111 protein-coding genes, 1 pseudogene and 1 riboswitch (1 of these 113 cut by a window edge) are annotated in these 109,952 nt (G+C 67.9%); of the genes and pseudogenes, 43 read left to right on the top strand and 69 right to left on the bottom strand.

From position 1 onward, the window contains the following. Nucleotides 1–525 (top strand): BCCT family transporter (locus tag H609_RS0107775; protein ID WP_028484694.1); only part of this gene is annotated, 525 nt, incomplete at its 5' end. 586 nt (nt 526–1,111) lie between these two features. Here H609_RS0107775 and H609_RS0107770 read toward each other — a convergent pair. Together H609_RS0107770 and H609_RS0107765 are read right to left on the bottom strand one after the other, a co-directional pair. Then, nucleotides 1,112–2,509 (bottom strand): AmpG family muropeptide MFS transporter, encoded by a 1,398-nt coding sequence (locus tag H609_RS0107770; protein WP_028484693.1) that lies wholly within the window; start codon nt 2,507–2,509, stop codon nt 1,112–1,114. 18 nt (nt 2,510–2,527) lie between these two features. Next, nucleotides 2,528–3,301, bottom strand: coding sequence for an exodeoxyribonuclease III (locus H609_RS0107765; RefSeq protein ID WP_255349532.1), 774 nt, complete (start codon nt 3,299–3,301; stop codon nt 2,528–2,530). A 114-nt stretch (nt 3,302–3,415) separates the two neighbouring features. On the opposite strand from H609_RS0107765, the gene pyrE reads away from it, so the two are divergent. Continuing rightward, nucleotides 3,416–4,051, top strand: coding sequence for an orotate phosphoribosyltransferase (pyrE, locus tag H609_RS0107760; protein ID WP_018867651.1), 636 nt, complete (start codon nt 3,416–3,418; stop codon nt 4,049–4,051). Nucleotides 4,052–4,276: 225 nt separating this feature from the next. Here pyrE and H609_RS0107755 read toward each other — a convergent pair whose 3' ends face one another. From H609_RS0107755 to soxY, 13 genes are all read right to left on the bottom strand, one after another. Next, on the bottom strand, nt 4,277–4,633 hold the full coding sequence (locus H609_RS0107755) for a cupin domain-containing protein (RefSeq protein ID WP_028484691.1): 357 nt from the start codon (nt 4,631–4,633) through the stop codon (nt 4,277–4,279). Between the two features lie 8 nt (nt 4,634–4,641). Continuing rightward, complete coding sequence (gpmI, locus tag H609_RS0107750) at nt 4,642–6,192, bottom strand: 2,3-bisphosphoglycerate-independent phosphoglycerate mutase (RefSeq protein ID WP_018881961.1); 1,551 nt, start codon at nt 6,190–6,192, stop codon at nt 4,642–4,644. A gap of 102 nt (nt 6,193–6,294) precedes the next feature. Continuing rightward, entirely contained in the window at nt 6,295–7,482 is a 1,188-nt protein-coding gene (gene tatC, locus H609_RS0107745) for a twin-arginine translocase subunit TatC (RefSeq protein ID WP_018878257.1), read from the bottom strand. Next, on the bottom strand, nt 7,479–8,186 hold the full coding sequence (gene tatB / locus H609_RS0107740) for a Sec-independent protein translocase protein TatB (RefSeq protein ID WP_028484690.1): 708 nt from the start codon (nt 8,184–8,186) through the stop codon (nt 7,479–7,481). The genes tatC and tatB overlap by 4 nt, the downstream gene beginning before the upstream one ends. A 44-nt stretch (nt 8,187–8,230) precedes the next feature. Next, on the bottom strand, nt 8,231–8,521 hold the full coding sequence (gene tatA / locus H609_RS0107735) for a twin-arginine translocase TatA/TatE family subunit (RefSeq protein WP_018867646.1): 291 nt from the start codon (nt 8,519–8,521) through the stop codon (nt 8,231–8,233). Nucleotides 8,522–8,719: 198 nt separating this feature from the next. Beyond that, nucleotides 8,720–9,088 (bottom strand): phosphoribosyl-ATP diphosphatase, encoded by a 369-nt coding sequence (locus H609_RS0107730; protein ID WP_019582932.1) that lies wholly within the window; start codon nt 9,086–9,088, stop codon nt 8,720–8,722. Then, complete coding sequence (hisF, locus tag H609_RS0107725; RefSeq protein ID WP_018867644.1) at nt 9,085–9,879, bottom strand: imidazole glycerol phosphate synthase subunit HisF; 795 nt, start codon at nt 9,877–9,879, stop codon at nt 9,085–9,087. The genes H609_RS0107730 and hisF overlap by 4 nt, the downstream gene beginning before the upstream one ends. A 1-nt stretch (nt 9,880) precedes the next feature. Then, the gene (gene hisA, locus H609_RS0107720) at nt 9,881–10,609 is read right to left on the bottom strand and encodes a 1-(5-phosphoribosyl)-5-[(5-phosphoribosylamino)methylideneamino]imidazole-4-carboxamide isomerase (RefSeq protein WP_018867643.1); all 729 of its coding nucleotides are present in this window, start codon (nt 10,607–10,609) and stop codon (nt 9,881–9,883) included. A gap of 10 nt (nt 10,610–10,619) precedes the next feature. Beyond that, nucleotides 10,620–11,276, bottom strand: coding sequence for an imidazole glycerol phosphate synthase subunit HisH (gene hisH / locus H609_RS0107715; RefSeq protein WP_018878255.1), 657 nt, complete (start codon nt 11,274–11,276; stop codon nt 10,620–10,622). Between the two features lie 23 nt (nt 11,277–11,299). Then, nucleotides 11,300–11,893, bottom strand: a complete 594-nt coding sequence (gene hisB, locus H609_RS0107710) for an imidazoleglycerol-phosphate dehydratase HisB (RefSeq protein ID WP_018881963.1) — start codon at nt 11,891–11,893, stop codon at nt 11,300–11,302. Between the two features lie 68 nt (nt 11,894–11,961). Continuing rightward, on the bottom strand, nt 11,962–12,342 hold the full coding sequence (locus H609_RS0107705) for a hypothetical protein (RefSeq protein ID WP_018867640.1): 381 nt from the start codon (nt 12,340–12,342) through the stop codon (nt 11,962–11,964). A 128-nt stretch (nt 12,343–12,470) separates the two neighbouring features. Continuing rightward, entirely contained in the window at nt 12,471–12,755 is a 285-nt protein-coding gene (gene soxZ, locus H609_RS13375; RefSeq protein ID WP_038028736.1) for a thiosulfate oxidation carrier complex protein SoxZ, read from the bottom strand. Nucleotides 12,756–12,801: 46 nt separating this feature from the next. Further along, complete coding sequence (gene soxY / locus H609_RS0107695) at nt 12,802–13,272, bottom strand: thiosulfate oxidation carrier protein SoxY (RefSeq protein WP_018867638.1); 471 nt, start codon at nt 13,270–13,272, stop codon at nt 12,802–12,804. Nucleotides 13,273–13,611: 339 nt separating this feature from the next. Here soxY and H609_RS13840 point away from each other — a divergent pair, with 339 nt between their 5' ends. From H609_RS13840 to hslU, 8 genes are all read left to right on the top strand, one after another. Further along, nucleotides 13,612–13,752: a lipoprotein gene (locus H609_RS13840; protein WP_018867637.1), complete on the top strand. Its 141-nt coding sequence runs from the start codon at nt 13,612–13,614 to the stop codon at nt 13,750–13,752. Between the two features lie 20 nt (nt 13,753–13,772). Continuing rightward, nucleotides 13,773–15,077, top strand: a complete 1,305-nt coding sequence (lysA, locus tag H609_RS0107685) for a diaminopimelate decarboxylase (RefSeq protein WP_028484689.1) — start codon at nt 13,773–13,775, stop codon at nt 15,075–15,077. Continuing rightward, a complete protein-coding gene (locus H609_RS0107680; RefSeq protein ID WP_028484688.1) occupies nt 15,074–15,748 on the top strand; it encodes a trans-aconitate 2-methyltransferase in 675 nt (224 codons plus the stop codon). The genes lysA and H609_RS0107680 overlap by 4 nt, the downstream gene beginning before the upstream one ends. Beyond that, a complete protein-coding gene (gene dapF, locus H609_RS0107675; protein ID WP_028484687.1) occupies nt 15,748–16,584 on the top strand; it encodes a diaminopimelate epimerase in 837 nt (278 codons plus the stop codon). The genes H609_RS0107680 and dapF overlap by 1 nt, the downstream gene beginning before the upstream one ends. Beyond that, a complete protein-coding gene (locus tag H609_RS0107670) occupies nt 16,581–17,318 on the top strand; it encodes a DUF484 family protein (RefSeq protein WP_018878251.1) in 738 nt (245 codons plus the stop codon). Before dapF ends, H609_RS0107670 begins: the two co-directional genes overlap by 4 nt. Further along, nucleotides 17,290–18,228: a tyrosine recombinase XerC gene (gene xerC, locus H609_RS0107665; RefSeq protein WP_028484686.1), complete on the top strand. Its 939-nt coding sequence runs from the start codon at nt 17,290–17,292 to the stop codon at nt 18,226–18,228. The genes H609_RS0107670 and xerC overlap by 29 nt, the downstream gene beginning before the upstream one ends. Before the next feature lie 92 nt (nt 18,229–18,320). Then, nucleotides 18,321–18,863 carry an ATP-dependent protease subunit HslV gene (gene hslV / locus H609_RS0107660; protein WP_018141092.1) on the top strand — a complete coding sequence of 181 codons (543 nt, stop codon included), beginning with the start codon at nt 18,321–18,323 and terminating at the stop codon, nt 18,861–18,863. Nucleotides 18,864–18,909: 46 nt separating this feature from the next. After that, nucleotides 18,910–20,244: an ATP-dependent protease ATPase subunit HslU gene (gene hslU / locus H609_RS0107655; protein ID WP_018867631.1), complete on the top strand. Its 1,335-nt coding sequence runs from the start codon at nt 18,910–18,912 to the stop codon at nt 20,242–20,244. 15 nt (nt 20,245–20,259) lie between these two features. On the opposite strand, the gene H609_RS0107650 is transcribed toward hslU, so the two are convergent. Together H609_RS0107650 and H609_RS0107645 are read right to left on the bottom strand one after the other, a co-directional pair. Beyond that, on the bottom strand, nt 20,260–21,171 hold the full coding sequence (locus tag H609_RS0107650; RefSeq protein WP_018878250.1) for a lysophospholipid acyltransferase family protein: 912 nt from the start codon (nt 21,169–21,171) through the stop codon (nt 20,260–20,262). Beyond that, the gene (locus tag H609_RS0107645) at nt 21,146–21,949 is read right to left on the bottom strand and encodes a tRNA 2-thiocytidine(32) synthetase TtcA (RefSeq protein WP_018878249.1); all 804 of its coding nucleotides are present in this window, start codon (nt 21,947–21,949) and stop codon (nt 21,146–21,148) included. Before H609_RS0107645 ends, H609_RS0107650 begins: the two co-directional genes overlap by 26 nt. A gap of 239 nt (nt 21,950–22,188) precedes the next feature. Here H609_RS0107645 and H609_RS0107640 point away from each other — a divergent pair, with 239 nt between their 5' ends. From H609_RS0107640 to dtd, 3 genes are read left to right on the top strand one after another with little or no spacing between them, the layout of a single operon-like run. Beyond that, nucleotides 22,189–22,503 carry a hypothetical protein gene (locus H609_RS0107640; RefSeq protein WP_018867628.1) on the top strand — a complete coding sequence of 105 codons (315 nt, stop codon included), beginning with the start codon at nt 22,189–22,191 and terminating at the stop codon, nt 22,501–22,503. 55 nt (nt 22,504–22,558) lie between these two features. Next, nucleotides 22,559–23,545 carry a prolyl aminopeptidase gene (pip, locus tag H609_RS0107635; RefSeq protein WP_028484685.1) on the top strand — a complete coding sequence of 329 codons (987 nt, stop codon included), beginning with the start codon at nt 22,559–22,561 and terminating at the stop codon, nt 23,543–23,545. Continuing rightward, nucleotides 23,542–23,988, top strand: coding sequence for a D-aminoacyl-tRNA deacylase (gene dtd, locus H609_RS0107630; protein WP_018876784.1), 447 nt, complete (start codon nt 23,542–23,544; stop codon nt 23,986–23,988). Before pip ends, dtd begins: the two co-directional genes overlap by 4 nt. A gap of 311 nt (nt 23,989–24,299) precedes the next feature. On the opposite strand, the gene H609_RS0107625 is transcribed toward dtd, so the two are convergent. The 21 genes from H609_RS0107625 to rpmH form a co-directional block, all read right to left on the bottom strand. Continuing rightward, nucleotides 24,300–24,596, bottom strand: coding sequence for a hypothetical protein (locus tag H609_RS0107625; RefSeq protein ID WP_017943077.1), 297 nt, complete (start codon nt 24,594–24,596; stop codon nt 24,300–24,302). Nucleotides 24,597–24,698: 102 nt separating this feature from the next. Continuing rightward, nucleotides 24,699–26,549, bottom strand: a complete 1,851-nt coding sequence (glmS, locus tag H609_RS0107620) for a glutamine--fructose-6-phosphate transaminase (isomerizing) (protein ID WP_028484684.1) — start codon at nt 26,547–26,549, stop codon at nt 24,699–24,701. Nucleotides 26,550–26,552: 3 nt separating this feature from the next. After that, on the bottom strand, nt 26,553–27,935 hold the full coding sequence (glmU, locus tag H609_RS0107615; RefSeq protein WP_081659433.1) for a bifunctional UDP-N-acetylglucosamine diphosphorylase/glucosamine-1-phosphate N-acetyltransferase GlmU: 1,383 nt from the start codon (nt 27,933–27,935) through the stop codon (nt 26,553–26,555). Between the two features lie 79 nt (nt 27,936–28,014). Continuing rightward, entirely contained in the window at nt 28,015–28,434 is a 420-nt protein-coding gene (locus tag H609_RS0107610) for a F0F1 ATP synthase subunit epsilon (RefSeq protein ID WP_018867623.1), read from the bottom strand. A 13-nt stretch (nt 28,435–28,447) separates the two neighbouring features. After that, complete coding sequence (gene atpD / locus H609_RS0107605; RefSeq protein WP_018867622.1) at nt 28,448–29,824, bottom strand: F0F1 ATP synthase subunit beta; 1,377 nt, start codon at nt 29,822–29,824, stop codon at nt 28,448–28,450. 58 nt (nt 29,825–29,882) lie between these two features. Further along, a complete protein-coding gene (atpG, locus tag H609_RS0107600; RefSeq protein WP_018867621.1) occupies nt 29,883–30,743 on the bottom strand; it encodes a F0F1 ATP synthase subunit gamma in 861 nt (286 codons plus the stop codon). A 12-nt stretch (nt 30,744–30,755) separates the two neighbouring features. After that, nucleotides 30,756–32,297: a F0F1 ATP synthase subunit alpha gene (atpA, locus tag H609_RS0107595; protein ID WP_018880950.1), complete on the bottom strand. Its 1,542-nt coding sequence runs from the start codon at nt 32,295–32,297 to the stop codon at nt 30,756–30,758. A 13-nt stretch (nt 32,298–32,310) separates the two neighbouring features. After that, nucleotides 32,311–32,847: a F0F1 ATP synthase subunit delta gene (locus tag H609_RS0107590; RefSeq protein ID WP_018867619.1), complete on the bottom strand. Its 537-nt coding sequence runs from the start codon at nt 32,845–32,847 to the stop codon at nt 32,311–32,313. Between the two features lie 9 nt (nt 32,848–32,856). Further along, nucleotides 32,857–33,327: a F0F1 ATP synthase subunit B gene (locus H609_RS0107585; RefSeq protein ID WP_018867618.1), complete on the bottom strand. Its 471-nt coding sequence runs from the start codon at nt 33,325–33,327 to the stop codon at nt 32,857–32,859. Between the two features lie 53 nt (nt 33,328–33,380). Then, on the bottom strand, nt 33,381–33,617 hold the full coding sequence (gene atpE, locus H609_RS0107580; protein WP_012983953.1) for a F0F1 ATP synthase subunit C: 237 nt from the start codon (nt 33,615–33,617) through the stop codon (nt 33,381–33,383). Between the two features lie 53 nt (nt 33,618–33,670). Next, the gene (gene atpB / locus H609_RS0107575; protein ID WP_028484682.1) at nt 33,671–34,513 is read right to left on the bottom strand and encodes a F0F1 ATP synthase subunit A; all 843 of its coding nucleotides are present in this window, start codon (nt 34,511–34,513) and stop codon (nt 33,671–33,673) included. Nucleotides 34,514–34,544: 31 nt separating this feature from the next. After that, nucleotides 34,545–34,931, bottom strand: coding sequence for an ATP synthase subunit I (locus tag H609_RS0107570; RefSeq protein WP_018867616.1), 387 nt, complete (start codon nt 34,929–34,931; stop codon nt 34,545–34,547). A gap of 167 nt (nt 34,932–35,098) precedes the next feature. After that, nucleotides 35,099–35,941 (bottom strand): ParB/RepB/Spo0J family partition protein, encoded by an 843-nt coding sequence (locus H609_RS0107565; protein WP_028484681.1) that lies wholly within the window; start codon nt 35,939–35,941, stop codon nt 35,099–35,101. Between the two features lie 43 nt (nt 35,942–35,984). Further along, nucleotides 35,985–36,740: a ParA family protein gene (locus H609_RS0107560; protein WP_018867614.1), complete on the bottom strand. Its 756-nt coding sequence runs from the start codon at nt 36,738–36,740 to the stop codon at nt 35,985–35,987. A gap of 3 nt (nt 36,741–36,743) precedes the next feature. Continuing rightward, complete coding sequence (rsmG, locus tag H609_RS0107555; RefSeq protein ID WP_028484680.1) at nt 36,744–37,367, bottom strand: 16S rRNA (guanine(527)-N(7))-methyltransferase RsmG; 624 nt, start codon at nt 37,365–37,367, stop codon at nt 36,744–36,746. A 286-nt stretch (nt 37,368–37,653) separates the two neighbouring features. Next, nucleotides 37,654–39,516: a tRNA uridine-5-carboxymethylaminomethyl(34) synthesis enzyme MnmG gene (gene mnmG / locus H609_RS0107550; protein ID WP_018876788.1), complete on the bottom strand. Its 1,863-nt coding sequence runs from the start codon at nt 39,514–39,516 to the stop codon at nt 37,654–37,656. 111 nt (nt 39,517–39,627) lie between these two features. Continuing rightward, complete coding sequence (mnmE, locus tag H609_RS0107545; protein WP_028484679.1) at nt 39,628–40,944, bottom strand: tRNA uridine-5-carboxymethylaminomethyl(34) synthesis GTPase MnmE; 1,317 nt, start codon at nt 40,942–40,944, stop codon at nt 39,628–39,630. Between the two features lie 7 nt (nt 40,945–40,951). Continuing rightward, nucleotides 40,952–42,652: a membrane protein insertase YidC gene (gene yidC / locus H609_RS0107540; RefSeq protein WP_038036172.1), complete on the bottom strand. Its 1,701-nt coding sequence runs from the start codon at nt 42,650–42,652 to the stop codon at nt 40,952–40,954. 8 nt (nt 42,653–42,660) lie between these two features. Continuing rightward, a complete protein-coding gene (gene yidD, locus H609_RS0107535) occupies nt 42,661–42,918 on the bottom strand; it encodes a membrane protein insertion efficiency factor YidD (protein WP_017943060.1) in 258 nt (85 codons plus the stop codon). After that, entirely contained in the window at nt 42,915–43,268 is a 354-nt protein-coding gene (gene rnpA, locus H609_RS0107530; protein ID WP_028484677.1) for a ribonuclease P protein component, read from the bottom strand. The genes yidD and rnpA overlap by 4 nt, the downstream gene beginning before the upstream one ends. 22 nt (nt 43,269–43,290) lie before the next feature. Next, on the bottom strand, nt 43,291–43,425 hold the full coding sequence (gene rpmH / locus H609_RS0107525) for a 50S ribosomal protein L34 (protein ID WP_018141118.1): 135 nt from the start codon (nt 43,423–43,425) through the stop codon (nt 43,291–43,293). A gap of 153 nt (nt 43,426–43,578) precedes the next feature. Between rpmH and dnaA the strand changes: the two genes are divergently transcribed. The 9 genes from dnaA (at nt 43,579) to H609_RS0107480 (ending at nt 56,244) form a co-directional block, all read left to right on the top strand. Continuing rightward, nucleotides 43,579–44,949: a chromosomal replication initiator protein DnaA gene (dnaA, locus tag H609_RS0107520; RefSeq protein ID WP_018867608.1), complete on the top strand. Its 1,371-nt coding sequence runs from the start codon at nt 43,579–43,581 to the stop codon at nt 44,947–44,949. A gap of 246 nt (nt 44,950–45,195) precedes the next feature. Then, nucleotides 45,196–46,299: a DNA polymerase III subunit beta gene (gene dnaN / locus H609_RS0107515; protein ID WP_028484676.1), complete on the top strand. Its 1,104-nt coding sequence runs from the start codon at nt 45,196–45,198 to the stop codon at nt 46,297–46,299. A gap of 324 nt (nt 46,300–46,623) precedes the next feature. Then, nucleotides 46,624–47,706: a DNA replication/repair protein RecF gene (locus H609_RS0107510; RefSeq protein ID WP_028484675.1), complete on the top strand. Its 1,083-nt coding sequence runs from the start codon at nt 46,624–46,626 to the stop codon at nt 47,704–47,706. Nucleotides 47,707–47,830: 124 nt separating this feature from the next. Then, complete coding sequence (gyrB, locus tag H609_RS0107505; protein ID WP_018880943.1) at nt 47,831–50,260, top strand: DNA topoisomerase (ATP-hydrolyzing) subunit B; 2,430 nt, start codon at nt 47,831–47,833, stop codon at nt 50,258–50,260. 35 nt (nt 50,261–50,295) lie between these two features. After that, a complete protein-coding gene (locus H609_RS0107500; protein WP_028484674.1) occupies nt 50,296–50,811 on the top strand; it encodes a hypothetical protein in 516 nt (171 codons plus the stop codon). 130 nt (nt 50,812–50,941) lie between these two features. Continuing rightward, nucleotides 50,942–52,990 (top strand): M3 family metallopeptidase, encoded by a 2,049-nt coding sequence (locus H609_RS0107495; protein WP_028484673.1) that lies wholly within the window; start codon nt 50,942–50,944, stop codon nt 52,988–52,990. Then, entirely contained in the window at nt 52,987–53,754 is a 768-nt protein-coding gene (gene xth, locus H609_RS0107490) for an exodeoxyribonuclease III (RefSeq protein ID WP_018876797.1), read from the top strand. Before H609_RS0107495 ends, xth begins: the two co-directional genes overlap by 4 nt. A 42-nt stretch (nt 53,755–53,796) precedes the next feature. Beyond that, nucleotides 53,797–55,260 carry a 4-hydroxy-3-polyprenylbenzoate decarboxylase gene (ubiD, locus tag H609_RS0107485; RefSeq protein ID WP_018876798.1) on the top strand — a complete coding sequence of 488 codons (1,464 nt, stop codon included), beginning with the start codon at nt 53,797–53,799 and terminating at the stop codon, nt 55,258–55,260. A 3-nt stretch (nt 55,261–55,263) separates the two neighbouring features. Next, entirely contained in the window at nt 55,264–56,244 is a 981-nt protein-coding gene (locus H609_RS0107480) for an alpha/beta fold hydrolase (RefSeq protein WP_028484672.1), read from the top strand. Here the strand turns inward: H609_RS0107480 and H609_RS0107475 are convergent. After that, on the bottom strand, nt 56,241–56,828 hold the full coding sequence (locus H609_RS0107475; RefSeq protein ID WP_018876800.1) for a hypothetical protein: 588 nt from the start codon (nt 56,826–56,828) through the stop codon (nt 56,241–56,243). The genes H609_RS0107480 and H609_RS0107475 overlap by 4 nt on opposite strands. Before the next feature lie 178 nt (nt 56,829–57,006). Between H609_RS0107475 and H609_RS0107470 the strand changes: the two genes are divergently transcribed. Next, on the top strand, nt 57,007–58,035 hold the full coding sequence (locus H609_RS0107470) for a CDP-6-deoxy-delta-3,4-glucoseen reductase (protein WP_018878233.1): 1,029 nt from the start codon (nt 57,007–57,009) through the stop codon (nt 58,033–58,035). Between the two features lie 231 nt (nt 58,036–58,266). On the opposite strand, the gene H609_RS0107465 is transcribed toward H609_RS0107470, so the two are convergent. The 4 genes from H609_RS0107465 to H609_RS0107450 form a co-directional block, all read right to left on the bottom strand. Beyond that, on the bottom strand, nt 58,267–59,097 hold the full coding sequence (locus tag H609_RS0107465) for a uroporphyrinogen-III synthase (RefSeq protein WP_028484671.1): 831 nt from the start codon (nt 59,095–59,097) through the stop codon (nt 58,267–58,269). A 4-nt stretch (nt 59,098–59,101) separates the two neighbouring features. Beyond that, complete coding sequence (hemC, locus tag H609_RS0107460; RefSeq protein WP_081619296.1) at nt 59,102–60,046, bottom strand: hydroxymethylbilane synthase; 945 nt, start codon at nt 60,044–60,046, stop codon at nt 59,102–59,104. Between the two features lie 135 nt (nt 60,047–60,181). Then, entirely contained in the window at nt 60,182–60,904 is a 723-nt protein-coding gene (locus tag H609_RS0107455; RefSeq protein ID WP_018867595.1) for a LytTR family DNA-binding domain-containing protein, read from the bottom strand. Next, a complete protein-coding gene (locus H609_RS0107450; protein ID WP_028484670.1) occupies nt 60,901–61,932 on the bottom strand; it encodes a sensor histidine kinase in 1,032 nt (343 codons plus the stop codon). Before H609_RS0107450 ends, H609_RS0107455 begins: the two co-directional genes overlap by 4 nt. 115 nt (nt 61,933–62,047) lie before the next feature. Here H609_RS0107450 and argH point away from each other — a divergent pair, with 115 nt between their 5' ends. After that, nucleotides 62,048–63,496, top strand: coding sequence for an argininosuccinate lyase (gene argH, locus H609_RS0107445; RefSeq protein ID WP_028484669.1), 1,449 nt, complete (start codon nt 62,048–62,050; stop codon nt 63,494–63,496). 57 nt (nt 63,497–63,553) lie between these two features. Here argH and H609_RS0107440 read toward each other — a convergent pair whose 3' ends face one another. Continuing rightward, the gene (locus H609_RS0107440) at nt 63,554–64,057 is read right to left on the bottom strand and encodes a hypothetical protein (protein ID WP_018867592.1); all 504 of its coding nucleotides are present in this window, start codon (nt 64,055–64,057) and stop codon (nt 63,554–63,556) included. 145 nt (nt 64,058–64,202) lie between these two features. Between H609_RS0107440 and H609_RS0107435 the strand changes: the two genes are divergently transcribed. Continuing rightward, a complete protein-coding gene (locus H609_RS0107435; RefSeq protein WP_028484668.1) occupies nt 64,203–65,711 on the top strand; it encodes a YdiU family protein in 1,509 nt (502 codons plus the stop codon). A 42-nt stretch (nt 65,712–65,753) separates the two neighbouring features. Here the strand turns inward: H609_RS0107435 and H609_RS0107430 are convergent, their stop codons facing one another. Together H609_RS0107430 and H609_RS0107425 are read right to left on the bottom strand one after the other, a co-directional pair. Then, nucleotides 65,754–67,013, bottom strand: coding sequence for an inorganic phosphate transporter (locus H609_RS0107430; RefSeq protein WP_018867590.1), 1,260 nt, complete (start codon nt 67,011–67,013; stop codon nt 65,754–65,756). A 32-nt stretch (nt 67,014–67,045) separates the two neighbouring features. Continuing rightward, a complete protein-coding gene (locus H609_RS0107425; protein ID WP_018867589.1) occupies nt 67,046–67,726 on the bottom strand; it encodes a TIGR00153 family protein in 681 nt (226 codons plus the stop codon). A 101-nt stretch (nt 67,727–67,827) separates the two neighbouring features. Next, nucleotides 67,828–67,925, top strand: a riboswitch (TPP riboswitch). 77 nt (nt 67,926–68,002) lie between these two features. Between H609_RS0107425 and thiC the strand changes: the two genes are divergently transcribed. Continuing rightward, the gene (gene thiC / locus H609_RS0107420) at nt 68,003–69,892 is read left to right on the top strand and encodes a phosphomethylpyrimidine synthase ThiC (protein ID WP_018880936.1); all 1,890 of its coding nucleotides are present in this window, start codon (nt 68,003–68,005) and stop codon (nt 69,890–69,892) included. 30 nt (nt 69,893–69,922) lie between these two features. On the opposite strand, the gene H609_RS0107415 is transcribed toward thiC, so the two are convergent. Together H609_RS0107415 and H609_RS0107410 are read right to left on the bottom strand one after the other, a co-directional pair. Next, entirely contained in the window at nt 69,923–71,020 is a 1,098-nt protein-coding gene (locus tag H609_RS0107415) for a diguanylate cyclase (RefSeq protein WP_028484667.1), read from the bottom strand. 41 nt (nt 71,021–71,061) lie between these two features. Next, a pseudogene (locus H609_RS0107410) lies at nt 71,062–71,367 on the bottom strand (DUF5362 family protein); the annotation flags it as partial. A 568-nt stretch (nt 71,368–71,935) separates the two neighbouring features. Between H609_RS0107410 and H609_RS0107405 the strand changes: the two are divergent. Further along, nucleotides 71,936–72,418 (top strand): FHA domain-containing protein, encoded by a 483-nt coding sequence (locus tag H609_RS0107405; RefSeq protein WP_018867585.1) that lies wholly within the window; start codon nt 71,936–71,938, stop codon nt 72,416–72,418. Between the two features lie 20 nt (nt 72,419–72,438). Beyond that, nucleotides 72,439–74,139 (top strand): serine/threonine-protein kinase, encoded by a 1,701-nt coding sequence (locus H609_RS0107400; protein ID WP_028484666.1) that lies wholly within the window; start codon nt 72,439–72,441, stop codon nt 74,137–74,139. A gap of 296 nt (nt 74,140–74,435) precedes the next feature. On the opposite strand, the gene H609_RS0107395 is transcribed toward H609_RS0107400, so the two are convergent. The 3 genes from H609_RS0107395 to H609_RS0107385 all read right to left on the bottom strand — a co-directional run bounded on the left by H609_RS0107395 (nt 74,436) and on the right by H609_RS0107385 (nt 77,388). Next, on the bottom strand, nt 74,436–75,473 hold the full coding sequence (locus H609_RS0107395; RefSeq protein ID WP_028484665.1) for a LysM peptidoglycan-binding domain-containing protein: 1,038 nt from the start codon (nt 75,471–75,473) through the stop codon (nt 74,436–74,438). Nucleotides 75,474–75,525: 52 nt separating this feature from the next. Further along, nucleotides 75,526–76,362 (bottom strand): PP2C family serine/threonine-protein phosphatase, encoded by an 837-nt coding sequence (locus tag H609_RS0107390; RefSeq protein WP_028484664.1) that lies wholly within the window; start codon nt 76,360–76,362, stop codon nt 75,526–75,528. Between the two features lie 75 nt (nt 76,363–76,437). Continuing rightward, complete coding sequence (locus H609_RS0107385) at nt 76,438–77,388, bottom strand: PDC sensor domain-containing protein (RefSeq protein WP_018867581.1); 951 nt, start codon at nt 77,386–77,388, stop codon at nt 76,438–76,440. A 148-nt stretch (nt 77,389–77,536) separates the two neighbouring features. Here H609_RS0107385 and H609_RS0107380 point away from each other — a divergent pair, with 148 nt between their 5' ends. After that, nucleotides 77,537–78,055: a GNAT family N-acetyltransferase gene (locus tag H609_RS0107380; protein ID WP_019582958.1), complete on the top strand. Its 519-nt coding sequence runs from the start codon at nt 77,537–77,539 to the stop codon at nt 78,053–78,055. A gap of 2 nt (nt 78,056–78,057) precedes the next feature. On the opposite strand, the gene H609_RS0107375 is transcribed toward H609_RS0107380, so the two are convergent. From H609_RS0107375 to H609_RS0107345, 7 genes are all read right to left on the bottom strand, one after another. Beyond that, complete coding sequence (locus H609_RS0107375; RefSeq protein WP_018867579.1) at nt 78,058–78,270, bottom strand: hypothetical protein; 213 nt, start codon at nt 78,268–78,270, stop codon at nt 78,058–78,060. 139 nt (nt 78,271–78,409) lie between these two features. Next, the gene (gene hypE / locus H609_RS0107370) at nt 78,410–79,414 is read right to left on the bottom strand and encodes a hydrogenase expression/formation protein HypE (protein WP_028484663.1); all 1,005 of its coding nucleotides are present in this window, start codon (nt 79,412–79,414) and stop codon (nt 78,410–78,412) included. Further along, a complete protein-coding gene (gene hypD, locus H609_RS0107365) occupies nt 79,411–80,499 on the bottom strand; it encodes a hydrogenase formation protein HypD (protein WP_018878221.1) in 1,089 nt (362 codons plus the stop codon). The genes hypE and hypD overlap by 4 nt, the downstream gene beginning before the upstream one ends. Next, entirely contained in the window at nt 80,496–80,750 is a 255-nt protein-coding gene (locus H609_RS0107360) for a HypC/HybG/HupF family hydrogenase formation chaperone (protein ID WP_018878220.1), read from the bottom strand. The genes hypD and H609_RS0107360 overlap by 4 nt, the downstream gene beginning before the upstream one ends. Nucleotides 80,751–80,753: 3 nt before the next feature. Further along, nucleotides 80,754–83,069: a carbamoyltransferase HypF gene (gene hypF, locus H609_RS0107355; RefSeq protein WP_028484662.1), complete on the bottom strand. Its 2,316-nt coding sequence runs from the start codon at nt 83,067–83,069 to the stop codon at nt 80,754–80,756. Continuing rightward, nucleotides 83,066–83,326 (bottom strand): hydrogenase maturation nickel metallochaperone HypA, encoded by a 261-nt coding sequence (locus H609_RS0107350; RefSeq protein WP_018863238.1) that lies wholly within the window; start codon nt 83,324–83,326, stop codon nt 83,066–83,068. The genes hypF and H609_RS0107350 overlap by 4 nt, the downstream gene beginning before the upstream one ends. Nucleotides 83,327–83,336: 10 nt before the next feature. Continuing rightward, nucleotides 83,337–83,684: a DUF3024 domain-containing protein gene (locus H609_RS0107345; RefSeq protein WP_018880930.1), complete on the bottom strand. Its 348-nt coding sequence runs from the start codon at nt 83,682–83,684 to the stop codon at nt 83,337–83,339. A gap of 191 nt (nt 83,685–83,875) precedes the next feature. Here H609_RS0107345 and H609_RS0107340 point away from each other — a divergent pair, with 191 nt between their 5' ends. After that, nucleotides 83,876–84,184, top strand: a complete 309-nt coding sequence (locus H609_RS0107340) for a response regulator transcription factor (protein ID WP_018867573.1) — start codon at nt 83,876–83,878, stop codon at nt 84,182–84,184. A gap of 42 nt (nt 84,185–84,226) precedes the next feature. Here the strand turns inward: H609_RS0107340 and H609_RS0107335 are convergent, their stop codons facing one another. Continuing rightward, nucleotides 84,227–85,360, bottom strand: coding sequence for an acyl-CoA desaturase (locus H609_RS0107335; protein WP_018867572.1), 1,134 nt, complete (start codon nt 85,358–85,360; stop codon nt 84,227–84,229). A 308-nt stretch (nt 85,361–85,668) separates the two neighbouring features. Here H609_RS0107335 and H609_RS0107330 point away from each other — a divergent pair, with 308 nt between their 5' ends. The 7 genes from H609_RS0107330 (at nt 85,669) to H609_RS0107300 (ending at nt 92,529) form a co-directional block, all read left to right on the top strand. Further along, entirely contained in the window at nt 85,669–86,574 is a 906-nt protein-coding gene (locus H609_RS0107330) for a DMT family transporter (RefSeq protein WP_018878216.1), read from the top strand. A gap of 186 nt (nt 86,575–86,760) precedes the next feature. After that, on the top strand, nt 86,761–87,126 hold the full coding sequence (locus H609_RS0107325; RefSeq protein WP_018867570.1) for a gamma-butyrobetaine hydroxylase-like domain-containing protein: 366 nt from the start codon (nt 86,761–86,763) through the stop codon (nt 87,124–87,126). Between the two features lie 13 nt (nt 87,127–87,139). Then, complete coding sequence (gene ubiE, locus H609_RS0107320) at nt 87,140–87,889, top strand: bifunctional demethylmenaquinone methyltransferase/2-methoxy-6-polyprenyl-1,4-benzoquinol methylase UbiE (protein ID WP_018867569.1); 750 nt, start codon at nt 87,140–87,142, stop codon at nt 87,887–87,889. A gap of 7 nt (nt 87,890–87,896) precedes the next feature. After that, nucleotides 87,897–88,517, top strand: a complete 621-nt coding sequence (locus tag H609_RS0107315) for an SCP2 domain-containing protein (protein ID WP_028484661.1) — start codon at nt 87,897–87,899, stop codon at nt 88,515–88,517. After that, complete coding sequence (ubiB, locus tag H609_RS0107310) at nt 88,517–90,205, top strand: ubiquinone biosynthesis regulatory protein kinase UbiB (protein WP_028484660.1); 1,689 nt, start codon at nt 88,517–88,519, stop codon at nt 90,203–90,205. Before H609_RS0107315 ends, ubiB begins: the two co-directional genes overlap by 1 nt. Nucleotides 90,206–90,364: 159 nt before the next feature. Continuing rightward, nucleotides 90,365–91,705, top strand: a complete 1,341-nt coding sequence (locus tag H609_RS0107305) for a diguanylate cyclase (protein WP_018877019.1) — start codon at nt 90,365–90,367, stop codon at nt 91,703–91,705. After that, nucleotides 91,702–92,529, top strand: coding sequence for a PhnD/SsuA/transferrin family substrate-binding protein (locus tag H609_RS0107300; RefSeq protein ID WP_028484659.1), 828 nt, complete (start codon nt 91,702–91,704; stop codon nt 92,527–92,529). The genes H609_RS0107305 and H609_RS0107300 overlap by 4 nt, the downstream gene beginning before the upstream one ends. Before the next feature lie 143 nt (nt 92,530–92,672). Here H609_RS0107300 and odhB read toward each other — a convergent pair whose 3' ends face one another. Both odhB and H609_RS0107290 read right to left on the bottom strand, forming a co-directional pair. Continuing rightward, a complete protein-coding gene (gene odhB / locus H609_RS0107295) occupies nt 92,673–94,022 on the bottom strand; it encodes a 2-oxoglutarate dehydrogenase complex dihydrolipoyllysine-residue succinyltransferase (RefSeq protein WP_018877017.1) in 1,350 nt (449 codons plus the stop codon). A gap of 35 nt (nt 94,023–94,057) precedes the next feature. Further along, nucleotides 94,058–96,868: a 2-oxoglutarate dehydrogenase E1 component gene (locus H609_RS0107290; protein ID WP_018877016.1), complete on the bottom strand. Its 2,811-nt coding sequence runs from the start codon at nt 96,866–96,868 to the stop codon at nt 94,058–94,060. Between the two features lie 181 nt (nt 96,869–97,049). Here H609_RS0107290 and uvrD point away from each other — a divergent pair, with 181 nt between their 5' ends. Next, nucleotides 97,050–99,257 carry a DNA helicase II gene (gene uvrD / locus H609_RS0107285; RefSeq protein ID WP_028484658.1) on the top strand — a complete coding sequence of 736 codons (2,208 nt, stop codon included), beginning with the start codon at nt 97,050–97,052 and terminating at the stop codon, nt 99,255–99,257. Nucleotides 99,258–99,619: 362 nt separating this feature from the next. Here uvrD and H609_RS0107280 read toward each other — a convergent pair whose 3' ends face one another. Next, nucleotides 99,620–100,150: a DsrE family protein gene (locus H609_RS0107280; RefSeq protein WP_018879300.1), complete on the bottom strand. Its 531-nt coding sequence runs from the start codon at nt 100,148–100,150 to the stop codon at nt 99,620–99,622. Nucleotides 100,151–100,310: 160 nt separating this feature from the next. Here H609_RS0107280 and rpsT point away from each other — a divergent pair, with 160 nt between their 5' ends. Next, entirely contained in the window at nt 100,311–100,580 is a 270-nt protein-coding gene (gene rpsT / locus H609_RS0107275; RefSeq protein WP_018880926.1) for a 30S ribosomal protein S20, read from the top strand. 211 nt (nt 100,581–100,791) lie between these two features. Here the strand turns inward: rpsT and ggt are convergent, their stop codons facing one another. Genes ggt through coaD form a run of 3 tightly spaced genes read right to left on the bottom strand, consistent with a single transcriptional unit; the run spans nt 100,792 to nt 103,289 of the window. Further along, a complete protein-coding gene (gene ggt, locus H609_RS0107270) occupies nt 100,792–102,504 on the bottom strand; it encodes a gamma-glutamyltransferase (RefSeq protein WP_028484657.1) in 1,713 nt (570 codons plus the stop codon). Nucleotides 102,505–102,512: 8 nt separating this feature from the next. After that, a complete protein-coding gene (locus H609_RS0107265) occupies nt 102,513–102,764 on the bottom strand; it encodes a YfhL family 4Fe-4S dicluster ferredoxin (RefSeq protein WP_017942992.1) in 252 nt (83 codons plus the stop codon). A 36-nt stretch (nt 102,765–102,800) separates the two neighbouring features. After that, nucleotides 102,801–103,289: a pantetheine-phosphate adenylyltransferase gene (gene coaD / locus H609_RS0107260; protein ID WP_018867926.1), complete on the bottom strand. Its 489-nt coding sequence runs from the start codon at nt 103,287–103,289 to the stop codon at nt 102,801–102,803. A 92-nt stretch (nt 103,290–103,381) separates the two neighbouring features. Here coaD and H609_RS0107255 point away from each other — a divergent pair, with 92 nt between their 5' ends. Continuing rightward, nucleotides 103,382–103,606, top strand: coding sequence for a hypothetical protein (locus H609_RS0107255; protein ID WP_018877013.1), 225 nt, complete (start codon nt 103,382–103,384; stop codon nt 103,604–103,606). Between the two features lie 60 nt (nt 103,607–103,666). Here the strand turns inward: H609_RS0107255 and H609_RS0107250 are convergent, their stop codons facing one another. The 3 genes from H609_RS0107250 to H609_RS0107240 all read right to left on the bottom strand — a co-directional run bounded on the left by H609_RS0107250 (nt 103,667) and on the right by H609_RS0107240 (nt 105,680). After that, complete coding sequence (locus tag H609_RS0107250) at nt 103,667–104,644, bottom strand: PA2778 family cysteine peptidase (protein ID WP_051206767.1); 978 nt, start codon at nt 104,642–104,644, stop codon at nt 103,667–103,669. Nucleotides 104,645–104,711: 67 nt separating this feature from the next. Further along, a complete protein-coding gene (locus H609_RS0107245; protein WP_018867923.1) occupies nt 104,712–105,134 on the bottom strand; it encodes a PA2779 family protein in 423 nt (140 codons plus the stop codon). A gap of 108 nt (nt 105,135–105,242) precedes the next feature. Next, entirely contained in the window at nt 105,243–105,680 is a 438-nt protein-coding gene (locus H609_RS0107240; RefSeq protein WP_018867922.1) for a hypothetical protein, read from the bottom strand. Between the two features lie 154 nt (nt 105,681–105,834). Here H609_RS0107240 and H609_RS0107235 point away from each other — a divergent pair, with 154 nt between their 5' ends. After that, nucleotides 105,835–106,074, top strand: a complete 240-nt coding sequence (locus tag H609_RS0107235; RefSeq protein WP_028484655.1) for a GDCCVxC domain-containing (seleno)protein — start codon at nt 105,835–105,837, stop codon at nt 106,072–106,074. Nucleotides 106,075–106,083: 9 nt separating this feature from the next. Here the strand turns inward: H609_RS0107235 and H609_RS0107230 are convergent, their stop codons facing one another. Further along, complete coding sequence (locus H609_RS0107230; RefSeq protein WP_028484654.1) at nt 106,084–107,349, bottom strand: 6-phosphofructokinase; 1,266 nt, start codon at nt 107,347–107,349, stop codon at nt 106,084–106,086. A 218-nt stretch (nt 107,350–107,567) separates the two neighbouring features. Here H609_RS0107230 and H609_RS0107225 point away from each other — a divergent pair, with 218 nt between their 5' ends. Both H609_RS0107225 and chrA read left to right on the top strand, forming a co-directional pair. After that, entirely contained in the window at nt 107,568–108,581 is a 1,014-nt protein-coding gene (locus tag H609_RS0107225) for a class 1 fructose-bisphosphatase (protein WP_018877009.1), read from the top strand. A 71-nt stretch (nt 108,582–108,652) separates the two neighbouring features. Further along, a protein-coding gene (gene chrA / locus H609_RS0107220; RefSeq protein WP_018877008.1) for a chromate efflux transporter crosses the window boundary here: on the top strand, nt 108,653–109,952 show its 5' portion. It continues 62 nt past the right edge of the window; only the first 1,300 of its 1,362 coding nucleotides appear in the window; it begins with the start codon at nt 108,653–108,655; its stop codon lies off the right edge, out of view.

Raw genomic sequence — 109,952 nt, 5'->3', positions numbered from 1 at the left:
CGCGTCTCCCGCGGGCGCACCGTGCGCCAGTTCGTCACCGCCGTCTTGCTGGTGCCGACCCTGGTCACGGTGATCTGGATGAGCGCCTTCGGCGGCTCCGGCCTGGACCAGGCACGCGAGGGGATCGGCGCCCTGGCCGACGGCATCTCCGACTCGTCGCTGGCGCTGTTCCAGATGCTGGAACACCTGCCGTTCACGGCGATCACCTCGTTCCTGGCCATCGCCCTGGTGCTGGTGTTCTTCATCACCTCGTCGGACTCCGGTTCGCTGGTGATCGATTCCATCACCTCGGGCGGCAAGACCGATGCCCCGCAGTCCCAGCGCCTGTTCTGGGCCACCACCGAGGGTGTGGTTGCCGGTGTCCTGTTGGCGGTCGGCGGCGCCGCGGCCCTCAGCGCCCTGCAGGCCGGGGCGGTCAGTACCGGCCTGCCATTCGTCATCGTGCTACTGCTGATGTGTGTCAGCCTGATGATGGGGCTGTTCCACGAACTCAAGCTGATCCGGCTGAAGGAGGCCGCGGCCTAGTTGCCTGGCCACATCATCCCGGGTATTCGCCCGGTTTGACGCGCCCCGTCGGCCTTGTGCTGGCGGGGCGTTTTTCATGGTGACTCGGCAAGGGCTGGGGCCGCGAAAGGTTGGCCTCACGTAGACCGAGGACACTGATTAGCAACGAGCGTCAGCCAAGCTCAAGGCCGTGCGGGCCCGGGTCTCCAGCCGCCCGTCCCGGAAACCGCGCAACGGCTAGTCGGGATCTCCACGGTATGGGCTACCCGTAGCTGGGGCTGGAGCGGCGTGTTGGGATCCCGGCTCTCCGCTGCGCTGCGGCCAGGATGACGGAGAGGGGGCGCTCCGATCGGGATGACAGAGCGAGGGCCAAGGGGCCCCGGGATGGTGACACCCCCAAGAAGGCCTGGATCAGCGCAATTGGGGGCGGACCATGCACGTCCCCGAATGGGCCCTGCCACGGACTGACGATCGTTTCCAATCAGCACCTTTCAAGCGAACACACCTGGCGGGTGGTCGGCCCGGTAGCGTCGGAAAGTGTTGAGCACCTGGGGCAACCACTCCACCTCCACAAGCACGAAATAGTGCCGGAACAATGCATAATGCGCTAATCGGTTGCGCCCGTCGGGCGGCCGGGCTGGGGCATATGGTCGGGATTGGCCCAGCGCATCAGGGCGAAGGCGAGCAGGATGGTGGGGATGCCGATCAGGGCGGAGCTGGCGAAGAACCAGACCCAGCCGATGTGCTCGGCGAGTACGCCGGTGAAGCCGGCGAGGAACTGCCCCGGCAGGGTCATGATGGAGCTGAACAGGGCGTACTGGGTGGCGGTGTAGGCGCTGTTGGTGAGGCTGGAGAGGTAGGCGATGAACACCGAGATCGCCATGCCACCGGAGAGATTGTCGGCCATGATCGCGAACACCAGGCCATAGGTCTCCGGCCCCAGGGTCGCCAGCCAGGAGAAGGTCAGGTTGGTCAGCGGGGCCAGGATCGCCGTCGCGATCAGCATGCGCATGATGCCGAAGCGCACCACCAGCAGGCCGCCGAGGGCCGCGCCGGTCAGGGTCATGGCCAGGCCGAAGGCGGCGGCGATGTTGGCGATCTCGTCCTTGGTGAAGCCGATGTCCAGATAGAACGGATTAGCCATTACGCCCATGAAGATATCGCTGATGCGGAACACGGCGATGAAGGCGATCACCACCAGGGCGATCTTCCCGAAGCGCTGCCAGAATTCGACGAACGGGCAGATCACCGCGCCGATGAACCAGGCCTTCAGGTCACGCCACCAGCCCGTATCGGAGGTGTTGTTGAGGTAGTGGACCACGCGGTCCTCGAGGCGGGCCGTGGCGGAGTCGCGCCGGGCCACCTCGGGCTCACGGACGATCAGCGTGCAGACGACGCCCACCAGCATCAGGGCGGCCATCGCGCCGTAGGAGAGGCTCCAGCTGCCGATCGCGGCGATATGCAGCGCCCCGGCTCCAGCGGTCAGCAGGGCCACGCGATAGCCGAACACGTAGGCGGCGGCCATCGCGCCCTGGCGCTCCTGGCTGACGGCCTCGATGCGGTAGGCATCGATGGCGATGTCCTGGGTCGCGGCGCCGAAGGCCGTGAGTACGGCCCAGACGGCCACCAGCCAGAGCTGCTCCGTCGGGTCGGTCAGGGCGATCCCGGCCAGGCCCAGGATGATCACGGCCTGGGCGAACAGCATCCAGGCACGACGACGTCCGAACACTCGGGTCAGGACCGGCAGGGCGAGGCGGTCGACCACCGGGGCCCAGAACACCTTGATGCTGTAGGCCATGCCGACCCAGGAGAGGAAGCCGATGGAGGCCAGCTCCACGCCAAGGTCGCGCAGCCAGGCGGTGAAGGTGCCGCCGGTCAGCAGCAGCGGCAAGCCCGCGGCAAAGCCGAGGAACAGCATGCCGATGACCCGCGGATGGCGGTAGACCGCCAGGGCCGCGCGCCAGTCGCGGCGCGGGGGCCGTTGCGCTTCGGCGGCGTCGGTCATGCGCGGCACAGGCCCCGGTCAGGGCTGGTAGCCATAGTCGATCCAGAACGGCGCGTGGTCGGAGTAGCGATCTGCGGTGTGGATGTACGGGTCGCGCGCGGTGGCGGCAATGCCCGGGGTGGCGATCTGGTAGTCGATCCGCCAGCCCACGTTCTTGGCCCAGGCCTGGCCGCGGTTGGACCACCAGGTGTACTGCTCGGGGCGCCCGTCCAGCCGGCGGAACACGTCGACCATGCCGATCTCGTCGAACAGGTGGTCCAGCCAGGCCCGCTCCTCCGGCAAGAAGCCGGAGTTCTTGCGGTTGGACTTATAGTTGGTGAGGTCGATCTCCTTGTGGGCGATGTTCCAGTCGCCGCAGATGACCCATTCACGCCCGTCCTGCATGCGTTCCGCCAGCCAGGGGCGGAAGAACTCGAGGAAGCGCCACTTGGAGTCCTGGCGGTGGTCGCCCGAGGAACCCGAGGGCAGATACAGCGAGACCACCGACAGGTTGCCGAACCGCATCTCGGCATAGCGGCCCTCGTTGTCGGCCTCCTCGAAGCCAATGCGGGTGATCACCTCGTCCGGCTGGCGGCGGCTGTACAGGGCCACGCCGCTGTAGCCGGGCTTCACGGCATCGACATAGACGCTGTGGTAGCCGGGTGGATGGAACGGCTCGCCCTGGATCTGATGGATCTGGGCCTTGGTCTCCTGGATGCAGACCACATCGGCCTCGGTAGACGGGAGCCAGTCGAAGAAACCCTTGCGGGCGGCGGCACGGATGCCGTTGGCGTTCATCGAGAGTATACGCATGGCGGGGAACGATACCCGTGCGCGCGGGCGCGGAAAAGGCCCCGGGACCGGACGGATGCCGGATCCGCAAGCGGGTGTGTCAGAATACGGCGTTTCACGACCGGAGCCGCCCCGATGACCGCCCACGCCTTTCTGGAATACGCCCTGCAACGCGATGTCCTGCGCTTTGGCGAGTTCACACTGAAGTCCGGACGGGTGAGCCCGTACTTCTTCAACGCGGGCCTGTTCAATCGCGGCTCGGACCTGGCGCGGCTGGGCGAGTTCTACGCGCAGGCGATCAGGGATTCCGGTATCCAGTTCGACCTGGTGTTCGGTCCGGCCTACAAGGGCATTCCGCTGGCCGCGGCGGTCACCGAGGCGCTTTATCGCGACCACGGCATGGACCGCCCCTGGGCCTTCAACCGCAAGGAGGCCAAGGATCACGGCGAGGGCGGCAACATCGTCGGCGCCCCGCTGGAGGGTCGGGTGCTGATCGTGGACGACGTGATTACCGCCGGCACCGCGATCCGGGAATCGGTGGACCTGATCCGGGCCGCCGGGGCCACCCCGGTCGGCGTGGCGATCGCGCTGGACCGCGAGGAGCGCGGCCGCGGCGAGCGCTCCGCGATCCAGGAGGTCGAGGCCGATCTGGGCCTGCAGGTGGTGCGCGTCGCCCGGCTGGGCGACCTGGTCCGCATGCTCGAGGAGACCGGCCGCGCGCCGGAACACCTGGAGGCCCTGCGCGCCTACCGCGCCGAGTACGGCGTTTAGGGAGACGCGCACCACCGCTTCAGCGTCCACCTCCGTCATTGCGAGGAGGTGCAGCCGACGAAGCAATCTCCCAGCGCGGTAGAAAGCCGCCGGCCCGCCCCACCCGTCGGTGGCTCCGGCCGGCGGTTACTTGCTTCGTTTGCCCCGCGGCCGTTCAACGCAGCCTTTCCGCTTCGACGGCGGCGGTCCTCGCAAGGACGGGTGCGGATGAGCGCGCAGAACGGGCTACAGGAGCTCGGTGTCGTCGTGCGAGTACGCCGGCGAGCAGCTGCACAGGATATGCAGGGGCTCTGCGCCGGTGTTGCGGATGTTATGCGGCGTGCCGGGCGCGATGCAGACCGTGTCACCCACCGTCACCGGGAAGGTCGCCTCACCCAGGCGCATCTCGCCCTGGCCACGGGTGACGTGATAGAGCTCCTCGGTGCGCGCGTGGCGATGCAGGCGCGTGATCGCGCCGGGCTCGACCACGGCCTCGGCCAGGCTCTGGGCGGCATTGCCGTGCACATCGGGGTGCATCAGCTCGCGGATCTCGGAGCCGTCCTTGGTGTCATAGGCCGGGATGTCGGCGTAGCGCGTATGCATCATCGGGCTCACGCGGACTCCGGCACTTCCTCGAGCAGCAGGCTCTGGCCACCCATCGCGGCGGGCTTGGGCACCCCCATCAGTTCCAGCACGGTCGGGGCGACATCGGCCAGGCCGCCGCCGGTGCGCAGGCGCCAGCGCTGGGAGTCGGTGATCATGCACATCACCGGGTAGATGGTGTGCTGGGTATGCGGGGCGCCGGTCACCGGGTCGACGTATTCGTCGCAGTTGCCGTGGTCGGCGGTCACGATCGCGGAGTATTCCAGCTCCCGCGCGGCGTCCAGGACCCGACCGACCTCCTGGTCCAGGGTCTGGACCGCCTGGATCAGCGCCTCGCGCTTGGCGGTGTGTCCGACCATGTCGCCGTTGGCGAAGTTGACCAGAATGAACCCGTAGCGCCCGCTCTGCATCGCCTGGATGGTCTCGTCGGCCACCTCCTTGGCGCTCATCTCCGGCTGCTCGTCGTAGGTATCCACGGACGGCGAGGGGACCATCACCCGCTGCTCGCCGGCGTAGGGCTCTTCCTTGCCGCCGTTGAAGAAGAAGGTCACGTGGGCGTACTTCTCGGTCTCGGCGCAATGGAACTGCGGGATACCGGCGGAGGCGATGGTACTGCCCAGGGTGGTCGACGGGCGCTCCGGGGGGAAGGCAATCGGTGACAGGAAGCGCGGGTCGTACTCGGTCAGGCAGGTTTCCGCCACGGGGTGGAAGTCGCCGCGGTCGAAGCCGTCGAAGTCGTCCATGCCCAGGGCGGCGGTGAGCTGACGCGGGCGGTCGTTGCGGAAGTTGAACAGCACGCAGACCGCGTCCTCGCCCAGCGGGGCGCCGCCGTTGATGATGCGCGGATTGATGAATTCGTCGTCCTCGCCGGCCGCGTAGGCGGCCTCGATGGCCTCGCGGGCGGAACCGGCGGGCTCGCCCTCGGCATAGGCGATGGCACGGAAGGCCTTCTCGGTGCGCTTCCAGCGCTTGTCGCGGTCCATCGCGTAATAGCGCCCACAGACCGTGGCAATGGCGCCGCCGGCGTTGGCCAGTTCTTCCTCCAGCGGGTCGAGGTAGTTCAGCGCCGAGCGCGGGGCGGTGTCGCGGCCGTCGGTGATCATGTGCACCATCGGCCGCGCGCCCTCGCGCTGGCAGATCTCGACCAGGGCGCGCAGATGGCGGATGTGCGAGTGCACGCCTCCATCGGAGACCAGGCCGATCAGGTGCAGGGGCAGGTCGTTGTTGGCGGCCGCCCGGGCGGCGCTGACCAGGGCGTCGTTCTCGTAGAAGCTGCCGTCGGCGATGGAGTCGTCGATGCGCACCAGGTCCTGGTTGATCACGGTCCCCGCGCCCAGCGTCAGGTGCCCCACCTCGGAGTTGCCCATCTGCCCGTCCGGCAGCCCGACCGCGCGGCCACAGGCATCCAGGGTGGTGTGCGTATGGGTCGAGAGATACTCGTCGAGACGCGGGGTGTCGGCCTCGGCGTAGGCATTGTTCAGCTTGGAGGGGTTCACGCCGACTCCGTCCATGACGATCAGCAGGACAGGGCGGCGGGGGGTGGAACGCGGATCGGCCATCGCGGGATCATTACCTGGGTCAATGGGTTACCCGGGTATTTTAGCAACTTCCGATGCTTGGCGGGGCGCCGGGCCGCACAAATCGCGGGCGCCCCGGCCGGTTCAGCGATCGCGTCCCGTGTCATCCGCCTCGGTTGAGGCGTCCCCGGGGTCCGAATCGGCGCCGGGCGGGGTGTCGTCGCCCGCCGTGCCGGACACCGCCGGTTGCTCTCCAGAGCCGGCGGGCGTGCCCCCGGAATCGCGGGCGGCCCGCTGGCGGCGCAGTTCAGCCTGCTCTTCCTCGATGCGGTCCAGCTCGGCATCCATTTCGTCATCGGTCAGCGGGGTGTACCCGGTACGCGCGGCCGCCGTGGCACTTTCGCCCGCCCCGGCGGCGGTCCCGGTCGTCCCGGATGCCGTCGCCGCCGAACTCGTCGCGGCCTTCTTGCGCGATCCGCCGCCGCTGCCGCCACCCCGCGGCTTGCCACCACCCGGGCCGTCATCATCCGGGCCGTCGTCGTCGCCCGTGTCCGCGTCACCGCCCGCGCTAGCGCGGCGTTCGGCCTTCTTGCGCTCCATGATCCGCGACAGGATCAGGCCGATCTCGAACAGCAGCCACATCGGCAGCGCCAGCAGGGTCTGCGAGATGATATCCGGCGGGGTGAGCACCATCCCCACCAGGAACACCCCGACGATTACGTAGGGGCGCTTCTGCGCCAGCTTGGCCGGGGTGGTCGCCCCCATGGAGACGAGCAGGATGGTCGCCACCGGCACCTCGAAGGCAATGCCGAAGGCGATGAACAGCATGATGACGAACGACAGGTAGCGCGAGATGTCGGTCATCACCGACACGCCCTCGGGCGCGGTGGCGGTGAAGAACGCGAAGATCAGCGGGAACACCACGAAATAGGCGAATGCCATCCCGAGGTAGAACAGCATGGTGGACGAGGCCACCAGCGGCAGCGCCATGCTCTTTTCGTGGGCGTACAGGCCCGGGGCCACGAAGGACCAGACCTGGTACAGCAGGTACGGGATGCTGAGGACCACGGCCAGCAGCAGGGTCAGCTTGAACGGGATCAGGAACGGCGCGGCCACGTCGATCGCGATCATGCTGGTGCCTTCCGGCAGGTGCTGCATCAGCGGGTCGGCCAGCCAGGTGTAGATCGGGTTGGCGAACGGGAACAGGATCAGGAACACCACCAGGATGGCGATGAACATCCTGAGGATGCGGTCCCGCAGCTCGATCAGATGCGTGAGCAGGGTCTCGGTGGCTTCCGGACTCGGCTCGACCCCCGGTTTGGTCTTGCTCATGAGTGCTTGTCAGGGGTCTGGTCGTCGTGAGTGGTGTCGGTCGTCGAGTCCCGCGCAGGGCGCGAGCCCTCGTCCGCGGGATCCGGGGTCCGGCGTTCGCGCACCGCCGGCTTCTTGCGCTCCGGACGCGGCCCGTCGGCCGCCCGTGCCTTCTGCTCGGCGGCCAGCGCCGGGTCGTCGGTCATCAGGTTGCCGTCCAGATCGCCCTGTGTGGGCACACGGCGCACCTCGGTCGGTTCGTCGGCTTCGGCGTCGGTATCCGGCGTTTCAGCGTCGCCACCGCGCACCGCCGCGTCGGGGCTGCGCATCGAGGGCTTGTCGCGCACCGCCGGCTTGGCCGGCTTCTTCTTGGCCAGTGCCTTCTGCTCGGAGTCCGAGAGGTGCTTGCCGGTCTTCGGCTGACCCTCGATGTCCTCCCGCAGACCGCGCTCGGTGTCCTCGAACTCCTCGCGCAGGCTGGTCTCGGTCTCGTCCATCATGTTCTTGAGCTGGCGGATCTCGCGATCCTGGCTCTTCAGCATCTTGCGCAGCTCGTCGGTCTGCAGCTCCTGCTCGAAATCCGAGCGCACGCTGTGGACGAAACGCCGGGTCTTGCCCACCCAGCGCCCGATCTCGCGCGCAAGCCCGGGCAGCCGCTCCGGCCCGACGACCAGCAGCGCCACCAGCACGATGATGATGATTTCCCAGAAGCCGATATCGAACATGGACTACCGCCGTTCGAGCCGGGCCACCGCGCCGGGCGCGAGGCTCAGGACTTCTTGTCCGATTGCGAGGCGTCGGAATCCTTTTCGCTGCTCTTTTTGACCTCGGCGTCGACCACGCGACCCTTGTCGTCGGTCTGGTCCTCGACCTCGCGCGTCTCGCCGTCTTCGCCTTCCTTCTTCTCTTCGGCGTCGGGGTCCTTGACCGCCTGGCGGAAGTTCTTCATCGCCGAACCGATATCCCCCCCCATGTTGCGCAGCTTCTTGGTGCCGAACAGCAGCACGACGATGAGCAGGATAATGAGGAGCTGCCAAATACTGATACCACCGATACCCATGGATTCTGTCTCCGGTAAAACAACTTTTGGGTAGCCTGAACGGCGCCAGGCCCATAATCAACTGTGCGGCACGCCGGGTCATGTACATGCTCGCGCCCGGATTGCTCTGGCGCGTGGACCCGACACGGTGACCGCAGTGTAGCCGAGCAACATGAACGAACGCTTTACCGGAGCCAGTCAAAGGCCGCCGGGAGATCATCAGTGATCGGAGCGACGTCCACTCGTTTCGCGCGCGGCCTTCTCCGCGACACCCGACAGGCCGAAACGTCGCGCCAGTTCGTCGAGGACATCGTCCGGGTGCCGGCCGCGCGCCGCGAGCACCACGAGGGCATGAAACCACAGGTCGGCCATTTCCGACACCAGGGCGTCGGTATCGTTATTCTTCGCGGCGATCAGGGTCTCCGCCGATTCCTCGCCCAGTTTCTTCAGCATCTCGTCCAGGCCGCGCGCGTGGAGCTTCGCCACATAGGACTGCTCCGGGTCGGCCTGACGGCGCTGCTCGATGACCTCGGCCAGTGCGGCGAGCACCTCGGCGCCGGCGGGACGGTTGGGCGCGGACTCGGTCATTGCGTGGCCACCTCGGCATCGTTCGGTCGCACCGGCACACCGGCCGCCGCCATCGCGTCCTTGGCCTCACCCACGGTGTGCTGGCCGAAATGAAAGATACTGGCCGCCAGCACGGCGTCGGCATGGCCCTCGGTCACGCCCTCCACCAGGTGCTGGAGCTCACCGACGCCGCCGGAGGCGATGACCGGGATACCCACCGCGTCGCTGACCGCGCGGGTCAGGGCCAGATCGAAGCCGATGCGGGTACCGTCGCGGTCCATGCTGGTCAGCAGGATCTCGCCAGCCCCCAGGGCCTCCATGCGCTGCGCCCACTCGACTACGTCCAGCCCGGTCTCGCGGCGCCCTCCGTGGGTAAAGACCTCCCAGCGCGGTGGCTCATTCCCCGTGCTGACCTGCTTGGCGTCGATCGCGACCACGATGCACTGGCTGCCGACCCAGTCGGCGGCCTCGCGCACCAGCTCCGGGCGGTGCACCGCGGCGGTATTGATGGAGACCTTGTCGGCCCCGGCGTTCAGCAGGCGGCGGATGTCCTCGACCGCGCGCACGCCGCCCCCGACCGTCAGCGGGATGAAGACCTCGCGCGCGACCGCCTCGACCACGTGCAGGATGGTCTCGCGGTCGTCGCTGGAGGCGGTGATGTCGAGGAAGGTGATCTCGTCCGCGCCCTGCGCGTTGTAACGCCGGGCAATCTCCACCGGGTCCCCGGCATCGCGGATGCCGACGAAGTTGACGCCCTTGACCACGCGGCCGCCGTCGACATCCAGGCAGGGGATGATGCGCTTGGCGAGCATCTCAGCTCCCGGCGGCCGCGCGGGCCTCCTCCAGGGTGAAGGCGCCCTCGTACAGGGCCCGGCCGACGATCGCGCCGGTAATACCGTCTTCCTCGCGCGCCGCCAGGTTGCGGATGTCGTCCAGTGAACTGATACCGCCGGAGGCGATCACCGGCACGCGCACGTTGCTCGCCAGGCGTGCGGTGGCCTCCACGTTGGGCCCCTTCATCATCCCGTCGCGGGCGATGTCGGTGTAGACGAAGGCCACCACGCCGTCGGCCTCGAAGTGCTGGGCCAGGTCGATCACGTCGTGGTGCGAGAGCTTGGACCAGCCATCCACCGCGAGCTTGCCGTCCTTGGCGTCCAGCCCGACGATGATGCGGCCGGGAAACTCCAGGCACAGGTCGTTCACGAAGTGCGGGGCGCTGACCGCGCGGGTGCCGATGATCACGAACTCGACCCCGGCATCGAGGTAGGCCTGTACCGTGTCCTCGTCGCGCACCCCGCCGCCGATCTGGATCGGCAGGTCGGGGAAGGCCTTCGCGATGGCGTGCACCGCCTGGGCATTGCGCGGCTGGCCGGCGAAGGCGCCGTCCAGGTCCACGATGTGCAGGCGTTCGGCCCCGGCGTCCACCCAGCGCTTCGCCATCTCCACCGGGTCCTCGCCGAACACGGTGGAATCGTCCATGTTCCCCTGGCGCAGGCGAACGCACTTGCCTTCCTTCAGATCGATTGCGGGGATGACCAGCATCTTCGACTCCTCACGACGCCCCGGGACCGTCTCCGTCCCAGCGCAGAAAGTTGTGCAGCAGGCGCAGCCCGCAGGCGGCGCTCTTCTCCGGATGGCACTGCATGGTGAACAACGAGCCCCGTGCCAGTGCCGAGGCAAAGGTCTCGCCATAATCGGTGCGCCCGGCCACATCCGCCTCGCGCTCGGGCTGCACCCGGTAGCTGTGGACAAAGTAGAACCAGGGGGTCTCGGGCAGACCGTGCCACAGGGGGTGCTCGCGCGCCGGCAGCACGCGGTTCCACCCCATGTGGGGGATCTTCAAGCGGCGGCCATCCGCACCCTCCATCGCAGGGAAGCGCGCCACCCGGCCCGGCAGGATGCCCAGCAGGTCGACCCCGCCGCTCTCCTCGCTGGTGTCCATCAGGATCTGCTGGCCCAGGCACAGTCCGAGGAAGGGCCGGTCCGCCGCCAGTTCCGGCAGCAGCCGGTCCAGGCCGCGCCCGGCCAGCGCCTGCATGGCATCCCCCGCCGCACCCTGGCCGGGGAACACCAGGCGGTCCGCCTCGCGCAGGGTCTCGGGCTCGTCCGTGAGCAGCACACGCTGATCGGCCGCGGCCTCGTGCTCCAGCGCACGCACGACCGAGTGCAGATTGCCCATGCCGTAATCGATGACGGCAACAGTTTCCATGGCCGGGTCTCGTCCCTTGTCCGTTACAGGGTTCCCTTGGTGGACGGCATCATGCCCGCCGAGCGCGGATCCATTTCCGCCGCCACGCGCAGTGCACGTCCGAAGGCCTTGAAGATGGTCTCGGCGACATGGTGGGCATTGTCACCACGCAGACAGTCGATATGCAGGGTCATCCAGCCGTGGTTGACCAGGCCCTGGAAGAACTCGTGGAACAGGTCGACATCGAATTCGCCGATGTGCGAGCGGCGGAAGTCGGCGTGCATCTCCAGCCCCGGGCGCCCGGAAAAGTCGATCACCACGCGCGACAGGGCCTCGTCCAGCGGGACGTAGGCATGGCCGTAGCGGCGGATGCCCTTCTTGTCGCCCAGCGCCTGCGCCAGCGCCTGGCCCAGGGTGATGCCGATGTCCTCCACCGTGTGGTGGGCATCGATATGCAGATCGCCCTCGGCACGCACGTCGAGATCGACCAGGCCGTGGCGGGCAACCTGATCCAGCATGTGATCGAGGAACGGGATGCCTGTCTCGAGGCGGCTCTGCCCGGTGCCGTCGAGGTTGAGCTCGATGGCGATGCGGGTCTCCAGGGTGTCGCGGCGGACGGATGCGGTGCGTTCAGTCATGTTCCGGTTCAGGCACGATAAAACGCCAGTGTAGCAAGGCTGGCCCGCGCCCGGTATGACTGCGGGACTTATCCGCGCGACCCCAGCTTCGGGCCGACCAGCAAGGCCTCGGGGACAGCCTCCTGGATGGCGCAGGGCAGTTCGCTGCAGATCCCCGGCCGCGCGCTCAGCGAGACCCACAGCGTGTTCAGCTTCAGGTTCAGCTCGACGAACGCGATATCGGCCCCGTAGCCATGGAGGACCCGCTCGATGGCCAGCGCCCGGGCGTGGATCTCGGCGCGCGGGCGCTGGCGCAGACCGGGGATCAGCATCATGAAGTCCGCCAGCCGACGGCCTTCGGCGTCGCGCCGCGGCAGGCGCTGCCACAGGGGCTGGTGGGGTTCGAGGAGCAGGGCCGGGCGCAGCGCGGGTTCAGCATCCGGGTTTCGCGGCGGGGAATGGGGTGGCATGGCTCGTCGCTCGGCATGGGCCTGTCTGGAGTGTAGGCCAGAAAGGCCAGGGTGCGACGGGCCCAACCCGGTCACAAAAAAAGCCGGGGCAAGCCCCGGCTTTGATTCAAGAGCATGAATGCTCCTGATTACCGCACTTCGACCTCGGTCGAGTCGGATTCACCCTTGTTGTCCGTCCAGGAGATGGACACGGTGTCACCGGAAGAACCGTCCAGCTCAACCTGCAGGAACGGGTTGCGGGAAACGGTGTAGTTCCAGTTGGCGGTGATGGCGGTGGTGCCGTTACGCGCAATTTCCACAGTCTCGATGAAGTGCGGGCCACCGTCGTCGTCGGGGACCAGCATGTCGTGGCTCATCAGCGCACGGATATTGATAACGCCGTTGCTTTCCTGGGCGCGAACTCGAATAGACATATCTTAAACCTCCAGTAGTGTTCGGATCAGCGGTTCGGGGTCGGCGTTAGCCGCCGCAGCCACCAACCGTGACCTTCACTTCTTGAACCGTCTTGTACCAGGTGTCGCCGGACTTCACGGCGGCGACCACGTTGGAGGACTCGCCCATGCGGATACGGCCGGAGACGTTCGCATGCGCGCCATCACCCAGGACGTAGTGGGCGGTCAGCGGCTGGTTGTTCAGCTCGACGAACACGGCCATTTCGGTCACGTTGTCCAGGCTGGACTCGATGGACACCGGGACCACGGCGCCATTCTCGGCGATTTCCGGGGCGCTCAGGGTGACGTCACCGTCAGCGATGTCGCTGGAACCGGTCACCGCTTCAAAGGCGGCTTCCAGACCTTCGGCGGCGAAGGCTTCGGACGGCCAGGCGGCAAGCAGCTTGCTCGGGGCGAGCAGACCGGCCCCGACGGCGACACCGACAGTACCGGCGGCGAGAGTGCCTTTCAGGAAGACACGGCGCTTGGTGCTAATCATGGATGATCTCCTCTCATCTTGTGGGTCAGTTCCGGATAATCCGGGACGTCTTCGCGGTGAACCGCTGTGACGCCTGTTGCTTTGGACGGCGACCTGCAGGGGTCTATTCCCTGCGGACCGGAATCCGCCCCCTGACCAGCTTCAGTGGTCTTTTTGCTGGTCTCGCAGATGCATCGTCCCAAACCTCGCTGAATCATTGATGAACGAATCATCGCGATTCGAAATCGGGTGAATTTCATCGGGATGCAACGGCCTGTCAGGGGCCCTGGCACCTGAAGCCAGCGGCGTATCAATGGCACACTATCGCCTTTCCATGCAACGTAGACCCCGGACCCGACCATGTTTTCCTGCAAGGCCCAATGGCTGTTGATCGCCGTGATCGTCGTGCTCGGCACGATGCAGATGCTCGCCTCCTGCGGCCAGAAGGGCGATCTCTACCTGCCCGATGACGAGGAAGCCGAGGAGCACAACCCGCAATGATCCCGCTGAAGGACCACTAGATGGACTATTTCGACTACCACGGCGACACGCTGTTCTGTGAGGGTGTGGCCCTGGACGGCCTGGCCGAACTGGTCGGCACCCCGGCCTACGTGTATTCCCGTGCCACGCTGGAGCGCCACTATCGCGCGTTCAGCGAGGCGCTGATCGGGACCCCGCACCAGGTCTGCTTCGCGGTGAAGGCGAACTCCGCGCTGGGGGTGCTGAACGTGCTCGCGCGCCTGGGCGCCGGCTTCGACATCGTCTCCGGCGGCGAACTGGAACGCGTGCTGCGCGCCGGCGGCGACCCGGCGAAGGTCGTGTTCTCCGGCGTCGGCAAGACCGCCGCCGAGATGCGCCGCGCGCTGGAGGTCGGCATCCACTGCTTCAACGTCGAGTCCGCGCCGGAGCTGGACCGGCTGGAGACGGTCGCGGCAGAGCTCGGCATTCAGGCCCCGGTGTCGATCCGGGTGAACCCGGACGTCGATGCCGAGACCCACCCCTACATCGCCACCGGGCTGCGCGAGAACAAGTTCGGTGTGGCGATCGAGGAGGCGCCGGCGCTGTATGCCCGGGTGCGTGACAGCCAGCACCTGGCGGCCACCGGCGTCGACTTCCACATCGGCTCGCAGCTGACCCGCATTGATCCGTTCACCGATGCCCTCAAGCGTGTGCTGGCGCTGGTGGATCAGCTGGCCGGGGACGGCATCGAACTCGAACACATCGATGTCGGCGGTGGCCTGGGCGTGCGCTACCGCGACGAGACGCCGCCGGAGCCCGATGTCTGGGCCAGCGCCCTGCGCGAGGTGCTGGGCGAACGAAGCCTGAAGGTGCTGCTGGAGCCGGGCCGCGCCATCGCGGCGAACGCCGGCGTGTTCCTGACCCGGGTGGAATACCTGAAGCACACCGAGGCGCATGACTTCGCGATCGTCGACGGCGCGATGAACGACCTGCTGCGCCCGGCGCTGTACGGCGCCTGGCAGGAGATCGTGCCGGTGGTACAGCGCGACGACACGGCGACGCGGACCTACGACATCGTCGGCCCGGTCTGCGAGACCGGCGACTTCCTCGGCCGCGAGCGCGAACTGGCGCTGGCCGCCGGTGACCTGCTCGCGGTGCGCTCTGCCGGGGCCTACGGCTATGTGATGGCCGGCAATTACAACTCGCGGCCGCGCCCGCCGGAGGTGATGGTCGACGGCGACCACTTCCAGATCATCAACCGCCGCGAGCAGGTGGATCACCTGATGATGCGCGAGAGCATGCTGCCCCAGGATTCTGAAGACGTGGACCCGGATGACACGGACCCGCCCGGGAGCGTGGCCCCGTGATCCCGCGCCAGCCCGAACCGGAGCTGATGCTGGAGCCTGCGCAGGCACGCGCCTACGCCGAGGCCGACTTCGCCGCCCCGCACGAGGGCTTCGTGGATGCCTTCGCCGAGGTCTTCCCGGGCCCGGTGACCGGGCCGGTGCTGGATCTCGGCTGTGGCCCGGGTGACGTCTCGCTGCGCTTCGCCGCGCGCTACCCCGACTGCGAGGTGGACGGCCTCGACGGCGCGCCCGCGATGCTGGCCGCCGGCGACGCCCTGATGGCCGGTCACCCGGCCGCGCGGCGGGTTCATCTGGCCGAGGGCTGCCTGCCCGCGGCCCGCGGCCCGCGCGCCCCGTATGCCACGATCATCAGCAACTCCCTGCTGCATCACCTGCACGACCCCGCGGTGCTGTGGCAGGCGATCCGCCGCGACGGGGCACCGGGGGCAGCGGTATTCGTGATGGACCTGCGCCGCCCGGACTCGACCGAGTCCGTCCAGGCCCTGGTCGCGCAGTACGCAGCCGATGACCCGGACGTCCTGCGGCGCGACTTCCAGCACTCCCTGCACGCCGCCTTCACGCCCGAGGAGGTGCGCGCGCAGCTGGCCGCCGCCGGCCTCGACGGTTTTACCGTCCACTTCACGTCGGACCGCCACATGATCATTTTCGGTCACCTGCCGGGGCACCGCTGATGCGTCTCGAATTCACCAAGATGCACGGGCTGGGCAACGATTTCGTGGTGATCGATGGCATCCGCCAGTCGGTCCGGCTGGACGCATCGACGCTGCGCCATCTCGCGGATCGCCACTTCGGCATCGGCTGCGACCAGGTGCTGCTGGTGGAGGCGCCGAGCGATCCGGCGCAGGCACTGTTCCGCTACCGCATCTTCAATGCCGACGGCTCCGAGGTGGAGCAGTGCGGCAACGGGGCGCGCTGCTTCGCCCGCTTCGTGCGCGAGCAGGGCCTGACCGAGGCCCGCGAGATCCCGGTCGAGACCCTGGGCGGGCGCATCGTGCTGCATGTCGAGGACGACGAGCGGGTGCGCGTGGACATGGGCCGACCCGAGTTCGCGCCGGCGCGCATCCCGCTGGTCGCCGAGGCCGAGGCCGACGCCTACACCCTGGACGTACAGGGCCACTCGATCACCCTCGGCGCGGTGTCCATGGGCAACCCCCATGCGGTGATCCTGGTCGACGACGTCGCGCGCGCCCCGGTGGCCGAGATCGGCCCGATCATCGAACGCCACGAGAGCTTCCCGCGGCGCGTGAACGTCGGCTTCGCCGCGCTGCGCGACCGCGGCCATGTCGACCTGCGGGTATTCGAGCGCGGGGTCGGCGAGACGCTGGCCTGCGGCAGTGGCGCGGCCGCCGCGATGGCCGTGCTGCGCCGCCGCAACCTGGTCGACGATGATGTCGAGGTGGCCCTGCCGGGCGGGACCCTTGTGCTAAGCTGGGACGGACAGGCCGAGGCACCGGTTTGGCTGACCGGGCCGGCCACCACGGTATTCAACGGCTGGATCGATCTATGACTGGGCAATCCTCCAACGCCTCTGCTGCAGAGACCGCGAAGACCCGCTCGCCGAAAAAGAACCCGCAAGCCCCGATCGGCGCCGCCGACGTCGAGGCCTACCTGCGCGAGCACCCGGATTTCTTCCAGGACCACCTGCCGCTGCTGGACATCCTGCGCATCCCCCATCCATCCGGCGGGGCCGTCTCGCTGCTGGAGCGCCAGGTCGCGCTGCTGCGCGAGAAGCACCGCGCGATGGAGCAGCACATGGGCGAGCTGGTCGAGCGCGCCCGCGACAACGAGCGCATGGGCCAGCACCTGCACGAACTGGCCAAGACCCTGATGCGCGCCGAGAACCTGGACGCCGTGCTGGCCCTGACCCAGGACGCCCTGCGCAACGAGCTGGGCGCGGAGCGCGTCAGCATCCGCCTGGCGCATCGCAAGGTCGACGACCTGCATGCGCTGGACAAGGGTGAGCTGGGCACCTTCGACCCGCTGTTCAGCCGCGGCAAGGCCCAGTGTGGCCGGGTCCCCGCCGAGATGCTGGATGTACTGTTCGACGATGCCGAGGAGATCGGATCCGCGATCCTGATGCCCCTGGGCGATGATGCCGACCGGATCGGCGTGCTCGGCCTGGCGAGCGAATCCGCGGACCGCTTCCAGCCCGACATGGGCACCTATTTCGTGACCCACATCGGCGACCTGCTGGCCGAGTCGATCCGCTGCCATGTCGAGCGGACCCACGCCGCGGCCTGACCCGGCGACCGGGGGCGCGCCCGCGCAGGATGCGGATATCACGGCGTTTCTGGGCCACCTGAGCGACGTTCGCGGCCATTCGCCGCATACCGTCAAGGCCTATCGACGCGACCTGACGCGCCTGCGCGGCCTGCATCACGGCCCCTGGGAGGCGCTCAGGCCGGCCGACATGCGCCGCATCGCCGGGCAACTGGCGCGCCAGGGCCACCACCCGCGCTCCATTCAGCGCTTCCTGTCCGCCGCACGCGGCTTCTTTGCCTACCAGGTGGAACAGCGGCGCATGCGCGCCAACCCGGCGTCCGGCATGCGCGGCCCCCGGGCCGGGCGCGCCCTGCCGCGCGATCTCGATGTCGACCAGACACAGCAGGCCCTGGCTCCGGCCGAGGGCCCGGACCCGACGCTGGCCGCCCGCGACCAGGCGATGCTGGAGCTGCTGTATTCCTCCGGGCTGCGCCTGTCGGAACTGACCGGGCTGGATCTGACCGATCTCGACCTGGACGCGGGACTGGTGCGGGTGCTCGGCAAGGGCCGGCGCGAGCGCAGCGTCCCGGTGGGGCGCAAGGCGCGCGAGGCCCTGCGCACCTGGTTGCGGCACCGGGGGGACTGGGCAGCGCCGGACGAGCGGGCGGTCTTCGTCAGCCGTCGCGGCCCGCGCATCGGCAACCGCGCGGTGCAGCGCCGCGTCGCCGAGGCGGGACGCCGCGCCGGGCTGGACGTGCGCCTGCACCCGCACCGGCTGCGCCATGCGTTTGCCAGCCATCTGCTGGAATCCAGCGGCGACCTGCGGGCCATCCAGGAACTTCTGGGCCACGCCAACCTTGAAACCACCCAGATCTATACCCATCTCGACTATCAGCATCTGGCACAGGTGTATGATGCCGCCCATCCGCGGGCCCGCCGGAGAGATTGATCCGGCCGCGATCGCACCCGCCGGGTGAACGATCCCGGGTCGCCGCGACCCAACACCGTGCCCCCCGATACACAGCCGGACAGGAGAACCCCGTGGAACAGTTTCGCGGCACCACCATCGTTTGCGTCCGCAAGGACGGCGCCGTCACCCTCGGGGGCGACGGCCAGGTATCCCTTGGCAACACCGTGATGAAGGGCAACGCGCGCAAGGTGCGCCGGGTCTATCACGACCGCATCCTGGCCGGCTTTGCCGGCGGCACCGCCGATGCCTTCACCCTGTTCGAGCGCTTCGAGGGCATGCTGGAGAAGCACTCCGGCAATATCACCCGGGCTGCGGTGGAGCTGGCGAAGGACTGGCGCACCGACCGCGCCCTGCGCAAGCTGGAGGCCCTGCTGGCCGTGTCCGACCGCGAGAACTCGTTCGTGATCTCGGGGAACGGCGACGTGATCGAGCCGGAGAACGCACTGATCGCGATCGGTTCCGGCGGGCCCTACGCCCAGGCCTCCGCCCAGGCCCTGCTGCAGAACACCGACCTGTCGGCGCGCGAGATCGTGGAGAAGTCCCTGAACATCGCCGCCGACATCTGCGTATACACCAACCACAACATCACCCTGGAGAGCCTGGACGCGGAGTAACGCGCCAGGCCCCGGACGACCCGATCCGACCAAGGCCCCTTTTGCCATGACCGACATGACCCCCCGCGAGATCGTCCAGGAACTGGACCGCTACATCATCGGCCAGGACGAGGCCAAGCGCTCCGTCGCCATTGCCCTGCGCAACCGCTGGCGCCGCCGCCAGCTGCCGCCAGAGCTGCAGCCCGAGGTCACACCGAAGAACATCCTGATGATCGGCCCGACCGGTGTCGGCAAGACCGAGATCGCCCGGCGCCTGGCCAAGCTGGCCCGCGCGCCGTTCATCAAGATCGAGGCGACCAAGTTCACCGAGGTCGGCTATGTCGGCCGCGATGTCGAATCGATCATCCGCGACCTGGCCGAGGCCGCGGTCAAGCAGCTGCGCGACGAGGCCATCAAGGAAAACCGCGTCAAGGCCGAGGACGCCGCCGAGGAACGCATCCTCGACGCCCTGCTGCCGCGCCCGCGCAATGCCGGCTTTACCGAGTCCGAGCCGGAAGACGCCGGCAGCGAGACCCGACAGAAGCTGCGCAAGCGCCTGCGCGAAGGCGACATGGACGAGCGCGAGATCGACATCGAGGTCTCGCAGAACCCGCAGGGTGTGGAGATCATGACACCGCCGGGCATGGAGGAGATGGCCAGTCAGCTGCAGTCGATGTTCCAGAACCTCGGCGGTCAGAAGACCCGCTCGCGGCGGCTCAAGATCGCCGAGGCCCGCAAGCTGCTCATCGAGGAGGAGGCCGCGCGCCTGATCAACGAGGAAGACCTGAAGGAGCGCGCCATCGAGCGGGTGGAGCAAAGCGGCATCGTGTTCCTCGACGAGATCGACAAGGTCGCCAAGGGCAGCGAGAAATCGAGCGGCGGCGAGGTCTCGCGCGAGGGCGTGCAGCGCGACCTGCTGCCGCTGATCGAGGGCACCACCGTGTCCACCAAGCTGGGCATGGTGCGCACCGACCACATCCTGTTCATTGCCTCCGGCGCCTTCCACCTGTCGAAGCCCTCCGACCTGGTGCCGGAGCTGCAGGGGCGGCTGCCCATTCGGGTGGAGCTGGATGCGCTGTCGGCGGACGCCTTCGTGCGCATCCTGACCGAACCCACCGCCTCGCTGACCGAGCAGTACACCGAGCTGATGAAGACCGAAGGCGTGGAGCTGCGCTTCGAGGCGGACGGGGTGCGCCGCCTGGCCGAGATCGCCCATGACGTGAACGCGCGCACCGAGAACATCGGCGCCCGCCGCCTGCACACCGTGCTCGAACGCCTGCTGCAGGACGTCGCCTACCGCGCCCCGGACGTGGACGGCGCCGTGATCGTGGACCGCGAATTCGTCGATCAGCGCCTGGGGGATCTGGTCGAGGACGAGGACCTGTCCCGCTACATCCTCTGACGCCGCGCCGCGCCGTTACTCGGGCGCCCCCGGGCGGTAGGGATCCGGCCAGCCCTCGGGCGGCGGGTGGAAGCGCTTGTAGGCCCAGTTGTACTGCTCGGGGCGGCGCCGCACCAGCGTCTCCACATGGGCATTGATCGCCGCGGCTGCGCGGGTGAAGTCGCGGTCGGCCACCTCCGGCCCGGCCTCGACCTCGTGATAGCGAAAGCCCCGGCCCCCGGGCAGGCGCTCGGCAAACAGGAAGACCACGTGATCCCCGCGCCCGCGCAGCAGGCGCGGGAGCAGGGTCATGGTCAGGGCCGGGCGGCCGAAGAACGGGGCGTGCTGCCCCGAGGCGCCCTTGGGACTCTGGTCCGGCAGAATGCCGATAATCGCGCCGCGATCGCGGGCCTGCTGGAGGATACGCAGGCCGCTGCGATCGGCCGGGGCCAGCTCGGCGCCGGTGGAGGCCCGGGCCTCGCGCACCCAGCGATCGATCTCCGGCGTCTTGAACGGGCTGTACAGGGTGGCCATGGGCCCGTGGCGGGCGGCGTGCAGACCGGCGAACTCCCAGGATCCGAGATGCGGGGCGCACAGGAACAGGGCCCGCCCGGCGGGCCGGTCGCGCAGGCGCGCGTAGTGCGGTGGCTGGACCGCCAGCGCCTCCAGCGTCTCCGGGCGCGCCTGCCACAACCAGGGGGACTCGGTCAGGGCGCGGCCCATGCCCATCAGGGAACGCCGTCCGACGCGCCGGCGCCAGGCCGGGTCCTTGTCCGGAAAGCACAGCGCCAGGTTGATTCGGGTGATGCGCGCCGAGCGGGTCGGCAGGTACCAGACCAGCGCCCCCACCAGGCCGCCCAGGGCGTGGTTGACCCGCAGCGGGAGGCGCGCGAGCAGGCGCAGGCCACCCCCGATCAGGCGATCACGCAGATGCCGACGTCGGGCCATGTTCGGGGGCTTCGGGTTCGATGGTCGCGGATGGCGGCTCGCGTGGGGGGATGCCTCCCTCGGTCATCAGCGGCTTGAGGGTCGTGCGCAGGTTGCGGAACAGGCGCGGATGCTGCGCCTCCTCCTGCGCCAGGAGCTGTTTCATGTGCTCGCGCTGGGTGGGCATCGCGAAGCAGGCGGGGCAGTTGTCGAGGATCACCGGCAGCCCGGCGGCCTCGGCAAAGTCCCGCGTCTGGCGCTCGCGTACGTAGACCAGCGGGCGGATCACCCGCAGGTCGCCCGCGTCGATCGCGTAGTGGGCCTTCATGGTGCGCAACTGGCCGCCGTGGAACGCGCTCATCATGAAGCTCTCGGCGAGATCGTCCAGATGCTGGCCCAGCGCCAGCACGTTGTAGCCGTGTTCCCGCGCGGTGCGATACATCAGGCCGCGCTTCATGCGCGAGCAGAAGGAACAGAACGAGTCGTTGTCCATGTGCGCGCCGGCCAGCTCGGCGATCGGCTCGGACACGAAGTGATAGGGAATGCCGTAGGCGGCGAGATAGTCCATCAGGCGCTGCGGCTCGAAGCCTTCGATCTCCGGATTGATGGTGACCGCGCCAACCTCGAAGTGCACCGGGGCCCGGCGTGCGAGGTTGTGCAGCAGCCACAGCAGGGTCAGGGAATCCTTGCCGCCGGACAGGCCGACGAGGATGCGATCGCCCTCGCGCACCATGTCGAAGTCGGCGATGGCGCGGCCGGCGAGGCGGCGAATCGAGGCGGGAACGGCGGGTGTCTCCATGGGGCCGCAACATAGGCCGCCGCCGCCCGGCACGCAAGCACCGGCATGCCAATCCGGGGAGAGAGCACGCCAGGCTTTGGGGCGCAGCGGGCCGCGCATGCACCGTGGTCGGGCAAGCGTTGCGCCGCCAGGGTGCGGGATCGCGGCAACCGGGGCGCACGCTGGGCCTGCGCGGCGGGTCCCGCCGTGGCATTGGGTTTGCATGAGCTCGGGAACACCCATGTCCACCGGGGACCCCCATGCACGACCGCAAGAGCCTCAGCCTGGCCGCCGAACTGCGGCGGAACATGCGGGCCGAATTCCCCGCAGTGGCCCGGCTGTCGGTCAGTGACCCGGACTTCATGGAGACCATTCTGGATTATGCGGCGCGCTCGCAGTCGAGCCTGGTGCAGGCCGCGGCGCTGACCCTGCGCAGCCAGCTCGAAGGGTCGGGGTATCTGCACGCGCCGCGGCGTGAGCCGCCCGCCGGGACCGACGCGGCGCCATCCGCAGGGGGCCGGCCCACCCACAAACGCCGGGTCTACCGCGGGCGGGTGATCGACGACCCGGAGTAGTCTTTCGCCCGCGGGACTTTTTGGCGACACTCGGGGTTTTGGCCGGAGACCCCTGATGGACGCACTGTACCCCGAGATCGAACCCCACGGGATGGGCCGCCTGGCGGTCGGCGACGGCCACGAACTCTACTTCGAGGAGTGCGGCAATCCCGACGGGATCCCGGTGGTATTCCTGCATGGCGGACCGGGGTCGGGCTGCGAGAGCTGGCACCGTCGCTTCTACGACCCGGAACGCTACCGGATCGTGCTGTTCGACCAGCGGGGCTGCGGGCGCTCGACCCCGCATGCCGGTCTGGAGGCGAACACCACCTGGCACGTGGTCGCGGACATCGAACGCCTGCGCGAACACCTGGGGATCGAGCGCTGGGTGGTATTCGGGGGGTCCTGGGGCTCCACCCTCGGCCTGGCCTATGCCGAGACGCATCCGGAGCGGGTGCTGGGTCTGGTGCTGCGCGGGATCTTCCTGTGCCGGCCGCAGGATATCCAGTGGTTCTACCAGTCCGGGGCCGACCGTCTGTTCCCCGAGGCCTGGGCCGAGTACGAGGCGCAGATCCCCGAGACCGAGCGCGACGACATGGTGGGCGCCTACTACCGGCGGCTTACCTTGCCGGAACGCCCGGTGCGCGAGGCCGCGGCCCGGGCCTGGTCGGGCTGGGAGGGGCGTACATCCTGTCTGGTGCCGAACCCCGATGTCATTGCCCACTTCGAGGACCCGGACGTCGCGGTCAGCCTCGCGCGGCTGGAGTGCCACTATTTCAAACACGACACCTTCCTCGAGCCGGACCAGCTGCTGCGCGACGCCGGGCGGCTGACGGGGATCCCCGGGACGCTGGTGCACGGGCGCTATGACGTGGTCTGTCCGGTCAACCAGGCGGTGGCGCTGCACCGGGCCTGGCCACAGGCGCAGCTGGAGATCGTGCCGGATGCGGGCCATTCGGCCGCCGAGCTCGGGATCCTGCGCCGCCTGTTGGCCGCGACCGACCGGCTGGCCGCCGACCTGGCGGGGCAGGTGGAGCCCGGGACCGGGGGAGCGCGCGCGTGATCGCGGTGATCCAGCGCGTCACCGAGGGCCGGGTCGCGATCGACGGGGAGGCGGTCGGGACTATCGGGCCGGGGTTGCTCGCGCTGGTCGCGGTGGAGCCGAACGACACCGAGGCGGGCGCGGATCGCATGCTGGACCGGTTGCTGGGCTACCGGGTCTTCGCCGACGCCGAGGGGCGGATGAACCGGAGCCTGACCGAGACCGGGGGCGGGCTGCTGCTGGTGCCGCAGTTCACCCTCGCGGCCGACACCCGCAAGGGGATGCGCCCGAGCTTCTCGGGATCCGCCACCCCGGAACACGGGGCGGCACTGTTCGACTATCTGGTGCGGCGGGCCGGGGAACGCCACGCACCGGTGGCCAGTGGTCGCTTCGGCGCGGACATGCAGGTGAGCCTGACCAACGACGGGCCGGTCACCTTCTGGCTGGAGGCCCGTGGCCAGTAACCCGCGACGCGACGGGCGACGGAACCAGAGGGCAAGGGCGGGTTGCACCACGAAGTGCACGAAGGCACGAAGAAGGGCGATAGCACCACAGAGGGCCCAGAGGACACAGAGAAGGTCCCGGCTCGCGTGCTGCGGATGCCGTGGCCGCGCCGGCGGCCCGACGAGGGGATTCGCTCCAAGCCCCTCCCGTACGTTCTCCGTGTCCTGTGTGTGCTCTGTGGTGACCAAAATGGTTTGCGGGGCCGGAAACGAAGAAACCCGGCACAGGGCCGGGTCTCCAGGGACAGCGCAGGGTTCGCTGCGGGCGCGGCTCAGGCCGCGCGGCGCAGGAACGGACGCTGGCCGGACTGGACCGCGCGGCGGATGAAGTCGGCACGGCCGGCCTCGCGCTGGTTCAGGTTGTCGGCGCACTGCGACGGCTCGTAGGCGGCAGCGGAGAGCATCACTTCCAGCTCGCACAGGTCGACCTTCGGCTGGGTCAGTTCGTCCGGGGTGGTGTTCAGCTTGCGGCCCACTTCCCAGAACATGCGCGGGTTCCAGAGCTTGGTCTGGATGCGCGGGGACTGGAACAGGGTGACGCAGCGGTTGTTGAGCTCTTGCTGATCCATGAGGGACTCCTGTGACAGATTGTTCAAGCGCGCCCGAATCTAGCCGACCCGGGGCGCGAATACAAGCGTTTCCTGATGGAACAAGCGGTTTGGCGCGGCGCGTTATTCGACGGTGACCGACTTCGCGAGGTTGCGCGGCTGGTCCACGTCGGTGCCCTTCAGCACGGCCGTGTGATAGGCGAGCAACTGCAGCGGGATGGTGAACAGGACCGGCGCCAGCCAGGGGCTGAGGGCCTCGTTCTGCGGGAGGCCGATCCAGGTGTCTTCCGGGGCCAGCGCCCGTGCGGCGCTGGATTCGCCGATCACGATCAGCTGCCCGCCCCGCGCCCGAACCTCCTGCAGGTTGCTGGAGAGCTTTTCCAGCTGGGCGTCGTCCGGGGCGACCGCGATCACCGGCATCTCCGTATCGACCAGGGCCAGCGGGCCGTGTTTCAGCTCGCCCGAGGGATAGGCCTCGGCGTGGATGTAGGAGATCTCCTTCAGCTTGAGGGCACCCTCCAGGGCGATCGGGAAATACGCGCCCCGGCCCAGGAACAGGGCGTGCTGGCGTTCCAGCAGGTCCTCGGCAATCCGCGCGATGGGGGTGTCCAGGGCGAGGATCCGCGCGACCTGATCCGGCAGGCCCCGCAGGGCCGCGACAGCGGCGGCACGGTCGCTGGCCGGCATCCGGGCGGCCTTCGCGGCCTGACCCAGCAGCAGGACCAGGATCCCCAGGGCGGCGAGCTGGGTGGTGAAGGCCTTGGTGGAGGCGACACCGATCTCCGGGCCGGCGTGCGTCATCAGGATCAGGTCGGCCGCGCGCGCCATGGTGCTCTCGGGGACATTGCAGATGGCCAGGCGGGCGAGGAACGGCTCCTCCTGGGACTGGCGCAGCACCGCGAGGGTGTCGGCCGTCTCACCGGACTGGGAGATCACCACAAGCAGCGTGCCGGGGGCGAGGACATGGCGGCGGTAGCGGTACTCGCTGGCGACCTCCACCCGCGCCGGCAGGCCCAGGTGCTCCTCGATCCAGTGGGCCGCGACCATGCCGGCGTGATAGCTGGTGCCGCAGGCCACGATCTGGACGGCGGCGACGTCGGCGAGCCGTTCGTCACTGCCCGGGCCGAGGATGTTTTCGAGGATGGCCGCTTCGCCGAGGCGACCGGACAACGTCTCCTCGAGGGCGTGGGGCTGCTCGTAGATCTCCTTGAGCATGAAATGCCGGTATTCGCCACGATCCGCGACGTTCACCTGGCAACGACTCTCGCGGATGCCGCGCTCGACCGGGGCCCCGCGCGCATCCTCGACCTCGACGCCGGCGCGCGTCAGACGGGCGATGTCGCCGTCCTCGAGGTCGACAAAGCGCTGGGTCACCGGGAGCAGGGCCTGCACGTCGGAGGCGGCAAAGTTCTCGCCAATCCCCAGGCCGAGCAGCACCGGGCTCCCGGAGCGGGCGACGATCAGCTCGTCGGGGAAGTCCGCGAACACCGCGGCGATGGCGTAGGCCCCCTGGAGCTCGGCGCAGGTGCTGCGCATCGCCTCTCGCGGGGTGGCACCGGCCTCCAGCGCCTGTTCCAGCCGGTGGGCGATGACCTCGCTGTCGGTCGCCGACACGCAGGGCCAGCCCGCAGCGTCCAGTCGCGAGCGCAGGTCCGCATGGTTCTCGATGATGCCGTTGTGCACGATCGCCACGCGGCCATCCCGCGAACGATGGGGGTGGGCATTTTCCTCGCTCGGGGCGCCGTGGGTGGCCCAGCGGGTGTGGGCGATGCCCACGCGCCCCTGCAGGCCGGCGGCGTCGATGCGCTGCTCCAGCGCCGCCACCTTGCCGATGGCGCGGATGTCGGCAACCGCCCCGTCGTTCACCACCGCCACGCCGGCGGAGTCATAGCCCCGGTACTCCAGGCGGTGAAGCCCTTCCACCAGGACGGGGACCAGGTTGCGCTCGCCGATGCCTGCCACCAGACCGCACATGGGTTAGCTCTCCTTGTTCTTGCTGGTCTTCTTCGGACGCGGCCAGTCGCGGATGGTGCGGGGCCGGGCGCGCGTGAGCGCCAGGGCACCCGGCTCGACGTCGTCGGACAGGGTGGACCCGGCACCCACAGTGGCATCGTCGCCGATGCGGATGGGCGCCACGAGCGCGGTGTTCGAGCCGATAAAGGCCCGTTCGCCGATCTCGGTGTGGTGCTTGTTGGCCCCGTCATAATTGCACGTGATGGTGCCGGCGCCCAGGTTCGCGCCCGCGCCCACCCGGGCATCACCGACATACGTCAGGTGATTCGCCTTCGCCCCCGGACCCAGGGTGGCGTTCTTCATCTCCACGAAGTTGCCGACCCGCGCGCCCGTGCCGAGAACCGTGCCCGGCCGGAGGCGCGCAAACGGCCCGATCCGGGCATCCGCGTCCACCCGCACCCCCTCGAGGATGCTGTGCGCCGCGATCTGCGTGCCCGACCCGATCTGGCAGTCGCGCAGCACGCAGCCGGGGCCAATGTAGACATCATCCGCCAGCGTGACCGTGCCCTCGATCACGACGTTCACGTCCAGGGTGCAGTCCTGCCCGAAGGTGAGAACGCCTCGGACATCGACACGGTCGGGATCGGCCAGTGCCAGGCCGTCGCGCATCATGTCGGCGGCCTGCGCCTGCTGGTAGAGCCGTTCCTGGACGGCCAGCTGGGCGCGATCGTTCACGCCGAGCACCGCGGCCGGATCCCGACTCTCGGCAACCTTGACCGCGGATCCGTCGGCGCGGGCCGCGGCGACCACGTCGGTCAGGTACCACTCGCGCGCGCCACCCGGTGCCGGCTCGCAGGCAGCCAGCCAACGGCGCAGATCGCCCGCCGGCGCGGCCAGGACCCCGGTATTGATCAGATCCACGGCCCGTTCGTCGATCGACGCCTCCTTGTCCTCGACGATTCGCTCGAGGGCGCCGTCCGGGGCCAGGATCAGGCGCCCGTAGCCCGCGGGATCGGCGACACGCGCGGCGAGCACGGTCACGCCATCGCCCGCCGCGCAGGCCTCGAGGTCGGCGACCGGGATCCGCGGCACATCGCCGTAGGTGACCAGCACGCGCGCTGCATCGGGGACATGTTCCAGCGCGCGAAACACCGCGTGTCCCGTTCCGCGAGGCTCACCCTGATCGATCCAGTCGAGGGGCAGCGTCGATTCCGCGAACGCGGCGCGCACGCGTTCCTGCTGGTGGCTCACCACGAGGTGGCAGGCGGCGGCGTCCAGCGCGGCCGAGCGGTCGAGTACATGGGCAAGGAGGGGCCGGCCGGCGAGGGGCTGCAGGACCTTCGGCTTGCGCGAACGCATGCGCGTGCCCTTGCCGGCGGCCAGTACCACGAGATGGAGGGGTGTCATTTCAGGCATGGCTGCAATGATAAAGGGCCAACCGAGATGGTTGGCCCTTGGGGTAGGTCATCCGTCGCAATTCGCCGGATTATTTCCGGCGCAGCTTCTGGATCATCTGCAGGCGCGCGGCCGCCTCGACCAGTTCCGCCTGAGCCTTGGCGTAGTCGAAGTCGGCCTTGGAATTCTCCAGGGCCTCCTCCGCGCGCTTCTTGGCCTCCAGGGCCTCGGCCTCGTCGAGGTCCTTGGCCCGCACTGCGGTGTCCGCGAGGACGGTTACGTGGTAGGGCTGGACCTCGAGGATGCCGCCGGAGACGAACACCGGCTGCGGCTCGGCGCCTTCCTTTTCCTGGATGCGCAGTTCGCCCGGATTGAGCCGGGCGAGCATCTGGGTATGCCCGGCATATACGCCGACCTCGCCACCTTCGGCGGGCGCGGCGATCATCAGGGCCGTACCGGAGTAGATGGACTCCTCCGCACTGACCACATCCACATGCATATTCATGGGCATAACGCCTTGCTCCTTAGCCGAGCTTCTCGGCCTTCTCGACGGCTTCCTCGATGGTGCCGACCATGTAGAAGGCCTGCTCCGGCAGGTGGTCGTATTCACCGTCGACGATCGCCTTGAACGCACGGATGGTGTCCTTCAGGGACACGTACTTGCCGGGCGCCCCGGTGAAGACCTCGGCCACGAAGAACGGCTGCGACAGGTAGCGCTGGATCTTGCGCGCGCGGGCCACGACCAGCTTGTCGTCTTCCGACAGCTCGTCCATCCCGAGGATCGCGATGATGTCCTTCAGCTCCTTGTAGCGCTGCAGGGTACCCTGCACCGCACGGGCGGTGTCGTAGTGCTCCTGGCCAATGATCTGCGGGTCCAGCTGGCGCGAGGTGGAATCCAGCGGATCCACCGCCGGGTAGATCCCCAGCTCGGCGATCTGGCGCGACAGCACGACCGTCGCATCCAGGTGCGCAAAGGTCGTGGCCGGGGACGGGTCGGTCAAGTCATCCGCCGGCACGTAGACGGCCTGGATGGAAGTGATCGAACCCTTCTTGGTCGAGGTGATACGCTCCTGCAGCACACCCATCTCTTCCGCCAGGGTCGGCTGGTAGCCCACCGCGGACGGCATACGACCCAGCAGCGCGGAGACCTCGGTCCCGGCCAGGGTGTAGCGGTAGATGTTGTCGATGAACATCAGCACGTCGCGGCCTTCGTCACGGAAGAACTCGGCCATGGTCAGACCGGTCAGCGCGACGCGCAGACGGTTGCCCGGCGGCTCGTTCATCTGGCCGTAGACCAGGGCCACCTTGTCGAGGACGTTGGAGTCCTTCATCTCGTGATAGAAGTCGTTCCCTTCACGAGTACGCTCGCCCACGCCGGCAAACACGGAATAACCGGAGTGCTCGATCGCGATGTTGCGGATCAGCTCCATCATGTTGACGGTCTTGCCCACGCCGGCGCCGCCGAACAGGCCGACCTTACCGCCCTTCGCGAAGGGGCACAGCAGATCGATGACCTTGATGCCGGTTTCCAGCAGCTCGGTGGAGCCCGCCTGCTCGTCGAAGGTCGGGGCGGCGCGGTGGATCGACCAGGTCTCCTGGGCCTCCACGTCGCCGGCGTTGTCCACCGGACGACCGAGGACGTCCATCACGCGGCCCAGGGTCCCCTTGCCGACCGGCACGGAGATCGGCTTGCCGGTCGCGGTGACCGGGGTCTGACGCTTCACACCCTCGGTGGTCCCCATGGCGATCGTGCGCACGACACCGTCACCCAGCTGCTGCTGGACTTCCAGGGTCAGGCCGTTTTCCAGGGTCAGGGCGTCGTAGACCTTGGGCACTTCGCCGTGGGGGAACTCCACATCCACGACGGCGCCGATGATTTCGACAATCTTTCCAGAACTCATTTGTTCATCCTCGTAAGTCGTAATTCGTGCCGAGTCGACCGATACGTGACGGCGGGCGCTAGACCGCGGCCGCGCCGCTGACGATCTCGGAGATCTCCTGGGTGATCGCGGCCTGGCGCGCCTTGTTGTAGACGAGCTGCAGGTCCTTGATCATCGTGCCGGCGTTGTCGGAGGCGGACTTCATCGCCACCATGCGCGCGGCCATTTCGCAGGCCACGTTCTCGACCACCGCCTGGTAGATCAGGGACTCGACATAGCGCTCGAGCAGCGTATCCATCACCGGATGCGTGTCGGGCTCGTAGATGTAATCCCAGTGGTGCTTGAGCGATTCGTCCCGGCTCGGCGCCGTCGGCAGCAGCTGGGTCACCTCGGGCTGCTGCGTCATCGTGTTGACGAACTTGTTCTCCAGCAGCACGACGCGGTCCACCTTGCCGTCGCGGAAGTTGTCCAGCACCACCTTGATCGACCCGATCAGGTCGTTGATGTGCGGACGGTCACCGAGATCTTTGGCTTCGGCCACGATGTTGCCGCCAAGGCGCTTGAAGAACTGCAGCGCCTTGTTGCCCACCACGCAGAGATCGACCTCGACACCCTCGTCGCGGTACCGGCGCATCTCGCCGACAGCCTTCTTGAACAGGTTGGTATTCAACCCGCCGCAGAGGCCGCGATCGGTCGACACGATGATCAGCGCCACGCGCTTCACTTCGCGCTCAACCATGAACGGATGCTTGTACTCGGCATTCGCCATGGCGACGTGACCGATCACGTCGTGGATCTTCTGCGCGTAGGGCCGGGACTCTTCCATACGGTCCTGGGCCTTGCGCATCTTGGACGCGGCGACCATCTCCATCGCCTTGGTGATCTTCTGAGTATTCTGGATACTCTTGATCTGCGTCCGAATCTCCTTAGTGCCCGCCATTGCGTGCTCCCGTTACCAGCTGTGCTTGGCCTTGAACTCTTCCAGGGCCTTCTTCAGCTTTTCCTGGATGGAGTCGTTGTAGTCGCCAGTGCTGTTGATTTCGTCCAGGAGCTCCTTCTGCGAGGAACGCGCATAGGCGATCAGTTCCTTTTCGAAGCTCACGACCTTTTCCGCCTCGACGTCGTCGAGGTAGCCCTCGTTCGCGGCATACAGGGAGAAGGCCATCTCGCCAATGGACATCGGCTGGTACTGACCCTGCTTCATCAGCTCGGTCACGCGCTTGCCGCGATCCAGCTGCTTGCGGGTCAGTTCGTCCAGATCGGAGGCAAACTGCGAGAACGCCGCCAGCTCGCGATACTGGGCCAGCGCCAGACGCACGCCACCACCGAGCTTCTTGATGATCTTGGTCTGCGCCGAACCACCCACGCGGGAGACCGACAGACCGGCGTTGATCGCCGGACGGATACCCGAGTTGAACAGGTCGGTCTCGAGGAAGATCTGGCCGTCGGTGATCGAGATCACGTTGGTCGGCACGAACGCGGACACGTCGCCGGCCTGGGTCTCGATGATCGGCAGCGCGGTCAGGGAACCGGTCTGGCCCTTCACTTCGCCGTTGGTGTGCTGTTCCACGTACTCGGCGTTCACGCGGGAGGCCCGCTCCAGCAGACGCGAATGCAGGTAGAAGACGTCGCCCGGATAGGCTTCGCGGCCCGGCGGGCGGCGCAGCAGCAGGGAGACCTGACGGTAGGCCCAGGCCTGCTTGGTCAGGTCGTCGTAGACGATCAGGGCGTCTTCGCCACGGTCGCGGAAGTACTCGCCCATCGCGCAGCCGGCATACGGGGCGATGAACTGCATCGCGGCCGACTCGGAGGCGTTGGCGGCGACGATGATGGTGTTCTCCATCGCGCCGGCCTCTTCCAGCTTGGCCACCACGGACGCAACCGACGAGGCCTTCTGGCCCACGGCGACGTAGATGCACTTAACGCCGGAGTCCTTCTGGTTGATGATCGCGTCGATCGCCACGGCGGTCTTGCCGGTCTGACGGTCGCCGATGATCAGCTCGCGCTGGCCGCGGCCGACCGGAACCATGGCGTCGATCGCCTTGATGCCGGACTGCAGCGGCTGGTCGACGGACTGGCGTTCGATAACGCCCGGGGCGATCTTTTCGATCGGGCTGGTCACGTCGGTGTTCACCGGGCCCTTGCCGTCGATCGGGCGACCCAGGGAGTCCACCACGCGACCGAGCAGGGCCTCGCCCACCGGGACCTCGAGGATGCGGCCGGTGCACTTCACCGTGTCGCCTTCCTTGATGTGCTTGTAGTCACCCAGGATCACGACGCCGACGGAGTCGCGCTCGAGGTTGAGCGCCATGCCGAAGGTGTCCTCGGGGAACTCGAGCATCTCGCCCTGCATGACGTCACCCAGGCCGTGCACACGCGCGATACCGTCGGTCAGGCTGACCACGGTGCCCTCGTTGGAGGCCTCGGAGGAGGCATCGAATTTCTCGATGCGCTGTTTGATCAGATCACTGATCTCGGAGGGATTCAGTTGCATGTTAAATATCCTCTTAGCGACTCAAATTGGCAGCCAGGCGGTTCAGCTGGCCTCGCACGGAGCCGTCGATTACCAGGTCGCCGGCGCGGATGATGGCGCCCCCCAGCAGGGAGCTGTCGACTGAGCATTCGAGATCGACTTCGCAGCCCAGGCCCTTGACCAGGGCGTCGTGGATCTCTTTCTCCTGCGCCTGCGTGAGCTTGCGGAAGGCGGTGACATCGGCGTGCACGCGCTGTTCCGCGGCGGCCTTGAGTTCCTCGAAGGCGTCACGGACGGCGGGCAGGGCCGGCAGGCGGCCGTTCTCCGCCAGCAGGCGCACCAGATTGCCGGCCTCGGCACCGACCTTGTCACCGGCCACGTCCAGCACCAGCTGGGCGCGATCGGCACGCGGGAGCCGCGGGTTGGAGAGGAGACTGTGCATCTGCGAGTCGCTGGCGATCGCCGCCAGCAACTCGAGCTGCTCGGCCCAGCCGGCGAGATCCTTGGCCTCGCGGGCCCGCTCGAATGCCGCGCGGGCGTAGGGTCGGGCGACCGAAATCAGGTCTGACATAACGTCTCCTTAGAGCTTGGCCGCGAGCTTCTTGAGCAGATCGCCGTGGGCCTTGGCGTCAATCTCCTTGGCCAGGATCTGCTCGGCGCCGGCAACCGCCAGTTCGGAGACCTGCTTGCGCAGCTCTTCCTTCGCGCGATTGAGCTCCTGCTCGATTTCGGATTGCGCCGCTTCCTTGATGCGGTCGCCTTCCTCGCGGGCCGTGGTCTTGCTCTCCTCGACCAGATCGTTGGCACGCTTCTGGGCGGAGGCGACGATCTCGTTGGCCTGCTGCTTGGCTTCCTTGATCACCTCGGTCGCACGCTCCTGGGCGAGCTCCTGCTCTTTCTCGCCGCGCTCCGCTGCGGCGAGACCGTCGGCAATCTTCTTGCGACGCTCTTCCAGGGCGTTGGACATGGGCGGCCAGACGTAGCGCATCGTGAACCACACGAAGACGCTGAACGCGAGCAGCTGGCCGATGATGGTCAGATTGATATTCATCCTGCTACCTCGGGTTGACGAGTGTGAGGGATCCTCGGGACTCGGTCAGCCTCTTAGCCCAGGGCGAACAGAACGTACAGGCCGATACCCACACCGATCATCGGCACGGCGTCGGTCAGACCCATGACGATGAAGAACTGGGTACGCAGCATCGGGATCAGTTCCGGCTGACGCGCGGCGCCTTCCAGGAAGCGACCACCCAGGGTGCCCACGCCGATCGCGGCGCCGACAGCGGCCAGACCCAGGAGCAGAGAGCCAGCCAGAACGATCAGAGCGTTTGCCATTTCCATTTTTGTATCTCCAGTCGAGTGTTGAAACAGTCAGTTGAGTAGGAAGATCGGAATCAGTGGTCTTCGCTGTACGCCATGTCCAGATAGACGACGGTCAGCACCATGAAGATGAAGGCCTGCAGCGGCACCACGAGGATGTGGAAGATCGCCCAGCCGACATGCAGCACGCCGCCGGCCAGACCCAGGATCAGGCCCGCGGAGTACATCACGCCGATCAGGATGAAGATCATCTCCGCGGCGTAGAGGTTGCCGAACAGTCGCAGGGCGAGCGAGGCCGGCTTGGCCAGCAGGTTGATGAACTCCAGGACGAAGTTGATCGTCCAGAAGATCGGCTTCAGGAACACGATGTTGGTCTGGAACGGGATACCCGTGAGCTCCTTGATGAAGCCGACCGGGCCCTTGATCTTCAGCGAGTAGTAGATGATCAGGATAAACACGCCCAGCGCGAGGCCGGCGGTCACGTTGATATCCGTGGTGGGCACGATCTTGAAGTACGGGATGCCCAGCAGATAGGCGATGTGCGGCAGCAGATCCACCGGCACCAGGTCCATCAGGTTGAGCAGGAAGATCCAGACAAAGATGGTCAGCGCGAGCGGCGCGACCATGTCGTTCTTGTGCTTGAAGGAACCACGGACGTTGTCGTTGACGAAGTCCATGGTCATTTCGACGAAGTTCTGCCAGCCGCCCGGGACGCCGGCGGTGACCTTCTTGGCCGCGGCGCGGAACGTCAGGATAAACAGCAGACCCAGACCGATCGACCAGAGCATGGAGTCGACATGGACCGCCCAGAAGCCCATCTCGGCGGCTTCGGTGCTGGTCGAGGCGAAGCTCAGTCCGTTCTCGGGGTGGAGCCCGAAGGTGAGGTTCGTGAGATGGTGAGCAATGTGCTCTTCCATCGTGGGCAGTTCGCTTTCTGAAGCCATGCAGTTATCTCGTCATTGCTTGATCAGAAACCCGGTGCAGCCACCACAGGGGGGCCAGGTGCACCAGGAGGAAGATGCCGAACAGGGCCGGTAGGTCCGGCTCGTCCAGGTAAGCGAACGCCACCCCGAATGCCACCGCGATGATTGCCAGTCGTCCCAGCTGTGCGCCCATCATGCGGGCGGTCAGCGAGCCCACCTGATCGGCTCGATAGGGCCGAAACACGACGACCGCGGCCACGGCGTTGCCGAGGGTCGCGGTCATGCCGCCCACCGCGGCCGAGATCGCCACGATCGGGGGGAACAGGGCCAGAAGCAGGCCCGACAGAATCAGCGTTAAGGCGAGCTGCAGACCCAGCGATTGTAAGGCGTGTCTGAAGCGTCGCGGTGTCATTCAGCGGATGGGCACACCCACCCCTCTCCCAAAAAGTGGGCGTAGTATAAGAGCGCCCTTCTATTAGGTCAAACCGTTATGGGGCTGTAAGCAGGGGTTTGGGCCCGGTGCGGGCGGGGCGCGCGGACGGCGTGGCCGGGAGGATTGGCGCGGGGAGTCCGCGGCCTCTACTGGATGTGTTCGAGGATCCCGTCGAGCTCATCGAGGCTGTTGTACTCGATGACCAGGCGACCCTTGCCCTGGCGGTTGTATCGCACCTGGACCGGGGCACCCAGCTGGTCGGACAGGCGGCTTTCCAGTTGCCGGACTTCGGGCGAGGGTCCGGTGTCCTTCTTCGGCTCCGGGGTGGCGGCCAGGACCTTCTTCACCAATTGTTCGGTCGCGCGTACGGAAAGGCCGCGCTTGACCACGGTGGCGGCAACCCCCGGCTGATCGTCGAGGGGAACAGCGAGCAGGCAGCGCGCATGGCCCATCTCCAGGCGGCCCTCGTTGACGTGTTCCTTCACGCTGTCGTGGAGTTCCAGCAGGCGCAGCAGGTTGGTCACCGAGGTGCGCGAACGGCCCACGGCATCGGCCGCGGCCTGGTGGGTCATCTCGAACTCCCCGATCAGGCGCCGGATCGCCTGTGCCTCCTCCAGCGGGTTCAGGTCCTCGCGCTGGATGTTCTCGATCAGCGCCATCGCCGCGGCGGCCTGATCGGGGATATCCCGGACCACCGCCGGGACGGTCTCGAGGCCGGCGATCTGGGCCGCGCGCCAGCGGCGCTCCCCGGCGATCAGCTCGTAGCCATCATCCAGGCGGCGGACAACGACGGGCTGCACGATCCCCTGGGCACGAATGGAGTCCGCGAGTTCCGCCAGGGCGGCCTCGGCCATATGCACGCGCGGCTGGTATTTTCCACGCCGGATCTGCTCGATCGGGAGTTGATCCAGGCTGTCGGCTTCGTCGCCGCCGGCCTGGGCGCCGGAAAGGAGGGCATCGAGGCCGCGGCCCAGTCCACGTTTCGCCATGGTCGATCGTTCCTGCAGACAGTCGGTTGGGGGACGGGCGGCGTCAGCGCCGCAACATCTCGCCGGCCAGGGCCAGGTAGGCCACCGCGCCACGCGAGGAGGCATCATACAACAAGGCCGGCTGGCCAAAACTGGGGGCCTCGGCCAGGCGGATGTTGCGCGGGATCACGGTGCGGAACACACGGTCGCCGAAATGGCCGGTCAATTGTTCGGAGACGTCGCCGGACAGACGGTTTCGCGGGTCGAACATGGTGCGCAGCAACCCGGAGATGCGCAGCTTCGGGTTCGGCCCGCGCTGGATGCTCTCGATGGTGCGCATCAGGGCGGTCAGGCCCTCGAGGGCGTAGTACTCGCACTGCATCGGGATCACGACGCCGTCGGCGGCGACCAGGCCATTGACGGTAAGGAGGTTCAGCGACGGCGGGCAGTCGACCAGGATGTGATCGTAGTTCGCCGCGGCCGCGCCCAGCGCATCCTGCAGGCGGTACTCGCGGCGATCGGCCTCCATCAGCCGGACCTCGGCCACGGTCAAGTCGCCGTTCGACGGGACCAGGTCGTAGCCGGCCTCGACCCGGTGGGCAGCCTCGGCGACCGTGGCCTGGCCCAGAAGCACCTCGCAGGAGGTGGGGTCGTCGGCATGCTTGTCCACGCCGGAGCCGGTGGTGGCATTGCCCTGGGGATCCATGTCCACCACGAGTACGCGCTTGCCCAGGCGCGCCAGCGATGCGGCCAGGTTGACGCAGGTGGTGGTCTTGCCGACCCCGCCCTTCTGATTGGTGATCGCCAGTGTATCGGTCACGGCTCAGACTCTCTCGATAATGGCAACGTGGCGCTCGGCCACCTCGCCGGGAATGGTAACCGGATCCACCCGGCGGTACGCCCAGGGCGCCGGCAGGGGGTCATCGACCACCCGCCGCTGTCCGAGCATGGCCAGTACCCGGCCCCCGGGCGCCACGGTGTGTGCGACCCGCGCGAGCATCTCGGCCGGGGCCTTGAACGCCCGCGACAGCACGGTGGTATACGGCGCCTCGGGGTGGAAGTCCTCGATGCGCGCGTGGATCGCCTCGGCGTTCGCCAGACCGGTCAGGCCGATCACGTTACGCAGGAAGCGGATGCGTTTGGCCGCGCTGTCCAGCAGACAGAAGTCGCGCTCGCGTTCGGTCGCGGCCAGGATGAACCCCGGGAGCCCGGCCCCGGTGCCCACGTCGAGCACGCGCTCGCCCTGAAGATACGGGCGCAGGGTCAGGCTGTCGAGTACGTGACGTGGAATCAGCAAGGCGGGATCGCGCACCGCGGTGAGGTTGTGCACCCGGTTCCAGCGCTGGAGCTCGGCGAGGTACGTCGCCAGCACCTCGCGGGCGCGGGCATCCAGGTCCCAGGCATCGGCACAGGACGCGAGCCGCGCCCCCCAGTCCTCACTCGCCACTGGCGCGCTGCTCCAAGGACACACTGATCCATGTACACCCTCGCGCTCGAGTCGCTTTTGCGTGCCAACAAGGCGCGGTGACCGCCGTGCAGTCATTCTGCACAAGGGAGCCGCAACGCCGTGCGCGCGCCCGTTTCTGATACCAACGGGCGGCCGAGCCCCTTCGGGGTTGGCACCCCAGGTTCCCCGATCCTGCGTTGCACCGCTTGCGGGTAGAACCACTACCCGCTGCGCGCCGCGCCTGGTCTCGGAAAACCTGGGGTACCAACGCGAGGGTGTACATGGATCAGTGTGTCCTTAGGTGTACGGCCAGGGCCGACAGCGCGGCCGGGGTCACGCCGGGAATGCGCTGGGCCTGGGCCAGGGTATGCGGACGGAATTCGGCCAGCTTCTGGCGGATCTCGTTGGACAGACCATGGACCCGGTCGTAGTCGAGTCCGTCCGGCAGCGCGGTCTGTTCCGCCCTGGCCTGGCGATCGATCTCGGCCTGCTGGCGCTCGATGTACCCGGCGTATTTGGCCTGGATCTCGGCCTGTTCGCGCACGTCCGGTGCGCAGCCCGCATCCAGTTCCGGGAGGGCCTGCATCAGGGCGTCATAGTCGGCCTCCGGCCGGCGCAGCAGGTCGAGCAGCGTGGCATCCGGGTCCGGGGCCTTGCCGAGGAGCTCGACCAGGGCCGGGCGGCTGCGCTGATCGCGGTCCGGTCGCGTCTGTGCCAACCGGCTCATCTCCGACTCGATCGCGGCGGCGCGGCGCTCGAACCGGGCCCAGCGGGCATCGTCGACCAGGCCGTATTCACGGCCGACCGGGGTCAGACGCAGATCCGCATTGTCCTCGCGCAGCAGCAGCCGGTATTCGGCGCGCGAGGTGAACATCCGATAGGGCTCCTGCGTGCCGCGGGTGACCAGGTCGTCGATCAGCACGCCGATATAGGCCTCGGAACGCTGCGGGATCCAGGGTTCGGCGTCCCGGGTCAGGCGGGCGGCATTGAGCCCGGCGACCAGGCCCTGGGCGGCGGCCTCTTCGTATCCGGTGGTGCCGTTGATCTGCCCGGCGAAGAACAGATTGGCTACCTCGCGCGTGGCCAGCGACGGGCGCAGGCCGCGCGGGTCGAAGTAGTCGTACTCGATCGCGTAGCCCGGACGGGTAATGCGGGCGTGCTCGAAGCCCTCAATGCTCTGCACCAGCGGCACCTGGATCGCATAGGGCAGGGAGGTGGAGATCCCGTTCGGGTAGAGCTCGTGCGTGGTCAGCCCTTCCGGTTCGACGAAGACCTGGTGGCTGGTCTTGTCGGCAAAGCGCACCACCTTGTCCTCGATCGAGGGGCAGTAGCGCGGTCCGGTGCTGTCGATCTGGCCGGAATACATCGGGGCCTGATCGAGGTTGGCGCGGATCAGGTCGTGGGTCTTCTCGCTGGTGCGCGCGATATGACAGGGGCGCTGGGCCGGGTGGTCGTCGGCCGAGCCGGTGAACGAGAACACCGGGCGCGGGTCATCGCCCGGCTGCACCTCGAGGCGCGCGAAGTCGACGCTGCGCCCGTCGATGCGCGGCGGGGTGCCGGTCTTCAGGCGCCCGACCGCAAAGGCCATCTCGCGCAGGCGCGCGGCCAGGCGCACGCTCGGCGGATCGCCCGCGCGACCGCCCGGCTGCCGGGTCAGCCCGGTGTGCATCTGGCCGTTGAGGAAGGTCCCCACCGTCAGCACGACGGCACGGGCCTGGAACGCAGTCCCCGCCTCGGTGACCACGCCGGTCGCACGATCGCCCTCCATGGTGATGTCGGCCACCGGCTGCTGGAAGATCTCCAGATTCGGCTCGGCCTCCACGAACTGGCGAATGGCCTGGCGGTAGAGCTGCCGGTCGGACTGGGCGCGGGTCGCGCGCACCGCCGGGCCCTTGCGCCGGTTGAGGATGCGGAAGTGGATGCCGGCGGCATCCGCCGCACGTGCCATCACGCCCCCCAGGGCATCGATCTCCTTCACCAGGTGGCCCTTGCCGATGCCGCCGATCGCCGGATTGCAGCTCATCTGGCCGATGGTCTCGATGTTGTGGGTCAGCAGCAGCGTGCGCGCACCCGCGCGCGCCGCGGCCAGTGCGGCCTCGGTGCCGGCGTGTCCGCCACCAATCACGATGACATCGAATGTTTCTGCCATGACCTCTGCAAGCCCGGCCGGTGGTCGGCCCGAAAACGTAAAATCAGCAGTTTAGCAGGAGTGGCGGCGGCGTCGAAGCGGCCGCATGGGGATCCATGTTTCCCTGCGCCATCACTTGCCGATGCAGAACCCGGCGAAGATCTCGCCGAGCAGGGCCTCGTGGTCCTGGCGACCCAGCAGGGTATCCAGCGCGGCCTCGGCCAGGCGCAGCTCTTCGGCAATCACATCCGGCGGGGCCTGCGCGTCGATCGCGGCCAGGTGGTGGGCGGCCGAACGCAGACCATCGAGATGGCGCGCGCGCACGCTGAATCGCTGCTGCCCGCCCTCGCCGGCACCCAGGCGCTCGACGATCGCCTGCTTCAGTGCTTCGATGCCCGCACCCGTGCGCGCGGAGATGGCGATCCCCTCGCCTGGAAGGGAATCCTTTGCAACGCAGTCCTGCTTGTTCCAGACCGTAAGACGCGGGATCTCGGGCGCGGCCTCCAGATCGGGGACGGCCTCCGGCCGGGTCAGGTCCCGCAGCTCCACGATCAGATCGGCCCCGGTCGCGGCCTCGCGGGCGCGCTCCATGCCGATGCGCTCCACCGGGTCGTCGCTGGCATGCAGCCCTGCGGTATCGATCAGCTCGACCGGGATGCCGTGGATGGCGATGGGCGAGCGCAGCACATCGCGCGTAGTCCCGGGGCGATCGGTGACGATCGCCACCTCACTCTCGGCCAGGCGGTTCATCAGGCTGGACTTGCCGACATTCGGGGCCCCCACCAGGGCCAGACGCAGGCCCTGGGCGAAGTACCGGGCCGGGCGCAGGCGCTCCAGCAACGCGACGATGGTGGCGTGCAGTTCCTCCGCCCGCCGGGCGATGTCCGGGGCCGCCTCGGATTCAAGATCGGTCTCGCCGAAGTCGATCTCGGCCTCGATGACCACGCGCATGTCGCGGATCGCGCGGGAGACCGGCTCCAGCTCCGCGGCCAGCGCACCATCGAGGCTGGAGCGGGCCAGGCGCGCGGCCTCGGCCGTCTGGGCATGGATCAGGTCGGCGACGGCCTCCGCCTGCGCGAGGTCGAGGCGGCCGTTCAGAAAGGCCTGTTCGGTGAATTCGCCCGGCCGCGCGCGGCGGGCCCCGAGATCGACCGACGCCGCGACCAGCGCCTCCAGCAGCACCGGGCTGCCGTGCCCCTGCAGCTCGACCACGTCCTCGCCGGTGAAGGAATGGGGGGCGGGGAAATAGAGGATCAGGCCATCGTCGATGGCCTCGGCACTGGCCGGATCGATGAGGCGGCCGTAGTGGGCATGGCGCGGTCGCAGGCGGTCGCGCCCGGTCAGGCGCCGTGCGATCTCCACCGCCTCGGCGCCCGACAGGCGCACGACGCCTATTCCGCCGACCCCCGGCGGGGTGGCGACCGCGACGATAGTGTCCGTCACGGTCACGCGGCGCCTACTCCTTCTTCTTTTCCGGGTCCTGTCCAGCCTCGATCTTGCGCGTGATGTACCACTGCTGGGCGATGGAGAACAGGTTGTTGGTGAACCAGTACAGGACCAGACCTGCCGGGAAGAAGGCGAAGAACACGGTGAACACGAACGGCAGCGCCATGAAGATCTTCTGCTGCACCGGATCCATCGGCGGCGGGTTCAGCTTGTACTGCACGAACATGGACACGCCCATCAGGATCGGCAGGATGAAGTACGGATCGCGTGAGGACAGATCCTGGATCCACAGCCACCACGGGGCCTGACGCAGTTCCACACTCTCCAGCAGCACCCAGTACAGGGCGATGAATACCGGGATCTGCACCAGGATCGGGAGACAGCCACCCAGCGGGTTGATCTTCTCCTTTTTGTACAGGTCCATCAGCGCCTGGTTCATGCGCTGCTTGTCGTCCTTGTAGCGCTCCTTCAGGGCCTGCAGCTTGGGCGCGACCTTGCGCATGCGCGCCATCGAGCGGTAGCTGGTCGCGGACAGCTTGAAGAACGCCAGCTTGATCAGGATCGTCAGGATGACGATCGCCCAGCCCCAGTTGCCGACCACCGCATGGATCTTGTCCAGCAGCCAGAAAAGGGGCTTGGACAGGAAGGTGAAGATGCCGTAGTCGACGGTCAGCTCCAGACCCTGTGCGATCTGGGAAAGCTCGTCCTGCAGCTTCGGGCCCACCCACAGGCGCGTGGAAAATGCGCCGCTGGAGCCGGCCGGGATCTGGATCGATTCGGAGTGGAGGCCGATCAGGTACTCGTCACCCACCTCGCCCGGCACCGCGCGGGCATAGAGCGCATTGACCTCGTCCTCGCCCGGGACCCAGGCGGACACAAAGTAGTGCTGGATCATCGCGACCCAGCCACCCTGGATGCGCGCCTGAATGGGGTCGTCGCGCAGCGACTCGAAGCGTTCGCGCTCGTAGCTCCCATCGAAATAGGCGGCACCGGTGAAGGTGTAAAGCCACCAGGACTCGCGGTCGGGCGTGGGGCCGTGACGCAGCTGACGGTACTGGCGACCGCTCCAGGTGGAATCCGAGCGGTTGTGGACCTCGTAGTCCACCTCGATCAGATGCGAGCCGCGGGTGAAGGTATAGGTCTTGATGACCTCGATCTCACCATCCTCGGAGGTCCAGCGCAGCGGGACCTCGAGGGTGTCCTGGCCCTCGGCCAGATCGAAGCGGTCCTGGTCGACCTGGAAATTGGCGTGATGCGACGGGGCGCGACCCTCCATGGAACGGTCGTTGACCCGATCATGGGTCAGGCCGCTCTGGGCAACATAGCCCCGGACCCGATGGTCGAACAGGCGCACAGGGACCAGCGGATCGTCCTGCAGGTCCCGCGGGTACTGCAGCAGGTCCGCCCGCAGGAGCGTACCGCCACGGGTATCGATCAGGATCTCGTGGGTGTCGGTGCGCACCGTGATCTGGCGGCGGTCCGGCTCCTGCAGCGTACTGACCTGCGGCGCATCGTCCGCGCGCGGCTGGTCCTCCGACTCGAACTGCGGCGCGTCCGGCACATCCTCCGGCCGCGCGTCCGGATCCTCCTCGGCCTGCTCGGCGGTACGATCGGGCTGGGAGGGAGTGCCGTAATCCTGATTCCAGGCCTGCCACATCAGGAACAGGACAAAGGCCAGGGTTAGCCACAGGAGGGGACGAAGGTTATCCATGAGCGCGACTACTTTGAGGGTCGTGTGCTGGGAGAATCGGAACGCGGTGCCGGAACCGGATCATAACCGCCCGGGGACCAGGGGTGGCAGCGCAGGATGCGCCGCAGACCCAGCCAGAAGCCCCGCAGGACCCCGTGGGTCTCGACCGCCTCGACGGTATACGCCGAGCAGGTCGGGTAGTGACGGCAATGCGGGGCCATGAACGGCGAGATCCCGTACTGGTAGGCCCGCACGGGCAGCAGGGCAATCTTGCGGGGCAGGCTCATTGCAGACGTTCCAGCAGGCTGTCGATTTCGGCGCGCAGCGCGCGCCGGTCGGCGCTCGCCGCGCCACCCCGCGCCAGCACGATCATGTCGACCGGCGGCAGCTGGGCGCGGCGCACGCGGAACGCCTCGCGCACGATGCGCTTGATCCGGTTGCGGTCCGTGGCATGGCGCACATGCCGCTTGCCGATAGCCAGGCCCAGACGCGCCTCGCCGGTCTCCGAACGTCGATAGAGCAAGGTCAGGTCGCGACCGCGCTGACGCCGGGCATCCTCGAATACACGCTGGTAATCCGCGCCCGTCAGCAAACGGACGCGGCGCGGAAAGGTCTGGATGGCTGGCGCCGCGGTCACGGGAGCCGGCGCGCCGCCCGGTCTACGGGCAGAGGCGCTTGCGGCCCTTGGCGCGACGGGCGTTCAGGACCTTGCGGCCACCACGGGTGGCCATGCGGGCCCGGAAGCCGTGCGTGCGGGCGCGGACGAGCCGGCTGGGTTGGAAAGTGCGCTTCATGTCGGTTCCCGGTGACGCTTGGTTAAAGGGCGGTGAAAACTATCGCCATCCGGGGACAAAGTCAATCTCGGGGTCGGCAAGCCGCTGGCACCGCGGGGGCCCATCGGCGTAGACTCGGGGACTTCCATTCCCCGCCGCCCCGGAGACAAACGCGTGTCAGCCAATGCCCTGTGGACAGCCTGTCTGGACCGCCTGCAGGGGAAGGTCAGCGAGCAACAACTCAACACCTGGCTAAGGCCACTGCATGCCGAAGAATCGGAGGGCTCGCTGCGCCTGCTGGCGCCGAACCAGTTCGTATTCGAGCACGTGCGCGACCACCTCCTGGCGTCGATCGAGGAAACAGTGGGCGAGCTGCAGCCCGCGAACGACCATTCGGGTCGGCGTGTGCGGCTTGGCATCGGCGGTGCGGAGCTGCCGACGGCCCCGGTCCCCGATCCCCACGAGTCCCAGCGCGAGCGCGCCGCGGCGGAAAAGGCGAGCCCGCCACCCCGTCCCCAGGGCCCGGTCAGCAACCTGAACCCCGCGTTCACGTTCGACACCTTTGTCGAGGGGAAGTCCAATCAACTGGCGCGGGCCGCGAGTCTGCAGGTCGCAGAGAATCCCGGGGTGGCCTACAACCCGCTGTTCATCTATGGCGGGGTGGGGCTCGGCAAGACCCATCTGATGCACGCGATCGGGCACAGCATCCTGGCGCGGCATCCGGAGGGGCGGATCATCTACCTGCACTCCGAACGTTTTGTGGCGGACATGATCAAGGCGCTGCAGCACAACGCGATCGACGAGTTCAAGCAGCACTACCGCTCCGCGGACGCACTGCTGATCGATGACATCCAGTTCTTCGCCGGCAAGGAGCGTTCGCAGGAAGAGTTCTTCCACACCTTCAACGCCCTTCTGGAAGGCCAGCAGCAGATCATCCTGACGTCGGATCGGTATCCGAAGGAGGTCGAGGGGCTCGAGGAGCGCCTGAAGTCGCGCTTTGGCTGGGGCCTGACGATTGCGATCGAACCGCCCGAACTGGAGACGCGCGTCGCGATCCTGCAGCGCAAGGCCGAACAGGCCGGGATCGAGCTTCCCACCGAGGTGGCCTTCTTCATGGGCAAGCGCATCCGGTCCAACATCCGCGAACTGGAAGGCTCCCTGCGTCGGGTGATCGCCAACGCCCATTTCACTGGCAAGCCGATCACGCTGGATTTCGCGAAGGATGCGCTGCGCGATCTGCTGGCTGTCCAGAACAAGTTGATTACGCTGGAGAATATCCAGAAGACCGTGGCGGATTACTATCGCGTGAAGGTCGCGGATCTGCTCTCCACCCGACGCAGCCGATCCATCGCCCGGCCGCGTCAGATCGCGATGGCACTGGCCAAGGAACTGACCCAGCACAGCCTCCCGGAGATCGGCCAGGCCTTCGGCGGGCGTGACCACACCACCGTGATCCATGCCTGCCGGAAGGTGGCGGAATTGCGCGAGGCGGATGCGAGCCTGGACGAGGATTACTCCAATCTGTTGCGGACATTGAGCAGTTGAACGCGGGGCATTCCGGTGGGCCGAAACCTGTGGATAACCTGGGTGCAACACCGGTATGGATGCGGGGAAAAATCGAGGGGGCAAACTGTCCACAGGTTGGCAACAGGCTTCACAGAGGTAGCAGAACCCCAAGGGACAGAATTAAGTTTCTGATAAAAAAGAAGTTATAGGGTTTTCTTCACAGGGAAGTCGGCCCCTTATTATCACTAGATGAATATCTAAACAGACTAGATACAGGACATCGCCATGGAACTGTCTTTCAATCGCGAGACGATGACCGAAGCGCTGCAACGGATTGTGGGCGCGGCCGAGAAACGATTGACGATGCCCATCCTGGGGAACGTGCGACTGCGCCCGGACGACAACGGCTCGATCCGGATGGACACGACCGATCTGGAGCTGGCCTGGCAGGCCGGCGCCGCGGGTTCGATTCCCGGGGAATGCGATGTGACCGTCTCGGTCCGCAAGCTGCTCGACGTGGTGAAGGCGGCACCGGCGGACAGCGAGATTCGTGCGAAAGTCGAGGGCGAGCGGATGACGGTCGGGTTCGGTGGCTCGCGCTTCAGTCTGGCGACGCTCCCGGGGGCGGATTTCCCGGACTGGGAGGCGCGAGGGGCCGAGGTCGTGCTGGATGTTCCGCAGAACCGACTGCGTCGGTTGCTGGAGGCTACGATGTTCTCCATGGCCCAGCAGGACGTGCGCTACTACCTGCAGGGGCTCCTGCTGGTGGCCAGTGGCAACAGCCTGCGTGCGGTAGCCACGGATGGTCATCGGCTGGCGCTGGCCGAGGTGGAGCTGGAGCAGCCGGTGGAGGAGCGAATCGAACGTATCGTGCCGCGAAAGGCCGTCGCCGAGCTGCGGCGCAACCTGGCCGATGACGACACGTCGGTGCGCATCGGCTTCGGGGAAGACCAGGTGGTGTTCGAGCTCGGCAGCGCGGTGTTGCGCAGCAAGGTGATCGAAGGACGGTTCCCGGACTACGAACGGGTGATCCCGGCGGACCTTCCGGCCACCCTGCGGGTGGACCGCGAGATCCTGAAGCAGGCACTGGGGCGCGTCGCGATCGTCGCGAGCGACAAGTATCGGGGTGTGCGGATGGTGCTGGGCGAGAGCGGGTGTCAGGTCATGACCCATAACGCCGATCGTGAAGAGGCCCAGGAGTCGGTGGAGGCGGAATACGACGGGGGCCCGATGGAGATCGGGTTCAACCTGGGCTACCTCGCGGATGTGCTGAATGTGCTGGAGACCGACCAGGTGCGGATCGGGCTGCGGGACGGCAACTCGTCCATCCTGATCCAGGCGGAACCGCCGGGCGGGGCACGCTACGTCGTCATGCCGATGCGGCTCTAGGGAAACACCGATCCATGTATACGCTCGCGTTGGTATCCTGGGTTTTCCGAGACCGGACGCGTCGTGCATCGGGTAGTTCTACCCGCCCGTTTCTGATGGATTCGGGGCGCAACGCAGGATCGGGGAACAGGGGGCGCCAACCTCGCAACCGAATCAACGAAGGGGCTCGGCCGCTCGTTTTTAATGACAACGGGCGCGCGCACGGCGTTGCGGCTCACCTGTAGCAGAATGACTGCACGGCCGTCGCAGCGCATTAAACGCCCGCAAAAGCGACTCGAGCGCGAGCGTGTCGATGAATTCGTGTTTCCGTAGGCTGGAGGTTGTGTGCTGGAGTCGCTCTGGTGGCAGGGGGTGCGGAATCTCGAGGAGCAGACGCTGGCACTGGGGCCGGGGATCAATCGCCTGATTGGCCCGAATGGCGCGGGAAAGACTTCGGTGCTTGAGGCCGTCCACATCCTCGCGGCGGGGCGTTCGTTCCGGACGCAGCAATTGCGGCGGGTATTGCGTACGGGCGGCGAGTCGCTGTGGGTTGGCGGAGAGGTCCGCGACGGGCGTGGCGGGGCGCACCGCCTGGGCGTCGTCTGGGATGGGACGCGGCGATCCCGCCTGGATGGTCGCTGGATGGAGGGCCATGCGACGGTGGCCGAATGGCTGCCGGTGCGCACCCTGCATGCCGGTTCGTTCGAATTGCTGACCGGGGGGCCGGAGGAGCGGCGTCGTCTGCTGGACTGGGGCTGTTTTCATTCAATCCCGGGATACCGTGAGAACTGGCAACGCTGGAAACGCGCCCACGATCAGCGCAATGCGGCCCTCCGCACCGGCGACCGGGCCGCCGCCCGGGAGTTTGAACGCCCGTGGGTGGAATTCGGGGTGGCGATCAGCGAGGCGCGGGCGCGGTACGTCGGGGCTTGGGAAGGGTGCACCGCAGAGGCAGCGGAACGATTCGGGTTTGGCGACCGGCTGGGCGACCTGGGCTTGCGGGTTCGCATGGGGTGGGATCGGGACCGCAGTCTTGGGGAGGCCCTGGAGCGTAGCCGGGGCAGCGACGAGGAGCGCGGGTTCGCGCAGGTCGGGCCACAACGGGCGGATATCGACCTCCGGCTAGCGGGGCGGGCGGCAGCCGAGGCCTCCCGGGGGGAGCAAAAGCGGGTCGTGACAGCGCTGGTTGGGGGGCAGGCCCGAATGCTGGAACGCGAGTGCGGTCGGGCACCCGTGGTGCTGCTGGACGATGTCGTCTCCGAACTGGACCGGGAGGCGGTGGAGGGGCTGATGGCCGGACTGAGGGAGTCCGGTTGGCAGATCCTGGTGACGGCCGTGGAGGATGCGGTGCCGGGGCTGGTCGGAGCGGACGCGGGCGAATTGTTCCACGTGAAACATGGCCGCGTGACACCGGCCAACCCCGCCTGATCGCTCTTTCTTTCCCGAATCCCGCCTGCCCCGACGCTCCTGTAGCCTCTCGAAGCCCGCCCACCGGTTGCCCCCGTCTTTGCGCTATACTGGCGTGTCTGCAACTCGCCGGATGACCACCTGCATGTCCGATATCGAATCCCAAGATCCCTCCGCCTACGATTCTTCCCAGATCCGTGTCCTCAAGGGTCTCGATGCCGTGCGCAAGAGACCCGGGATGTATATCGGCGACACCGATGACGGGACGGGCCTGCACCACATGGTCTTCGAGGTCGTCGATAACTCCATCGACGAGGCCCTGGCCGGTTACTGCGACAGCATCGAAGTCACGATCCACGAGGACAACGCGGTCTCCGTCAGCGACAACGGCCGTGGTATCCCGGTGGATATCCACGAGGAAGAAGGCACGTCGGCGGCCGAGGTTATCCTCACTGTCCTGCACGCCGGCGGGAAGTTCGACAACAACTCGTACAAGGTCTCCGGCGGGCTCCACGGCGTGGGTGTCTCGGTCGTGAACGCCCTGTCGGAAGAGCTGCGCCTCGAGATCCATCGCGACGGCAAGCGCCACGAACAGACGTATCACCTCGGGGTTCCCGCCGCACCGCTGGCCGAGGCCGGCACGACCGACCGTCACGGCACCCGCGTGTGGTTCCGACCCAGCCCCGAGATCTTTACCGATATCAACTTTCACTACGAGGTGCTGGCCAAGCGTCTGCGCGAACTGTCGTTCCTGAACTCCGGGGTCCGCATCACCTTGCGCGACCATCGCGACAACCGCGAGGAGACGTTCGTCTTCGAGGGCGGGATTCGGGCCTTCGTCGAGCATCTCAACCAGAAGAAGACCGCGTTGCATCCCACCGTGGTCTATGCCGACCAGATGCGGGATGACTATGCGGTCGAGGTGGCGCTGCAGTGGAATGACTCCTACCAGGAGAATATCTTCTGCTATACCAACAACATCCCGCAGCGCGATGGTGGCTCCCACATGGCGGGCTTCCGCGCGGCGCTGACGCGAACCATCAACCAGTACCTGGAGACCGAAGGCCTCATCAAGAAGGCTAAGGTGGCCACGGCGGGCGACGACATGCGCGAGGGCCTCACGGCCGTGCTGTCGGTGAAGGTGCCTGATCCGAAGTTCTCCTCCCAGACCAAGGACAAGCTGGTCTCCTCGGAGGTCAAGCCGATTGTGGAGAGTGTGCTGTCGGACGCCCTCAACAACTTCCTGCTGGAGAATCCGCAGGAGGCCAAGGCGATTACGGAGAAGGTCCTGGACGCCGCGCGTGCTCGCGAGGCCGCCCGCAAGGCCCGCGAGGTGACCCGCCGCAAGGGGGCCCTGGATATCGCCGGGCTCCCCGGCAAGCTGGCCGACTGCCAGGAGAAGGATCCGGCGCAGTCCGAGCTCTACCTGGTGGAGGGCGACTCCGCGGGCGGATCGGCCAAGCAGGGGCGGGACCGTCATTTCCAGGCCATTCTGCCGCTGAAGGGCAAGATCCTGAATGTCGAACGGGCGCGTTTTGACCGCATGCTCGGCTCGGCCGAGGTCGGGACCCTGATTACCGCTTTGGGCTGCGGTATCGGCAAGGAAGAGTACGACCCGGACAAGCTGCGCTACCACCGCATCATCATCATGACGGATGCCGACGTGGACGGTTCCCATATCCGAACCCTTCTGCTCACGTTCTTCTTCCGCCAGATGCCGGAGCTGATCGAACGAGGCCATGTCTATATCGCTCAGCCACCGCTGTACAAGATCAAGCGTGGCAAGCGCGAACAATACGTGCGCGACGAGGCCGAGATGGGCGAGATCGTGATCTCTCTGGCCCTGGATGGTGCCGCGCTCTATCCCAGCCCGGATGCCCCGCCCATTACCGGCGAGGCCTTCGAGGATCTGGTGAAGGGCTACCAGAAAGCCGCCCGCGCGGTCGAGCGCCTGGGCCGCATGTACGACCCGCGCATCCTCTGGGCGATGCTCGAGGCCGACGCCATACCGGAGCCGCGTAGCGTCACCAATCCGGAGGTGCAGGCCTGGTTCGGCCGCATCCTCGAGGGGCTCTCCAGCGACAAGGCCGGCGCGACGCGCTACAGCCTGGGGGCGGTGACCGACCGCGACGGCCATGCCCAACTGAGCCTGGACCGGATCGAGCACGGCGCGGCCCTGTCCCAGTACATCAACGACGATACGCTCGCCTCGCGTGATTTCCAGGCTGTGCTGGACCTTTCCGCCCGACTCAATGCGTTGCTGGACGAAGGCGCCTACATGAAGCGTGGCGAGCGGGTCCACCTGATCGAGGGATTCTCGGAAGCCATGGAATGGCTCCTGCACGAAGGCCGCCGCGGCCTGGCCACCCAGCGATACAAGGGTCTGGGCGAGATGAACCCGGACCAGCTGTGGGAAACCACCATGAACCCCGAGTCCCGCCGCCTCCTGCAGGTGCGCGTGGAGGACGCGATCCGGGCCGACGAGATCTTCACCACCCTGATGGGGGACCAGGTCGAACCCCGACGCGACTTCATCGAGACACGGGCGCTGAGCGCGGAGAACGTCGATATCTGACGGGCCCCGCCTCGCCCCGAATGTAGCCCCTGCGCATGGAGGTCCTGGCTGTCATCCTCACGCTGGTGGTCCTGAGCCTCGTCGGCTTCCGGCTGCACACCCACCTGGCGATCCACGAACGCCGGGTGGTCTCCGCCTGGGATCGGCTCGACACGTTGCTCACGCAACGCAACGGCCTGCTGCACATGATCGGCTTGGCCCAGCCCGATCCGCTCGTCGAGGTCCAGACCGCCGTCCGCGACCAGGAGGCCGCCCGACGTCGCGGGGATCTCCCCGCGCTGGCCCGAACCGAGCGCAGCATTCGAGCCACGTGGGACTCCTATCTATATGAATTATCAAAAGAAAACGAGTTACCGCCGGCGGTTGTCGGGCGCACACCGGAACGCGTTGCGGCCCTGGATCAGGCCATCACTGACGCCCTCGCGCGATACAACGCCGCGGTAGCCGACTTTTCCGCCATGCGCAGGCACTGGGCCTTGGGCCCCCTGGCGCGCCTCGCGGGCTATCGAGCCTTCGCTCCCATCGGCCCGCCGCCCGACTCGTCATCCTGAATCGGGACGCAAACCCCAGGGGGAACACCCTCCCGGGGATGCGGTCCGAATGGCATAATCCGCAGGCACTCGCGCCCGCGTGCCATGACCGGTTCGCGCGACCCTGGCTCACCCGACCCCTGGAGAGACCGTGTCCAATCCCCTGCTGCAGACCGACCGGCTGCCCGCCTTCCGCTCCATCGAACCCGAACACGTGCTGCCGGCGGTGGAAACCGTGCTGGTCGAGAATCGAACCGAGATCGACCGTCTCGTGGAATCGGCTGGTGACCGCCCAAGCTGGGATTCGCTGATCCGACCGCTGCAGGAACTGGACGCCCGTCTGGACGCTGTCTGGTCCCCGGTCGGCCACCTGAACGCCGTGATGAACGGCGCCGCGATCCGCGAGGCCTACAACGCCAGCCTGCCCCTGCTTTCCGACTATGGCAGCTGGGTTTCGCAGCATCAGGGACTGTACCGCGCCGTCCGTGCCCTGGCCGACAGCGACGAATATGGAGATCTCCCGGCCCCCCGGCGCAAGGTCCTGGACGACATGCTGCGCGATTTTCATCTCAGCGGCGTGGACCTTCCCGAGCCCCAGCGCGACCGACTGCGCGCGATCAACGCCCGGTTGTCCGAGCTCACTGCTCGTTTCGAGGAGAATGTGCTCGATGCCACCCAGGCTTGGACCTGGCAGACCGATGATCCCGCGGCCCTGGCGGGCATCCCCGAGTCGGATCGTGCCATGCTGGTCCAGAACGCCCGTGACCATGATCAGTCGGGCTTCGTCGTCACCCTCGACATCCCGAGTTACCTCGCGGTGATGACCCATGCCGAGGATCGCGATCTGCGTTACCGGGTTTATGAGGCCTTCACCACGCGAGCCTCCGATCGCGGGCCGGGGGCCGGCAACTATGACAACTCCGAGATCATGGTCGAGATCCTGCAGCTGCGCGCCGAAAAGGCAGGCCTGACGGGCTTCGCCCACTATGCCGAGCGTTCGCTGGCGACCAAGATGGCCACCAGCGCCGAACAGGTCGAAGGGTTCCTGCTGGATCTTGCCCACCGCGCACGCCCCCGGGCGGAACGCGACCTCACGGAATTGCAGAGCTTTGCGCGGGACGAGCTCGATCTGGAGACCCTGGAGGCCTGGGACATGGCCTTCGCCGCGGAGAAGATGCGCGAACGGCGCCTGGGCCTGAGCCAGGAGATGCTGAAGCCCTATTTCCCCGCCGACCAGGCCGTGAACGGCCTGTTCGGCCTGGTCCAGCGCCTGTTCCAGGTCCGCTTCGAGCCTGACGACAGCGTCGAGACCTGGCATGATGATGTCCGCTTCTACCGTATTTTTGACGCGAAAGGCGCGGAACGCGCCGGCTTCTACTTCGATCTCTACGCCCGCAAGAACAAGCGCGGGGGCGCCTGGATGGATGTCTGCCGCAACCGCTTTGTCTCGGGTGATCGCGCCCAACTGCCGGTCGCGTACATGACCTGCAACTCCACTCCCCCGGTGGACGGCAAGGCCGCCCTGTTCACCCATGACGAGGTGATCACCCTGTTCCACGAATTCGGGCATGGACTCCACCACATGCTGACCCGCGTCGACGAACCGGACATCGCCGGCATCAACGGGGTCGAGTGGGATGCGGTGGAACTCCCCAGCCAGTTCATGGAGAACTGGTGCTGGGAGCGCGAGGCCCTGGACCTGTTTGCCCGTCACCACGAGACCGGGGAGGCGATGCCCGAGGACCTCTACCAGCGTCTTCTGGGCACGCGTCACTTCCATGCCGCCCTGCAGCTGCTGCGCCAGGTCGAGTTTTCCCTGTTCGATATGCGCCTGCACGCCGGTCCGCCCCCGGGCGACGCGGCCGCCATCCAGCACCTGCTGGAGGCGGTTCGGGAAGAGATCGCGGTGGTGCATCCGCCGGAATTCAACCGCTTCGCCCACGGCTTTGGCCACATCTTCGCCGGCGGCTATGCCGCCGGCTATTACAGCTACAAGTGGGCCGAGGTCCTGTCCGCGGACGCCTTTGGCCGCTTCGAGGAAGAGGGCCTGTTCTCCCCGGAAGTCGGCGCCGCCTACCTGCACGAGATCCTCGAGGCGGGAGCCTCACGGCCCGCCGCTGATTCCTTCCGGGCGTTCCGGGGTCGTGATCCCGAGATCGATGCCCTGTTGCGCCACAGCGGCCTGGAGGACGCCGCGTGAAGATCGCCAGCTGGAACGTCAATTCGCTGAAGGTGCGCCTGCCGCAGGTGCTCGAGTGGCTCTCGAGCTCGCGCACCGACATCCTGGCGCTGCAGGAAACCAAGCTGACCGACGAGAACTTCCCCGTGGCCGCCATTCAGGATGCCGGCTACCAGGTGGTGTACTCGGGCCAGAAGACCTACAACGGCGTGGCGATCCTGTCGCGCACCGAGGCGACCGAGGTCGTCACCGATCCGCCCGGGCTCGAGGATGCCCAGCGCCGTATCCTGGCCGCCACCATCGGCGACATCCGCGTGGTCAACCTGTACGTGGTCAATGGCGAGAACGTCGGCACCGAGAAATACGCCTACAAGCTCGACTGGCTGGCACGCATGCGCGACTGGCTGGCCGACGAGATCGCCCGGCATCCGAATCTGGTGGTTCTGGGCGACTTCAACATTGCCCCCGACGATCGTGATGTCCACGACCCCGAGGCCTGGCACGAACGCATCCTCTGCTCCACGCCCGAACGCGAGGCCCTGGCGGCGCTCACCGGTCTGGGCCTGGTCGATACCTTCCGCGCCTTCGACCAGCCGGAGGCGGAGTTCTCCTGGTTCGACTATCGCGCCGCGTCGTTCCGCCGCAACCGCGGCCTGCGCATCGACCTGGTCCTGGCCAGCGCGCCACTGCAGGCGCGCCTGCAGGCCGCCGGCATCGATCGCGAACCGCGCTCCTGGGAGCGTCCTTCCGACCATGCCCCGGTCTGGGCGGAATTCTCCGACTAGCCGAGACCCCTCACCGGCCCGCCTGACCACTGGGAGCGACCCGTGAAGTACAAGGATCTGCGTGATTTCATCGACGGCCTCGAACAGCGCGGCGAGCTGCGTCGCATCACCCGCGAGGTGGACCCGAACCTCGAGATGACCGAGATCGCCGACCGCGTCTTGCGCGCCGGCGGCCCGGCCTTGTTGTTCGAGAACCCCACCGGATCCGACATCCCGGTTCTGGCCAATCTCTTCGGTACTCCCGAGCGGGTGGCCATGGGTATGGGCGAGGACTCGGTCGAGGCTTTGCGTGAGGTGGGACGTCTGCTCGCCTTCCTCAAACAGCCGGATCCGCCCAAGGGGTTGAAGGCCGCCTGGGAGCAGTTGCCGGTCTTCCGCAAGGTCCTGGACATGGCCCCGAAGAAGACCCGCGGGGCCGCCTGCCAGCGCCATGTGATCGAAGGCGACGCGGTCGACCTGTCGACCCTCCCGGTGCAGACCTGCTGGCCCGGGGACGCCGGGCCACTGATCACCTGGGGCCTGGTGGTCACGCGCGGCCCCGAGAAGTCACGCCAGAACCTGGGCATCTATCGCCAGCAGGTGATCGGTCGCAACCGGTTGATCATGCGCTGGTTGTCGCATCGTGGCGGCGCGCTGGATTTCCAGGAGTGGACCCGCGCCCATCCCGGCGAGCCGTTTCCGATTGCCGTAGCCCTGGGCGCCGACCCCGCTACCATCCTCGGCGCCGTGACCCCGGTGCCCGACACCCTGTCGGAATATGCCTTTGCCGGCCTGCTGCGTGGCAGCCGTACGGAGGTTACCCGTTGCATGGGTTCGGACCTCGAGGTGCCGGCGTCGGCCGAGTTCGTGCTGGAGGGGCATATCCACCCGGGCGACACCGCGCCCGAAGGCCCGTTCGGCGACCATACCGGCTACTACAACGAGGTCGACGAGTTCCCGGTGTTCACCATTGACCGGATTACCCACCGCGACGACCCGATCTATCACTCCACCTACACCGGCCGCCCCCCGGATGAACCCGCCGTCCTCGGCGTGGCCCTGAACGAGGTCTTTATCCCGATCCTGCAGAAGCAGTTCCCGGAGATCGTGGACTTCTACCTGCCCCCCGAGGGTTGCTCCTACCGCCTTGCCGTGGTCTCCATGCGCAAGCAGTACCCGGGCCATGCCAAGCGCGTGATGATGGGCGTGTGGTCGTTCCTGCGTCAGTTCATGTACACCAAATTCGTGATCGTGGTCGATGACGATGTGAACACCCGCGAATGGAATGACGTGATCTGGGCCATCACCACGCGCATGGACCCGGCGCGGGATACCACGCTGGTCGAAAACACCCCGATCGACTACCTGGACTTCGCCTCCCCGGTGTCCGGGCTCGGATCGAAGATGGGCATGGACGCCACCTCCAAGTGGCCGGGCGAGACGGATCGCGAATGGGGGCGGCCAATCGCCATGGACGAGGCGGTGAAACGCCGGGTTGACGAGATCTGGGATGACCTGGGGTTATGACGCGTGAGCCGCCGCGCTGTCCGGGCCGGTGGCTGGCTGCTGCCGGGCGTGCTGCTGGCTCTGGCCGGCTGTGCCGCCGTCCCGGAGCGTGACTCGATGCGGGCGGACTCAACCTCTGCCGAGCAAACCCCCACCGCGACCGCGATTGCGCCCGACCGCATCCGCCACTGGCCGGCCGATGCCCCGGCCGCGGTCGTGATCGCCCTGCACAGCTTCCGCGACCATGCCGGGGCGTATGCCTCCCTCGGTCCGTGGCTGGCCGAACGCGGGTACAGCGTTCACGCCCTGGATCAGCGCGGGCATGGCGCCAGCGAGCCGCATGGGCGCTGGCCCGGGATGCAGCCCGTGATCGAGGATGTGGTTGCGATGGTCCATGCCGCCCGCGCGGAGGATCCGGACCGGCCCGTCTTCCTGATGGGGGAGAGCATGGGGGGCTCGGCCGCACTGGCGAGCCTCGCGACGTATCCGGAACTCGATGTCGCCGGCGTGATCGCGGTGGCCCCGGGCCTGCGTGGCGGCATACCCGCGCGCGGGTTTTGGGACGCCGCGGTGCGCACCGGCGAGACCCTGGCCGGAGGCCTGACGCTCACCATCGACCCCGACTACGCCGACAGCCTGGATCCCGCCGCGGTGGAGCGATTCGCCAACGACCCGCAGGTCATCCGTCGAGTGCGGTTGGATACCTATGCCGGCGTGGTCTGGCTCGCGCAGTACGCCACCGATTACATCCACCACGTGACGGTCCCGGTAGTCTATTTGTGGGGCGAGCAGGACGGGACAATCCTGAAACCCTCGGTATGCGCCGCCGCCCGCGCGCACCCCGGGCATCGGGCGGAGGTCTGGACCGAACCGCACTGGCCGCACCTGCTCCTGCACGCCCCGGACTGGCCGACCACCGCCACCCGTCTGGTCGACTGGATGCAGCGGGTGACGGACGACGCACCGGGCCCGCGGGTTGCGCGGGCTCCCGCCGCCTGCGACTAGTCGCCCAGGTGGGCGCCATCCTCCGGCGCCGCCGACCAGGTCGCAATATCGCGGCCCATCGCCTGCACCGTGCGGCCGAGCACCGAGCACGACCCCTTGAAGCCTCCAAACGCACCGCCACCGGAGAAGCGCCGCGAGGTAAAGCTGGCCTCTTCCTCACCATCGCTGTAGAGCGTGCCGGCGGCCTCGGTGACCTTGCGATGGCCGATCCAGGCATTGCCGCCACTGACCGCGTCGGTCAGTTCCACCACCAGTACCTGACCCCCGGCGGAGGGGTCGACGCTCGCCTCGCGTTCGAAGCGCAGGCCCTGGTCGGCGCCATAGTGGGCGATGAACTCGGAGAACTGTTCCTCCAGGTTGCACTCCTGACGGATATTGCTGGCGATGGTGGCATCGGCACTGTATGGCACCGAATGGGCGACCCGGATCACCGGTGCGTCCGCCGGGACATCCGCGGTCGCGGCCGGGGCGTCGGCCTCGGCCTCCGCCGCGCGGTCGCTGGAATCGGTGGAACGGGTTTCGTTGGAGGCACAGCCTGTCGCGAGCAGCAGGCCGGCCCCGGCCGCAATCAGCAAATGACGCATGGCATTCCCTTGTCGTTTTTGTGGAACGTATCCGATTCTGCCCAACCCGCTCGCGGGGCGAAACCCCCAGGGCTGGTTTCCGCGAGATCTCCAACCGGGCCACCCGGCGGGATTGCGGTTGCTTGCGTTCCGCTTGCTACTGGCGAGAATGATCGGCTTTCCGCGACCGGGGGTTTCCATGGCGTTCGATGTCACCATTCAGCCCAGTGGCCACGTGTTCGAGGTCGAGGACGACGAGACCGTCCTCGAGGCCGCCCTGCGCCAGGGCTATGCGTTTCCCTACGGCTGCCGCAATGGCGCCTGCGGCTCCTGCAAGGGGCGGGTCCTGCAGGGCGAAGTCGATCACGGACCGACCCGGCCGCAGGGCATCACCGACGCCGAACTGGCCGACGGCATGGCCCTGTTCTGCCAGGCCGTGCCGGTCGACGATCTGGAGATCGAGGTGCGCGAGATCGGCGCCGCCCGGGATATCGTCGTCAAGACCCTGCCATGCCGTGTGGCGGAGCTGAATCGCCTCGCGGACGATGTGATGGAGCTGCGCCTGCAGCTACCGGCCACCGAACGCCTGCAGTTCCTGGCCGGGCAGTACCTGGACGTGCTGCTGAAGGGCGGCGACCGCCGCAGCTACTCGCTCGCCAACGCCCCGCATGACGATGCCCAGCTGGTTCTACACGTGCGGCAGATGCCGGGCGGGCGTTTCTCCACCATGGTGTTCGAGGAGCTCAAGCCCAAGGCCCTGCTGCGCATCGAGGGCCCGCTCGGCAGTTTCTTCGTCGACGAGGAATCGCCGCGGCCGCGCCTGTTCGTCGGCGGCGGCACCGGTTTCGGACCGCTGAAGGGTATGTTGGATCACCTGGCCGCGGAGGGGCTGGATCGGCCGCACCACCTGTTCTGGGGCGCGCGCGGGGCGGAAGGCATCTATGCCCCGGACTGGCTCACCCGAATGACGGACGAGCACGCCGAGTATTTCCGCTTCACGCCGGTCCTGTCCGATACCCCGGCCGAGACGGCCGCCGGTTTTGCCGCGGTCAGCGGCTGGCCGCACGACGCGGTGCTCGCCGAATATCCGGACCTGTCCGGCTTCGACGTCTACATGGCCGGGCCTCCGGCCATGATCCACGCCGCCCGCGAGGCCTTCCGCGCCGCGGGCCTGCCGCCGGAGCAGCTCTACTACGACAGCTTCGAACCGGCCACCCCGGCCGAGTAAACCCGCCGGCGTTCGCAGGGCTTGTTCACCACGAAGCGCACGAAGGCACGAAGAAATTCAAGGGCGAAAAGCCTGAACAGGAAGACGCGAAGACAGGAAGATTTCTTGGGGGCATCAGAGAGTTCCCTGACGCTGGTGCTTGCAAGGCGTTGATCGTTTGGTCAACGCCCAAGCTGTAGAACCTTCCGATCTTCCAGTCTTCCTGTGAAAGGCTCTTGTCGTGGTGGATGATCAGGTGCGGTTCGTGCGTAGTTGGTCTGCCAGGCGGTGGACGGCGGCCAGCATGGCGGTGTCGGTGGGGTCCTCGGCGGTTTCCACCGCGGCCTTGAAGCCGAGTTCCCGCGCGATCTCGGCGATGCGCTCGCTGCCGACCACCAGCGGGGTCTTGCGCAGCCACATGCGGCCCAGCTTGCCGACCATCTCGTAGAGGTTGCGCAGGCCCTCGCCACTGGTGATGGTGATGATGTCGATTTGCCCGCGCGAGAAGGAATACATCAGTTCGCCGGTATCGCCCTCGGGGCGTCCGCGGCGGTAGGCCTCGGCAAAGGTCACCTCGGCGCCGCGTTCCTTCAGCGTGTCGCCCAGCAGCTCGCGCCCGCCGTCCCCGCGGAAGATCACCACGCGCTTGCCGGCCACGTTCTGCATGGCCTCCTGCGCCAACAGCGCCTCGCTGTCGAAACGCCGCGGGGGCAGGATATCCGCCGGGCGACCGAAGCCCTTCAGCTCCTGCGCGGTGCGGTTGCCGATGGCGGCGATCTGCGTGGTCGCGGGCCAGTCGCGTTCCGCCAGTGCCAGGTTGAGTACGCGCTGCACCGCGTTCGGGCTGATGAACACCGCGATGTCGAAGCGGTCCAGCCGCTCCAGGATCTCGCGCAGGTTGGTGGGGTCGCTGGGGGCCAGGATCTCCAGCACGGGGAAACGGATCACCGTTGCGGCCTCCGCCGCCAGCGCCTCGCAAAAGGGCTCGGCCTGGGCGGCCGGGCGGGTCACCAGGATGCCGAGGCCGGCCAGCGGACCCTGACCCTCGGTGGCCACGGCGTTCTCGTCTGCGGATGCGGTCATGCGTCTACCCCTTCGTGTCCTGGCCGTGTTCGCGGTGGGCGGCCGCGAGCAGTTCACCCGCCCCCAGTTCCAGCAGCATGTCCGCGAGGCGAATCCCCAGGGCTTCGGCCTCGCCGCGCGGCCCGTTTACCTGGCGGCGCAGCAGGCGGCTGCCATCCACCGCGCCCACCAGTCCGTCCAGGTGCAGCTGGTCACCGTCCAGCGTGGCATGGGCCGCCAGCGGCACCTGGCAGCCGCCCTCCAGACGGCGGTTGAAGGCGCGTTCGGCACGCACGCGGTCGGCGGTGTCGGGGTCGTTGAGAGGCGCAATCAGGTCGCCGATCGCGCGGTCGCCCGCGCGGCATTCGATGGCGATGGCCCCCTGGCCGACCGCCGGGAGGCTGACGTCCGGCTCCAGGCAGGAGCGGATGCGTTCGTCGAACCCGAGGCGCTTGAGCCCGGCCGCGGCCAGCAGGATCGCGTCGTACTCGCCGGCATCCAGCTTGCCCAGGCGCGTGTTCACGTTGCCGCGCAGGTCGCGTACCTCCAGGTCCGGCCGCCGGGCCCGCAGCTGGCACTGGCGGCGCAGGCTGGAGGAGCCCACCCGCGCACCTTGCGGCAGCTCGTCGACATGGGCGTAGCGGTTGGACACGAACGCATCATGCGGGTCTTCGCGGTCCAGGATCACGGGGAGTTCCAGCTGCTCCGGGAGCTCCATCGGCACGTCCTTCACCGAGTGCACCGCGATGTCGGCGCGGTCCTCCAACAGCGCGATCTCCAGCTCCTTCACGAACAGCCCCTTGCCGCCGATCCGGGCCAGCGGCGAGTCCAGCACGCGGTCGCCCTGGGTGGTCATGCCGACCAGTTCGACCGGGCGCTCGGGTTCGCGGGCGCGCAGGCGGGCGGCGACATGTTCCGCCTGCCACATGGCAAGCGGGCTCTTTCGGGTGGCGATGCGTACAGGCTTCATGGGTTGTCCGGGCGAGCCACGGCGCGGGCGGCCGGGCGTTCAAAACGCACTAGTATAACGATCATGGCGGTCGGCCCCGAATCCCGCGCGTTTCCCTGGCCTTGATCCGCCGGACGTCCGGGGCGGGCCAGGTAGTCAGGTGCCGTTGCGCAGGTACTCGCGCACCCGTGGGAGCTGGCGGCGGCTGATCGGCATCGGGTCCAGGTCGTCGTGGAACAACAGGCGGTTGTCGGTAGGTCCGAGGGTTTCGATCCCCTTGATCGACGCCTTCACCGCCAGGCAGCCGCGGTGCACCCGCAACAGCGCCGGGCCGTAGAGACTCTCCAGATCCCGCAGGCGGCCATCCACAAAACCCGCCAGGCGCGCGGAACGCGCCATCACGTAGCCGCCCTCGGCGATGAAGATATCGACCCGCTCCAGCGGGACGCGCTCCTCGCGCCGACCCACCGTGATATGCACCTCGTTGGGAAAGGTTTCGACCCGCCCCTGCTTCTGTTGCACCGCGCGCTGCAGCGCCTGTTCCAGCCGTTCGCGGCGTACCGGCTTCAGCACATAGTCGCGCACCCCCGCCTCGAAGGCCTCCAGCGGGAAGCGATCATGGGCGGTGACCAGGATCACGGTCAGCCCCGGGTCGGCGGCATGCAGGCGCCGCGCGAGCTCCAGCCCGGTTTCGCCGGGCATATCGATATCGAGCAGCAGGGCATCCGGCGTGTGCTCTCGCAGGCGCGTCTCGACCTCACCGGCGTGCGCGGCCTCTGCCACCACCCGATGCCCCAGCTCCCGGGCCAGGGCGCTCAGGCGCTGGCGGGCGATGGGTTCATCGTCGGCGACTAGCAAGTCCAGTGGGCGGTCGTTCATGGGGTTCCCTCCCGGGTCGCGAGGGGCAGCCGGATGCGGACCTCGAACGCCCCGTCGCCCCCGTCGGTTTCGAAGTGTACCCGCTCGCCGAAGGCGTGCTGCAGCCGCAGCCGCACGGCCTCGGTGCCGGTCCCGGTACCCTCGCCGCGGGCCTGCGCGTCCACGCTGTTACCGAGGATCAGCGTCACGCGGCCCGAATCCATGCGGCAGCGTACCCAGATGCGGCCCGCTCCGCGCGCCGGGGCGATCCCGTGCTGGATGGCGTTCTCCGCGAGCGGCTGCAGGAACAGCGTGGGCACCAGCACGTCCAGTCCGGCATGGTCGGGACAGTCCCAGTCCAGTTCCAGGCGTTCGCCGAAGCGGGTCTGCTCGATCCCGAGGAAGGCGCGGACCAGCTCCAGCTCCTCGCGCAGCGAGTGGCGGTCCCCGGTTGCGAAGGTGGCGCGGAACAGGTCCGCCAGATCCAGGGTGATCTGCTCCGCCCGTTCCGGGTCACTGCGGCACAGGCCGGCGATGGTGTTCATGCTGTTGTAGAGAAAGTGCGGGCGCAGGCGGGCGCGCATCGCCTGTTCGCGGGCCGCGGCCACGGCCCGGGTCTCGCGCTGCCAGGCCGCCTGCAGGTAGAGGTAGTGCATCGCCACCAGGCTGAGGATGGTCGCCACACCGATCACCGGCCAGCGCAGGGCCGGGTCGGCCAGCACCAGCTCCTCCGCCAGACCATAGACGATGGCCGTGTTGGCGATGGGCACCAGCGGCGGCAGCACGATCTGGGCGATCAGGGGGAGCCGGTGCAGCGGGCGCTTCAGGGCGCACAGGATCAGAAGGCTGGTTAGCGCCACCCAGAAGATAAACAGCGCGTGCAGCGCCAGGGCCGACAGCCAGTCCTGCCCCCCGCCGCGCAGCAGCGCGATCGCCAGCGCCAGCAGCACGGCCACCATCAGCACGCGCAGCAGCGTCTCGGCGCTGCAGAAGTCCGGCAGCGGCGACAGCTCCCCGTTGGTCTGCCTGGCGGAGTCCCCCTGGGCCATGCGTCAGTTGCTCCCCTGGTACCGGGCCTCGTTCCGGGGACGTGGTCGTGCCATGTTCACCCCCCCTTTGTGCCCGTATACTTCCGTGTCTTTCCAAGTCCCTTCAGGAAGCACCATGACGCAGGATTCCCCGCACGACAAGCCAGCCGCCACACCCGCCGCCTCCGGCGAGGCCAAGCTGTGGGGCGGACGCTTCTCCGAGCCGACCGATGCCTTCGTCGAGCGCTTCACCGCCTCGGTGGATTTCGACCGCCGTCTGTATCGCGAGGACATCCAGGGCTCCCAGGCCCATGCACGCATGCTGGCGAAGGTCGGGGTGCTGACCGACGCCGAGGCCGCGCAGATCCTCGAGGGGCTGGACGCGATCCGCGACGAGATCGCCGCCGGTGCGTTCGACTGGCAGGTCGGGCGCGAGGACGTGCACATGAACATCGAGGCACGGCTGATCGAGCGCATCGGTGACGTCGGCAAGAAGCTGCACACCGGGCGCTCGCGCAATGACCAGATCGCCACCGACATCCGGCTGTGGCTGCGTGCGAGCATCGACGACATCCTGCGCCTGATCCGCGGCTACCAGGACGGTCTGGTCGCCCTGGCCGAACGCGAGGCGGAGACGGTGATGCCGGGCTTCACCCACCTGCAGACCGCGCAGCCGGTCACCTTCGGCCACCACATGCTGGCCTGGTACGAGATGCTGGAGCGCGATGCCGAGCGCCTGCGTGACGCGCGTCGTCGGGTGAACATCCTGCCGCTGGGCGCGGCCGCGCTGGCCGGTACGCCGTATCCGCTGGATCGCGAATACACGGCCGACTTGCTGGGCTTTGATGGCGTGACCCGCAACTCCCTGGACGCCGTCTCCGATCGTGATTTCGCCATCGAATTCACCGCGGCCGCGGCGACCCTGATGATGCACCTGTCGCGCCAGGCCGAGGAGCTGGTGCTGTGGACCAGCGCCCAGTTCGCCTTCATCGAGCTACCGGACCGCTACTGCACCGGTTCCTCGATCATGCCGCAGAAGAAGAACCCGGACGTGCCGGAGCTGGTGCGCGGAAAGACCGGCCGCGTCTATGGCCACCTGATGTCCCTGCTGACCCTGATGAAGAGCCAGCCGCTGGCCTACAACAAGGACAACCAGGAGGACAAGGAGCCTTTGTTCGACACCGTCGATACCCTGCTCGGGTCGCTGCGCGCCTTCGGCGACATGGTGCCGAACCTCGAGGTGCGGCGGGAGAATACCCTGGCCGCGACCCGCAAGGGCTTTGCCACCGCGACCGACCTGGCGGACTACCTGGTCGGACGGGGCGTGGCCTTCCGCGACGCCCACGAGGTGGTCGGCCGGGCGGTGCGCATCGCCCAGGAACGCGGGGTGGATCTGGCGGAGCTGCCGCTGGCAGAGCTGCAGGCGATCAGCCCGGCGGTGGGCGAGGATGTCTTCGCGGTGCTGACGCCGGAGGGCTCGGCGGCGGCGCGCAACCTCACCGGGGGGACCGCCCCGGACCAGGTCCGCCGCCAGGCCGCAGCGGCGCGCGAACACCTGGCCGCGCTGGCCCGCGCGGATACCTGACGCAGAGGGCCTTGCCGGACGGACACGGGGAGAGCGCGACCCCGTTCGCCGCGAGCCTTACCTGCGATCCAGCGTGGACTCCAGCACTTCCCAGTGCACGTTGCCGTGGACGACCTCGTAGGCCAGCAGCAACTGGCCATGCGCGGAGTCACCCTCGAAGTTCGCCAGCACCCATTGGTGGTTGAGTACGTGGATGCCGTCGCGGCGGAAGGCGTATTCCTCGCCCGCCGGGGCCTCGTGGGGGATCAGGTCGGTCTGCGGCATCAGGTCGTCGGCCAGGCGCTCATTCGGGCGCACCATGCCGCGGCGTTGCAGGTCCTGGATGTGGGCGTTGGTCAGACCCAGTTCCACCGGGCGCGGGACTTCGTGGCGGGTGTACTGCTGCAGTTGCATCTGCGCCTGCAGCAGGTCGCGGTTGGCCTCCGACAGATCCTGTTCCAGACCGTTGCCGCGGGCGATGTAGATCGCCAGCACGACCACGAAGAACAGCATGAAGCCGAGCCACACCAGGCGTTCGCTGGTCTTCAGGTTCTGCGGCTTGGGGTTGTCTTGTTCGGACACGGGGCTTGCCTCCGGGATGCATGCGGACGGCCGGTGGCCACGGGCCCCGGCCGGGGAATGAACGTGCGACCGCCGTGGGTTCCTGAACCGGGGTCGTTGCGACGCGCATGATAACCCCTGACACCGCAACCTGCCGAGCTGCCCCATGTCGGTCCACGACCCTGCACAATCTGACCTCCCCGAAACGGAACTGGAGTGGATCAACCGCTTCGCCCGGTTGCCGGAGGCCTTTTATGACCGGCCCGCCCCGGCCCCGTTTCCCGGCGCCAACTGCCTGGCCGCAAGTCCCGACATGTGCGATCGCCTGGACCTGGACCCGGCCGCGTTGGAGCGCGATCCGTGGTTGGGGGCCTGTACCCGGGGGAGCGAGCTGCCGGGCGCCGAACCCCTGGCATCGGTGTATGCCGGTCATCAGTTCGGAGTATTCGTGCCACAGTTGGGGGATGGTCGCGCCAAGCTGCTCGGCGAGATCCGAACCGCCCGGGGCGAGACCTGGGAACTGCAGGTCAAGGGGGCTGGACCAACCCGGTACTCGCGAGGGGCGGACGGTCGTGCGGTTGTCAGGTCCTCGGTGCGCGAGTACCTGGTCTCCGAGGCGATGGCGGCGCTGGGTGTGCCTACCACGCGGGCCGTGGCGCTGTTTGGTTCCAGTCTGCGGGTCTATCGCGAGCGTATCGAACCGGGGGCCATCGTGCTGCGGGCGGCGCCGTCTTTCATCCGCTTCGGCCATTTCGAGTACTTCCACTACAACGGCTACAGCGCGCGCCTGCAGGAGCTGATCGACTATGCCCTGGCGCACGACTATCCGGAGCTGGTGGATGCCGAAGATCCGGTGGCTGCGATGCTGGAGGCGGTGATTGGACGCACCGCGGAGATGATCGCGGACTGGCAGGCCATCGGGTTTTGTCACGGGGTGATGAACACCGACAACATGAGTCTGGCCGGGCTGACCATCGACTATGGTCCGTTCGCCTTCATGGATGCCTTCGACCCCGGCTACATCTGCAACCACACCGACCAGGGCGGGCGCTACGCCTTCGATCAGCAGCCGCAGATCGCGCAGTGGAACCTGATCCGCCTGGCCGAGACCCTGGTGATTTACTTCGCCGACCCTACCCGGGAGGCGGCGATCGAGCGCGCCAAGGCCTTGCTGCAGGATTTCCAGCCGCAGTACCGCCGTGCCTGGCTCGCGCGCATGCGGGCGAAACTCGGCCTGCAGGCGGCGCAGGAAGGCGACGAGGCCCTGATCCAGGACCTGCTGGCCCGCATGGCGGCCGAGGGCGTGGACTACACCCGCTTTTTCCGCCAGTTGCCGGATCTGGAGCAGGCGGAGACGCGCGCGCAGCTGGAATCGGAACTGGAGGATCGGGACGCCTGGCAGGCATGGTGGTCGCGCTACCAGGCACGCCTGGCGCAGGAAGCCCGGGCGGCGGATGCGCGCCGGGCGGCGATGAACGCGGTCAACCCGAAGTACATCCTGCGCAACCACCTGGCGCAGGCCGCGATCGAGCGGGCCGAGGCCGGTGATCCCTCCGAGGTGCAGCGCCTGCAGCGGATTCTCGCCCGGCCGTTCGACGAGCAGCCCGAGTTCGAGGCCTATGCCGATCTGCCCCCGGCGTGGGCCAGCGGCATCCAGCTGAGTTGTTCGTCCTGACCGGACGGAATGCGTGCGGGGTGTGGAATGAATGCCCCGAGCTTACCCGAGGATGCCGCGCAGGATGTAGAAGTAGACCACCGCGAGGATGGCCCCGGCCGGCAGGGTCACGATCCAGGACAGGAAGATCATCCGCACCAGCCCCAGGTTGATCGCGGCGATCCCGCGCGCCAGGCCCACCCCGAGGATCGCGCCGACCAGGGTGTGCGTGGTGGAGATCGGCAAGCCGGTGCCCGAGGCCAGCACCACGGTCGCCGCCGCCGCGGCCGTGGCCGCATAGCCACGACTGGGCGTGAGCTGGGTGATGCCGGTGCCGACGGTCGCGATGACCTTGTGGCCGTAGGTGAACAGGCCGAAGACGATCCCGAACCCGCCCAGCAGCAGCACCCACATCGGCACGACCGTCTCGGTGCTCACATCGCCGGTCTGGATCACGTCCACGACCGCGGCTAGCGGCCCCACCGCATTGGCGACGTCGTTGGAGCCCAGGGCGAAGGCCATCGCGCAGCCGGTCACCACCATCTGGACGCCGAACACCTTCTCGACATTGGCAAAATGGGAGCCCTCTTCGCCCACGCCCGTGGGGTCGTCGAAGCGCAGGCGGCGGATCGCCATCATCCCGAGCACGACCACCACCGCGCTTACCAGGGTGGCGAAGCCATAGGCCTGCAGCGTCGTCAGGTCCAGCCCGACATGGGTCAGTCCCTTGAACATCGTGACCAGGGCGGTGACGAAGGCCGTCAGGAAGATGTACAGCGGGGCCCAGCGCTTGGCGTTCTTCAGCGGATCGACGGTGTCCAGGATCAGGATCTGCACACTGCGGAACAGGGCAAACGCAATCATGCCGCCGACCATGGGCGACACCACCCAGGACATCGCGATGGTCCCGACGCGCTCCCAGCGCACGACCTCGAAGCCCAGCCCGACCACGGCAAAACCGATGATGGCCCCGATGATCGAGTGGGTCGTGGAGACTGGCCAGCCGAAATAGGACGCGGCCAGGAGCCAGCTCCCGGCGGCCGCCAGGGCCGCCAGCATCCCGTACACGAGCAGTTCGGGGTTGTCCGCCATCAGGCTGGAGTCGACCATCCCGCTGCGGATGGTCTGGGTGACCTCGCCGCCGGCGAGCCAGGCCCCGGAGAATACGAAGATCGCGGCGACAAAGACCGCCTGGCGGATGGTCAGCGCGCGCGAGCCGACCGAGGTACCCATCGCATTGGCGACGTCATTGGCGCCGATGCCCCAGGCCATGAACAGGCCGAAGATCACTGCAAGGCCGAGCAACAGGGTGCTGTATTCCATGCGGTCCTCGGTTCCTTACTTGGTATGGCCTGTTACTTCGCCAGCATCAGTTGCAGGCGGCTGCCTACACGCTGGGCCAGGTCGGCCAGCTCGCCGATCGAGTCGATCACGCGGTACATGAAGATCACGTTAACCGGGGGCAGCTCCGCCTCCTGGGCGAACAGGATCTCGCGCACCTCGCGCTGGGCCTCGTCGGATTCGTGCTCGATCTGGTCCAGCTCGGTGAGGATGCCGTTGACGACCTCGACCTCGTGGCCGCGGAAACCCGCCTCCACCAGCTCGTCCAGTTCGTTGATTGCCCGACCGGCCTGATCGACCGCATCCACACTGCGGTCGAGGAAGCGCTTGATCGGTTCCCGCATGTTGTCGGGGAACTGCATCTGGCGGCCCAGCATCAGCCCGGCGATGTCCTTCGCCATGTTGGCGATGCGATCCTGGATCAGCAGGGTATCCAGCACGTCGCGGCGCGACATCGCCAGCATCATGCCCTTGGGCAGGTGCAGCCGCAGGTCCTTCTTCAGGCGGTCGGCCTCGCGCTCCAGCTTCGCGATCTTGCGCTGCTGCTCGCGCGCGGTCTCCCAGTCATCGCGCGCCATGGCCTCCATGAACGGGGGGAGCTCGGCGATGCAGGCGCGGATCTTCTCCATGTGCGCCTGCAGCGGGCGCACCGGGGAACGGCCAAACAACTCGAAGACGAAGTTCTTGGGGGACATGGCGGCGCGAAGGTTGTCACAAAGCCATAATCTAACGCAAAACACCGTGGCCCGCGCGGACTTGTTTCGTGTCGAGGCCGCCGTTCTGCGCTAGACTCGTGGATCAGAGCTGGGGGTGCCCGCCGTGGATGCGGGCTGAGAGAGTCCCCTTGAACCTGAACCGGTTAACACCGGCGGAGGGAAGCTCGGTCAACGGTCTGCTGTACCCGGGGTCCCTGCCCCCGCGATCGCCCTGCCCGCGCTCCCTTCGCCTCACGCGACAGCAGAGGTCCGATCATGAGCGCCATCCCCGAGTCGTTTGCCCGCAAGACCGCCGAGGTCTCCGCGGAGGTCACCCGCCCGTTCCCGAACTCCGAGAAGCGCTACGTCGAGGGGTCGCGCGCGGACATCCGCGTGCCGTATCGCGAGGTCGCGCAGACGCCGACGATGACCTCCGGCACGCCCGAGGAGAACCCGCCGATCCCGGTGTACGACACCTCCGGCCCCTACACCGACCCCGAGGCGAGCATCGACCTGCACCGGGGCCTGGCGGACCTGCGCGGCCCGTGGATCGACGAACGCGCGGACACCGAGTGGCTGGACGGCCCGAGTTCGGAGTACGGCCGCGCCCGCGCCGCCGACCCGGAGCTGGCCCGCCTGCGCTTCGAGCACATCCGCCCGCCGCGCCGCGCGAAGGCCGGCGCGAACGTCTCGCAGATGCACTACGCCCGGAAGGGCATCATTACCCCGGAAATGGAGTTCGTCGCGATCCGCGAGAACAACCGCCTCGAGGCGCTGCGCGCCGACCCGCGCTACCAGAAGTTGCTGCGGCAGCACGCCGGGGAGTCCTTCGGGGCCTCCATCCCCGAGGAGATTACCCCCGAGTTCGTGCGCGAGGAGATCGCCCGCGGCCGCGCGATTATCCCCGCCAACATCAACCACCCGGAACTCGAGCCGATGATCATCGGCCGCAACTTCCGGGTGAAGGTGAACACCAACATCGGCAACTCCGCGGTCACCTCCTCGATCGAGGAGGAGGTGGAGAAGCTCGTGTGGTCCGCGCGCTGGGGCGGCGACACCCTGATGGACCTGTCCACCGGCAAGAACATCCACGAGACCCGCGAGTGGATCCTGCGCAACTCGCCGGTGCCGATCGGCACCGTGCCGATCTACCAGGCGCTGGAGAAGGTCGACGGCAAGCCCGAGGACCTGACCTGGGAGCTGTTCCGCGACACCCTGATCGAGCAGGCCGAACAGGGCGTGGACTACTTCACCATCCACGCCGGCGTGCGCCTGCAGTACGTGCCGCTGACCGCCGACCGGGTGACCGGCATCGTCTCCCGCGGCGGTTCGATCATGGCCAAGTGGTGCCTGGCGCATCACCAGGAGAACTTCCTCTACACCCACTTCGACGAGATCTGCGAGATCATGAAGGCGTTCGACGTCTCCTTCTCGCTGGGCGACGGCCTGCGCCCCGGCTGTCTGGCCGACGCCAACGACGCCGCCCAGTTCGGCGAGCTGGAGACCCTGGGCGAGCTGACCCAGAAGGCCTGGGAACACGACGTGCAGGTGATGATCGAGGGCCCCGGCCATGTCCCGCTGCAGAAGGTGAAGGAGAACGTCGACAAGGAGCTGGAGGACTGCTTCGAGGCGCCGTTCTACACCCTCGGCCCGCTGGTGACCGACATCGCCCCGGCCTACGACCACATCACCTCCGGCATCGGCGCGGCCAACATCGGCTGGTACGGCACCGCGATGCTCTGCTACGTGACACCGAAGGAACACCTGGGCCTGCCCAACAAGCAGGACGTACGCGACGGCATCATCACCTACAAGATCGCCGCCCACGCCGCCGACCTGGCCAAGGGCTTCCCCGGCGCCCAGCTGCAGGACAACGCACTCAGCAAGGCGCGCTTCGAATTCCGCTGGGAGGACCAGTTCAACCTCGCGCTGGACCCGGAGCGCGCGCGCGAATTCCACGACGAGACCCTGCCGAAGGACGCGCACAAGGTCGCCCATTTCTGCTCCATGTGCGGGCCGAACTTCTGCTCGATGAAGATCACCCAGGACGTGCGCGACTACGCCGCGGCCCAGGGCATCTCGGAGGACGAGGCCCTGAAGAAGGGCCTGCAGGAAAAGGCGGTCGAGTTCGTCGAGAAGGGCGCGAAGATCTACCGCGAGGTGTAGGCCAGCGGGGCTGGCCCGGGTCAGGACGCCCTACCGCACCTCGATGCGGTCACGGCCGTTCTTTTTCGCCGCATACAGGGCCTGGTCGGCACGATCAAAGGTGTCGACCCGGCTTTCACCCGGCCGGTATTCGGTCACGCCGAAGCTCGCGGTGCGCCGCCCGACCGTCTCGAAGTCGAAGGCATTGATACGGGCCTGCAGGTCACGGGCGACCCCCTGTGCCTGCGTGACGGGCGTCTGCGGTAGCAGCACGAAGAACTCCTCGCCCCCGATCCGGCCGATCGCATCCACCTCGCGCAGATTCTGGCGCAGCAGGTCCGCGAACTGTCGCAGCACGCGGTCACCGGCACTGTGCCCCCAGGTATCGTTCACCGCCTTGAAGTGGTCGATGTCCATCAGGATCACCGAAAACGGTTCGCCGTAGCGCTCGGTGCGGGCCCGCTCCGCCTCGAACAGGCGCTCGATATGGGCGCGGTTCCATAGCGAGGTCAGCTCGTCGATCTGCGCTGCGCGCTCCAGCTGGCGTTGCTGCAGGAAGCTGTGCTTGCGTGCATGTTCCAGCATGAAGGCACTCAGCGCGCCGAAGGAAAAGGCGGCCAGCACCCACAGGAGATGCAGCTGGATCAGTTCGCCCTGCATGGGGTTGCGGAAGGCGGCGACAATCACCAGCGCCACGATGGCGGTGGCGGCCATCGTGGCCGGGCGCAGCGGCAGGCCCGATATCGCGAAGGTCCACATGATGCTGAGGTAGATCTCGGGGGCGAACACCAGGAACTGCGGCGACCCGGTGTTCAGATAGAGATTGGCGCCATTCGCGATCACCGGCGCTACCATCAGCAGGGCCCACATCGGCCGTTGCAGGGGAGGCCGCAGGCTCATTGCGGCCACCGCCAGCAGCAGGCCGGGCACCAGCATCGCATGCGCGACCAGCCGTTCGCTGTGCAGGTCCGCCGCCACAGACTGTTCGACGGCGCTGAACAGGAGGTACATCAGGGCCGTCAGCAGCGCGACATAGCGGACCTGCGGGATACGCGCCTGGCGATGCCAGGCGTCGAACGCCTGTTGAACCGCGGTGTCTTCCCGGTGCAGCGGGTCCCAGAGGGCCCGTGGGCGCCTGGTGTTATCCAAGCCTTGACTCCTCTTCTGGCCCGAGCCGCGGGCGAGGGTAACTACATGGCGCCGCTCATGCCGCCCATACCCATCAGTCCGGCGCCGATCCCGAAGATCATGCCCAGCACCATCAGGATCAGGTAGATCAGCAGCAGCACACCGAAGATCGTGAAGTAGATCCGCAGGCGCCCGAGCGCGTACTTGATCGCCTCGGGGTCGCCGCTTTCGTAGGCGCGCTGGGAGGCACCGGCGGCCTGCATCAGGACCACGCCGGCCCAGATCGGGATCCACGCGATGATGATGCCGATGATCGACAGCGCGGTGAGTACGCCGGAGATGATCAGCATGATGCCGATCAGCTGCATTCAGGGCGACGCTTAGCCATTCGCGCCCTCGCGCTCGAGTCGATTTTGCGTGCTGACAAGGCGCGGTGACTGCCGTGCAGTCACTCTGCACAAAAGAGCCGCAACGCCGTCAGCGGGCAAAATCGGCCGAGCCCCTTCGGGGTTGGCGCCCCATTTTCCCCGATCCTGCGTTGCGTCACTTGCCGGTAGCACCACTACCGGCTGCGCGCCGCGCCTGGTCTCGGAAAAAATGGGGCGCCAACGCGAGGGCGCGAATGGCTAAGCGTCGCCCTTAAATTTCCCGCGAACGAGTGGTTCGATCAGTGCGCGAAGGTCGGCCGTGCTGGTTGCGTCCTGTTCCATGTTCAGACTCCTTGTCGTGTTGGCTGGTCGTGACGGGTGGGCCTCCGGAGCATAGCAGGCCGCCTCATGCTGTGACGCATTCGTTGTTTTGGCGCGTGCAGCCCGTGCATACTCGACCGGGTGCAAGCCCGAAGAGCAGGGCCGGGTCACGGCTCGAGAAGCAGGGGGATGTATGAGCGATCAGGGACGACGCAGGGATGCCGGCCGCAGCGGGCCGCAGGGCACGATGCTGTTTCAGGGGCAGGCCGTGCCCGAGCCGGAGGCGGTAGCCGATCCCGCCGGCGAGGAGACCCCGCCCGGTGGCCATCCGGTGCTGGTGGGGCTCTCCGAGCCCTTCGGCCAGCAGCGCCTGACGCTCAAGCCGGGCAAGCGCTCGGTCGGTCGCCAGGCGGACAACGACATCGTCCTGCAGGAGGGCAGCGTGTCCTCGCAGCATGCCTGGCTGGTCAACGACGGGGGCGAGTGCCGGGTGGTCAACCTGCTCTCCACCAACGGGACCTGGGTGAACGACGAGAAGGTGCACGAGGCCGTGCTGAAGGACGGCGACCATGTCCGTTTCGGGCGTGCCGAGTTCGTCTTCCGCCGCCGCGATGACGGCTCCGATGCCCGACCCGGTGGTGGCCGCCGGTCGCGCTGGCGCTGGCTCGGTATCGCGGTCGTGGTCCTGGTGCTGGCGGTGATCGCGCGCATCCTGCTCGAGACAGCCTGAGGGCCGGGCCCGGCTCCCCCATGCAGCGGATCGGGCGCTACGGGGTCGGCGAGGAGATCGGTCGCGGTGCGATGGCCGTGATCCATCGTGGTTACGACCCGGACATCCGCCGGCCGCTGGCCATCAAATCCCTGCAGCCCGACTACGCCTGCCGCCCCGAGTATCGCCGGCGCTTCCTGGCCGAGGCCCGCGCGGCCGGCACGCTGACCCACCCGGGTATCGTTACCATCTTCGATGTCGGCGAGTCGGATCACCAGCCGTTCATCGCGATGGAGCTGCTGGACGGAATCACGCTCGCGGAATTTGCCGACCAGTTCCGTCCGTTGCTGCTGCGCAATGTCCTGAAGATCGCCATCCAGCTGGTGGAAGCGCTCGATTACGCGCACCGGCATGGTGTGGTGCACCGGGATATCAAGCCGGAAAACATCATCGTCACCAGCGCCACGGCCAATATCAAGGTGATGGACTTCGGCATCGCCCGCACCCTCAGCGATCCCGACTGGCGGGCCGACGATGATGGCTATGTCGCCGGTTCCCCACACTACATGGCCCCGGAGCAGGTGCGCGGCCAGCTCACCGATGCGCGGGCCGACCTGTATTCGGTCGGCGTGGTGCTGTACGAACTCCTGACCGGCGCCACGCCGTTTCGTGGCCACGATGTCGAGACGCTGCTGACCCGGGTGGTCCGGGACCCCGTACCGTCACCCCGAGTCATCGTGCGCGACTGCCCGCAGGAACTGGTCGAGCTGGTATTGCGCCTGCTGGCGAAAGACCCGGACCAGCGCTATCAGTCGGCGGGCGAACTGCTGGTGGACCTCGAACGCATCGAAGAGCAACGCAGCGAACGCGAGCGGGCCGGGGCGGGCCGCCGCATCGTCCCGTTGCGGTTGCGCTGGGCGGCGGTGATGGGGGTCCTGGTCGCGGTCACGCTGGTCGTCGGCGGGGCCCTGGTCCACCAGAAGCAGAATGCGGTGATGACCGACCTGGCCTTCGACTATGGCTCCACGCTCGCCCAGATCATCTCGGTGGAGAGCGCCGAGGACCTGCTGCTGGAGGACACCATCGCGGTCCAGGGCCGCCTGCGCGACATGCAGGCCAACCGCGAGATCGCCCTGCTGAGCGTGGCGGACCATCGCGGACGGGTGGTGGCCAGCAGCGATCCCGAGGCCATGGGCCAGCCGTATCAGCCGCCGCCCGAGGAGCATCTCCTCCAGCGCCGCGACGGCCAGGCCGTGTGGTCCGTGGCCGGGCCGGATGGCGGGGAGCTGTTCCTGTTCGAGGCCCCGGTGCGCTACCAGGATCACCACATCGGCCAGCTCCAGGTCGGGTTGTCCACCGGGTCGCTGCGTGCGGCCAACGAGGCCACGTTCATGGCCCTGCTGATGCTCACCCTGGTCACGTTGCTCGCGGTGCTGCTGGGGGCCTACGTCCTGGCCCGGCGCCTGCAGGAACCCCTGGACCGCCTGCGCGGCGCCCTGGACCAGATCGGTCAGGGACGGCTGGACACGCGCATCCGGGCCCGCCGTCGGGATGACTTCGAACGTGTCTTCAGTGCCTACAACGCGATGGCGGATTCGCTGGAGGCGCGCATGAAGCGGCGCACGGACGGGGTGAGCGAACCCGGCACCGGCCACGCAGCATCTGCCGGGGACCGGACCCAGGAACTGGCCCCCGAGGACCTGCCGTCCGAGGCGGCCCCGAGACGGACCGGAACCGACTAAGGAAACACTGATCCCTGTACACGCTCGCGTTGGCACCCCAGGTTTTCCGAGACCAGGCGCATCGTGCAGCGGGTAGTGGTTCTACCGGCCCGTTTCGGATGGATTTGGGGCGCAACGCAGAATCGGAAAACCTGGGGTACCAACCCCGAAGGGGCTCGGCCCCCCGTTGCTATCAAAAACGGGTGCGCGAACGGCGTTGCGGCTCCCTTGTGCAGAATGACTGCATGGCGGTCACCGCGCATTAAACGCACGCAAAAGCGACTCGAGCGTGAGCGTGTACAGGGATCAGTGTTTCCTTAACCGTCGAGGGCGTCCAGCCGGCGCTGCAGTTCCAGCGCGCGCAGCCGGTACCCGCGGGCCGCCTCGAACTCGGGGTCGATCGCCAGCGCCTCGTCCCACAGCGCGATCGCGGTATCCAGGTCCTGGTTGCGGTAGCGCACGATGGCCTCTGCATGGAGGGCCTCCTTGTGCTGTTGCTCCAGTTCGGCGTGGTGCTGGCGGGCGCCGGAATGCTGCGGGTCCCGCGCGAGCACCTCGCCGAAGGCCTCGAGCGCCTCTGCGGTGTCCCCGGCTGACCGGGCCTCCAGACCGCGCTGGTACCAGTAGCCCGTTTCGGCCTCGCGCGCCAGGGGCTCCAGCCAGTCGGTCCACTGCGTCTCCGCCTCGGGGCGCTGCCGGGCCCGCTCCACGACCTCCAGGGCCGCGCCGTAACGCTCCGCAGCCAGATCGGCCTCAATCGCCCGGCGCAGGCCGTCCTCGCCCACCCCGGGGGCGGCATCCGGATCCAGCGCGGTCAGCTGATCGTCCAGGTCGCTGGTGCCGCGTGGCAGATCCGATGCGTCTCGGGGGATGCGCAGCCGCTGCCCGACCAGCAATCGGTCCGGGCGCTCGAGGTCGTTGTACCGAGCGAGGATCACGAAGCGGTTGGCATCCCCCAGGTGTTCGCGGGCCAGTCGGGCCAGGGTCTCACCGGGTTCCACCGTGTGCTCGAAATGCGCCTCGCCGAGCATGGCCCGCGGATCCCCGGAAAGCTGCTCGCGCAGATGACGGGCGGCGTGGTTCCGCGGCTCGTCCGCGAGGACCCGGTCGAGCGCGACCTGTGCCCGGTCCATCTCGCCGCGCTGCAGGAGCTGCACGATCTCGGCGATCTCGAGACGTTCGATCTCCGGTTCTTCCGCTGCCGGTTCGGGCGCGGGGGGTTCCGCAGGCGCCGTTTCCTCCTCGGCCTCCGCATCGGGGTTGAATACCCCCTGCAACTGCGCGCAACCGGGCAGCAGCCCGGCCAGTGCGGCGAGCAGAACGAGGCGTAAAGGCAGGGTGCGGAACTGCGTCATGGCAATATCTTCGGTTCGGGCGCGGTGCGGCGCCCGGAGTATACGATCGGCATCAGTCCAGCGGCCACAGCAGGATCGCCAGCGCCGCGGCGAGCAGTAGCAACAGCGCCAGCGTCGGCTGGATACGAGCCTTCAGGTGCCGGCGCCAGAATCGGCCACGGGGTCGCGCCGCCCGCCAGGTGGCGAGCGCCACGTTGTCGCCGCCGGGCCCGGCGCGCCGCGCCGCCTCGCGGGCCGCCTCGGTGGTCGCGGTGCCCAGATCGGGATGGTCCAGCAGTTCGACGATCGCGTCCGGCGCGAACTGTTCCCAGAAGCCGTCGGAACACAGCAGGAAGCGGGTCTGGGCGGTCACGGGCGCCGCGTCATGGTCGACCTGTATGGGATCGACCACGCCCAGACCCTGCAGCAAGCGATTCTGCTCCGGGTGCGTGGCCATCTCCGCCTCGCGGATCACCCCCTGGTCGACCAGCTGCTGCACCCGTGTGTGGTCGCGCGTGCGGCCCTGCAGGCGGTCCCCCTCGATGTGATACAGGCGGCTGTCGCCGCAATGGGCCCAGCAGGCCGAGTCCGGCGTGACGTACAGGGCCACCAGCGTGGTTCCGGGACGCTGTGCCGGATCGGCGCCGCCTTGTTCCAGCAGGGCCGCATGGGTCTCGTGGAACAGGCTCTCCAGTAGGGCGGGGCCATCCGCGGTCCGCCCCGCGCAGCGATTCCACAGGCGTTCGGCCGTCGCCACGGCCGTGCGCGACGCTTGCGCCCCGCCCTCGTGGCCGCCCATGCCATCGGCCACCAGCAGCAACGCAGTTTGCCCGTCGGGACCGTGCAGCACGGTCACCGCATCCTGCTGCTCGGCGCGGCCACCTGTCTCCCTGGCGTATCCGGTTTCCATAGGCATGTAGCCCCGGTGATCCTGTACCCATGATGACCGAGATGGGCGGCCCGCGACAGCCCGGGCCGGGACCCTTTACCCGGTGGCGCCGATCCAGAACTCGATGGAGCGGCCGAGAAACTCGTCCCAGGTCATGTAGTGCGAGCCGTCACAGGAGAAGGTCAGGCTGACCATGCCGTTGAACAGGTTGATGGAGGCGGAGCGCAGGTAGATGGTCTCGTCCGCGTAGCGCAAGGCCTTCAGCCCCTCCAGTACCCGGCCGACCTCGTCCTTCGGGATGAGTGCCTCCTCGGGGTACGGCTCGTGCGGAAACGCCAGGCACACGTCGGGATCGCCGAGGGATTCGTGGGTCAGGATGCGGTAGCGGTACGGGTCCTCGGTGGTCCACAGCGTGGCGCGTGAACTGGAGAAGTGGAATACCCCCTGGAACACCCCGCGCTCGGTGAACAGTTCCTCGATGATGGCCAGGGCCGTATCCATGTTCTGGTCCATCAGGCTCTCGGTACGGCTCTGCAGGAACAGCGTGCCGCGGATGGACGGATCGCCCTTGATCTGCCGCCACTCGTTCGGCTCTTCGTACAGGTCCTCGGAAAAGTCGGGCAGGTTGCGCAGGTCAAAGTCCGCTCCGAGAAAGCCCAGCGCATTGCCGTCGCTGTCGCGAACCAGCTGCAGCGCGGTCAGCGAGGGCCGCCGTCCGAGCAGGCTGATGTAGGCATCCGAAAGCAGGAAGCCCGTCGCCGGCACGACCTCCTTCATGTACGGGCGTTGTGACCGGTCGCGCCCGAAATGCTCCGGCAGTACGCCGCTGCGCGAGATGTTGTCGGAGAGCTGGATGCCCCGGGTATTCAGGGCATAGACGAACGTGGCCTCAGGGATCTGGCGGATCGCCTCTTCCAGAATCGAGTCCAGGTCCTCGCGGCGCGGCCAGACCGCGGACAGCCGACGCGCGATGTTGGCCAGAGGCTCCTGCAGCTTGTTCTCGAGGTACTCGCGCTGGTGCTCGATCGCCTTCTTCAGTTCCGTCATGGTGCGGGGTCGTCTCCTTTCGGTGCGGCGCGGATTATCCCCGATCGGGGGTTTCGTTGTCGTGAAGGGCCTCGTGGCTCCATGCGTTTGGCACTTCGCGTTGCGCAAAAGGTCCGAGCAGGAACCGTGCCGACAAACCTGATGACCGATGCCCGAAACCACAACCTCCCTTACCACCTTGACTGCCCGTGCCGCGCGCCCAGTGGATCTCGATGCCATCAACCGCCTCGTCGCCGAGGCGATCGAGGACTGGCCGCTGCCCGAGCGCGTGCGCCGCCTGGCCCTGCCGGCCTACCGCTACACCGAGGCCGACCGGATGTTCCTCGACATGGTCGTGCTGGAGTGCGCAGGCGACGTGGTCGGCGTCGCGGCCTGGGAGGCGGCGGGGGCCCAAGAACTGCCGGAGGGTATACCGGATGGCCTTCTGCTCCACGGCCTCTATGTCGGGCGCGCCGCGCGCGGGCAGGGGGTGGGGCGGCAACTGGTCGAGGCCAGTCGCGCCGCCGCGAGGGAGGCCGGTGTCGCCGGGGTGCTGGTCAAGGCCCAGGCCTCCGCCGCCGGTTTCTTCGCCGCCATGGGCTTCGTCCCGGTGCCGGTCCGCGATCGCGACCGGGATTACGAACAGCGTTACTGGTGGCCGGCGAAGGGCGCGTCCTCTCCGCCCTGAGCTCAGCGCCGCGGGCGCTTGCGGTGCCACTGTCGGGCAAACAGCCCCACGATGATCGCCATGGCCAGAAGGCCCAGGCCCAGCGGCCACGCGTGTTCCGGAGCGCTCAGGAAGTGAAGCAACGAGAACCCTTCGCCATGGCCGTGCCCCGGGTGGGCCAGAGCGGGGCTGCTGGCGAGCGTGAGGACTGCGGGAATCAACGGGCGCATCGACATCGGGGGTTCCTCCTGATTGAACCGGGGGGATCACCATAACGCCCGGCGGCCGCCGCCGTCATGCGCGTGATCCCGTGTCGTCGTGAGCACTCCATCGGGCGGTTTCCGTGGTCCCTCGGCAGGCGCTGCAAACAGCGACTCAGCAGATGCGGGGCAACTGCTCGCCGGCGGGCAGGATCACCCGGCGTTCCACGCCGGTCGCGAGGCGTCGGATGACCGCGGGTTCGCCCGCCTCGGCCTGGCCGATCGCAACGGCCCCGGCCGTCTCCGGTCGTGACCGCAGCACGCTCAGGGCATGTTCGGCCGCGGGTTCCGGCACGGCGGCCAGGAAGCGCCCCTCCGAGGCGCTGTGCAGCGGGTCCAGCCCGAGGATCTCGCAGGCCCCGCGCACGTCCTCGCGCACCGGGATGGCTGCGTCCTCCAGTATCAGGCGGCAGCCCGAGGCGTCCGCCAGTTCCTGCAGCGCGGCCACTGTGCCGCCGCGGGTGGGGTCGCGCAGGGCATGCACGGGCACATCGGCTGCCAGCAGCGCGGCCACTGCCCCGGCGACCGGGGCGCTGTCGCTGGGGATCGGCGGGTCCAGTCCCAGGCCCTCGCGCGCGGCCAGGATGGCGACGCCATGTCGGCCCAGGTCACCGCTGGCCAGCAGGATGTCGCCCGGCCGGATCGCGTCCGGTGCGATCCGCACCCCCTCCGGCACGACGCCCACCCCGCTGGTGTTGAGGTAGGCCCCGTCGCCGCGCCCGCCCTCGACCACCTTGGTATCGCCGGCCACGACCCGGACGCCGCATTCTTCGGCGGCCGCGCTTACGGAGGCGAGGATGCGCCGCAGGTCCTCCAGGGGCAGCCCCTCCTCGAGGATCAGCCCCAGCGTCAGCCACAGTGGCCGCGCCCCGGCCATCGCCAGGTCATTGACCGTACCGTGCACCGCGAGGCGGCCAATGTCGCCGCCGGGGAAGAACAGGGGGCGCACCACGAAGCTGTCGGTGGTCATGGCCAGGCGTCCGTCCGGTCCGTCGAGCACGGCCGCATCGGGGGCGCCGCGAGCGGACGTGCCCAGCGCCGACAGGATCACCTCGTCCAGCAGCTTGGCCTGCAGGCGGCCCCCACCGCCATGCGCGAGGCGGACCACCTCCGTGGTCATGCCCCGCCCCGGTAGTGCAGATAGGCGGCGCAGGCCCCCTCGGAGGACACCATCGGCGCGCCCAGCGGGGTGTCCGGGGTGCACTCGCGGCCGAAGGCGGGGCACTCGGTCGGTCGGCGCAGCCCGCGCAGCACCTCGCCGGCGATGCAGGGCCCGTCCGCACCGGTCGCGGGGGCCGCGATCCCGAAACGCGCGACCGCATCGAAGCGGGCATAGGCCGGGCGCAGGCCCAGCCCGCTGGCGGGCAGGCGGCCCATGCCGCGCCACTCGCGTTCCTCCGGCTCGAACACACGGCTGACCGTATCGCGTGCGGCCACGTTGCCGTCGTCGCGGGCGGCTCGGTCATAGCGGTTCTCGACTCGGGCCTCGCCACGTTCCAGCTGCTCCACACAGGCCCGAATCCCCGCCAGCAGGTCCACCGGCTCGAACCCCGTCACCACGATGGGCACCCGGAAATGCTCGGCGATCGCCTGATAGGCCGCCGCCCCCTCCACGGTGCAGACATGCCCGGCGGCCAGGAACCCCTGGATACGGTGGTCCGGGTCCGTCAGCAGGGCCCCCATCGCCGGCGGTACCAGCGAGTGCGAGAGCAGCAGCGACAGGTTGGACAGCCCCAGGGCCTCGGCCTGCAGCACCGCGATCGCGGCGGCCGGGGCGGTGGTCTCGAAGCCCACCGCCAGCAGCACCACCTCGCGTTGCGGGTTTTCGCGCGCCAGGGCGACCGCATCCAGCGGCGAGTAGATCACGCGCACATCCCCGCCGGCCGCGCGCGCGGCGTTCAGGTCGCCCAGCGCGCCGGGTACGCGCAGCATGTCGCCGAAGGTGCACAGCATCACCTCCGGGCGGCGGGTCAGCAGTACGGCCTGGTCCAGGGTCTCGGTCGGGGTCACACAGACCGGGCAGCCGGGGCCGTGGAGCAGCTCGACCGCGTCCGCCAGTAGATCGTCCAGCCCGTGGCGCAGGATCGCGTGGGTCTGGCCGCCGCAGACCTCCATCAGCGTCCAGCGCCGGGTGCAGGCCGCCCGGATCGCGTCGACCTGTTGCAGGATCAGCGCCGGATCGCGGTATTCGTCGAGGTGCCTCACGGGCCCTCCGGGGCGGGCGGCGCGTGCTCGGGAATCGCGCGCAGCGCCGCCAGGGTGCGTTCGGCCGCGGCCTCGTCGATGGTGGCGATCGCGATGCCGGCATGTACCAGCACGTAGTCGCCCGGCCCGGCCTCCGGGGTGCAGGCGAGCGACACCGTGCGCGCCACGCCGCCGAACCGGACCTGCGCCTGGCGGAACAGCGGGTCGTCGCCCTCCACCGCGTCGATACGGCCGGGGATCGCAAGGCACATGGGTCAGTCTCCTCCTTCCGGTCGGGCCGGGTGTGCGGCGCGCCGCGCGACCACCGCCTGGCCCAGCGCCAGTCCGCCATCGTTGGGCGGGACGGCCCGTGGCCACAGCGGGCGAAAGCCGGCGTCCCGCAGGGCCGCCACGCAGCATTGCAGCAGATGCCGATTCTGGAAGCATCCGCCGGTCAATGCCACGGTCTCGCGTTCGCCCGTCCGGGCGGCCGCCACCGCGAACCGCGCCAGTGCGCTATGCAGCCTTGCGGCAATCGCCCCGGGGGCGGCACCGCCCGCCTTCGCCGCCAGCAGGGCGGTGATCAGCGGGCCCCAGTCCGCCTGCCAGGGCATCGCGTTCTCCAGCTCGAGATCCGGGGCATCCACCACGCCCGGCGCGGCCTCTGCTGCCTGCTGCACCAGCATCGCGGCCTGCCCCTCGAAGCCGGCACCGGTGCGCAGCCCGGTCAGGGCTGCCACCGCATCGAACAGCCGCCCGACGCTGCTGGTCCAGGGCGCATTGACCCCGCGATCCAGGGCGCGGAGCAGGGGTGCCCACTCGGCATCGCTAAACAGCGCCCGGGCCGGGCTGGCCGCCAGGGCCGCCGTATCGCCCGCGAAGTGTGCATGCAGCAGCCCCAGCAGTGCGCGTCGCGGCTCGCGGATCGCGGCCTCGCCCCCCGGCAGTCGGAACGGGCGCAGATGGCCCGCACGCTGCCAGTCACCGTCGGCGTCCACGGTCAGGCACTCGCCCCCCCAGAGCGTCCCGTCCGTACCCAGCCCCGCGCCGTCCCAGACCAGCGCCAGGACCGGGTCCTGCACCCCGTGCTCGGCCAGACAGGCCGCGGCATGGGCGTGGTGGTGCTGCACGGGGAAGACCGGCACGCCCGGGCGCTCGGCGAGTGTGGTAGAGGCATAGTCCGGGTGTCGGTCGCAGGTGATGCGCTCGGTCTGCACGCCGCAGAGCCCGGCCAGCGCGCGGGCCTCGCTGTCGAGGCGGCGCAGGGCCGGATCGCTGTCGAGGTCGCCGACGTGGGCGCCGACCACGACCTCGCGGTTCAGGGCCAGCGCCGGTGCCGCCTTGAGGTGGCCGCCCAGCGCCAGCGTGACCAGGCCGGGCTGCGGCAGCGGGATGCGCAGGGGCATGGCTCCCCGTCCCACGCGCAGGCACTGCGGCTGCCCGGCCGCGATCTGGAACACGCTGTCGTCCAGCGGCCGCGCAATCGGCCGGTCGTGGTCGAGGATGGCATCCGCGATCCCGCCCAGCCGAGCCACCGCCTCCTCGCTATCAATACAAAGCGGTTCGCCGCTGCGGTTGCCGGAGGTGCAGACCAGCGGGATCGCGAGTGCGTCCAGCAGCAGCTGGTGCAGGGGCGTGGCCGCCCGCATCAGCCCGAGACGGTTCAGCCCGGGGGCGATGTTCCCGGCCAGCGGCGCATCAATCTTGCGATCCACCAGCACGATCGGAGCCTCCGGGGCATCCAGCAGGCCCCTTTCCGCATCGGATACGTGGGCCAGACAATCCAGCCAGTCGCCGTCCGGCAGCAACACCGCCAGCGGCTTTTCCGGGCGCTGCTTGCGCGCTCGCAGGCGGGCGATGGCCTCCTCGCGGGTGGCGTCCGCCAGCAACTGGAACCCGCCCGCGCCCTTCAGGGCCAGGATCTGCCCCGCGCGCAGGGCCGCCACAGCGGCCTCCAGTGCCGCATCCCCGGTGGCCTGTTCGGTGCCGTCCGGCGCGCGCAGCAGGAGCCGGGGCCCGCAGTCCGGGCAGGCCATCGCCTCGGCATGGAAGCGCCGATCCCCCGGGTTCTCGAACTCCGCACGACAGGCCGGGCACAGCGGGAAGTCATGAAGGGTGGTGCCGGCACGATCCCAAGGCAGCGCCGTGGCAATGCTCCAGCGCGGGCCGCAGGCCGTGCAGGCGGTGAACGGGTAGCGGTAGCGCCGCGCCGTCGGGTCGCGGATCTCGGCCAGGCAGTCGGGACAGGGGGCGCGGTCCGGGGCCAGGGCCGGGGCGCCGCCTCGGTTCGGCCCCGTAGTGAGCCGGAAGCCGGCTGCGCCGGTGGGGGTTACGGGGCTGACAGAGATGTCATTGACACGTGCGGCCACCGGCGCCTCTTGCGCCAGTGCCGAACGAAACGCATCCAGGCGAGCCGCGTCCCCCTCGACCTGGATCACCACGCCCTCGGGCGTGTTGCCGACCGTGCCGGCCAGCGCCAGCCGTTTTGCCAGCGCCGCGACGAATGGGCGAAATCCCACGCCCTGCACCCGGCCGGTGACGACCAGGCGCCAGCGCTCCCGCGCCGGGCTAAGTGTCGCGGGCGTGTTCACGCCACGTCCAGGCTCCGCAGCAGGATCTGTTGCGCCTCGGGGTGGGTCTCGTCGTCGGAGGTCTCCACCTCCAGCTCGGCGCCCTCGGCCAGCGTGCCGCGGGTGCCATCCTCGAAGTGCTCGCGAAAATGCTCCGGCGTGATGTGCGACAGCGCGCCCAGCCAGACCCGCACCCGGGTGACCCGCTCGGCGTTGTTATCCGCCGCCACCTGCTCGATCTTGCGCATCAGGTCGGCCATCAACGAAAACTCGTGCATCCGTGTTCCCCTATCCGAAAAAGCAGGCGTACTCGTCTTTCTCCACCACACTCAGCACATCCTCCAGCGAGGCCAGTTCCGGGTGTGGGTCGTAGCCGTGCCACTTCAGGTCTGCCCGTTGCCAATAGAGTTTCCAACGGCCCGATTTGCGCACGAACGTGGCCTTGAACACCGGGTGTTCCATGACCCTTGTGGGAGCATCCATCAGCGGGCGCACTTCGTACAGCACCACGCTTTGGCCTTCGAGACGCCAGACAAGGTCCAGACGGTCTCGAACATGGGCGGGTGGTCGGCGCCTTTCCATGAACCCCTCCATCCCTTTTTCAATCCGCTTGCGCTCGAATTCGCTCAGGGCCATATGTATCCGTTCTCCGTTGCTGTCGGGGCCAATCGCTGGCTAGTCGGGGTCGGCAAAGTGACGATCCCGATAGTTTAGAGTGTGTGCCACGAGACAGCGCTGAAGCGATCCTACGGGCAAGGCTGCCCGTGTCCGGCCAAGTCTCCGTAAAGCGCGACCCCTTCCACCAGCCGACCCCCTCGGGAGACCTCATGCAGATTAATCTCGACACCCCGGATCTGATGACCCGCGTACGGCTGGAGTCGCGCTGGCGTTCGGCCGGCGCCGTGGTCACCTCCAGCCAGACACCGGAGGCGCCTGACCTGGTGGTGGTCGATCTCGGCAGCCGTGGCGTGGAAGCGGTATCGAGCTGGCGCGAGCGCTACCCGGACGCAACGATCCTGGCCTTTGGCCCGCACGTGGAAGGGGCCATGCTCAAGGCCGCGCGCCAGGCGGGCGCCGACGAGGTCGTGGTCCGCGGCAAGGTGGCCGATCGGGTTGCTTCCAAGCTGGGGTGCTGATTGAACCGGAAGGCGTTCGGCCGCGTCATCCGGCGCCCGCGCTCATGCAGAGGCGGTACGGCGTGAGGCGGACAGAGCGCGCAGGCGGCGGCGCTGCATCTTGAGGCGATACTCCAGCTCCTTGAACTGGGTGTGCAGTTCCGTGCGCAGCCAGCGGTCGTTCAGGACCTCGCGACCGGCCCGCATGTTGCGCGCGTGGACCTCCTGCCACTGGTTCACGATTTCACGGAAGCGCTGGTACTCGCGCTCCAGGGTCGCGCGCCAGTTGTCGTGGATTGCGCCCGCTGTGTCGGCGTTGAGCAGCCGGCGAAACTCGGTGTGCAGCCGCGCGCGCAGGATCTTGAATCGCGGCGTCCAGCGCCGGTCATACACCAGTCCCGTCCAGGCAAAAAGGTTGATCAGCCATTTCGAGGGGTCGTACTGCCACCAGCGCACCCCGTTGCGGTAGTCCGCCTGAAAGGCGTGGTGGAAGTTGTGGTACCCCTCGCCCCAGGTGAGCAGGGCGACCAGGCCGTTGTCCACGGCGGTGTTCTCGTCGCTGTAGGGGCGCCGGCCCCACCAGTGCGCCAGGGAGTTTATGAAGAACGTGAAGTGGTGGCTGAGCACCAGGCGCAGCACGCCGGCCAGCAGCAGCATGCCGACCACATCGCCGAACGCCAGCCCCAGCAGCAGCGGCAGGCCCAGGTTCAGCCCCCATGCGAGCGTCCAGTAATGACGGTGCTGCCACATTACCACCGGGTCCTTCGCCAGGTCCTTCACGCGCGAATAGTCGGGCTCGCTGGTGGGCCAGTTGCGCAGCATCCAGCCCATGTGGGCGTGCCAGAAACCGCGCTTGATCGAATGCGGATCGCGGTCCACGTCATCCACGTAGCGATGATGCACGCGATGCCGCGCGCCCCAGTTGTAGATGCTGTTCTGCAGCGCCAGGGCGCCACTCAGTGCCAGCAGAACGCGCAGAGGCCCACGCGCCTTGAGGGTGCGGTGCGCCCACAGCCGGTGATAACCGACCGTGACGCCCAGCCCGCTCAGCACCAGGAACAGCCCGAAGAACAGCCAGGCCGCGCCGCTGAAACCCTGGGTGAACCACCACCACGGCACCAGCGTGACGGCGGCCAGGTTGGTCAGTACGAAGAAAACTGCCGGGGTCCAGGCAATCGGAGGGGAGCGTTCGGACATCGGGGAGACCTGCTGACGATCGGGGCGAGCGAGGGTGCTCGTCCATTCATACTGTATGAGACCACTGCGGGCGCAAAAAATGCCCTTGTGCCGGAAGGCCGGCCCCAGCGACCGGTCGGATGCGGGGCATTCCACCGGAGCCGACGTTCGGCGCCGGGTCTTTCCAACCGTGTCGGGCCTCCCTGTAAGATGTGACGCTTGTTTCGAAGGCCGGCCCGGTCGCTCCCGTGGCCGAATACCCGCCATTGCTGGCCACGTCGAGTCACCGACTACGGCCCGTTACATCCAGCGATCAAAGGGAGTGATTGATGGGCCTCGGTGTTGGACTCGTGGTGCTGGCGGCTTTCTTCTGGGGGTTGTCCGGCGGGATCGGCGGCATCCTGATGGCCGAGGGCTGGGACGCCTTCGTGGTCTCGTTCTACCGCGGTGCCATCGGCCTGCTGTTCGTGCTGATCTGGCTCGCCTGGCGTCCCGGTGGCAGCGGGCTGGGCAGCGGCAAGATGTGGTTCTGGTCGGCCGTGGCCGGGCTGGGCGTGGCCGGCAACTTCGCGTTCTACTTCCTCAGCATCGCGCATGGCAGTGTGGCGGTCGCCGCCACGTTGATGTACTGCGCCCCGGTGTTCGTCTACATCATCTCCTTCGCCCTGCGGCTGGAATCCCCGACCACGCTCAAGCTGGTGGCCATCGCGATGGTCATGGTCGGCATCGTGCTGCTGACCCAGATCTACGACACCGGAGCGGGCAATGTGACCCTGATCGGCGCCGGTGCCGGCCTGCTGGCGGGCCTGTCCTACGCGATCTTCATCTTCGGCTTCAAATACGCCGGGCAGCACGGCAGCCCGCAGGCGATCCTGACGATTGCCTTCGGTGTGCTGGTCATCCTGCTGATGCTGCCGGGCGACAATACCCAGATGGTGGAGGTCCTGAGCACCTCCGACTGGCCGCTGTTCCTGGCCCTCGGCATCTTCGGTGCCGGGCTGTCGTTCGCGTTCTACATCAATGGCCTGCGGACTACGGCCCCCGCCGTTGCCTCGATCGTCGCGATGATCGAACCGGTTACCGCCACGCTGTTCGGCGTGGTGATCCTGCACGAAAGCCTGGCACTGGTTCAGATCATCGGCATGGCCCTGATCCTGGTCACCGTCACCGCCCTCAGCGTGTCCTCCCGCGCCACGCCGCCCCCGGTCCCCGAGCGGGGCCGCGACGCCGAGTAGCGTTGTCGCACGGAGTTCCGGATCGCCCGCGCGATCCCTCCTGCCGGGCGGCAGGCCTTTGATGCGCGGGGAGATGCCACGCCGGTCTGCAGGGCTGGTATCCTCGCAGCCTGTTGATGGTGGCCGCTGCGGGCGGTCACGCACGATCTTTCCGGGCTCGCCCGGACCGAGGATTCTGGAGGCTGCATGAGCAGTACGCACCGACCCACCGATATCCAGCTGCATCAGAAGTCGCGCATCCTGGAGTTGACCTACTCCGACGGGTCGCATTTCGAGCTGCCCTGCGAGTTCCTGCGCGTGTACTCGCCCTCGGCCGAGGTGCGCGGGCACGGGCCGGGCCAGGAGGTGCTGCAGGTGGACAAGGAGGACGTGAACATCACCGCGATCGAGCCGGTCGGCAACTACGCGGTGAAGCTGGTGTTCTCCGATGGTCACGACACCGGCATCTACGACTGGGACTATCTGCACAAGCTCGGCACGGAGCAGGAAAGTCTGTGGCAGGATTATCTGGATCGGCTGAAAGAGGCCGGCCACGAGCGCAAGACGCACTGACAACGGCAGCTTGATGAAAGAAGAACCCGGCAAGACCCACTTCGGCTACCAGACCGTACCCGAGTCCGAGAAGGCCTCGCGGGTCGGCGAGGTCTTCCATTCGGTCGCATCGCGCTACGACGTGATGAACGACCTGATGTCGATGGGCATCCATCGCATCTGGAAGCGCTACACCCTGGAGCGCACCGGGGTGCGCCCGGGCATGAAGATCCTCGACCTGGCCGGGGGCACGGGGGACCTGGCCGGGGCCTTTGCCCCACGTGTCGGGCCGAAGGGGCAGATCGTGGTCTGCGACATCAATGCCTCGATGCTGGAGGCCGGGCGCGACCGCATGCTGGACGAGGGCCATGTGGGCAACCTCGACTTCGTGCAGGCGGACGCCGAACAGTTGCCCTATCCGGATGACTACTTCGACCGCGTAACCATCGCCTTCGGCCTGCGCAACGTGACCCGCAAGGAACGCGCACTGGCCGAGATGCGCCGGGTGATCAAGCCGGGCGGGCGCGTGCTGGTGCTGGAGTTCTCGCAGCCGATGGCGCCGCTGCGCCCGCTCTACGATGTCTATTCGTTCAAGATGCTGCCGCTGATGGGCAAACTGGTCGCCAACGATGCGGACAGCTACCGCTACCTGGCGGAGTCCATCCGCATGCACCCGGATCAGGAGACCCTGGCCGGGATGATGCGCGACGCCGGGCTGGAACGGGTCGAGTACGACAACCTGACCGGCGGCATCGTCGCGCTGCATCGCGGCACAAAACTGTAACGTTTTCATGGCCGAACCCTTCGCTCTGCCCAGTCCGTTCACGGCCCTGATCGAGGCCACGCTGAACGAACACCTGGCGAGCGCGCCGGAGAAGGACCGGGCGCGCCTGGCCGGGCGCGCAATCGCCATCGTGATCGAGCCCCCGGGGCTGGCCCTTTCGCTGGTCGGGGCTGCCGACCGACTGCAGGTCATCGGCGGTGTCGAGGAGCCGGTGGATGTGCAGCTGGCGGGCTCGCCCCTGTCGCTGGCCGCGGCGCTGGGCCGCGACGACCGTTCCGGGCTGACCATCACCGGTGACGCCACCGTGCTCTCCGATCTGCAGCATGCGCTGCGGGATTCCGGAATCGACTGGGAGGGGCTGTTCGAGCGCTTTGCCGGCGCCGGGGCCGCCGGACCGCTGCGCCACCTGCTCGATCAGGCCCGCGGCAGCCTGCGCCACCTCGGCCGCCGCTCCGCCGAGGATACCGCCGACTATCTGCGCGACGAGCTCGAGTGGCTGCCGGCCGGCGGGGCCTTCGAGGCCTTTGCCGAGGACGTCGCCGACCTGCGTGACGGGGTCGCCCGCCTTGATGCCCGGCTGCGCCGTCTGGAGGCACAGCCCTCCGCACCTGACGACCGGCAGTCCTGATGCGCCGCGCGCTGTACCGGGGCCTGCGGCTGTGGACCATTGCGCGGGTCCTGGTGCGCTATCGCCTCGACGTCATCCTGTTTACGCTGAAGCCGCTGCGCCCGCTCAGCTTCCTGCTCTACCTCGCGCCCTGGAACTGGTTTCGCCGTACCGAAGGCACGCGCGGCGAGCGTATCCGCCGCGCGCTGGAGGACCTGGGGCCGATCTTCATCAAGTTCGGGCAGATGCTGTCCACCCGGCGCGACCTGCTGCCGGACGACATCGCGGTGGAGCTGGCCCGGCTTCAGGACCGCGTACCCCCGTTCCCGTTCGAGCAGGCGCGCGCCCTGATCGAGTCCGAGCTGGAGCGTCCGATCGAGATCGCCTTCGCCACCTTCGAGGACACCCCGATCGCCTCGGCCTCCATCGCCCAGGTGCACGCGGCCACGCTGCAGGACGGGCGCGAGGTCGTGGTCAAGGTCGTGCGCCCTGGCATCCTCAAGACCATCCGCGCGGATCTCGAGGTGATGCACCTGATCGCGGACCTGGCCGATCGCTACTGGTCCGAGGCCAAACGCCTGCGCCCGCGCGAGGTGGTGGACGAATACGAAAAGACCGTCACCGACGAGCTGGACCTGATCCGCGAGGGTGCGAACGCCGCCGCGATCCACCGCAACTTCGAGGACAGCCACCTGCTGTACATCCCGGAGATCATCTGGGACTACACGCGCCGCAGCGTGCTGGTGATGGAGCGCATCGGCGGCATCCCGGTGGCCGACATCGCCGCGCTGCGCGAGCGGAACGTGGATCTGAAGCTGCTGGCCGAGCGCGGGGTGGAGATCTTCTTCACCCAGGTGTTTCAGCACAACTTCTTCCACGCCGACATGCACCCGGGCAACATCTTCGTCGATGCCACCCACCCGGACGATCCCACCTACCTGGCGGTGGACTTCGGCATCGTCGGTTCGCTTCTGGATTCCGACCAGCGCTATCTGGCGGAGAACTTCCACGCGTTCTTCAATCGTGACTACCGCCGGGTGGCGGAGTTGCACGTGGAGTCCGGCTGGGTGCCGAAGGACACCCGCGTGGACGAATTCGAGGCGGCCATCCGCACCGTCTGCGAGCCGATTTTCCAGCGCCCGCTGGACGAGATCTCGTTCGGCCAGGTCCTGCTGCGCCTGTTCCAGACTGCGCGGCGCTTCAACATGGAGGTCCAGCCGCAACTGGTGCTGCTGCAGAAGACCCTGCTGAACATCGAGGGCCTGGGCCGCCAGCTCTATCCACAGCTGGACCTGTGGACCACCGCCAAGCCATTCATCGAGAAGTGGATGCACGAACGCATGGGCGTGCGCGCGTTCATCCGCAACGCCCAGCAGCACCTGCCGCGCTTGCTGGCCCATCTGCCGGAGATCCCGATGCATCTGGAGAAGGCGTTGACGGTGGAGGAGCAGTGCGCCGAGCGCGACGCCGCACTGCGCCGCCAGATCCTCGAGCTGGAAGACGGACTGAGACGACAGTCCCGACGACGCAACGAGGGCTGGGCCGGGGTCGCGTTGCTGGCGCTGGCCGGCCTGGCTACGCAACTGGAGGTGGCCAGCTGGCTGGGACTGCCCTGGCCGACCTGGCCGCTCGCCTTCGCCGGTGCCGGCGTGCTCCTGCTCGGTTTGCGCCCCGGTCCGCGGCGGCGGCGCCGAGACGTGAACGCCTGACCCCTACAAAGCCCCGCCCGACGATCGAATCCGACCGCTGAGCGGCGCGCGGCTGCTGTATTAACAAACCCTGTTTGTTCCCGGCGGGATGCCTTTTTAAGCTACAGACTCCCCGCAAGGACGCCGGGGCGCCCCCAGTCCATCGAACAAGAGGACCGCATGGCCCGCAGGCGCCGCCTTTTCCGACTCGGGATTCGCCAGAAGGTGGTGCTGGTCCTGCTGACCGTGCTGCTGACCGCGCTTTCGATCAGCGGCTATCTGGTCCTGCGCGATGTCGAGCAGAACGTCCTCAGCGAAACCGATCGCCGCGGCGGCGAGACCGCCGACTCCCTGGCCCGGTCGCTTTCCTTCAGCGTGGTGGGCTACGACTACCACACCATCCAGTTGCTGCTGGACCAGTTCGTCGAATCGGGCGGCGTGGTGCATGCGCGCGTCTTCAGCGATCGCGGCAACACCATGGCGGAGGCGCAGCATCCCGAACGCATGGAGCTCGAACGCGTGGCGTTCGACCGACCCATCGAACTGGACGGACGAGCCGTCGGGCACCTCGAGATCGAACTCAGCATCGAGCCCATCCTGGCCCAGCTGGAACAGCAAAAGGCCTCCCTGATCCGCCGCGAGGTGGCCGTGATCGCGCTGATCGCGCTGGGCGAGTTCGCCGCCCTGTCCTGGATCATCATCGCCCCGCTGACCCGCGTGTCGCGCGCCCTGGAGTCGAACGTCGACCGCAACGGCGTGATCGTGCGTGACATCGAGGTGCACTCCAATGACGAGATCGGGGACCTGGCGGCCCGGTTCAACCAGATGCGCGCCCAACTCAACGCCGCCAACGAACAACTGCGGGGGCGGGTGGAGTCGGCCGACCGTGAACTGCGGGAGGCCTACGAACGGCTGATCCAGCAGCAAAAGGAGCTGGAATCCTCCAATGCCGAGCTGGAGGCCTTGACCCGCACGGATCCGCTGACCGGCCTGGGCAACCGCCGGGCCTTCCAGGAGGCGATGGAACAGGACATCGCCCTGTTCCGCCGCCACGGCGATCCGGCCAGTCTGCTCATCCTGGACCTGGATAACTTCAAGGCCATTAACGACACCTGGGGCCATGACACCGGGGATCGCATCCTCAAGGCGTTCGCCGGGCTCATTCGCGAGCAGTGCCGGGATACCGACACCACATGCCGCATGGGCGGCGAGGAATTCGCCGTGTTCCTGCGCCGCTGCGATGCGCGTGGCGCGCAACGGACCGCGGAGAAGCTGCGGCGCACCGTCGAGGCGATGGAAGTGCCCACGGAGGATGGTGGCCAGCAGTTGCATGTGACCGTCAGTATCGGCATCGCGACGCTCTCGCTGGAGGAGGGTGTCACCTCCTCCAGAGCCCTTTGCCGCGCGGCCGATCAGGCGATGTACTCCAGCAAGCGGCGCGGACGCAACCGCGTGACCAACTACACCACACTGATCCATGAAGACCCGCTGTCAGTCAACTTCGAGGGAGACGAGTCATGAACAAACGGTTCCAGGGAATGCTGCTCGGCGGTCTGCTGGCACTGACCGCATCCGCGGGCGCCGCGGACGCAAATGAACCACTGGTGTTCGGGTCGGTGGCCATGGACATCCCGGCGCAGATGATGGCGCGCCTGGAGCCGTTCACCGAATATCTGGCGGAAACCCTGGAGCGGGACGTGACCCTGCGCCTGTCGTCCAGCATGCCCGACGCGATCCGCGAGATCGCGGAGGGGCGTTCGGACATCGCCTACCTCACCCCGGTCGCGTATATCCGGGCGAATCAGCGCGGGGACGCCGTACCCCTGGCGCGCACCATCACCAAGGGCGAGGACAGTTTCCGCCTGATGATCGTGGTCGCGGAGGACAGCCCCTTGCAGACCCCCGAGGAACTGGCCGGCAAGCGTTTCGCCTTCGGCGACGAGGCCGCCCTGCTGCAGCGGGCCGCGGTGGTCGACTCCGGGGTTGAACTCAGCGAACTCGGGGAGTACCACTTCCTCGGGCATTACGACAACATTGTGCGCGGGGTCATCAGTGGCGATTTCGATGCCGGCATCCTGAAGGACACCGCTGCCTACCGCTGGGAAGGCGAAGGCATTCGCATCCTGCACGCCTCGCCCTATCTGCCACCGTACGTCATTGCCGCCCGCGCCGGGCTGGACCCGGACCTGCGGGAGCGCGTCCGCGACACCCTGCTGGCGGCGAACCCGGACGACCCGGCCTCGGGCCCGGCCCTGCGCGCGCTGGACGAGAACTACAACGGCTTCGCCCCGGTTCGCGATGCCGACTACGATGTGGTGCGCGAACTGATCGCGCCGTTCGACTGACGGCGGACCTTCGCCACCTTCGGTCCCCGCAACTGTAGGAGGCCAGCCCTCTGGCCGATAGGGGCCTGCCCGACGCCCCATTCGCCAGAGCCCCTATCGGCCAGAGGGCTGGCCTCCTACGGGGAGCGGTCCGGCGCCCGGGGTCAGACGTCGAGGAGCAGGCGCGCCGGGTCCTCGATGGCGTCCTTGATGGCGACCAGGAACTGCACCGCATCGGCGCCATCCACCAGACGGTGATCGTAGGATAGAGCTACGTACATCATCGGCCGGATCACCACCTCGCCGTCCACCGCAACGGGGCGCTCCTTGATCGCGTGCATGCCCAGGATCGCGCTTTGCGGCGGGTTCAGGATGGGCGTCGAGAACAGCGAGCCAAACACACCGCCGTTGGTGATGGTGAAGGTGCCCCCGCGCAGCTCGTCGATATCCAGCTTGCCGTCGCGGGCACGCTCGGCGAAGTCGCGGATGCGGCGCTCGATGTCGGCGACGCTGGCGTTGCCGGTATCGCGCAGCACCGGTACGACCAGCCCGCGCGGTGACGACACCGCGATCCCGATGTCGCTGTAGTGATGGTAGACAATCTCCTCGCCGTCCAGCGCGGCATTGATCACCGGGAAGCGCTCCAGCGCCCGCGTGGCCGCGGCCACGAACAGGCCCATGAAGCCGAGCTTGATGGAATGGCGCTTCTCGAAGGTCTCCTTGTAGCGCCCGCGCAGGGCCATCGCCGCGGACATGTCGATCTCGTTGAAGGTGGTCAGCATCGCGGTGGATTGCTTGGCCTCCAGCAGGCGCTCGGCGATGCGCGCACGCAGCCGCGTCATGGGCACGCGCTCGATGCGTTCGGCACGGTCCGTCGGCTCGGTCGGGCGTTGCGCCGTGCGGGCGGCCGAACCGGAGTCTTCCGCCTGCGCACCCGTACGGGTCCCGGAACCCGCGGCCCGCTGGTCACGAACGCGCTCCACATCCTCGCGCTGGATGCGCCCATCTTCCCCAGTGCCCTCGACCTCCCCGGCACTGAGCCCGGCCTCCTGCAACAAGCGCCGAACGGAGGGAGAGGGCGGCGGCGCACTGCCGGCATCATCCGCGCCCGTACCGGACGCTGCGGACTCGGCAGCGGGCTGCGCGTCGGCGCGCTCCTCCTGTGCGTCGGCAGCCGGGGCGGGCTCGGCAGTCTGCCCCTGAGCCGCGGTCTTCGCCGGCTCCGGTTCGTCACCGGACTCGTCTTCCTCATCCTTTGGCGCGGCCTCGGCCGGCCCCAGATAGCCCAGCACGGCATCGGCCTTGACCACGTCGCCCTCGCTGGCGGACAGCTCCACCAGGGTGCCGGGGCCAGGCGCCGACACCTCGAGGACCACCTTGTCGGTCTCCAGCTCGGCAATGAGTTCATCGCGCTTGACGGGGTCCCCGGCCTTTTTGTGCAGGGCGATCACGGTCGCGTCGGCGACCGATTCGGGGAGTTCCGGGACCTGGATCGGGGTGCGATCGGTTGCCATCTCGCTTCCTTGTGCTGTACGTCAGTTTCGAAGATTCAGGGCGTCGGGTGCGGCGTGTCCCGCGAGCTGATGGGCCCGAACGCACGTTCGAGCAGATCCTTCAGCTGGGCCTTGTGCACCTCGGGGTAGCCGACGGCAGGGGCCGCAGCCGGGGGCCGCGCCACCGCGTGCAGGGTCTGGCCGCGTACCGCCAGCAGCGGGTTGATGCGCGGCGCGACGAACTCCAGATACCCCTGGTTCTCCGGCTCGTCCTGGACCCAGACGAACTCGTCCGCCTCCGGGTAGCGGCCCAGCAGCTCGGTCAGGCGTGCCTCGGGGAAGGGGTAGCACTGTTCCAGGCGCAGGATGGCCGTGTCCGCGTGCTCGCCCTCGGCCTGGCGGGCGGCCAGGTCGTAGAAGATGCGGCCGCTGGTGAGCAGGACGCGCTTCACCCGGTTCGGGTCGTCGATGCCGGCGTCGTCGATGACCGTCTGGTACTGGCCGCTGGCCAGGGCATCGAGGTCGGAGACTGCGTCCTTGTGTCGCAGCAGGCTCTTGGGCGTCATCACGACGAGTGGCTTGCGGTAGGGGCGCAGCATCTGGCGGCGCAGCAGGTGGAACATCTGCGCTGGCGTGGTCGGCACGCAGACCTGCATATTCTCCTGTGCCGCGAGCTGCAGGAAGCGCTCCGGGCGCGCCGAGGAGTGTTCCGGACCCTGCCCCTCGTAGCCGTGCGGCAGCAGCAGGGTCAGACCGGACAGGCGGCCCCATTTCTGCTCCCCGGAGGAGATGAACTGGTCGATTACCACCTGGGCGCCGTTCACGAAGTCGCCGAACTGCGCCTCCCAGATCACCAGGGCCTCCGGGGCGGCGGTGGCGTAACCATATTCGAAGGCCAGCACGCCCTCCTCGGAGAGCAGCGAGTCGATTACCAGGAAGCGCGGATGGTCCGGGTCCAGACGCCGCAGCGGCACGATGGCCTTCCCGGTCTCCTGGTCGTGCAGCACCGCATGGCGGTGGAAGAAGGTGCCCCGGCTGGAGTCCTGTCCGGACAGACGGATGCGGTAGCCATCCTGGATCAGCGCCCCATAGGCCAGAGTCTCGGCCGCGCCCCAGTCGAGCGGCTGTTCGCCCCGCGCCATGGCGACGCGGGCCTCCAGGATCTTCTGCACGCGGTCGTTCGGGCGAAAGCCCTCCGGCGGCGTGGACAGCTGCTCCAGGGTGCGCGCCAGACGCTCGGCGGGCGCACCGGTCTCCACGTCCTGGTCCCAGGTCTGGTTCACGTAGGGGCCCCAGTTGGTCGAAGACCCGGTATGGCCATTGCGCTCGCGCAGCAGCGACAGTGCCACCGGCTGTCCGGCATCCAGCCGGCCGCGGTAGTCCTCCAGGGCCTGATCCTGGGCCTCTTCGGTGGTCAGGCCGTCGCGGATCAGGCGCGTGGCGTAGCGCTCGCGGGTGGTCGGCAGCTCGCGGATGCGGTGGTACATGCGCGGCTGAGTGGCGGCCGGTTCGTCGGCTTCGTTGTGCCCCTGGCGGCGATAGCAGACCAGGTCGATCACCACGTCCTTGCCGAAGCGCATGCGGTAGTCCAGCGCGATCTGGGTGACAAACACCACGGCCTCGGGGTCGTCGCCGTTCACGTGCAGGATGGGTGCATTCACCATCTTGGCCACATCGGTCGCGTAATGGGTCGAACGTGCGTCTTTCAGGGTCGATGTCGTGAACCCGATCTGGTTGTTCACCACCACGTGCACGGTGCCCTTGGTGGAGAACCCCCGGGTCTGGGACATGTTCAAGGTCTCCATGACCACGCCCTGCCCGGCGAACGCGGCATCGCCATGGATCACCACCGGCATCACGCGGTTGCCCTTGCGATCGCCAACGCGGACCTGGCGCGCGCGCACTGAGCCCTCGACTACCGGGGTGACGATCTCCAGATGCGACGGATTGAAGGCGAGCGCCAGGTGAACCGGCCCGCCCGGCGTATCCAGATCCGACGAGAATCCCATGTGGTACTTCACGTCCCCGGTACCGCGATCGTCACGCGGCCGGCCCTCGAATTCGTTGGCCAGTTCCTCCGGCGACTTGCCGAACAGGTTGACCAGCACGTTCAGGCGCCCGCGATGGGCCATGCCGACCACGAGTTCGTGCAGCCCGCGCGCGCCGCCACGCTGGACCAGGGCATTCAGCAGCGGGATCAGGCTCTCCGCGCCCTCCAGCGAGAAACGCTTCTGTCCGACATAGCGCCGGTGCAGGTAGCGCTCCAGGCCCTCGGCCGCGGTGAGACGCTCGAGGATGGCCAGGCGCGTCTCGTCGTCGAAGCCGAACCGGCCATGCGCGGACTCCAGGCGTTCCTGCAGCCAGCGCTTCTCGTCGGTGGCCATCAGGTGCATGTATTCCGCGCCGATACTGGCGCAGTAGGTCTCCTTCAGGACCCGCTCGATGGTATCGAGCGAGACGCGCCCCTCGATAAACAGGGAACCCGGATCGAAGGTGATGTCCGGGCCGACCTGGTCCAGCCCGTGATGCTCGCGGCTCAGCTCGCGCGGCGGCTCGGGGGACTCGCGTTCCAGCGGGTCGAGGCGGGCGCCGAAGTGCCCGAGATAGCGGTAGGCGTTGATGAACTGCAGCACCCGGATCTGCAGTTGTTCGTGCGCCAGGTCCGGACGGTCGGTCGAACGCCGGCGGCGTTCCGGCCGCGACACACCTTCCAGCGAGCGAAAATAGTCGGCCCAGGCGGGCGGGACCGAATCGGGGTCCTCGCGGTAGCGCTCCAGCAGACCCTCGGCAAAGGCCAGATTGTCGGGGTGCAGTTCCTGGCCGGAGACGGGGCTGTCCAGCCGGTGCCGGGATGGCATCTCGTTCATTCGCGGTCTTCCCATTCCTGATGCGACTACCCTTGTGACTCCGTCGGCGGGCGAGGTTCCTTGCAGGCACCCTGGCGCTTCGACGCGGGCTGACTTCGAGAGTAGCGCGTTTGCCCGGCCGAAGGCACACGGCCCGCATGTGGAACGTGCGATTCCGGCCGGGTTTCCCTACCATTCGCGCATGGATGTCTCCCCCCTGCTTGATTCCCTGAACCCGGCCCAGCGCGAGGCCGTGGCCGCCCCGCCGCAGCCGCTGTTGGTACTGGCCGGCGCCGGCTCCGGCAAGACCCGCGTGCTGGTGCACCGCATCGCCTGGCTGATCGGCGTGGAGGGCGTGGCCCCGCACAGCCTGCTGGCGGTCACCTTCACCAACAAGGCGGCGGCCGAGATGCGCGGGCGCATCGAGGCGCTGCTGGGCCACCCGGCCACGGGGCTGTGGGTCGGCACCTTCCACGGCCTGGCGCACCGGCTGCTGCGCCAGCACTGGCAGGAGGCGAAACTGCCGCAGGGCTTCCAGATCCTCGACTCCGACGATCAGCTGCGCATGGTCAAGCGCGTGCTGCGCGGCCTGGAACTGGACGAGGCGCGCTGGCCGCCGAAGCAGGCGCAGTGGTACATCAACGCGCGCAAGGACGAGGGCTCGCGCCCGGAACACCTGCCGGATACCGGCGACCCCGTCGCGCGCCAGTGGGTGCGCGTCTACACCACCTACCAGCAGGCCTGCGAGCGCGCCGGCGTGGTGGACTTCGCCGAGCTGATGCTGCGCTCGCTGGAGCTGCTGCGCGACAACAAGGCGCTGCTGGAGCACTACCGCACGCGCTTTCGCCATGTGCTGGTCGACGAGTTCCAGGACACCAACGATATCCAGTACGCCTGGCTGCGCCTGCTGGCCGGCGACAGCCCCGTGTTCGCGGTCGGCGACGACGACCAGTCCATCTATGGCTGGCGCGGCGCGAAGATCGAGAACATCCAGCACTTCCAGCAGGACTACCCGGGCACCCAGGTCGTGCGCCTGGAGCAGAACTACCGTTCCAGCGCCAACATCCTGAACGCGGCCAACGCCTTGATCCGCCACAACGCCGGCCGCCTCGGCAAGGAGCTGTGGACCGAGGACAAGGAGGGCGCGCCGGTGCGCCTGTACACCGCGCTGAACGAGCAGGAAGAGGCGCGCTTTATCGCCGAGACCATCGCCCGCCATGTGGACGAGGGCGGGCTGTACCGCGAGTGCGCCGTGCTCTACCGCTCCAACGCCCAGTCGCGCGTGCTGGAAGAGACCTTCATCGGCCGGCGCATGCCCTACCGCGTCTACGGCGGTCTGCGCTTCTTCGAGCGCCAGGAGATCCGCGACGCCCTGGCCTACCTGCGCCTGGCCGGCAACGGCGATGACGACGCCGCGTTCCTGCGCGTGGTCAACCAGCCGCCGCGCGGGATCGGCGAAAAGACCCTGGAGGGCCTGCGCCAGGCGGCCCAGGCGGCGGACACCAGCCTGCTTCAGGCGGCGGCCCACGCGGTGGATGCCGACGCCCTGCCCGGGCGCGCGCGCAACGCGGTCGCCGGGTTCGTGCAGCTGGTCCGCGATCTGCAGCAGGAGCTCCCGCGCCAGCCGCTGGCGGACCAGGTGGAGCAGGCGATCGAACGCGCCCAGCTGCGCGAGCACTACAAGAAGGAAAAGGGCGAGCGCGGCGAGGCGCGCCTGGAGAACCTGGACGAACTGGTGGGGGCGGCGCGCGCCTTTGACATGGAATCCACCGCCGAGAGCGAGGAAGGCGAGGGCAATCCGCTGACCGAATTCCTCGCCCACGCGGCGCTGGAGGCCGGCGAGGGCGCGGCCGACCCGCACGAGGACGCGGTGCAGATGATGACCCTGCACTCCGCCAAGGGCCTGGAGTTCCCGCTGGTCTTCCTGACCGGCATGGAGGAGGGCCTGTTCCCCAACGCGCGCTCGCTGGAGGAGCCGGGACGGCTGGAGGAGGAGCGCCGCCTGGCCTACGTCGGCATGACCCGCGCCGAGAAGGAGCTGTACCTGATCCACGCCGAGACCCGTCGGTTGTACGGGCGCGAGTCCTACAACGTCGCCTCGCGCTTCATCAACGAGATCCCGGAGGACGCGCTGGAGGTACTGCGCCCGCAGGCCTCGCCCTACGGCGCCGGACGCTTTGCGGCGGCCCGGCAGAAGACGGCGGGCTTCGGGTCCATGGATGCACAGGCCGCCGAGGCCTCCGCGGCGGGCCTGGCCATCGGCGCCCGTGTGCATCACGCGAAGTTCGGCGAGGGCCTGGTCACCCAGTTCGAGCGCTCCGGCAACTCGGCGCGGGTACAGGTGAACTTCGCCCACGCCGGCTCCAAGTGGCTGGTGCTCAGCTTCGCCAAACTGGAGGTTCTGGGTTAGGCGGAATGCCGCTTATTTCACCACGGAGAAGGGCCAGGGCGATTTACAGGAAGGTGGGGAGACAGGAAGAGATGGGCTGGATTGATAGGGCGGGCGTTGTGAGCGTCGCGCGGCAATCCTTTGGGTAACACTGGAGGGGATCCCAACCCGATCGCCACGTCGCTTCGCTTCTCGCGATGACGTACTCAATAGCGACACGATGCGATTCGCTGCGCTCGTCACATCCTGCCCCCCTTCGCGGGGTTTCTCCGTGCCCTCTGTGGTGCAAACGCCCTTGATCCCCTTCGTATCTTCGTGCGCTTCGTGGTGACACAAAAAAGCCCCGCCGAGGCGGGGCTTGTGATCATCAAGCGGAACGGCGATCACTCGATCTTGATGTAGGCGAAGCCTTCCTCGTTCTGCAGTTCGGCCACGCGCACCACGCCCGAGGGGACGAAATTCACGTGGTCGTAGATCAGATCCTCGTCGAGGCCGATCTGCGAGCGGGTGATCTCGCACAGTTCCAGCTTCACGCCATGGGTGCTTGCGAGGCTCATCAGGCGGCCGCGCAGGGTCTCGCGCTCTTCCTTCAGTTCCTCGTCGGCCTCGAACGGTGTATCGGCGAGGTTGTCGTCGGTCAGGAAGCGGATGCCGTGGGCCACGAACACGATGCGCACGTCGGCGTCGATGAACTCGTTCTGGTAGTGCGTCATCATGTTATTGATGCTGGTCAGCATCGCGGAGAAGCGGCGCGGGTCGGCGAAGTCGGCGTGATAGACCACCTTGGCCTCCGGCTCGAAGGCCTTGGCCTGGGGCATGAAGGCCAGGCTCGCGACCAGCAGGGTGGCCAGCAGGAGGGCCATGCCCGCGGCGGTTGCCGAGGTGGTTTGAAGGGTCCGGGGAAAGCGGTTCATCGTGGTCTCCTTTGTATGGTGTTGTTTCTTTCTAGAGTAGACGCCCCGGAACCCCCCTGTCATTCCCGCCACGCCCCGCTCCCGGTTGACGCGCAGCCGGTCCGGCGGTATGCTCTGCCGCCTTTTCCAGAACCTAGCGATTCAACGCGAGGGAAGTACTTTGGCGAATATTGCTTCTGCCCGTAAGCGGGCCCGTCAGGCGGTCAAGAACCGCGCCCACAACATGGCGCTGCGCTCCCGTTTCCGTACGGCCATGAAGGCCGTGCTGAAGCCGCTGCACAAGGGCGATGCCCAGGCTGCCGCCGAGGCCTACAAGTCGGCCGTGCCGGTGATCGACAAGACCGTGAGCAAGGGCCTGATCCACAAGAACAAGGCGGCCCGTCACAAGAGCCGTCTGAACGCCCGCATCCGCGACCTGGCCCAGGGCTAAGCCCCCGGGCATCTGGCCGGCCTCGCGCCGGCCGCGGATAGCTGAATCGCGAAGCCGCGCCCCGCAAACGGGCGCGGCTTTTTGCGTGGGTGGCATTCGGCGCGCCCCTGAACGTATTCCTCGCCGCTATCCCCCGTCATCGCGAGTCGCACAGCGACGTGGCGAGCTCTCGGGGTACCCCGCGACCGCCGCGTTCCTTCCACAATGAGGGTTACCGGGGCTGAAAGACGCGCGCCTCGCCCTCACCGCGCGGGTCGGAGGCGGCCTCCAGACGGTCGGCCTCGGGCTCCCACAGAATGGCGTGCATGTCGCCGAACGGGCGGACCTGAGGCACCAGCTGGTGCCCGCGCGCGACCAGCTGGCCGCGCAACTCGGCATCAAAGGCGCCGGTCTCGTGCTCGACCCGGTCCGGCAGGTACTGGTGGTGATAGCGCGGAGCCGCCACCACATCCTCGATGGACTGTCCCTCGAGCACCCCGAGGATGCCGTGCAGCACCATGGTGATGATACGGCTGCCCCCGGGCGTCCCCAGGATCGCCACCCGCTCGCCGGTGTCGACGAAGGTCGGGCTCATGCTCGACAGCGGCCGGCGCTGCGGGGCGATGGCGTTGGCCTCGAAGCCGACCAGGCCGTAGGCGTTGGGCTCGCCCGGTTTCGCCGAGAAGTCGTCCATCTCGTTGTTCAGGAGCACACCGGTGCCGGGCACCACATAGCCGGCGCCGAAGGGGTAGTTGAGGGTCAGGGTAGCCGCGACGCGGTTGCCCTCGGCATCGATCACGGAGAAATGCGTCGTCTGGCGGCTCTCGGTGGCGGCGGCCTCCGGGTGGTCGGCCTGCGGATCCACCGACAGCGGCAGGTAGCGGCTGGGGGTGGCCGTGTCCGGATGGATCGTGGCGCGCAGTCCGGCGGCGTAGTCGCGCGACAACAGCCGCTCCAGCGGCATCTCGACATGATCCGGATCGCCCAGATACTCGGCCCGGTCGCGGTACGCGCGGCGCATGGCCTCGATGGTCAGATGGGCGCGCATGTCCGGCGCCAGCGCCTCGAGGTCATAGAATGAAAGGATGTTCAGGATCTGCCCCAGTGCCACCCCCCCGGAGGATGGCGGGGATGCCGTGGTGATCTCGGCCCCGTGGTAATCGAGTCGGATCGGGTCGCGCTCGACCACCGCGTAACCGGCGAGGTCGTCCAGCGTCCAGATCCCGCCCGCCTCGCGCACCCCCGCGACCAGCAGCTCGGCCAGTTCGCCGGTATAGAACCCGTCGCGGCCGGCGTCCGCCAGGCGCCGCAGGGTCGCGGCCAGATCCGGCTGGCGCAGGGGCGCCCCTTCGTCCGGCAGCTGGCCGTCGTCCAGGTAGATGTCGCGCGCGTCTGCCCCGTCGCGCAGGGCCTGGTGGCGGAACCCCGCCATCTGCCGATAGCGACCGCTGACGGGCACGCCATCCTCGGCCAGACGGATCGCCGGGGCCAGGCTGACCGCCAGGGACAGACGCCCGTAGTTCCGCGCGATGTGATCGAGGCCGGCCGGCATGCCGGGGATGCCCGCCGCCAGCACGCCGTCCAGTGACAGTCCGTCGACCACCTCGCCTTCCGCATCCAGATACATGTCGCGATGCGCCGCGGCCGGGGCGGTCTCGCGAGCGTCGACCATCACGCTGCGGTTCGAGTCGGCCTCGTACAGCAGGAAGAACCCGCCGCCCCCGAGGCCGGAGCCATAGGGTTCGGCCACGCCCAGCGCGGCGGTGATGGCCACGGCGGCGTCGAAGGCATTGCCGCCGTCGCGCAGCACGGCCTCGCCGGCCTCGGTGGCCGCGGGGTGGGCAGTGGCCACCGCATGCTGCCCGGGCCCGGCCCAGGCCAGCGGGGCGGCCAGTGCCAGGGTGACAAGGACGGCGCCGCGCTGGAGGGGTCGATGCCAGTCCACGAGGTTGCCTACTTCGCGGCCATCAGGGCTTCATACTTGGCCTGGAGCTGTTCTCGGGTCTCCTTGTGATCCGGGTCCAGCGGGATGCAGTCGACCGGGCAGACATCCTGGCACTGCGGCTCGTCGAAGTGCCCAACACATTCCGTGCACAGATTGGGGTCGATCTCGTAGATCTCGTCACCCGGGTAGATGGCCTCGTTCGGGCACTCGGGCTCGCAGACATCGCAGTTGATGCATTCGTCGGTGATCATCAGGGCCATGGGCCAATCCTCGTATCCAGTCGCAGGGCCCGGCCGCTAGCGCTCCAGGCCGTTTTGTTCGGCCAGCATGCGCGCCACGCCGGGGCTCACGAATTTTGAGACGTCGCCGCCCAGACGGGCGATTTCCCGTACCAGACTCGAGGAGACGAAGCTGTATTCCTCGGCCGGTGTCAGGAACAGGGTTTCGACCTCCGGCGCCAGCTGGCGGTTCATCGCCGCCAGCTGGAATTCGTGTTCGAAGTCGGACACCGCCCGCAAACCGCGCAGGATCACGTTGGCGCGCTGGGCGTGGACAAAATGCGCCAGCAGTACGTTGAACCCCTGCACCTCGACGCCGGGGATCTCGCCCACGGCCTCGCGGGCTAGGGCCACACGCGTCTCCAGCGGGAAGGCCGGGCCCTTGTTGGGATTGGCGGCCACCGCGATCACTACGCGATCGAACAGGCGGGCGGCCCGGCGCACGATATCGGTGTGACCATGCGTGATGGGATCGAAGGTGCCGGGGTAGATAGCGGTAACGGACATGGGCGAAAGGCCGGCCGGGAAAGCCCCCATTAGACCCCAAGCACCGCAAGCAGACAAAATGCGCCCGCCGCACCGCAACCAGGGAATGCCCCATGAGTGACGACTACCGCCCTCCGCTTGCCGACTACTGGGATCAGCTCGAGTCCCGCTACGGTGGCGGCTTCAATTTTCACCAGATCTCGCGCGACGAACTGGCGCAACTGGTGGAACACCTGCGCCACGCCGTGAAGGAAGACCCGCAGGTCACGGACGTCGAGAAACAGAACCTGGGCCTGGTCCTTAAGCACGCTGAACAGACGCTCGAGAAGCGCAAGTAGGCGCGCCGCACACGCCCCGGCCGGAGAGGACCGGCGCGCGCCGCGCAAGCGTGCACCCGCCTAATCGCGCTCCGGTAAAGCCGCGGAGTCCATCGTCGTGGCACAAGGCGGCAGGGCGCGGCATTCGGCCCCCGTGTCCGGCGCATCCGCCGCCGCGCCGAGGGTGCGAGCGTAGCTGCCCGGCCCCGCCAGACCGGCCGCGCAGCTCGCCGCCTCGCGTGCCTGCTCACCGCACTCGCGGGCGATCAGTACATGCGCCAGGTTGTTCCACCCTTCGTGACGCGCCGGATCACGCTCCACGAGGTTCCGCAGGGCGTCCTCGGCCGTGGTCAGGTCGCCCTGGGCAAACGCCACGTTGGCCCGGCCCACATAGGGGATGGCCTCGTCGGGCCAGCGCTCCATCGCCGTTTCATAGCCAGTGGCGGCCGCCGCGAGGCGTCCGGTCTGCTCCAGCTCGTTGACCGCTCGCAGCCAGCGCAGGGGCGTGGCCGTTGCCGGCAGGGTGTCCGGTGCCATCACCAGGAAGGCCCAGCGTTCCCCGCGGGCCCAGGTCCGCTCGAAGCGGGCAAACGAGTTCACATGGCGCTGGATGGGGCCGCTGCGCAGGAAGATCTCGCGATCCTCCAGGTCATAGCCGATCACCACTGCGAAGTGCCATTCCGGGATCAGGGCCACGCCGAGGTTCTGGAACACCACCACCGGGTTGCCGGCGGCCACTTCGCGCAGGACGGTTTCCAGTTGCGGCTCGATGCGGTAGGCGACCTGGTCGCGGGCCCGCACCGCCGCGCGCATCTCGGCCTGGAGACTGCCCTCGCGGCCGGGGAGGTAGACCTCCTCGATCAGGTCATCCAGCGCGGCGTCGATGCCGCGGGCGTTCAGGGCCGTGGCCAGGGCGGCGGGGCCGCACTGGTATTGCTCCTGCGGGAAGAAGGGCGTGTCCGTCAGTTCCACGCGGGTCGGCAGGTCGGCCGGGCGCTCGCTCGCCAGGCTCGCGCTCTGCGGCGCGGTGGCGCAACCGCCCAGGGCGAATGCGCCCATCACCAGGCCGAACACAAGAACGGCGAGCCCGGAGGCTCGCCGTCGGTTCCACGATGCCATGACCGCGTCAGCGGTTGGCGCGCGCCGGACCCACGAACGAGAAGATGTCGGTCACGCCGACCGCATCGAGGATCACGAACACCACGAACACGATGGCGACCACACCAAGGGCGCTGGCGGCGCCGGCCGGGTCGGTCTCCATGTGCGCCTCCAGGCGGGCGAGTTCCTCGTCGGTCAGACGCGCCACGCGCTGCTCGGCCCGTTCGGGGTCGACCCCCATCTCGATCAATTGGGCACGGACCTCGGCGTCATTGAGCTGTTCCAGCAACTGGGCGCGGGTGTCATCCGCGCTGGCCTGCTGGATCATGCTGCCGGTGTCGAGCATGCCCACGCCGGCGAAGGCCGGAGTGGCGGGCAGCAGGGTCAGCGTCAGCGCGACCAGGAAGGCCGCAGGGGCGGACAGGACTTGGCGAAACGAAGGGACGCGCATGGACAGACTCCTCGAATGGGGACGGGGTGCATAACGCTTACGAGTGTAGCGCGCCCACGGCGCAAGGGAACCGGCCGCGAAGAAAAATCGCGGCCGGAATCACAGGCCTCAGCTTTCGTCGGGGGCGTCAACCACGTTGATCTCGTACTCCAGGACCTCGACCCCGCGCGCCCAGGCCCCACCGCACACCGAGTTGTCACGCGTGCGTTCCTGGGTCTCGCCCGGACCGAGGGTGCGCCACAGGCGGGTGGTCGTGCGGACATCGTCCTCCAACTCGCCGGGGCAGTTGTAGGCGGTCTTGGTGACGCGCACCTCCAGCCAGTCGTCGGTGTTGTTGGTCGCCCGCCACTGGCCGCGCACGTTGGCACAGCCGTATTCGCGCATGCGGTACTCGAAGGTGACCTCGTCCGGCGAGCCATCGGCCGGCGCGAAATAGGCGCCCTGCGCGGCGACCTGGCCTGGCGCCAGGAATGCGGCGGCCAGGACGCTGGCGGCCGACAGGGCAAACGTGCGGTTCAGGATTCGCGTGTACATCGTTTCCTCCATCCGGTATCCGGTGTTGGCGCCCGTCTTGCGCGGGCTTGCAGTGCTGTAGACTCCGGAACCGCCCGTTTTGTGCCGATCCCGGTTGTCCGGCGGGGTTTTTCGCCTGCCCGCCTGGATCTTGCATCCCATCCTCGCAAACCGACCTGAAACGCATATGAACGAGATCATCCCCGACTCGACCCTGACCTGCCCGGAGTGCGGCCATCAGAAGACCGAGACGATGCCCACCGGTGCCTGCCAGTGGTTCTATGAGTTCACCGGCTGCGGTGCCCTGCTGAGGCCGTTGCCGGGGGATTGCTGCGTCTTCTGTTCCTACGGGTCCGTGCCCTGTCCGCCGATCCAGCAGGAGGGCCCCGGTGCTTGCTGTACCCCCGGGAGGCCTTCGGGTCCGTAGTCCGCGTATCTACTCGGTCTTCACGTCGAATGGCGGGCAGCGTTTTGGCAACAGCTCGCCGCGGATGCGCGGGTAGCAGGGCAGGCCCCGTTCGAATGGCGGGGCATCCTCGCCCTGTATCAGCGGGCGCAGGTAGTCGCGCGCGGCCTGGGTGATGCCGTAGCCATCCGGGGTGATGTAGTTGCGCGGCATGCCCTGCTCGATGTCCGCGACGGTCTCCAGCGGGGTAAAGCCGATGCTCCAGCGGTACGGCTGGTTGGAGTCCCGGCGAATGATCGGCATGAAGGCGTCCTCGCCGGCCACCACCCCCTCCACCGCCGCGCGCCCGCAGGCATAGGCCTGCTCCACGTCCACCTTCGATGCGATATGGCGCGAGGCGCGCTGGATATAGTCCACCACGGCCCAGTGCAGCTTGTGGCCGGTCTTTTCGCGGATCAGTTCGGCCAGGCGCGGGGCGGCACCGCCGAGCTGGGTATAGGCGTACACGTCGTGACTCTGCGCGACCGAGAACAACTCCCCGTCCGGGTTCTTGATGCCCTCGGAGACGACCACCACGCAGTAGCCGTGGCGCTCGATGGTGCGGTTCAGGTGCTCCAGAAAGTCGTCCTGGTCGAACGGGACCTCGGCGAACAGGATCAGCATCGGCGGCTGACCGTCGAACTCCTGCGCCAGCGCCGCGGCGGCCGCCAGCCAGCCGGCATGCCGACCCATCACCTCCATCACGAACACCTTGGTGGAACTGGTGTGCATGGACTCGACGTCCAGGCTGGCCTCGCGCACTGCCGTGGCGATGAACTTGGCGGCCGAGCCGAACCCCGGGCTGGAGTCGGTTACGGCAAGGTCGTTGTCGATCGTCTTGGGCACGCCGATCGCCTTGATCGGAAAGCCCATGCGCTCGCCCATCTTCGCGATCTTCAAGGCGGTATCCATGGAGCCGCCACCGCCGTTGTAGAAGAAGGTGCCGATGTCATGGGCGCGGAAGACCTCGACCAGGCGCTCGTATTGCGCCGGATCCTTGTCGGGGTCGCCCAGATCGAAGCGGCAGGAACCGAACGCACCGCCCGGCGTATGGCGCAGGGCGGCGAGGGTCAGCGGGTCCTCCTGGTCGAGGTCGATGATCTCTTCGCGCAGCACACCCAGGATGCCGTCGCGCGCCGCATAGATCTTGCCGAAATGGGCCGGGTGGGCGCGCACCGCCTCGATCACCCCCCAGGCGCTGGCGTTGATGACGGCAGTGACTCCGCCCGACTGGGCGTACAGCGCGTTCTGCGGCATGCGAATCCTCCATTTCCTGTGGTTCCCGAAGGCCGAGCAAACACAGTGCCAGGCCGATCACGCCACGATCATTACCGTGGATCGGCCCCTCCGGGTGCTTTTGCTACACTATGCCGCCTTTGACACCCGGCGCGCCGGGGCCGTTCGCCCCGCGACGGGGCTGCTGTGCCCCATTTCGCGCCGTGTCGCCCGATTCACAACAGCATCAGGATTGCATCATGCATATCGGTACCACTCTGACCAACTGCATCATCGAAACCCAGCGCGGCATCCAGGGCGCAACCGGCGAATTCACCGGTCTGCTGAACGACATCTCCGTGGCGTGCAAGAAGATCTCCGACCTCGTTGACAAGGGTGATCTGGTCGGCGTGCTCGGCTCCGCCGGCTCCGAGAACGTGCAGGGCGAGACGCAGAAGAAGCTCGACATCATCACCAACGAGGTGTTCATCGAGAGCCTGAGCCACAACGGCCACGCCGCCGGCCTGGCCTCCGAGGAGATGGACGAGATCTGCGAGATGCCGGCCAACGAGCCGCGCGGCCACTACCTGGTGCTGTTCGATCCGCTGGACGGTTCCTCGAACATCGATGTGAACGTTTCGGTCGGCACGATCTTCTCCATCCTGAAGGCCCCGGAGGGCGTCACCGATCCCAAGACCGAGGACTTCCTGCAGCCGGGCACCAAGCAGGTCGCCGCCGGCTACTGCCTGTACGGCCCGTCCACCATGATGGTGATGACCACCGGCCAGGGCGTGAAGATGTTCACCCTGGACAAGGACTTCGGCGAATTCCTGCTGACCAAGGACAGCGTGCAGATCCCGGAAGACACCCAGGAGTTCGCGATCAACATGTCCAACAGCCGCTTCTGGGAGGCCCCGGTCAAGCGCTACATCGACGAATGCCTGGCCGGCAAGGAAGGCGCCCGCGGCAAGGACTTCAACATGCGCTGGGTGGCCTCCATGGTGGCCGAGGTTCATCGCATCCTGTCGCGTGGCGGGGTGTTCCTGTACCCGATGGACACGAAGATGCAAGCCAAGGGCACGGCCGGCAAGCTGCGCCTGATGTACGAGGCCAATCCGATGAGCTTCATCATCGAGCAGGCCGGCGGTGCCGCCACCACCGGCCGCGAGCGCATCATGGACATCAGCCCCGAGGGCATCCACCAGCGCGTACCGGTGGTCCTGGGCGCGAAGAACGAAGTGGAGCGCATCACCAGTTACCACAACGAGGGCTGATCCCTACGCCCTTTACAGTCCGAGGCCCGGCCCCGCAAGGCGCCGGGCCTTTTTGATGAAGGCAATCGACCATGACCGACTATCGTAGCCGGCAAGACGTCCAGCCCGGACCGCCGCCTGCACCGGGCCGGGGCGAGGCCTTTCGCTACTGGCTGAAACTCGGTTTCATTTCGTTCGGTGGCGCCGCCGGGCAGATCGGGATGATGCACGAGGATCTGGTCGAGCGGCGGCGCTGGGTCTCGGAGAAGCGTTTTCTGCACGCGCTGAACTACGCCATGGTCCTGCCGGGTCCCGAGGCACAGCAGCTGGCGACCTATCTCGGCTGGCTGTTGCACGGGACCTTGGGCGGCTTGATGGCCGGACTGCTGTTCATCCTGCCTTCGCTATTCCTGATCGCCGGGCTTTCATGGGTCTACCTGGCCTTTGGCGATGTGCCGGCGGTGGAGGCGGTGTTCTACGGCATCAAGCCGGCCGTGGTCGCGATCATTGTCTACGCCGGCTGGCGTATCGGCGGACGGGTGCTCAATAACGGCCTGCTGTGGCTAATGGCCATCGCGGCCTTCCTGGCCATCTTCGCCCTCAACGTCCCGTTCCCGTACATCATCATCACGGCGGGGATCCTCGGCTGGCTGGGCAGCCGCGTCTGGCCAGAACGCTTCCAGAACGGCGAATCTCACGGGGCCGGCAGTGTTGAGTCGCGGGGCCCGGCGGTGGTGGATGACGACACGCCACCCGCCCCCTGGATGCAGTTTCGCTGGTCGCGGGTGATTCGCTTTCTGGTGGTGGGTCTGGGGCTGTGGGCCGCCGTGTTCGGGGCCCTGCTCGCGCTGTTCGGCTGGGACGCCACGCTGACCCGCATGGGGCAATTCTTTACCCAAACGGCGCTCGTGACCTTCGGCGGGGCCTACGCGGTCCTGCCCTATGTCTACCAGGGTGGGGTGGAGACCTATGGGTGGCTGAGTCCCGCGCAGATGATCGACGGGATCGCACTGGGGGAGGCCACACCAGGGCCGCTGATCATGGTGGTCACGTTCGTGGGCTTCATTGGCGGCTGGACCCAGGCCTTCCTGGGTCCGGATCAGGTCTTTCTGGCGGCCGTGCTGGGTGCGCTGGTCGCAACCTTCTTTACCTTCCTGCCATCATTCCTGTTCATCCTGGTCGGTGCGCCGCTGGTCGAACGCACGCGCGGGGATCTGCACTTCACGGGGCCGCTGACCGGCATCACCGCCGCGGTGGTCGGGGTGATCGTGAACCTCGCGGTCTTCTTCACCTGGCACGTGCTGTGGCCCGACGGCTTTGACGGCGCCTTCGAATGGTTCTCCGCCCTGCTGGGCATCGCCGCCTTCATCGCCCTGGCCCGCTTTCGCGTCG

The sequence above is a fragment of the Thioalkalivibrio sp. ALE17 genome (genome assembly GCF_000425605.1).
GTDB lineage: Bacteria > Pseudomonadota > Gammaproteobacteria > Ectothiorhodospirales > Ectothiorhodospiraceae > Thioalkalivibrio.
Note: the sequence above shows the minus strand (reverse complement) of the source record. Positions and strands in the feature narration are given on the sequence as shown.

Excerpts from the sequence above, each read along its gene's own strand:
- H609_RS0107770 (WP_028484693.1), bottom strand. The coding sequence starts at position 2,509 with ATGACCGACGCCGCCGAAGCGCAACGGCCCCCGCGCCGCGACTGGCGC.
- H609_RS0107765 (WP_255349532.1), bottom strand. The coding sequence starts at position 3,301 with ATGCGTATACTCTCGATGAACGCCAACGGCATCCGTGCCGCCGCCCGC.
- pyrE (WP_018867651.1), top strand. The coding sequence starts at position 3,416 with ATGACCGCCCACGCCTTTCTGGAATACGCCCTGCAACGCGATGTCCTG.
- H609_RS0107755 (WP_028484691.1), bottom strand. The coding sequence starts at position 4,633 with ATGCATACGCGCTACGCCGACATCCCGGCCTATGACACCAAGGACGGC.
- gpmI (WP_018881961.1), bottom strand. The coding sequence starts at position 6,192 with ATGGCCGATCCGCGTTCCACCCCCCGCCGCCCTGTCCTGCTGATCGTC.
- tatC (WP_018878257.1), bottom strand. The coding sequence starts at position 7,482 with ATGAGCAAGACCAAACCGGGGGTCGAGCCGAGTCCGGAAGCCACCGAG.
- tatB (WP_028484690.1), bottom strand. The coding sequence starts at position 8,186 with ATGTTCGATATCGGCTTCTGGGAAATCATCATCATCGTGCTGGTGGCG.
- tatA (WP_018867646.1), bottom strand. The coding sequence starts at position 8,521 with ATGGGTATCGGTGGTATCAGTATTTGGCAGCTCCTCATTATCCTGCTC.
- H609_RS0107730 (WP_019582932.1), bottom strand. The coding sequence starts at position 9,088 with ATGACCGAGTCCGCGCCCAACCGTCCCGCCGGCGCCGAGGTGCTCGCC.
- hisF (WP_018867644.1), bottom strand. The coding sequence starts at position 9,879 with ATGCTCGCCAAGCGCATCATCCCCTGCCTGGATGTCGACGGCGGCCGC.
- hisA (WP_018867643.1), bottom strand. The coding sequence starts at position 10,609 with ATGCTGGTCATCCCCGCAATCGATCTGAAGGAAGGCAAGTGCGTTCGC.
- hisH (WP_018878255.1), bottom strand. The coding sequence starts at position 11,276 with ATGGAAACTGTTGCCGTCATCGATTACGGCATGGGCAATCTGCACTCG.
- hisB (WP_018881963.1), bottom strand. The coding sequence starts at position 11,893 with ATGACTGAACGCACCGCATCCGTCCGCCGCGACACCCTGGAGACCCGC.
- H609_RS0107705 (WP_018867640.1), bottom strand. The coding sequence starts at position 12,342 with ATGCCACCCCATTCCCCGCCGCGAAACCCGGATGCTGAACCCGCGCTG.
- soxZ (WP_038028736.1), bottom strand. The coding sequence starts at position 12,755 with ATGTCTATTCGAGTTCGCGCCCAGGAAAGCAACGGCGTTATCAATATC.
- soxY (WP_018867638.1), bottom strand. The coding sequence starts at position 13,272 with ATGATTAGCACCAAGCGCCGTGTCTTCCTGAAAGGCACTCTCGCCGCC.
- H609_RS13840 (WP_018867637.1), top strand. The coding sequence starts at position 13,612 with ATGTTTTCCTGCAAGGCCCAATGGCTGTTGATCGCCGTGATCGTCGTG.
- lysA (WP_028484689.1), top strand. The coding sequence starts at position 13,773 with ATGGACTATTTCGACTACCACGGCGACACGCTGTTCTGTGAGGGTGTG.
- dapF (WP_028484687.1), top strand. The coding sequence starts at position 15,748 with ATGCGTCTCGAATTCACCAAGATGCACGGGCTGGGCAACGATTTCGTG.
- H609_RS0107670 (WP_018878251.1), top strand. The coding sequence starts at position 16,581 with ATGACTGGGCAATCCTCCAACGCCTCTGCTGCAGAGACCGCGAAGACC.
- xerC (WP_028484686.1), top strand. The coding sequence starts at position 17,290 with ATGTCGAGCGGACCCACGCCGCGGCCTGACCCGGCGACCGGGGGCGCG.
- hslU (WP_018867631.1), top strand. The coding sequence starts at position 18,910 with ATGACCGACATGACCCCCCGCGAGATCGTCCAGGAACTGGACCGCTAC.
- H609_RS0107650 (WP_018878250.1), bottom strand. The coding sequence starts at position 21,171 with ATGGCCCGACGTCGGCATCTGCGTGATCGCCTGATCGGGGGTGGCCTG.
- H609_RS0107645 (WP_018878249.1), bottom strand. The coding sequence starts at position 21,949 with ATGGAGACACCCGCCGTTCCCGCCTCGATTCGCCGCCTCGCCGGCCGC.
- H609_RS0107640 (WP_018867628.1), top strand. The coding sequence starts at position 22,189 with ATGCACGACCGCAAGAGCCTCAGCCTGGCCGCCGAACTGCGGCGGAAC.
- pip (WP_028484685.1), top strand. The coding sequence starts at position 22,559 with ATGGACGCACTGTACCCCGAGATCGAACCCCACGGGATGGGCCGCCTG.
- H609_RS0107625 (WP_017943077.1), bottom strand. The coding sequence starts at position 24,596 with ATGGATCAGCAAGAGCTCAACAACCGCTGCGTCACCCTGTTCCAGTCC.
- glmS (WP_028484684.1), bottom strand. The coding sequence starts at position 26,549 with ATGTGCGGTCTGGTGGCAGGCATCGGCGAGCGCAACCTGGTCCCCGTC.
- glmU (WP_081659433.1), bottom strand. The coding sequence starts at position 27,935 with ATGACACCCCTCCATCTCGTGGTACTGGCCGCCGGCAAGGGCACGCGC.
- H609_RS0107610 (WP_018867623.1), bottom strand. The coding sequence starts at position 28,434 with ATGCCCATGAATATGCATGTGGATGTGGTCAGTGCGGAGGAGTCCATC.
- atpD (WP_018867622.1), bottom strand. The coding sequence starts at position 29,824 with ATGAGTTCTGGAAAGATTGTCGAAATCATCGGCGCCGTCGTGGATGTG.
- atpG (WP_018867621.1), bottom strand. The coding sequence starts at position 30,743 with ATGGCGGGCACTAAGGAGATTCGGACGCAGATCAAGAGTATCCAGAAT.
- atpA (WP_018880950.1), bottom strand. The coding sequence starts at position 32,297 with ATGCAACTGAATCCCTCCGAGATCAGTGATCTGATCAAACAGCGCATC.
- H609_RS0107590 (WP_018867619.1), bottom strand. The coding sequence starts at position 32,847 with ATGTCAGACCTGATTTCGGTCGCCCGACCCTACGCCCGCGCGGCATTC.
- H609_RS0107585 (WP_018867618.1), bottom strand. The coding sequence starts at position 33,327 with ATGAATATCAATCTGACCATCATCGGCCAGCTGCTCGCGTTCAGCGTC.
- atpE (WP_012983953.1), bottom strand. The coding sequence starts at position 33,617 with ATGGAAATGGCAAACGCTCTGATCGTTCTGGCTGGCTCTCTGCTCCTG.
- atpB (WP_028484682.1), bottom strand. The coding sequence starts at position 34,513 with ATGGAAGAGCACATTGCTCACCATCTCACGAACCTCACCTTCGGGCTC.
- H609_RS0107570 (WP_018867616.1), bottom strand. The coding sequence starts at position 34,931 with ATGACACCGCGACGCTTCAGACACGCCTTACAATCGCTGGGTCTGCAG.
- H609_RS0107565 (WP_028484681.1), bottom strand. The coding sequence starts at position 35,941 with ATGGCGAAACGTGGACTGGGCCGCGGCCTCGATGCCCTCCTTTCCGGC.
- mnmG (WP_018876788.1), bottom strand. The coding sequence starts at position 39,516 with ATGGCAGAAACATTCGATGTCATCGTGATTGGTGGCGGACACGCCGGC.
- yidC (WP_038036172.1), bottom strand. The coding sequence starts at position 42,652 with ATGGATAACCTTCGTCCCCTCCTGTGGCTAACCCTGGCCTTTGTCCTG.
- yidD (WP_017943060.1), bottom strand. The coding sequence starts at position 42,918 with ATGAGCCTGCCCCGCAAGATTGCCCTGCTGCCCGTGCGGGCCTACCAG.
- rpmH (WP_018141118.1), bottom strand. The coding sequence starts at position 43,425 with ATGAAGCGCACTTTCCAACCCAGCCGGCTCGTCCGCGCCCGCACGCAC.
- dnaN (WP_028484676.1), top strand. The coding sequence starts at position 45,196 with ATGGAACTGTCTTTCAATCGCGAGACGATGACCGAAGCGCTGCAACGG.
- gyrB (WP_018880943.1), top strand. The coding sequence starts at position 47,831 with ATGTCCGATATCGAATCCCAAGATCCCTCCGCCTACGATTCTTCCCAG.
- H609_RS0107500 (WP_028484674.1), top strand. The coding sequence starts at position 50,296 with ATGGAGGTCCTGGCTGTCATCCTCACGCTGGTGGTCCTGAGCCTCGTC.
- H609_RS0107475 (WP_018876800.1), bottom strand. The coding sequence starts at position 56,828 with ATGCGTCATTTGCTGATTGCGGCCGGGGCCGGCCTGCTGCTCGCGACA.
- H609_RS0107470 (WP_018878233.1), top strand. The coding sequence starts at position 57,007 with ATGGCGTTCGATGTCACCATTCAGCCCAGTGGCCACGTGTTCGAGGTC.
- H609_RS0107465 (WP_028484671.1), bottom strand. The coding sequence starts at position 59,097 with ATGACCGCATCCGCAGACGAGAACGCCGTGGCCACCGAGGGTCAGGGT.
- hemC (WP_081619296.1), bottom strand. The coding sequence starts at position 60,046 with ATGAAGCCTGTACGCATCGCCACCCGAAAGAGCCCGCTTGCCATGTGG.
- H609_RS0107455 (WP_018867595.1), bottom strand. The coding sequence starts at position 60,904 with ATGAACGACCGCCCACTGGACTTGCTAGTCGCCGACGATGAACCCATC.
- H609_RS0107450 (WP_028484670.1), bottom strand. The coding sequence starts at position 61,932 with ATGGCCCAGGGGGACTCCGCCAGGCAGACCAACGGGGAGCTGTCGCCG.
- argH (WP_028484669.1), top strand. The coding sequence starts at position 62,048 with ATGACGCAGGATTCCCCGCACGACAAGCCAGCCGCCACACCCGCCGCC.
- H609_RS0107435 (WP_028484668.1), top strand. The coding sequence starts at position 64,203 with ATGTCGGTCCACGACCCTGCACAATCTGACCTCCCCGAAACGGAACTG.
- H609_RS0107430 (WP_018867590.1), bottom strand. The coding sequence starts at position 67,013 with ATGGAATACAGCACCCTGTTGCTCGGCCTTGCAGTGATCTTCGGCCTG.
- H609_RS0107425 (WP_018867589.1), bottom strand. The coding sequence starts at position 67,726 with ATGTCCCCCAAGAACTTCGTCTTCGAGTTGTTTGGCCGTTCCCCGGTG.
- thiC (WP_018880936.1), top strand. The coding sequence starts at position 68,003 with ATGAGCGCCATCCCCGAGTCGTTTGCCCGCAAGACCGCCGAGGTCTCC.
- H609_RS0107405 (WP_018867585.1), top strand. The coding sequence starts at position 71,936 with ATGCTGTTTCAGGGGCAGGCCGTGCCCGAGCCGGAGGCGGTAGCCGAT.
- H609_RS0107400 (WP_028484666.1), top strand. The coding sequence starts at position 72,439 with ATGCAGCGGATCGGGCGCTACGGGGTCGGCGAGGAGATCGGTCGCGGT.
- H609_RS0107395 (WP_028484665.1), bottom strand. The coding sequence starts at position 75,473 with ATGACGCAGTTCCGCACCCTGCCTTTACGCCTCGTTCTGCTCGCCGCA.
- H609_RS0107390 (WP_028484664.1), bottom strand. The coding sequence starts at position 76,362 with ATGGAAACCGGATACGCCAGGGAGACAGGTGGCCGCGCCGAGCAGCAG.
- H609_RS0107385 (WP_018867581.1), bottom strand. The coding sequence starts at position 77,388 with ATGACGGAACTGAAGAAGGCGATCGAGCACCAGCGCGAGTACCTCGAG.
- H609_RS0107380 (WP_019582958.1), top strand. The coding sequence starts at position 77,537 with ATGCCCGAAACCACAACCTCCCTTACCACCTTGACTGCCCGTGCCGCG.
- H609_RS0107375 (WP_018867579.1), bottom strand. The coding sequence starts at position 78,270 with ATGTCGATGCGCCCGTTGATTCCCGCAGTCCTCACGCTCGCCAGCAGC.
- hypE (WP_028484663.1), bottom strand. The coding sequence starts at position 79,414 with ATGACCACGGAGGTGGTCCGCCTCGCGCATGGCGGTGGGGGCCGCCTG.
- H609_RS0107360 (WP_018878220.1), bottom strand. The coding sequence starts at position 80,750 with ATGTGCCTTGCGATCCCCGGCCGTATCGACGCGGTGGAGGGCGACGAC.
- H609_RS0107350 (WP_018863238.1), bottom strand. The coding sequence starts at position 83,326 with ATGCACGAGTTTTCGTTGATGGCCGACCTGATGCGCAAGATCGAGCAG.
- H609_RS0107345 (WP_018880930.1), bottom strand. The coding sequence starts at position 83,684 with ATGGCCCTGAGCGAATTCGAGCGCAAGCGGATTGAAAAAGGGATGGAG.
- H609_RS0107340 (WP_018867573.1), top strand. The coding sequence starts at position 83,876 with ATGCAGATTAATCTCGACACCCCGGATCTGATGACCCGCGTACGGCTG.
- H609_RS0107335 (WP_018867572.1), bottom strand. The coding sequence starts at position 85,360 with ATGTCCGAACGCTCCCCTCCGATTGCCTGGACCCCGGCAGTTTTCTTC.
- H609_RS0107330 (WP_018878216.1), top strand. The coding sequence starts at position 85,669 with ATGGGCCTCGGTGTTGGACTCGTGGTGCTGGCGGCTTTCTTCTGGGGG.
- H609_RS0107325 (WP_018867570.1), top strand. The coding sequence starts at position 86,761 with ATGAGCAGTACGCACCGACCCACCGATATCCAGCTGCATCAGAAGTCG.
- ubiE (WP_018867569.1), top strand. The coding sequence starts at position 87,140 with ATGAAAGAAGAACCCGGCAAGACCCACTTCGGCTACCAGACCGTACCC.
- H609_RS0107315 (WP_028484661.1), top strand. The coding sequence starts at position 87,897 with ATGGCCGAACCCTTCGCTCTGCCCAGTCCGTTCACGGCCCTGATCGAG.
- ubiB (WP_028484660.1), top strand. The coding sequence starts at position 88,517 with ATGCGCCGCGCGCTGTACCGGGGCCTGCGGCTGTGGACCATTGCGCGG.
- H609_RS0107305 (WP_018877019.1), top strand. The coding sequence starts at position 90,365 with ATGGCCCGCAGGCGCCGCCTTTTCCGACTCGGGATTCGCCAGAAGGTG.
- H609_RS0107300 (WP_028484659.1), top strand. The coding sequence starts at position 91,702 with ATGAACAAACGGTTCCAGGGAATGCTGCTCGGCGGTCTGCTGGCACTG.
- odhB (WP_018877017.1), bottom strand. The coding sequence starts at position 94,022 with ATGGCAACCGATCGCACCCCGATCCAGGTCCCGGAACTCCCCGAATCG.
- H609_RS0107290 (WP_018877016.1), bottom strand. The coding sequence starts at position 96,868 with ATGAACGAGATGCCATCCCGGCACCGGCTGGACAGCCCCGTCTCCGGC.
- uvrD (WP_028484658.1), top strand. The coding sequence starts at position 97,050 with ATGGATGTCTCCCCCCTGCTTGATTCCCTGAACCCGGCCCAGCGCGAG.
- H609_RS0107280 (WP_018879300.1), bottom strand. The coding sequence starts at position 100,150 with ATGAACCGCTTTCCCCGGACCCTTCAAACCACCTCGGCAACCGCCGCG.
- H609_RS0107265 (WP_017942992.1), bottom strand. The coding sequence starts at position 102,764 with ATGGCCCTGATGATCACCGACGAATGCATCAACTGCGATGTCTGCGAG.
- coaD (WP_018867926.1), bottom strand. The coding sequence starts at position 103,289 with ATGTCCGTTACCGCTATCTACCCCGGCACCTTCGATCCCATCACGCAT.
- H609_RS0107255 (WP_018877013.1), top strand. The coding sequence starts at position 103,382 with ATGAGTGACGACTACCGCCCTCCGCTTGCCGACTACTGGGATCAGCTC.
- H609_RS0107250 (WP_051206767.1), bottom strand. The coding sequence starts at position 104,644 with ATGGGCGCATTCGCCCTGGGCGGTTGCGCCACCGCGCCGCAGAGCGCG.
- H609_RS0107245 (WP_018867923.1), bottom strand. The coding sequence starts at position 105,134 with ATGCGCGTCCCTTCGTTTCGCCAAGTCCTGTCCGCCCCTGCGGCCTTC.
- H609_RS0107240 (WP_018867922.1), bottom strand. The coding sequence starts at position 105,680 with ATGGAGGAAACGATGTACACGCGAATCCTGAACCGCACGTTTGCCCTG.
- H609_RS0107235 (WP_028484655.1), top strand. The coding sequence starts at position 105,835 with ATGAACGAGATCATCCCCGACTCGACCCTGACCTGCCCGGAGTGCGGC.
- H609_RS0107230 (WP_028484654.1), bottom strand. The coding sequence starts at position 107,349 with ATGCCGCAGAACGCGCTGTACGCCCAGTCGGGCGGAGTCACTGCCGTC.
- H609_RS0107225 (WP_018877009.1), top strand. The coding sequence starts at position 107,568 with ATGCATATCGGTACCACTCTGACCAACTGCATCATCGAAACCCAGCGC.